We start from the raw sequence: 113,829 nt of genomic DNA, 5'->3' as shown, positions 1-113,829 counted from the left end.
GGCAAGCCACCTCGGCGCGGACGGCCCGGAAATCCGCCTGCGTCCGCTCGCGCCGATCTCGGATCTGCTCCGGGAGGTCAACGACGGGCTCGCCGACGGCGCGGTGCTCGACTACATGGGGGCGCCACCCCAGGAGGACCTCGCGGCCTACCTGTGGCAGGATCCGCGCTCCCGGGCGGTGCTCATTCCGGCCCGCGCCCACGCGCACATCATCCACGGTGACGCCGACGGAATCGTCGCAGTGTCGTTCTCCGAGAACTATCCGGCGCCGCTGACGGTCCTGCCCGGCGCCGATCACATGGACCTCGTCGACCCCGAGTCGTCGTACTTCCCGCAGGTCGTCGAACTCCTCCTCGCCGACCGCTGAGCCGCCGCCTGCCGCGGCCACCCTTCGGGCGCTGAGCACCGTAGCGCTGAGCACCGCGGCGCAGGAGTGCCGGGCACCCGGACGGCGGCTCAGTGACGCGGTGCCGTCTGCGTGCCGGGGCCGTTCTCGATGCCGGTGCGGATGTCGAAGAGCTCAGGGAAGAACGTGAGATCAAGGGCCTTCTGGAGGAAGCCGACGCCGCTCGAGCCGCCGGTGCCGCGCTTCATCCCGATGATGCGCAGAACCGTGCGCATGTGGCGGTAGCGCCAGAACTGGAAGTTCTCCTCGAGGTCGACGAGCTCCTCGCAGCTCTCGTATTCGAGCCAGTACTCCTCGGGGTTCTCGTAGATGATCCGGAAGGTCTCGAGCAGCTCCTCGTCGAAGGTGTGCGCCACCGACACGTCCCGGTCGAGCACCCGCTGCGGGACCGGGAGGCCCCGGCGGGCGAGGAACCGGAGGAACTCGTCGTAGACGCTCGGCTCCTCGAGGTACTGCCGCAGCACGGCCTGGGCCTCGGGTTCTGCGTCGAAGACCTTGAGCATGCCCTTGTTCTTGTTGCCGAGCAGGAACTCGACGGCCCGGTACTGCCAGGACTGGAATCCCGAGGACTGTCCGAGTTCGTCGCGGAAGCCCACGTACTCGCTCGGCGTCAGGGTCGCGAGCACCGACCACTGCTCGGTGAGCGTCTTCTGGATGTGCTTGACCCGGGCGATGCGCTTGAGCGCGAGCTGCAGCTGATCGGCCGCGATGAGCCGCCGGGCGTCGAGGAGTTCGTGGATGACGAGCTTGAACCACAGCTCTGTCGTCTGGTGCTGGATGATGAAGAGCAGTTCGTCGTGGTGCTCGGGGCTGCTCACGGGATGCTGTGCGCTGAGCAGATCGTCGAGGTCGAGGTACGACCCGTATGTCATCTGCTCCCGCAGGTCGGTGTGGATCTCGTCCTCGAGCGCGCGCTCGTTCTTCTCCGCCGTCGACGTGTCGTGTGTCATGTCACCAGCATGTCATGGCTCGGCGCGAGCCCGGAATTCGGTGGCGCCCATCGGCTGGTGTCCTCCCTCGCCGAGGCGACGCCCCCCCTGACCTGCTCACCTCCCGCCGGGCGGGCGGCGTTCGGGTTCGGCGACGTCGCGGACGTGGTCGACGAGGTCCTTCCACTCCCCCGTCAGCTCCTTCTCCCCGAAGCGGGCGTAGCCGAAGCGGCTCTCGATGAGATAGACGTAGCGATCTGCCGAGGAGGGGCCGGGGGCTGCCTGAGCGCCGGGGGCATCTGCGCTGCCGTCCTCGCCGTCCTCCCGGTGCGGCCAGGGCAGGTCCGCGACTCGTTCGCCGAGCTTCTCCGGCTGCGCCGTGGCGTCGATGTTGAGATCCCATACGACGAGGAAGCCGCCGATCCCCCCGCTGCGCTCGACGAGGACGTGACCGAAGCCGCGCTTGTCCGCGCCGTCGCCCGAAGCACCGCCGCCCGAACCGCCGCCGCCCGCTGCCCCGCCGGCACCTGCACCGCCGGCGGCCGCCTCGGCGTTCACCAGCTGCTCCCGCGGTTGCCCCGCTGGGAGGCTCCGGTGTCGACGCCGACGGTCGTCCATCCCTCGATGACGGCATCGTGGACGTCGGAGCCCTCACCGAACTGCGCGGCAGCCTCGGCGACGGTGAGCGCCGCGAACTGCGCGAAGTCCGTCTTCGTCGTGATGTCGGGGCCGGTGAGCACGGCGTACCAGACCTGGCCGACGGTCTCCCAAGCCGGCCCGCCGAGGCTCGTCGCCGCGACCGCGAACGCGCGGTTGGGGATTCCGGAGTTGAGATGGACGCCGCCGTTGTCGGACTCGGTCGTGACGAAGTCGTCCATGTGCGCCGGCTGCGGATCCTTGCCGAGGACGTCGTCGTCGTAGGCAGTGCCGGGTTCGAGCATCGAGCGCAGGGCCTTGCCGGTGACCGCCTCGGTGAAGATGCCCGCGCCGATGAGCCACGTCGCGTCCTCCGCGGACTGACCGGCCGCGTGCTGCTCCGTCAGCGCACCGAAGACGTCGGCGATGTGCTCGTTGAGGGCGCCCGGCTGGTCGAAGTACTCGAGGTCGGCGGTGTTCGTGATGACGCCGTGGCTGAGTTCGTGGCCGATGATCGACAGGGACCCGGTGAAGCTCGTGAACACTTCGCCGTCACCGTCGCCGAAGACGAGGAGGCGGCCGTCCCAGAAGGCGTTGTCGTAGTCCTGACCGTAGTGGACGCTTGCGATGAGCGGCATCCCGTTGCCATCGAGGGAGTCCCGGCCGAACGCTTCGGAGAAGAGGGCGTAGGAATCGCCGAGGCCGTCGTAGGCTTCGTTGACCGCTTCGTCGGCGACGGGGGCGTCCCCTTCGGCGCGGACGAGGACACCGGGGAGGTCCTCTTTGTTCTGGGCGTCGTGGACCTGACGGTTCGGTCCCGCACCGGTGGCCTGCTGGTCGGCGCTGACGTTCCGTGCGGTGGCGCCGTCGAAGGATGGGCGCAGACCCTGTGCGCGGAGCTCACGGACCCGCTGGTCCTGGGCGAGGAAGGAGCGGGCGGCGACGGCGGCCTTGGGGAACTTCGTCGCGCCGTTCTCGGCGATGGCGTTGAGGAGGTAGGGCGGGACGACGGTGGACAGCGTTGGCAGATCTGTGCGTGTCATGTGACCAGGCTCTCACTTCCGTCCGAGATTTCAATGGGAGTTGCCTCAATTCGCCCACTGCCTCGGCTGACCCGACCGCCACCCGACCGCCTCGGCGGGGATGAGGACACCGGATCTACACTGGCGACGTGCTCAAACCCATCCTCTGGCCGGTCCTCATCCCCTCACTGCTCTTCGCGGTCGGGCTGGGATCGATCCTCCCGATCCTCGTGCTCGGGGCCCTGTCGCTGGGGGCGACAGCGGCGTTCGCGGCGGCGATCGTCGGGATCATGGGCGCCGTCTCGCTCCTCGCCACGGTGCCGGCGGGACTGCTCATCGACCGCCTCGGCGATTTCCGTGCGATGGTCGTCGCCACGCTCACCGCGATCGTCGTCCTCGGGGCCATCGTCGCCGCGTTCGTCTGGGAGTCGCCGGCCTCGATCATCGTCTACACCGTCGCGCTCATGCTCTTCGCCCCGGTCTCCGATGTGTGGAACCTGGCCCGGCAGGCCGTCGTCGCCGAGGTGATGCCCGCCGCCGATCTCGCGAAGGCGATGACGGCGCTCGGCGGGAGCATGCGGGTGGGCAACCTCCTCGGCCCGATCATCGGCGCCGGCCTCATGCTCGTCTTCCCCCTGTGGTCGGTGTTCGTCTTCGCCGGGGTCGCGGGGCTCGCCGCGATCGGGGTGATGGCGCTGCCGATCGCGCGCATCCCCGACTACCCGGGCACGCGGGTCGGCGGCAGCACTGGGAAGGCGCAGGCACACCCCGCCGAGGCGGTCGCCCCGGCCACCGATGACCTCGCAGTCGGCGGCCCCTCCGCTCCGCCTCGGCGGGCACGGCTCGACGTGCGCTGGGGCGCGGTCGTCCTCGTCGGGATCTCGATCATGACGCTGACGATCGCCCGGTCGGCTCAGCCGGTCGTCATCCAGCTGTGGGGCGTGACGATCGGACTCCACGAGTCGGAGATCTCGCTGCTCATCGCGTTCGGCGCCGGGCTCGAACTCGTCTTCATGTTCCTCGGCGCCTACATCAAGGACCGGCTGGGCCGGATCGCCACACTCGTCGCCTGCCTGACGATCTTCGGCTCCGGGTTCATCGTCATGGTCTGCGCGCCGAGCCTCATCGGCATGATCGTCTCCGTGGGCATCATGGCCGTCGGCAACGGCCTCGGCGCGGGGGTGAACATGACGATCGGTGCAGACCTCTCTCCCGCCGTCGGACGCGCACGGTTCCTCGGCGTCTGGGCGATCTTCTCCAACGGGGGCAAGCTCGCCGGGCCGACGCTCATCTCGCTCGTCATCGCCGTCGCGTCCCTGCGCTTCGGGGTCCTCTTCACCGGTGTCTTCGCGATCGCCGGCGCGCTCTGGGTGCTCGTGTGGGCCAAGCGGATCGGGCTGCCCGGTCGCGCCGATGGCCGCAAGCGACGGGCGAGCCGGGACGACCGCCGCGCCGCGCGCACCTCGGCGGGCGGGTGAGGGCCCCTCGCGCAATCATGGCAGGCACGGGACAGCTGTCGTCGCGCACCTGGAACCGGTGCGGAGAACGCACAGGGGCGGCACTCGGTTCCTCGAGTGCCGCCCCTGACGAGTGAGCCCCCTGTCAGACTCGAACTGACGACCTTCGCTTTACAAGAGCGGTGCTCTACCAACTGAGCTAAGGAGGCGGTTGCGCCTCCACGATAGTAGTGCATCCGGGCCATGGGCGACAAAGCCGTCAGCCCACGCAGGCGGTTTGCGGTCGGTTCACCGAGGGGGTTCTCCCGATGCGCCGTCTCCCGCTCGGTTCTCTGACCGCAGACGGGGACCACGCCCGCTGAGCCTCGCGATCCGGACGGGGTGCCGGGCCGACGAGACCGCAGACGAACGGCCGGCCGCACCGGGGCGAATGCCCGGGTGCGACCGGCCGTGCGGTCCGGTTGTCTCGAAAGACTCAGTCCCCGCGGAGGTACAGCCCCGCGGACGGCCGGGTCAGTAGCGATCGGGTCAGTTCTGGACTTCGCCGGTGGCCTGGAGGATCTCGACGGCGAGCGCCTGGGCGTCGCCGGTCTGCTGGGTCGGCTGACCGTTGATGAGCACGGTCGGCGTCGCGTCGACTCCCGAGTCGAGGGTCTCCTGTGTGGTGTTGGCGACGTACTTCGCGAAGGTCTGATCCGTCACGCAGCTCGCGATCGTCTGCTCCGGGTCGGTCTGGAGCGGCGCGTTCGTGTCGACGCCGGCATCGGTGGCGACCTGGAGGAGCTCTTCGTCGGTGCGGCCGCTCGTGCCCTCCTGGGGCTGCTGGGCGAACATCGCGGCGAAGAAGTCCGCGGTCTTCTCCGGCTGCGCGTCGACGACGCAGGCGGCGATGTTCGCCGCGCGGGTCGAGTACTCGTTGCCGTTGGAGAAGCGGTCGAGGATCGCGATCGGCTTGTACTCGAGCACGATCGAGCCCTCGTTGACGAGGTTCATGAGCATCTCGGTGTTCGTGTCCTCGAACGCCTTGCACGCCGGGCACTGGAAGTCGATGTACGCGGTCACGGTGGCCGCGTTCTCCTTGACGCCCGCCTCGGCGGGGGTCGGCAGGCTCGATTCCTCGCCCTCCGGCATGTTCATCGGCTGGACAACCGTGTTGTCCCTGGCGACGTTGACGCCTCCGGCGACGTAGTTCGAGGGAGTCACGGCCGGCTGCGCCTGCTGCACGATGAGCAGCGTGACGACGACGGCCACGGCGACGACGACCACGCCGATCCCTGAGTAGAGGATCGTCTTGGCGGTCTTCTCCTTCTTCGCCTGAGCTGCTGCGATCTGGCGGGCGTTCTCGCGTGCCTTGTTCCGCCTCTGCTCAGCGGAGTTGTCTTTCGCCATGGTTCCTCACGTTGTCGATCGTCCGACTGGGGCCGGTCCCCGTCGGTGCGCCGACTCAAGGACCCGTCGAGCGGTCCATTCCCTCGACGCCCCCACTGTACCGAAACCGTCTGTGGCGCGGCTCCCAGTGAAATTCAAGGTTCAATCACCTCATTCGCCGAGGCGGCAAGCCTCCCTGACAGGGCCCATCAGCGGTCATGCCGGTGGGCGTGGCGCGGGAGCGTCGCCGCATCCGCGGTGCCTGCACCCTGGTCATCCCGCGCTCACACAGGACCGGGCAGGTAGGTGAAGGGGCTGACCGGCAGCGGCCACCAGTTCATCGCCGCCCCCGAGGTGATGACCATGATCGCGAGCACGGTGAGCACGACGATGACTCCCAGGGCGATAAGGCGGCCCAGCCCGCTGCGGGTGGCACCGCTGACGAGAAGGCGCGAACCGTAGCGCAGGCTCGCCGCGCCCGGACCGATCCACAGCACTAGCGCCCCGGCCGCGGCCGCCGCCCACACCGACCACTGCTCGGAGAGGTCGCCGGGTACGATGCCGGCGACGTCGAGTCGGGTGAGGACGAGCATCGCGATGCCGGCGACCGCCGGCAGCAGGAACGTCGCAACGGACGTGAGCACGGAGGCCAGCAGGGCTCCCGGCGCCGAGGCGACCGACCGGAGCGTGCCCCCGCCGTCCTCGCCGCGTTCGTACCGGTACTTCTGGACCTTTCGGTCCAGCCGTGTCGCGGTGCGGGCGAGCACCGACCAGGCGAAGGCGAAGGCCGTGATGACGAGCGGGCTGAGCGGAGTGATGGCGACGGCGAAGACGATGAGGGCGAAGACGACCCAGCCGCCCGTGCGCACAGAGCGGTACGTCATCGGCGCCCACGGCGGATTGTCCGGGCCGCCGGACCAGTCGCCGGAGGGTCCACCCGCCGGCGCGGTGCCGCCGTGGCCCGCGCCCTGCCGGCTGCCGCCGATGTCGGCGCCGGCCATCTGCGAGCCGGGGCCGACCTGGATCGCGCCGTTGGGATTGTGGATCGGCCCGGCGGTCGCCTGGCGCATCGCACCACCGTGGCCGCCGGCGCCCTGACCGGGGTACTGCCCGGGAGGCTGATCGAACCGCTGTCGCATCTGCGGTTGTCCCTGCGGGGAGGACAGCGGCCCGCGCATCTGCCCTGGCATCTGACCGGGGTGCCCTTGGCTGACCTGGCCCTGACCGATCTGGCCCTGCCTGAGCTGGCCCTGGCTGAGCTGGCCCTGGCCGGGCTGCCCTTGGCTGACCTGTCCCTGGTTGTACTGCCCCTGACCCAGCTGCCCCTGACCGGGGACGCGTCCCTGGCCCGCAAACGCTTGGCCGGCCGGTCCCGGACCGCCGCCCTGGGCGAAGGCGGCAGGATCGGCGACCCGCGTCGGCGGGTTGCCGGCACCGCCGGAGCCCATCGCGCCTGCAGCCGCCCCGCCGAGCGCCGCTCCACCGACAGCCGCTCCGCCAGCAGCCGCAGCAGCCCCGCCGGGGTACCCGCCGCGCAGCGACCCGCGTCCCTCAGCGGTGTCCTCGACGGCCGGCATGACCGCGGTGCGCTGCACGGAGCCCTGACCGGACCCCGATCCGAGCTGCGGGGGCCTGCCCGACTCGATGTCGACGAGCGCATCGAGGATCATCTGACCGCTCGGGCGCCGCTCCGGCTTCGGATCGAGGCACGCCTTGAGGAGGGGAACGAAGTTGGGAGGAGTGTCGTCGAGGTCGAACTTGCCCATCGCGACGCGGCCGAGCACCGCCTCGAGGGGTCCGGCACCGTACGGGTTGCGTCCGGTCGCCGCGAACGCCATCGTCGCCGCCCACCCCCACCAGTCGGTCTTCTCGCTCGAGGCCTTGCCGTCGGCGATCTCCGGGGACAGGTAGCCGGGGGTGCCCATGACGAGTCCGGTGGCCGTCACCCGCACCTCGTCGGCGACCTGGGCGATGCCGAAGTCGATGACCATCGGCTCGCCGTCCATGATCATGACGTTCGCGGGTTTGAGGTCACGGTGGATGACACCGGAGTCGTGGACGGCGCCGAGAGCGTCGAGCAGGGCATGGCCGAAGTGAACGAGCTCGTCCTCGGCGAAGGGACCGTTCTCCCGGACGTCGTCGGACAGGGTCTGACCGTCGACGAATTCGGTGATGATGAACGGCTGCGCGGAGTCGAGCTCGGCGTCGAGCACCTCGGCGATGCGGGGGTGGCGAATCCGCCGCAGCGTGCGCACCTCCCGGGCCAGCCGTTTGCGCGCGGTCTCGTCACTGGCGATGTGCGGATGGAGGACTTTGACGGCCACAGGATTGTTGCCGCCGTCGACACCGAGGTAGACGACACCCATGCCGCCCGAGCCGAGCTCCTCGATGAGGCGGTAGCCTCCCAGATCCTGAACCATCACGGTCTCAAGGGTAGTCGAGCGAGTAGAGTTCGTTCCAAGCAACGACACATGAGGAGGCGCAGATGAGCACCGTCGACGCCACTGAGAACGCGACTGCGGACACGTACGGCGACAGCGATTTCGTCGTCGTGGCCAACAGGCTTCCCGTCGACCGCGACGCCAGCGACCCGGACCGGGAATGGCGCACTTCACCAGGAGGTTTGGTCACTGCGGTGGCTCCGGTGATGAAGGCGCAGGAGGGGGCGTGGATCGGCTGGACCGGTGTGCCCGACGTCGAGTTCGAGCCCTTCGAGATCGACGGCATGCACCTCATCCCCGTGACGCTGACAAATGAGGATGTCCTCAGGTACTACGAAGGGTTTTCCAACGCCACCCTGTGGCCCCTCTACCACGACGTCATCGCCCCACCGGAGTACCACCGGACATGGTGGGATGCGTATGTGCGGGTCAATGAGCGCTTCGCGGCCAAGGTCGCGGAGGTGGCGGCGGAGTCCGCGACCGTGTGGGTCCACGACTACCAGCTCCAGCTCGTCCCGCAGCTCGTGCGCCGGATGCGCCCGGATCTGGAGATCGGCTTCTTCAACCACATCCCGTTCCCGCCGTTCGAGCTCTTCGCGCAGCTGCCGTGGCGCGATGAGATCCTTCGCGGCCTCCTCGGCGCCGACCTCATCGGCTTCCAGCGGCCCGCGGATGCCGCGAACTTCCGACGCGCGGTGCGCGGTCGCCTCGGCTTCCAGACGAAGGGATCGACGGTCACCGTCCCCGCCGGTGACGAACTGCCCGCGCATCTCGTGCGCGCCGAGGCGTTCCCCATCTCGATCGACACCCCCTACCTCGAGGAGCTCGCGCGGGATCCGGCGATCATCGAGCGCGCCGCCCAGATCCGGGAGGAGGTCGGCAACCCGAAGGTCATCATGCTCGGCGTCGACCGGATGGACTACACGAAGGGCATCCGGCACCGCCTCAAGGCCTACGGGGAGCTGCTCGCCGAAGGCCGGCTCAACGTCGAGGACGTCGTCCTCATCCAGATCGCCACGCCGTCGAGGGAGCGCCTCGAGCAGTACAAGCTCATCCGTCACGACGTCGAACTCGCCGTCGGCCGGATCAACGGCGAACAGGCCGACATCGGCACGATCGCCGTCCACTACCTCCACCATTCCTATCCGCGCGATGAGATGACGGCGTTCTTCATCGCCGCCGACGTCATGCTCGTCACCGCCCTGCGCGACGGCATGAACCTCGTGGCCAAGGAGTACGTCGCGTGCCGCCTCGACGACGACGGCGCGCTCGTCCTCTCGGAGTTCGCCGGCGCCGCCGAGCAGCTCGCCGGCGCCGTCCTCGTCAACCCGCATGACATCGGCAACCTCAAGGCCGGCATCATGGAGGCCGTCACGATGGACCCGAAGGCCCGGGCCCGGCGGATGCGGCAGATGCGCAAGAAGGTCAAGACCGACACCGTGACCGCCTGGTCGAAGCGGTTCCTCGGAGAGCTCGAAGCCATCCGTGCCAACCCCGAGGCCGTCGTCCCGGACCGTCCGGCGGCCGCCGGGCGCCCCGCGGCCCAACCGCCAGCCCCCGAGGCGGTGCCGGTGACCCCGGCCCCCGCGGCGGCCCCACCGGCATCGACGTCGGCGGCCTCGGCCTCGACGTCGCCGGCATCGCCGGCCCGTCCCGCCGCGCCGGCGTCGAGCGCCGAACCGCAGCCGCCCGCCCCTGAATCCCGTTCCGCGACTTAGGAGACCCCGTGACCTCGGACTCGACCTCGATGCCGCCTGCCGTTTCCGATCCACTCGTGCCCCCGCTCGTCGATCCCGGCGAGATCGATCTGCGCCCGCTCGCCGAGGCGGACGTCCTCCTCGTCGCCCTCGACTTCGACGGGGTGCTCGCCCCCCTGCAGGACGATCCGTCCCGGAGCCGGGTGGTGCCCGCCTCGGCGGCGGCGATCGCCGAGCTCGCCGGACTGCCGCGCACCCAGCTCGCCCTCGTCTCCGGTCGTGACGTCGAGACGCTGCGCAGGCTCGCCTCTCCCCCGCCGGAGACGATGATCGTCGGCTCCCACGGAGCGGAGATCGACCTCGGCGACGGCGGTGACGACTCCTCCGACGAGGCGGGCGCGACTCCGGCGGAGACGTCCGCCGCCGAGGTGAGCATCGCCAATGCCGAGGACAGCGACGACGAGGCGGCGGCTGAGCAGCGGGCCGCGGAGGCGAGCGCTCTGACCAGCGACGAGACCGCTCTGCTCGCCGCGATCGATGACCACCTCACCGAGCTCGCCCGGGTCAGCGACCGCGACGGCTTCGACCTGCGCATCGAGTACAAGCCGTACTCGCGGACCGTCCACACCCGGGGCATGGCGCCGGGGCTGGCGAAGGAGCTGCGCAAGCACGTCGTGTCCGTCCAGTCCGAGCACGGGGGCATCCGCGTCATCGAAGGCCACGACATCACCGAACTCGCCGTGAGCCAGGCGACGAAGGGCACCGGCATCCGCGCCCTCGTCGGCGCCGTCGACCCGACGGCCGCGCTCTACCTCGGTGACGACATCACCGACGAGGACGCCTTCGCGGAACTCGCCGACATGGACGACGAGCTCACCGGGGTGGGCATCAAGGTCGGGGAGGCGCCGACGCAGGCCGAGTTCCGCGTCGCCGATCCCGACGCCGTCGCCGCGCTGCTCACCCGGCTCGCCGAGCAGCGGCGCGGGTTCACCGCCGCTGCGGGGGAACCGCACTCGCCCGCAGGACGAGATCAGGAGTGACCGAGTAGTCGACCCGCGCCGCAGTGCCGGGATTCGCGATCATCGCGAGCACCTCGTCGAGGGCTGACGCCGCGACCGTCTCCCAGTCGTAGCTGACCTGGGACAGGGGCGGGGCGATGACGTCGGCATCGGGCATGTCGCCGACCGTGAGCAGGGAGAGGTCGCGAGGCACATCGAGTCGGGCCCGCGCGGCCGCCTCGAGGATGCCGAACGACAGGGACGGGGCACACGCGATGACGGCGGTGCAGCCGATGTCGAGGAGCTCCTCGGCGGCGGCCACTCCGGCCATCGGCCCGCCTGCGGCTTCGACGACGGGTGCCTGGTCGCGGGTCGCGGGGATGTGGAGGACCGCGGCCATCGACTTCCGGAATCCCGCGATGCGCGCGGCCGCCGCGGTGTCTCGGAGCACCGCGAGCCCGATCCGCCGATGTCCGAGGTGGACGAGATGCTGGACGGCGGTGGCGATGCCGTCGGTGGCGTCGAGGATGATCCGTGAGAGTCCGTCGCCGTGGCGGGCGTTCGAGACGCGGATGAGCGGCAGTCCCCGCGTGGAGAGGCGGGCCGCGAGCGCTCCGGCCGCGCCCCCGCCGAGGACGATCGCCCCGGCGATCTGCGGGCCCGCCGCCTGCGCGGCGCCGTTCGCCGCCGACCCGGAGGTCTGCGCAGCCTCCGGCCCGGAGTCGTCGGGGCGCGGTCCGAGCAGGGATTCGGTGAGCTGGTCGAGGCGCTCGGCCTCGGCTTCGACGTGGACGACGGCGATGCCCTGGGCGAACATCCGATTGGTGAGGATCTCGAAGAGATGCGTGTACGGGTCGACGTTGCCGGCCGGGGCGGCGGGACGCACGAGCGCGATGAGGGGCACCGCGGCGGACTCGGCCGCCGGGACCTCGACGCCGAGGACCGCGAGCGCCTGGCGCACCGCGGCCAGGGAGGACCCGGAGACGGCCTGCGGGTCGCGCAGGGCCCGGGAGACCGTGGCCTTCGAGACTCCGGCGAGGTCGGCGATGTCGGCGAGGCGGACTTGCCGGGACTGACCGGCGCTCACTGTCGGGCCGCCGCGGTCGAGCCCCTCGCCAGGAGGCGGGGACGGAAGACGGGAGGCACCGACGGCAGCGGCGCATCGGTGAGCTTGAGCGTGCTCAGGGTGGCGTCGATGAGGGCGGTGGAGAGACCGTCGACGTCGATGCCGAGCACGGTGGCCGGTGGGCCGGTGAACTTCATCGTCGGGGAGTCCCCGAAGCCGACGAGCGACATGTCGCGCGGCACCTGGAGGTGCCGGTTGCGCAGCCCGTGGAGCGCCCCGTGGAGTTGGAGGGCCGATTGGACGATGACGGCCGTGCACGTCGCATCCTTGAGTTCGAGGACCGCCCGCGACCCGCCCGAGAACGACTTCGGCACCGGGGCGATCCAGTCCTCGAGCGGCAGACCGAAGGAGCGGGCGGGATGTTCGGCAAGGAACCGCTTGATCAGCTGCGCGGCGAGTTCGCCGGTGTCGTTGCAGATCAGTCCGATGCGGCGGTGGCCGATCGCCCGCAGATGCTCGAACGCGGTCGTCATTCCCCCGCCGAGGTCGAGGCGGGCGGCGATGATGTCGCCGCTCGCGTTCTCCCCACCGCCGGCCGACTGCTCGTCGACGCGGATGCAGGGGACCGTCGTCTCCAGTGAGGTCAGTGTCGGGGTGACGAGGGCGACGGCACCGGCGGCGATCGCGAGGTCGAGCGGGGCCGACTCTGTCTCCACCGGCGGCCGGGTGATGAGCAGGCCCCGGTCCTGCAGGGCGGTGGCGACTCGGGTGCACACCTGGGTCTGCCAGTACTCGGGGTTGCCGGGCGCGCCGACGGCCACGAGCCGCCGCGGCGCCTCGGGCAGCAGCGTCGAACGGGTGTAGCCGAGGGCGTCCATCGCCTCGAGGACGGCGGTGCGCGTCGTCGCTGAGACGGTGCCGCGGCGCCCGATGACCCGTGAGACCGTCGCCAGCGACACTCCCGCCCGGGCGGCGACCTCCTCCAGCGTGACCCTCATACCGCGAGTGTACGGTCAGTGGCCCGCCCACCGGGAACTGCGCGGTCACGGCTCTGCCGACCGTCACGGGAGACGTGCCCGGATCCGTGCAGGGGGTGCCCCGCCCCGCACCCGAGAGACGGTGGCTGGGACACCCGGGCCCCACCTCGGCGCGGGGACCAACCCTCATCGCACGGCCGTCCGTCTGATTCCCCGGCAGGACACCTGACTTGCGGCAAGGCACCTGGTCGCGTTCAGCCCGTCCTCAGGCGGGAGGGCGGGGCCTGTCACAGTGCTGAGAATCACTCTACGCCGTGTCGAATTTCCTATCGTCGCCCTGCGCGCACCGCATAGGATGAGGGGTGTTGGGCAACTCCGCCGGGGTACCGGCGATCATCTGCTCACGATCGATGGAGAAGGAGTTGGCATGTCAACAGTGTCGTTGAACGGTCTCAGCCATGTGTATGAGAACACCGTGTCGCCCTCGGTCCATCCGTTCAATCTCTTCATCGACGACGGCGAGTTCCTCGTCCTCTACGGCCCGTCCGGGTCGGGCAAGTCGACGATCCTGCGGATGCTCCACGGACTCGAGGCGCCGAAATCGGGCACGATCCTCATCGACGGCGTCGATGTCACGCACGCGGCGGTCAACGACCGCGATGTCACGCTGGCGCTCGAGTCCTACGCCCTCTACCCGCACATGAGCGTGCGCGACAACCTCGGGTTCGCTCTCCGCGTCGACGGCCTGCCCGCCGAGGAGATCGCCGCCCGCGTCGAATCCGTGGCCGCGACGATCGGGCTGCGCGACCTCCTCGACGCCGTTCCCGGTGATCTCTCCCCGCTCCAGCGGCAGACGATCGCCCTGGCCCGCGCGGTCGTGCGCCAGCCGAAGGTCCTCATCATGGACGAACCCGTCGTCAACCTCGTACCCGAGCACCAGGCCGACACGATCCGCCTCATCAAGGACCTCCAGCAGGACTTCGGGCTGACGACGCTCTACGCGACGTCGAACCTCGAGGACGCGAAGGTCCTCGGCGACCGCATCGCCTTCCTCGACCGCGGTCGGCTCATCGGCGTGGAGAAGCCGGAAGTCGCCGAGGCGCTCGTCGCCTCGGCTGCCGACCCGGAGGTCTGAGCCGTGGCCGGCTCCCCGCCCGCACCGGCCGCTCCCCCGACCGAGACCGGCCCGCTCATCCACGCCATCGACCCGACCGACCAGGCGGCGCTGGCCGGCCTGCCCTGGGAGCTCCCGCTCGAAGACTGGCCGGCCGACATCATCGGCGGGATCCCGCGCGGCATCTCCCGGCACATCGTCCGGTTCATCGAGAACGGCGCCGAGGTGCTCGCGATCAAGGAGACCGAGGACCGACAGGCGCTGCGCGAGTTCGACATCCTCGGCGTGCTCGAGAACCTCGACGTGCCCAGCGTCGAACCGCGGGCCTACATCACCGGCCGCCGCACCCCCGACGGCGAGTCCCTGCCCGGGGCGCTCGTCACCTCGCACCTCGACTTCTCCCTGCCGTACCGGGCGCTGTTCTCCCGGTCGCTGGCCGAGGACACGGCCGGTCGCCTCGTCGACGCGCTCGCCGTACTGCTCGCCCGGCTCCACCTCGTCGGGTTCTACTGGGGCGATGTCTCCCTGTCGAACACGCTCTTCCGCCGGGATGCCGATGCCTATGCCGCGTACGTCGTCGATGCCGAGACCGGAGAACTCCACGACCGCCTCTCCGACGGGCAGCGGGAGATGGATCTGCGGATCGCTAGGACGAACATCGCCGGGGACTTCCTCGACCTCCAGGCCGCCGGGCTCATCGAGGCCTCGGTCGATCCCCTCGCCGCCGGTGACCGCCTCTACGAGGCGTACAACGGCCTGTGGGCCGAACTCACCCGCGTCGAGGAGTTCTCCGTCAACGAACGGTGGCGCATCGACGAGCGGATCCGCCGGCTCAACGATCTCGGGTTCGACCTCGGCGAGCTCACGGTGACGACGGACCTCGACGGGGTCAGCCTCCTCGTCGAACCGAAGGTCGTCGAACCCAACCACCATTCGCGGCGCCTGCTGCGGCTGACGGGGATCGGGGCGAACGAGAACCAGGCGCGGGCGATGCTCAACGACCTCGACTCGTACCGGACGGCTCCCGGGTTCACCGGGGGTGCGCACGGTTCGGGTGAGCACCCTGCGGAGCTGAGCGAGGAGGAGGCCGCGCGGATCTGGCTCGACGAGGTCTACAAGCCGCTCTTCGGGGCGATCCCCGAGAGCCTGATGAACAAGCTCGAACCCGGGCAGATCTTCTACGAGTTCGCCGAGCACCGGCGGGTCATGGCCCACGCCCGGCAGCGCGACATCCCGCTGCGGGAGGCGATCGCGTACTTCATCATGGACGATCTCGCGAAGCTGCCCGACGAATCCCGGTACGTCCAGCCCCCGCCGCGGTGAGGTGCCCCGCGGACGCGGCGGCAGTGACGCGGACAGCAGGGCGAACCTCGGTGAGGTGAACTAGGGTGAGCGCAACGGCACCCGCAGGCAGGCACCACGCGTTCGCGGGCGCGCACCACCGCACCCTGACCGGCGACGATGCCGGACGGAAAGGACCTCCGATGACCCCGGACCCCACCATGCCGACGAACGCGGCCAACCCGTCGATCCCCTCCCTGTTCGACCTCGGCGGGCGCACCGCCGTCGTCGTCGGCGCCGGGTCCGGGCTCGGGCAGGCGAGCGCTCTCGGCCTCGCCGACGCCGGCGCCCGCGTCATCGCCGCCGACCTCAGCCCCGAGGGCGCCGCCGAGACGGTCCGCCTCATCACCGAGCGCACCGGCATGGGCCGACATGACGGTGCGGGCGGCAGCGCCGAGGCGGCCGTCGTCGACATCACCGACCCGGTCTCCGTCGACGCCCTCCTCACCGCTCACCCCGACGCCGAGATCCTCGTCATCACCCCCGGGGCCAACGTCCGCAAACGCCTGACGGCGACGACCGACGACGAGTTCGATCGGGTCATCGACATCAACCTCAAGGGCACGTACCGGCTGATGCGCGGGTTCGGTGCGCAGATGGCGCAGCGCGGACGCGGGTCGATCGTCACCTACGCGTCGTTCAGGGCGCTCACCGTCGAACCGGGCCAGGGCCTCTACGCGGCGGCGAAGGCCGGGGTCGTCCAACTGACGAAGACCCTCGCGAGCGAGCTCGGGCCCGACGGCGTGCGGGTCAATGCGATCCTCCCCGGCCCCTTCGACACTCCCCTGACCCAGCAGATCAAAGCCGACGAGGCGTGGTGGGAGGCCTACGCCGACAAGACGGCACTGGGCCGGTGGGGACGCCTCCACGAGATCGCCGGGCCGGTCCTCTTCCTCGCCTCCGACGCGTCCTCGTACGTCACCGGCACCTCCCAGCTCGTCGACGGCGGGTGGATGGCCCACGACGGTCGGTTCACCCCCGACGTGTGAGCGGCCTGCACGATCACCCCCGCACAGCCACCCTGCCTGTCTCTGCCCACATCGCCACCGTGGGCGAGCACCCCAGGACGACCCGCTGCATCACTCTCCACGAACCACCGTCCCGCATGAGCGGATCGGCCCAGCCGCCTCGGCGAATGTGATCTGAACCTCATCGTGCACGGTCACTGCGGGCGTCGTCCCAGGTGTGAGGCGGTTCACCCTGATCACGGTCAAACCTCGGTGTCAGCGGCCTGTGAACGACATGTGACAATGGCTCAATGAGTTCTCCGCAGCACACGCCTGCCCCACCGTCGGGGCAGGGCACAGGAATCGTCCGCCAATTGGGACGACGCAAGTCGATCACGAGCATGATCAAGGACACCGAGGATGCGAACTCGAAGGAGCTGCGGCGCACCTTCGGTGTCTTCCAGCTGACGATGATCAGCGTCGGCGCGACGCTCGGCACCGGCATCCTCGTCATCCTCGGCGAGGCCGTGCCGATCGCCGGACCCGGAGTGTGGATCGCGTTCATCCTCGCCGGCGTCACGGCCCTGCTCTCGGCCGTCAGCTATGCGGAGATGGCGGGCATGGTGCCCGTCTCGGGGTCGAGCTACTCGTACACGTACGCGACCCTCGGTGAGGGCGTGGCCTGGGTCTGCGGATGGTGCCTCGTCCTCGAATACGCCGTCTCCGTCGCCGCGGTCGCCGTCGGCGCGGCCGACTACGTCAACGAGACGCTGCGGATCTTCGGACTCGAGCTGCCCCCGGCGCTCGCCTCGGGCCCCGAACAGCCCGGCGGGGTCATCAACCTCTCCGCCCTCATCGTCGTCGCCCTTGCCACGATCCTGCTCATGCGCGGGGCGAAGGAGTCCGGCATCGTCAACACGATCATCGTGTTCGTCAAGATCGGCATCCTCGTCTTCTTCTCGATCGTCGCGTTCACCGCGTTCCAGGCCGGCAACTTCGAACCGCTGCTGCCGATGGGCGCGGCCGGAGTCACGGCGGCGGCCTCGGTCGTCTTCTTCTCCTACATCGGCTTCGACGCCGCCTCGACCGCCGGTGAGGAGGCGAAGAACCCGAAGCGGGATCTGCCGCGGGCGATCATCCTCTCGATGGTCATCGTCACGACGATGTACGTCCTCGTCGCCGTCACCGCGATCGGTGCCCGCGAGTGGGAGTGGTTCGAGACGTCGACGGCGCCGCTCGTCCAGATCGTCCACGAGATCACCCAGTCGAACTTCGCGGTCTTCCTCTTCGCCGCCTCCTCGGTGCTCGCGATCTTCTCCGTCGTCATCACCGTCCTCTACGGACAGTCGCGCATCCTGCTGACGATGTCGCGCGACGGCATGGTCCCGCGCCTCTTCGGTGTCGTCTCCCCGCGCACCGGCACCCCGCTCGTCGGCACGCTCGTCACCGGCACCCTCGTCGCGATCACCGCGGCGCTCATCCCGCTCGGCGAGCTCGCGAACGCCACGAGCATCGGCACGCTCTTCGCGTTCTGCCTCGTCAACGTCGCCGTCATCTACCTGCGCGCGACGAAGCCGGAGCTCGAGAGGACCTTCAAAGCGCCGCTGGGGTACACGATCCCCGTGCTCGGCGCGCTCGCGTGTGCGTTCCTCATGCTCAACCTCGGCGGCGTGACCTGGGCGGTCTTCGGCATCTGGATGCTCGTCGGGGCGCTCATCTACTTCGGCTACAGCCGCCGCCACTCCCGCGTCGGTGCGATGAGCGAGCAGGACTACCGCACGAGCCTCAACGCCTGAGGCGCTCAGCGCCCGGACCGGTGACTGAAACCGCTCACCCCCGACGGGCGCGGGCGACCTCGTAGAGACTCACGGCTGCGGCGATGCCGGCGTTGAGCGATTCGGTCGTCGCGGCGATCGGGATCGAGACGATCTGGTCGCACTTGTCGGCGATGAGGCGGGAGAGCCCCTTGCCCTCGGAGCCGACGACGATGCACAGCGGGTCGTTGCTGAAGGTGAGCTCGGGCAGGTCGACGTCGCCGTCCATGTCGAGGCCGACGACGAAGACGCCCTGCTTCTTCAGCTCGTCGATCGCACGGGCGAGGTTGACGACCTGCGCGACCTTGATCCGCGAGGCGGCCCCGGCCGAGGTCTTCCAGGCCGCCGCGGTCATCGATGCCGCGCGGCGTTCGGGGATGATTACCCCGTGCCCGCCGAAGGCCGCGACAGAGCGGACGATCGCGCCGAGGTTGCGCGGATCCGTGATGCCGTCGAGGGCGACGATGAGCGGAGCCTCGCCCCGATCGGCGGCGAACTCGAGGAGATCTCGGGGATCGGCGTAGTCATACGGGGGGATCTGCAGGGCGATGCCCTGGTGGATCGCATCGTCGGTGAGCCGATCGAGGTCGGACCGGCTGGCCTCGAGCATCGAGATGCCGCGGGCCGAGGCGAGCTTGATCGCCTCCTTGACCCGGTCGTCGGAGTCGATGCGGCTGGCCACGTAGAGCGCGGTCGCCGGCACCTCCTCACGGAGGGCTTCGACGACGGAGTTGCGCCCGGCGACCATGTTCGGCCCGAGCTCCTTCTTCTTCCGCTTCGCCTGCGCCGAGGCGTTGGCGGCCCGCTTCGCCTGCGCGGCCTTGTGCGCCTTGTGGTAGACGCGGTCCTCGGCCTTGGGCGTGGGCCCCTTGCCCTGCAGGCTGCGGCGGTGCTTGCCGCCGGATCCCTTGGGCGGGCCCTTCTTCTTCGACCCGCCGGAGCGTGGGTTGGAAGCCATGTCAGTCCTCTTGGTTCGTCGGTGCTGGGTGCGGTGCCCGGGTCTGCCCGGGCGCGTCCGCGGTCTCAGCTGTTCTTGAGATGGTAACGGTAACCGTCGGTCGTGTCCTCGATCGCGACACCGGCGGCGGCGAGCTGATCGCGGATCGCGTCGGCCTGTGCGTAGTCCTTCTCCGCCTTCGCCGCGATCCGCTTGGTCGCGAGGTCGCCGACGAGTGCATCGAGGGCGGCCACGGCCGGTGCGCTGCCGTCGGCACTGCCCCACACCTCGGCGCTGGGATTGACGCCGAGGATGTCGAGCATGAGCTCCACCTCGGCGACGATCCGGGCCAGGTCCGGCTTGTCGGAGCCGGCGTCGAGGAGCTTCGCGCCCTCGGTGACGCGGGCGAAGACGACAGACAGCGCACGGGGCACGCCGAGGTCGTCGTCGAGGGCGGCGGCGAAGTCGACGGGGACGTCGATGATGCGGTCGGCGTAGGAGGCTGCGACGTTCGGCAGCGGCGGCGCCTCGTCCCCGAGCGCCTGCCGGGCCCGGTCGAGGAAGTTCGAGAGCCGCTCGAGCGACGCGGCCTGGCGCTCCATCGCCTCGGGTGAGTACTCGAGCACGGAGCGGTAGCTCGCGCTCGTGAGGAAGTAGCGCACCGCGAGCGGGCTGAAGCGGGCGAAGAGGTCGGAGGCGAAGACGGAGTTGCCGAGCGACTTCGACATCTTGTCCCCGCCGACGTTGAGCAGTCCCGAGTGCATCCAGATGTTCGCGAACTCGTCACCGGCGGCGCGGGACTGGGCGAGTTCGTTCTCGTGGTGCGGGAAGCGCAGGTCGAGCCCGCCGCCGTGGATGTCGAAGTGCGACCCGAGGTACTTCGTCGACATCGCCGAGCACTCGATGTGCCAGCCCGGCCGGCCGCGTCCCCACGGGGACGGCCACGACGCGGTCTCGGGCTCGCCGGGCTTGTGCGCCTTCCACAGCGCGAAGTCCCGGGGGTCCTTCTTCCCGCGCATGTCCGAGTCCTCGGCCGGCTCCATGTCCGTCAGCCGCTGGTTCGTCAGCTCCCCGTAGTCGGGCCACGAGGTCGTCGAGAAGTAGACGTCGCCACTGTCGTCGAGCGCGGTGTAGGCGTGACCGGCATCGATGAGGCGGCTGATGAGCTCGTGCATCTCCGTGATGTGGCCGGTCGCCCGCGGTTCGTAGCTCGGCGGGAGGACGTCGAGGGCGTCGTAGGCGGCGGTGAAGGCGCGCTCGTAGAGGTAGGCGTGGGCGAACCAGGGCCGTCCCTCCTCGACGGACTTCGAGAGGATCTTGTCGTCGATGTCCGTGACGTTGCGGATGAGGGTGACGTCGTAGCCGCGGTAGAGCAGCCAGCGGCGGAGCACGTCGAAGACCGACGCGGACCGCAGGTGCCCGATGTGCGGTTCGCCCTGCACCGTGGCACCACACGCATAGATCCCGACATGGCCGTCAGTGACGGGCCGGAGATCTTCGGTCGTGCGGGTGGCGGTGTTGTACAAGGCGATAGTCACCCGCCCAAGTCTACCGGGGATGACGCCGATGCGGCTCGCTCCCGAACCGAGACCATTCGGTGCCGAATTGTGACCCGGGACACGTGATGTGCGCCACCACTCACAAGCAACTCCCAGTAAGCTGGAGGTCGATCATCCGCAATCAGGGGGCATCGACGCCTCCTGGCGGTGAACTACGAAAGGTCATCATGTCTACCACCACACCCCAGAGGGAGGTCTTCGCCACCCGCGGCGCGTTCATCTTCGCGGCCATCGGATCGGCAGTCGGCCTCGGCAACATCTGGCGCTTCCCGTATGTCACGTATGAGAACGGCGGCGGCGCCTTCATCATCCCTTACCTCGTCGCGCTGCTGACGGCGGGCATCCCGCTGCTCTTCTTCGACTACGCGATGGGTCACCGTTCCCGCGGCTCGGCGCCGCTGGCGTTCCGCATGGCGACGAAGGTCGCAGAGCCGATCGGCTGGTTCCAGACCGGTGTGGCCGTCGTCATCGGCATCTACTACGCCGCGATCATCGGCTGGGCCGGCGCGTACATGTTCTTCTCACTCAACCAGGCGTGGGGCGATGACGCGGAGACCTACTTCTTCGGCAGCTTCCTCCAGATGGGCGATCCGGGGGTCTCGTTCGAGTTCGTGCCGATGATCCTCATCCTCGTCATCGTCGTCTGGGTGATCACCCTCGCTGTGCTCCTCGGCGGCGTTCAGGCAGGCATCGCCCGCTTCTCGAAGATCTTCATCCCGCTGCTCATCATCCTCTTCCTCGCGCTCGTCATCCGCGCGCTGTTCCTGCCCGGTGCGGCCGAGGGACTCAATGCGCTGTTCACCCCGGACTTCTCGGCACTCGCCGACCCGACGGTGTGGATCGCCGCCTACGGGCAGATCTTCTTCTCACTGTCGATCGCGTTCGGCATCATGATCACGTACGCGTCGTACCTCAGGCGGAAGACGAACCTCACCGGCTCCGGCCTCGTCGTCGCGTTCTCGAACTCGGGCTTCGAGATCCTCGCCGGCATCGGCGTCTTCGCCGCGCTCGGATTCATGGCCGCGGCGTCGGGCTCGCAGGTCTCGGACGTCGCGACCAGCGGCATCGGGCTGGCGTTCGTCGCGTTCCCGACGCTGATCTCCGAGATGCCCGGTGGCGGGCTCTTCGGCTTCGCGTTCTTCGCGTGCCTCGTCTTCGCCGGCCTCACCTCGCTCATCTCGATCGTCCAGGTGCCGATCCAGGCGCTGCGTGAGAAGTTCGGGATCGGCAACAAGGCCTCGATCCTCCTCGTCGGCGGTGGCATGGCGATCATCTCGATCCTGCTCATGTCGACCGTCACCGCGCTCTACGTGCTCGACACGATGGATGCCTTCGCCAACAACATCGGCATCGTCGGCGCAGCCGTCGTCGGCCTCATCGTCGTCGGCTGGTTCGCCCGCAAGCTGCCCGTGCTGCGCGACCACCTCAATGCGATCTCGAGCTTCAAGGTGGGCTGGTTCTGGATGATCATCCTCGGCGGTGTCACCGCTCTGGTGCTCGCGTACATGCTCATCACCCAGATCATCACCTATGCCACCGAGGGCTACGAGGAATACCCTGCACTCATCATCGGCGTCTTCGGCTGGGGCATGATCGCGCTGCTCATCGTCGTCGCGATCGTCCTCTCGCTCATCAAGTGGCCGAGGAAGACGCTCGAAGAGGCGGACGCGGCGATCGCCGATTCCGTCGCCGAGGAGCAGAAGGGCCACCACACCGGTCGGCATGCCGCCGATGAGACCACCCGAGGAGGGAACTGATGGAACCGTCAGCCATCATCATGATGATCATCGCGATGGTCACGGTCTGGGGCGGCCTCATCGCCGCGATCGTGCACCTGCGCAAGCATCCGGACACCGACGTCGACTGATCACCACCTGATCAGCGCCAGCGGGGCGTCTCCCATCCTCGGGAGGCGCCCCGCTGCGCATGCGCGCTGACGTCGCCCCACCTCGGCGAGGACGTCCCGTCCATCCTGATCCCACGGAGGCCGGACGGACGTCACACGATGCGGACGCGCTGGTCGGCGGCTGCGTGACGTGGTTAGGGTGGACAGCGTACGAACCCCATCGGCGCGCAGCCGCCGCGGTCGCGCACCGATCACCTCTAGGAGGCGCAATGCCACAGACTGTCAAGGGCGTCATCGCGCGCAGCAAGGGCGCACCGGTCGAGCTCACCGACATCGTCATTCCCGATCCCGGCCCCGGTGAGGTCGTCGTCGACGTCCAGTCGTGCGGGGTCTGCCACACGGACCTCCACTACCGCGAGGGCGGGATCAGCGATGACTTCCCGTTCCTCCTCGGGCACGAGTCGGCCGGCGTCGTCTCGGAGATCGGCGAGGGGGTGACGAATGTCGAGGTCGGCGATTTCGTCATCCTCAACTGGCGCGCCGTGTGCGGCGAGTGCCGCGCGTGCAAGCGCGGGGAGCCGTGGTACTGCTTCAACACACACAACGCCGAACAGAAGATGACACTCACCGACGGCACCGAGCTCACTCCGGCCCTGGGGATCGGGTCGTTCGCGGAGAAGACGCTCGTCGCCGCCGGCCAGTGCACGAAGGTCGATGAGTCGGATCCGGCGGTCGTCGGTCTGCTCGGCTGCGGAGTCATGGCCGGCATCGGCGCGGCGATCAACACCGGCGGGGTCACACGCGGCAAGTCGGTCGCGGTCATCGGCTGCGGCGGCGTCGGCTGCGCGGCGATCGCCGGGTCCTACCTCGCCGGATCGGGCACGATCATCGCCCTCGACATCGACGACCGGAAGCTCGAGTGGGCGAAGGAGCTCGGCGCCACGGAGACCGTGAACACGAAGGGGATGAGCGAGGACGAAGTCGTCGCCGCGATCCAGGAGCGGACGAACGGCTTCGGCGCCGACGTCGTCATCGATGCGGTCGGTCGGCCGCAGACGTGGCGGCAGGCGTTCTACGGGCGCGATCTCGCCGGCACCGTCGTCCTCGTCGGCGTGCCGACCCCGGAGATGGAGCTGACCGTGCCGCTGCTCGACGTGTTCGGTCGCGGCGGCAGCCTCAAGTCCTCGTGGTACGGCGACTGCCTGCCCGAACGCGACTTCCCGATGCTCGTCGACCTCTATGAGCAGAAGCGCCTGCCGCTCGAGAAGTTCGTCACCGAGCGGATCGGCATCGGCGACGTCGAGGCGGCGTTCGCGAAGATGGAAGAGGGAACCGTGCTGCGATCGGTGGTGGAGGTCTGATGGCTGGGATCGATCATGTCGTGACGTCCGGGACGTTCTCGCTCGACGGCGGGACCTGGGATGTCGACAACAACGTGTGGATCGTCGGGGATCAGTCGGAGGTCATCGTCATCGACCCCGCCCATGATGTCGATGCCATCGCCGAGGCGGTCGGACCGAGAGAGGTCAAGGCCATCCTCCTCACGCACGGTCATGACGACCATGTCGGCGTCGTCCGTGACTTCGCGAGCCGGGTGGGCAATCCGACGATCTACCTCAACCCGGATGACTACGTGCTCTGGGACATGACCTACGAGGGCTACCGTCCCGAGGGGCAGATCGCCGATGGCGACACGTGGCGGGTCGGCGGGGTGACGATCAGGGCACTGCACACGCCGGGTCACTCCCCCGGATCGACGAGCTTCTTCATCGAGACCGGGCTGCCGGTTCCCGCCTCGGCGGGGGCGGGGTCTGCGGTCGGGCCGGTGCTCTTCTCCGGGGACACGCTCTTCAACGGCGGTCCCGGAGCGACGGGTCGCTCGCATTCGAGTTTCGAGACGATCATCGAGTCGATCAGGGATCGGCTCTTCACTCTGCCCGATCCGACGATCGTCCTCACCGGCCACGGCGAGTCGACGTCGATCGAGGCGGAGAAGCCGAGCCTCGAAGAATGGATCAAGCGGGGGCACTGAGGGTCCTGCACCGGAGCGCCTGAAGACGCAGTGTCTGCAGACTCCGCCCGGCTGCCGAGGCGCCGCGACACCGCTCACCCGGTGTCGCGGCGCTTCGGCATTCAGCCTCCGGCACGCCCACCCCGCACAGGGCAGTCCCGCCCTCACACCCCTATACACCGCGCGGCGCGTCGACCACACTGGTCTCATGGCCAAGACGAGCAGAATCATCAGCGTCTCCGTCCCCGTCAGCGACCTCGACGAGGCAACCCGCTTCTACACCGACGTCCTCGGATGCTCGGTGACCTACGACGGTGAGCCGATGCCCGGCAACCGCATCGTCGAGGTGGCACCACCGGGGTCGGACATCGCGATCGTCCTCATCCCGCAGGGCAGTCAGATCCCCGTCGCCATCCGCCTCGAGACACCCGACGCCGAGGAGGCGCACGAACGCATCTCGGCCGCCGGTGTGACGATCCACAACGACGAGGTGCTGCGCTGGCCGGGCGTCCCGCCGATGTTCTCGTTCACCGACCCCGACGGCAACGGCCTCGTCTACCTCCAGGACGACTGAGTCCCGCCTGACCTCCAGGACGACTGAGCCCCACCTGACGTCCGCGACGACCGAGTCGCGCATGCAGCCCGCGACGACCGAGCCCTGCACCCCTACACCACAACGACGGATCACCGTGTCGCACCCCACCCCGTGAGACGGGCATCACCCTGCGCCCGTTAGACTGCTCTGGTGCCTGATTCACATTCGCAGTCGCCAGTGACCGCCGACTCCGCCAAAGCCAGCCCCCAGTCCACCCCCGACGGCTCCGGCCTCAAGGCCGGAATGCGGCCCCGCCACCTCGTCATGATGAGCCTCGGCTCGGCGATCGGCGCCGGCCTCTTCGTCGGCTCCGGGGCGGGAGTCCAGGCCGCTGGGCCCGCGGTCCTCGTGTCCTACGTCGTCGCCGGCCTCATCGTCATCTTCGTCATGCGGGCGCTCGGCGAACTCGTCGCCGCCGATCCCAACCCCGGTGCGTTCTCCCACTACGCCGGCAAGGCCATGGGCCCGGCCGCCGCGTTCGCCGTCGGTGCCCTGTGGTGGGTGCAGCTGTGCCTCGTCGTCGCCGCCGAGGCGACCGCCGCCGCGCAGATCGTCGCCGGCTACCTGCCATCGGTTCCGCAGTGGGTGCTCGCGCTCATCATCATGATCGTCTTCACCGCGATCAACCTCACGACCTCCGGCAGCTTCGGTGAGTTCGAGTTCTGGTTCTCCCTCATCAAGGTCGCGTTCGTCGCCCTCTTCGTCGTCCTCGGCATCGCCTACCTGCTCGGCTGGACCCCGGCGGCTCCCCCGACCGAGATCTTCGCCGACGGCTTCATGCCCACCGGCATCCCCGGTGTCGCCGCCGGACTCCTCGTCGTCGCGTTCGCCTTCGGTGGCATCGAGATCGTCGCGGTCGCCGCCGCCGAGACCTCCGACCCCAGCCGCTCGGTGTCGAAGGCGATCAAGACGATCGTCTGGCGCATCCTCTTCCTCTACATCGGCTCGGTCGCGATCATCGTCCTCGTCCTCGACTGGACCGACCCCCGCCTCGCCGACTCGCCGTTCGTCGCCGTCCTCGACACCGCGGGACTGCCGTTCATCGCCTCCCTCCTCGCCGCCGTCATCGTCATCGCGCTGCTGTCGTCGATGAACGCGAACATCTACGGCGCCTCCCGGATGTCGTTCTCGATGGCCCGCCGCTCGATGCTGCCGTCCGGCCTCGGCCGCACGAACCGGCGCGGCGTGCCCGTCGCCGCAGTCCTCGCGACGTCTGTCTTCGGCTTCATCGCCGTCGCCCTCAACTACTTCTGGGCCGCCGAGGTGCTCGGCATCCTCCTCCAGATCGTCGGCTCGACGCTCATCGTCACGTGGGTCGCCACCCTCGTCTCGCAGCTCATCCTCCGCCGCCGCGCCGAGGCCGCCGGCACCCCGCTGCCGCTGAAGATGTGGCTGTTCCCCTGGCTGACGTACGCGGCCCTGGCCGGCATCGCCGTCATCATCATCCTCGGCCTCACCGTCGAATCGGTCCGCACCCAGATCATCGGCACGCTCATCTTCACCGTCGCCCTCTACCTCATCGGCATCGCCGTGACCCGCCGCAACCGGGCGAAGGGCATCGCCGCCGAGGTGTGACCCGAACCCTGCCGTCAGAATCGGCGTCCGTCGGCATCCTCGCCGAGGTGGTCCTCGAGTCGGTCCCTGCACCGCGCAGTCAGTGCGGTGCAGGGACCGACTCTTGTGTTTCCATCATGGAAACATTGAGGTAGAGTTTCCTCTATGGAAACACAACAGGTCTCAGACCACGACCGAGAAGAGGCGCGCCGAGCACTCCTCGCTGCGCGCCGGGAGGAAAGGAAGACCTCCTCCGGACACATCCCCAAGTGGCTGCTCGTGTACGGCGCAACCCTGAGCTTCGGCTTCGCCTGGACCAACCTCGCACCACCACCCGATTCAGCGATCACCGTCGGCGCGGTCATCGCGCTCACCACTGCCATGATCATCCAGATCGTTCTTCTCGTGAGGTATGTGTGGCACCCGAAGGGGTATCGGTTCGTCAGGATCCGGTGGAAGGTCCTCCTCACCATTGCCTGCATTGCGATGCTGCTTGTCGGCGGGACATCCGTGGTGGCGGCACTGCTCGGCAATGACAGAAACACCGTGTCCGGCGTCTGGTCGATCATCGCCGGCGTTCTCTGCCTCCTCCCGGTCCTCCTCGACGCAGCCGAGAAGCGCTGGCCGAAGCGCAAAGGACACCGCAGTGCCTGACGCCGAATTCAATCCGCTCATCCACGCCCCGATCCGCTTGCGCATCTGCGCAATGCTGTCGCAGGCGAAGGGCATCGAATTCGCCGAGATCCAGTCTCGCCTCGACATCTCCAAATCGGCGCTGAGCAAGCACCTGTCACAGCTCATCGACGCGGGCTACGTCGACGAGACGAGCATCGTCCGGCTCGGCCGCTCGCGGCAGTGGCTGTCACTGACACCGGCGGGCCTCGCCGCCTACAGATCCCACCTCGCCGCGCTGCGCCGCATCATCGACGCCGACGACTGATGGCGTCGCCCGACTCGACTGGAGTGACCCTGCGGCCTCTGCCCGGCGGACGCTGAGTTCTCAGCGCCCGCCGGTGTGCGTCCGCAGCTCAGCGGCCAGTGCGCTCAATGCCTCGTGTTCGCGGGCTGCGCTGATCCACCCGTCGAGCATCGCGAGCGTCTGGCCCTCGTGCCTGGCGAAATGGCGACCGGCATACTCGCGCATCGGGATCGGCGAAATCCGGTCGGCGGCCTCGAGCACCGCGCGAGCGACCGCCGGCACGACCGGCACCGGGACCCCGGTGACGGCACGGACCGCCTCGGCGGCGGCATCGCTCGGCAGCCGCAGATGATCGAGCAGCCGCTCCCACTCCCCTCCCCCGGCACTCAGCTGCGCGACGTACGGGATGAAGAGGGTCGGTGAGGAGATGAGGAGGTCGAGCGGCACGGTGACGACAGTCGGACCGAGCTCACGCGCCAGGGCACGCAGCGGATGCTTCGGACCGGCGGCGAGGAAGACCGGTGCCCCGAACGGTGACCAGAACCGCACTTCATGACCAGGCTCGATGTCCGGTGAGGGGGCGAGTCGTTCGGAGAGGAACGCTGGGGAGAACACGACGACCTCGGCGCCGGGAAAGAGCCCCTTCGCGACGCCGACATCCCCGCCGACCTGGCTTGTGATCGCCAGCCACCGCGGGGCGACGGCCCTGATCGCCGAGGCGACCGCCGCGTCGAGATCACCCGGCCGGGTGGTGAGGACGACGAGATCCCACGTCGTCGGCACACGGCTGCGCGTGCGCTTCCCGTGTTGCGCAGCGGCGCGGGCCCGCGCCACCGAGACTCCGGACCCGAGGGGTCCCGAGGCGACCGGGTCATCGTCGGCCGACGCGATCCGGAATCCTCCCGCATCGTCGATGCCGGCCCAATCGGTGATCGTCACCCGCCTCGTCGCGGCGACGTCGGTGACACTCCAGCCGGGTTCATCGGTGTCCGAATCGGTGGGCGCATCCAGCCACCGCACCCGCCGCGGGTAGGCTGCCCGCGGTCGCTCGAGCGGGGTTCGGGTGACGACGACCGTCTCGTGCCGACGACCGAGCAGTGCGGCACCCGCGATGCCGACGGCACCCGCACCTTGGAAGAGGATCCTCATGGCCGGTACACCAGCGCATTCGCGATCGCGGCCACGCCTTCGCCGCGGCCCGTGAGCCCGAGCGCATCCGTCGTCGTCCCCGACACGGACACCTCGGCCCCGGCCGCAGCGGACAGCGCTTCCTGCGCCTCGCTGCGCCGCTTGCCGATCTTCGGACGGTTCCCGATGACCTGGACGGCGATGTTGCCGATCTCGAACCCGGCGGCGCGGACGAGTCGGCCCGCCTCGGCGAGGAGACTCACTCCGGACGCCCCGGCGAATTCCGGGCGATCGACGCCGAAGTGCGCGCCGAGGTCGCCGATGCCGGAAGCGGAGAAGAGCGCATCACAGCAGGCGTGCGCGGCGACATCGGAGTCCGAATGGCCGTCGAGCCCACGCTCACCCGGCCACAGGAGGCCCGCGACCCAGAGTTCACGGTCGGGGTCGTCGGCGAACGCATGGACATCGACACCGATTCCGGTCCGGGGAATGGTCATCGCGGGGCTCCTAATCGGTGAGGCAGTCGCCTGCTCGGTGAGGCGGTCGTCGACTTCCAGAATAGGTGCCGGCCGGCGCGAACGCCCGAGCGCTCACACCGAGTCGGGATGCGACCGACCGCGCTCGCGGGCGATGTGCTCGGCGAGGACGAGGTCGAGCGGGTACGTGATCTTCAGCGATTCCTCGTCGCCGGGCACGGCAACGACATCGACGCCGAGGCGCTCGACGAGCCCCGCATCATCGGTCGCCGCGCGGGCGGCCTCACCCAGCGTCCGGACTTCCGCCCGGTAGCTCGCATGCGCACGGCGCAGCGTCTCGGCGGCGAAGCCCTGCGGCGTCTGGACCCGGCGCAGACTCCCCCGGTCGAGGTCGCCGCGGAGGACCTCGACATCGGCAGGCTGCTCCCGAGGTGTGTCCGGATACTCCCGAGGTGAGTCCGGCTGCTCCCCAGGTGAGTCCGGCTGCTCCCCAGGTGGAACCGGCTCGACATCGGCGTCATTGTCCAGCGGGATCCACCTCGGGGACTCTTCGGCCCGGCGGACGGTGTCGATCATCGGCAGGACGGGCACGACCGCCTCGGCGCCGGACGACACGGCGGCGGTCACCCGATCGAACACGGATGGCGGGGTGAGCGCGCGGGCGGCATCGTGGACGAGGACGGTGTCCGGGTCCCCGGCAGCTGCGAGGGCCGCTTCGACGGACTCGACACGGTCGGCGCCACCCTGGACGACGATGATCTCGATGGCCTCCGGAGGGACGCGGCCCTTTCCGGACCCAGCACCCCCGGCGAACCGTCGGCGCACCTCGGCGACCTCCGCCTCGGCCAGGGACACGAACACCTCGGGAGCCGCGACCACGATCGTGGTGGCGACTCCCGAGGTGATGATGGCGTCAAGACTGTGCGCGAGCAGAGTGCGGCCGTCCACCTGGACGAAGGCCTTCGGCTCGGTGTGCCCCAAACGCGTGCCCGACCCTGCGGCCGGGACGATGACGCAGGTGCTCAGGACGCGAGCACTTCGTCGAGGAGCGCTTCGGCTTCGGACTCCTCTTTCTTCTCCGCGAGGGCGAGCTCGGAGACGAGGATCTGGCGTGCTTTCGACAGCATGCGCTTCTCACCGGTCGACAGTCCGCGGTCCTGTTCGCGGCGCCAGAGGTCACGGACGACCTCGGCGACCTTGATCACGTCACCGGACTGCAGCTTCTCAAGATTCGCCTTGTACCGGCGAGACCAGTTGGTGGGTTCCTCGACGAATTCCGCCCGCAGGACGTTGAAGACCTTCTCCACACCCTCTTCGCCGACGACGTCACGGACGCCGACGAGATCGCAGTTCTCCGCGGGGACCTCGATGACGAGGTCACCATGGGCGACCTGGAGCTTGAGATACAGTTTCTCCTCACCTTTGATGGTTCGTTGCCTGATTTCTTGGATTGTCGCTGCACCGTGATGTGGATAGACAACAGTGTCGCCGACCTGGAAACTCATATTCTCTTCAAACCCCTTTCGCGGAATCCCAGTTTACCATGAGGCGCGCCACAGAAATCGCCCAGGATGGGGTTTCCTCATGCTAGGCTCGGCCTTTTTGGCCGCAGTCATCAGGATCTCGCCGAGGCGGCGCAGGCGTCCCAGCGGACGCGCAGAGAACACCGGTCAGGTTGTCGTCTTCGTCACCGTCGGTCACGTCGTCAGCCCGGCAACTCGGGTTGGCGTCAGCGCCTCGGGAAGTTCACAGACAAGGTTCTACAGCTGGTCAAAAACCGGGTAGTATACAGACGGATCTTGTATTGCCACTTCAAGGAGCACAATGAAACGGCACAACCGCGCAGCTCTCGCACTTGCCGCCCTCGCGCTCGTCATCCCCGTCAGCGGATGCGCGAGCCTGATCTCCCCTCAGCAGACGGCTGAGTACCGCTACAACGGCGGCGACGGCGCGTGGGGATCGGTCGGCGATGTCGAGGTGCGCGGCCTCCTGCTCATCATGGACGAGAGCGGCGAGGGCCCGGCCCAGCTGTTCTTCACGCTCATCAACAAGGGCACCGAGGCGGCCGATGTCACGGTCGCGGTCTCCGGAGACTCCTTCTCCGAGACGGTTCCCGCCGGCGAGACCTTCATCCAGGATCCCGAGAGCCCCCAGTCGACCGACAGCGAGCAGCTCATCGTCGACCCCATCGACGCGAAGCCCGGTGACCTCATCGACGTCACCGTCTCCACGGGCGGCCAGGAGCAGACCATCGAGACCCAGGTCCTCTCGAACGTCCTCCCCTACTACGAGGAGTACCTCCCGTCGGAGTCGCCGTCGGCGGTGCCGACCGACGACGCCACCGAGGAGACCTCGACCGAGGGCACCGGTACGGAGACCTCGACCCCGACCGAAGGCGCTGCGAGCACCGAAGGCACGACGTCGACCGAGGGCACGACCGCGACCGAAGGCACCGCAGCCGCCAACGGCTGACGCCGCCCACCGGGCCTCACCGGCCTTCCGGCACGCACGAACCTCCCGGCGCGCACCATCTGCGCCACAGCACGAAGGAGCCGCTCACCACAGGTGAGCGGCTCCTTGTGTATGGGTCTGTGCTCTTGGGGTGCCGGTGCTCGCGCAGGTCCTCTGTGCCGAGGCCCCGCACGCCGCAACCGTTACGCCTCGAACTTGTACCCGAGGCCGCGGACGGTGGTGAGCAGCTGCGGCTCGGACGGATTCTGCTCGACCTTCGCGCGCAGGCGCTTGACGTGGACGTCGAGGGTCTTCGTGTCCCCGACGTAGTCCTCGCCCCAGATCCGGTCGATGAGCTGACCGCGGGTCATCACGCGCCCGGAGTTGCGGACGAGGATCTCGAGGAGTTCGAACTCCTTGAGCGGCATCGACAGCTCCTCCCCGCGGACGGAGACGACGTGGCGCTCGACATCGATGCGGACTCCCCCGGCTTCGAGGATCGAATCGTCGAAGCTCTCGGCTTCGACATTGCGCCGCAGCACCGCGCGGACGCGGGCGAGGAGCTCGCGCGAGGAGTAGGGCTTCGTCACGTAGTCATCGGCACCGAGTTCGAGCCCCACGACCTTGTCGATCTCCGAGTCCTTGGCCGTGAGCATGATGATCGGCACGTTCGACTTCGCCCGCAGCTCGCGGCACACTTCGGTGCCCGAGGCACCGGGCAGCATGAGGTCGAGGAGGACGAGATCGGCGCCGTTCCGGTCGAACTCCGCGAGGGCCCTGAGGCCGTCATCGGCAACGGTCACCTCGTACCCCTCCTTGCCGAGCAGGTACGACAGCGGATCCGAGAACGAATCCTCGTCCTCAACAAGCAGAATTCGAGTCACGTCGTGAGCTTCCTTTGTTCGCTTCCAGTGGGCAAAACCTGGGCGGTCCCATTCTCCTCCGGACCCTCACCGTTGTCACCGCCGCCCGCCGAGGCGGTCCCCGGGTCACCATCGACCCTATCGCCACCGGCCTGGCCGGCACCGGGCCGCTCGTCAGCGGCCTGTGCGTCGGCGTTCTGCTCGTCCCCGGCCCGGACCGCGTCGCCCCCGGCCTGCGCCGAATGCTCGAGCAGCACCCCTTCGGGGGCGGTCGAGGTCGCCTCGGCGACGGTCTGCGTGCCGGCCAGCGGCAGGACGATCGTGAACGTCGACCCCTTGCCGAGCTGGCTCCACACCCTCACCTCGCCGCCGTGGGTGGCGACGATGTGCTTGACGATGCTGAGCCCGAGACCTGTGCCGCCGGTGATCCTCGAACGGGCGGGATCGACGCGGTAGAAGCGCTCGAAGACCCTCTCAGTGTCCTGCCGGGACAGGCCGATGCCCTGGTCGGTCACGGAGATCTCGACGCGTTCGTCGACGAGTTCGACGCCGACGCCCACGCGGGTGCCGTCGGGCGAGTAGTTGATCGCATTGTCGATGAGGTTGCGCACCGCGTTGACGAGGAGCTCGTAGTTGCCTTCGACGAGGAGGCTCGTCGGCGGGGCGATCTCGATGTGGATCCGCTTCGCCTCGGCGCGGGTGTGAGCGCGGTCGGCGGCGTCGTCGATGACCTCGGCGGCCGAGATCTTCTCCGTCGTCGACGGGGCGGCGTGGTCCTGGACGCGGGAGAGGTCGATGATCTCCTGGACGAGCTGGGTGAGGCGCTTCGATTCGCGCTGCATGCGTCCGCCGAAGCGCTCGACCGCCGCCGGGTCGTCGGAGAAGTCGGTGACCGCCTCGGCGAGGAGGGCCATCGCCCCGATCGGCGTCTTGAGCTCGTGGGAGACGTTGGCGACGAAGTCCCGACGGACGGCGTCGACGCGCTTCGACTCGGTCTGATCGTCGCAGAGGACGAGGATGAACGCGGTGCCCAGAGGTGCGATCCGCGCATGGAGGTAGCGGAGGACGGCGTCGGAGGCCTCGCGCTTCTGTTCGAGGTCGATCTCTTCGATGAGCCCCCGCGCCCGCACCCGCTCGACGACCTCGAGCATCTCCGGTGACGTCAGGGAATGCCCTCTGACCAGGCCGAACGTATAGGCGGCCGGGGAGGCTTTGACGACGTCATCGCCGGCATCGAGGACGATCGCCGCCGATTGGAGGACGGCGAGCACCTCGGCGATGCCCTCGGGCAGATCGTCTTCGGAATGCAGGTCGGCAGCATCGCGGGAGCGTTCGCTGAAACGGAACGCCAAAATGCCCGCTATGCCGAGTCCCAGGCCGACGATGCCGGTCAGGACCGCTACAATCAAGAGATCCACGTGAACAAGCTTAGGCGCAGTCTGCTTGCCGGTCGCACCGGATTCACCCGCTGACAGGGCTTTTGGCGAGGAATTCACCGAACCGCCAGTTGCCGTTCACGCGGCGATGGAAAGCTGAAGTCAGTGTGCCTGCCGGGACAAGCCGCACTGTCGAGCAGTCCGAGCACGGCCGATCCCGAGATCTGCGCCACGCACTCTCACCTCGCACGAGACAAAGGAAGCATCCTCAATGCGCGAAGTCTTCAGGAATGAGCTCGATGAGCTGGCCACCCAGCTCGTCGAGATGTCCACCAAGGTCCTCGACTCGATCCGCCTGGCGAATCAGGCCCTGCGGAGCAATGACCTCGAGCTCGCCGAACGCGTCATCGAAGCCGACGCGAAGATCGATGCCATGCAGCACACCCTCGACCAGCAGGCCGCCGAGATCCTCGCCCTCCAGGGTCCCGTCGCCTCCGATCTGCGCGCCGTCATCGGCGCGTTGCGGATGAGCGCCTCACTCGAGCGCATGGGCGACCTTGCTCGTCACATCGCCCAGCAGGTGCGCATCCGCTACCCCGAATCCGCGATCCCCAAGCACTTCGAGCCGACGTTCCTGCGGATGGGCGATTCGGCGGAGAAGATCGCCGAGGCGACCGAGAACCTCCTCAACAACCCCGGCCTGTCGATGGTCCCGACGATCAACGCGATCGACGAGGAGCTCGACGAGCTCCACCTCTCCGTGTTCGCGCAGCTCGCCGACGCCCCCGCCGAGGACCTCGCCCCGCGCCACATCGCCGATGTCACGCTGCTCTCGCGCTACTACGAGCGTTTCGGCGATCACGCCGTGTCGGTCTCGCAGAAGGTCGAATACCTGCTCACCGGCAACTGGGAGCCCTACCTGTCCCGGAAGTGAGCGCGAGCCCCGGTTCCCGTGAACTCAGGTTCGGCTGAGCCCGGGTTTACCTGAGCCCGGGTTGACCTGAACCCGGGTTGACCCGATCCCGGGCCCGTACTGACGACGATCGCCGAGGTGGTTGACCCACCTCGGCGATCGTCGTTTCCGTGTCCGCTGGGCGCGTCTCTGCTCAGCGCATCAGGGTGCCCCGCTCACCCCGAGACGGCGTTCGCGGGCGCCTCTCGGGCGACGACGTCACGTCTGCGTCGGCGGGGCACCCCCCTGATCCCTCGCGCGATCGTCCGATGCACCCCCGTCGTCACCGCGACGCCGAGGATGAGGAGGGCCCCGCCGATGAGTTCGGGCACCGTCGGCCGGTCGCCGAGGACGAGCCACGCCGCGCCGACCCCGACGGGCGGGACGAGGAGCGTGAACGGGGCGACCTGCGAGGCGGGGAACCGGGCGAGCAGGGAGTTCCAGATGACGTACCCGATGAGCGAGGCGACGCCGGCGGTGTAGACGACCGAGGCGAGGACACCCCACGTCGGGTGCGTGAGGGAGGCGACCACCTCGGTGGGGCCGTCGATGAGCAGGGAGAGCCCGAGCATCGGCAGCGGCACGACGAGACCCGACCACACGGTCATCTGCAGTCCGCTGATGCCCGGCTTCACCCCGCGGGCGATGACGTTGCCGATCGCCCAGGACAGTGCGGCACCGAGGCAGACGACGAAGGCGACGACGGGGATCGACGCCTGGAGGCTCAGGCCGATGACGGCGAGGCCCGCGACGCCGATGAGGATGCCGATGATCTGGCGCCGGTTGGGGATCTCCCGCAGCGCGAGCGCGGCGACGAGGACGGTGAAGGCGGCCTGGATCTGGAGGATGATCGAGGACAGCCCGACGGGGAGGCCGAGGAAGAGCGAGGTGTAGAGGAGCCCGAACTGCCCGGCGGACATGAAGACGCCGATGAGGAGGATGCGCCCGAAGCTGCCGCGCGGGAAGGGCACGAAGAGGATCGCGGGGATGACGACGACGGTGAACCGCGCCGCGACGAGGAGGAGGGGCGGCCAGTCCCGGAGTCCGAAGTCGATGAAGATGAAGTTGACGCCCCAGAGGACGACGACGAGGAGGGCGAGGAGGTAATGGACGGGGCGCATGACTTCAGGATCTCAGCGCCCAGCTATAAAATCCATTGAAAGTCACTCCAGTCATTCATTACGATATTTTGATGATCGATATCGTCGCCCTGCGCACCCTCGTCGCTCTCGACGGGCTCGGGTCCGTCACCGCCACGGCCGACTCCCTCGGCTACACGCCGGCCGCGGTCAGCCACCAGCTGCAGAAGCTCTCCCGCTACCTCGGCGCCCCGGTCACCGAACGCACAGGCCGCGGCATCTCGCTCACGCCCATGGGACGCGAGCTCAGCAGCCGCGGGTCGCAGATCCTCCACGACCTCGAAGGCATCGAGTCCGAGGCCCGGGCCCGCTCAGGTGACCCGCGCGGCCGGATCACCGTCGGCGGGTTCTCCACCGGCATCCGCGGCCTGCTCGTCCCCGCGCTGCCCCGGCTCGCCGAGGCCGCGCCCGAACTCACGGTGACGAACGTCGAATCCGACCCGGACGAACTCGTCGAGATGGTCTCGGCGGGGCGGATCGACGCGGCCCTGATCTTCGACTGGAACAGCTCCGTCCTCCGCCTGCCCTCGACCCTGACCTCGGAGATCATCGCCGTCGACCGTGCCGACATAGTCATGCCGTGTGACCATCATCTCGCCTCGCGCGCCGAGGTGACACGCGCCGACCTCGTCGGTGAGGTCTTCGTCTCCGCCCCGCGCGGGGCGGTGTGCCATCGCTGGCTCGTCGCGCTCTTCGAGGACCTCGGCAGCGAGCCGCGGGTCGAGTACTGGGCGGTCGAGTACGACACCCAGGTCGAGTTCAGCCGGTCGGTCGGCGCACTCGCACTCGTTCCCCGGCTCGGTCGCCCGCACCTGCCGTCCGATGTCACGGCAGTGCCGCTCGACGACCCCTCGATCGCCCGGTCGATCCACACCGTATGGCGGCGGTCGATGACGAACTCCCCGGCGATCGCCGTCCTGCGCAGGCAGATGCAGGCGATCGCCGGGGAGTTCGCGGAACGCTGACGAGCGCCAGCCGGGCTCGTGTTGAGCCGGGCTCAGGCTCTGCCGGGTTCCGGCTCGGGTCGGCTCGGGCTCAGCGGCCCTGGTTCGCGACCTTGCCGATCGCCTCCTCGGCCGCTGCGGGGTCGAGGTAGGTGCCGCCCGGGGTGACCGGCGTGAAGTCGTCGGTGAGTTCGTAGTGGAGCGGGATGCCGGTGGGGATGTTGAGTCCCGTGATGTCCGCGTCGGAGATGCCGTCGAGGTGCTTGACGAGGGCCCGCAGCGAGTTGCCGTGAGCGACGACGAGGACGGTGCGGTTCTCCGAGAGTTCGGGAACGAGGACGTCGTACCAGTAGGGCAGGAGACGGTCGATGACGTCGGCGAGGCATTCGGTGCGCGGCACCGAGTCGCCGAGGTTGGCGTACCGCGGGTCGCCGACCTGCGAGAACTCAGAGGCGTCAGAGAGCGCGGGCGGCGGGGTGTCGAAGGAGCGACGCCAGGTCATGAACTGCTCTTCGCCGAACTCCTCGCGGATCTCCTTCTTGTCCTTGCCCTGCAGCGCGCCGTAGTGGCGTTCGTTGAGCCGCCAGCTGCGGTGGGTGTCGAGCCACGAAAGGTCGGCGGACTCGAGGGCGAGGTTCGCGGTGAGGATGGCCCGCTTGAGGCGGGAGGTGTGGACGACGTCGGGGATGAGATCGGCCTCGCGCAGGAGCTCTCCGGCGCGCTTGCCCTCGGCCCGTCCCTTGTCCGTGAGGGTGACATCGACCCAGCCGGTGAACAGGTTCTTCTGGTTCCATTCGCTCTCGCCGTGGCGCAGCAGGATGAGGTTATGTGTCATGGCCCCTATTTTCGCACGGGCGGCGTCCCCCACTCGACGGTTCCATGATGTGGTAGTTCGTCTTGCCTGACGGGACGACGGGGCTAGTATTCGGCTATGTCCGATTCAGCACAGCACCCGAGTCCCGCCCCGGCGCAGACCGCCCGAGCCGACCGCAGTTCGATCATCGCCGTCACTGCCCTGCCGGTCCTCGTCATCCTCGCCGGCGTCCTCGGCTTCCTCAGTCCGGACACGTTCACCCCGCTCGCGCCGACGATCACGTGGAGCCTCGGCGTCGTCATGTTCTTCATGGGGCTGACATTGACGCTGCCGGACTTCGCGCGGATCGCGAAGCGTCCGTGGATCGCCCTCCTCGGCGTCGTCACGCAGTACGTCGCGATGCCGCTGCTCGGACTCCTCGTCGTCACCGTCTACGATCTGCCGCCGGAGATCGCCGTCGGCGTCATCCTCGTCGGCTGCGCGCCGGGCGGGACGGCCTCGAACGTCGTGACCTATCTGGCGAAGGGCGACGTCGCATTGTCCGTGTCGGTCACGACGCTGTCGACGCTCATCGCTCCTGTGCTCACGCCGCTGCTCACCCTGTGGCTTGCGGGGTCGTACATGGATGTGCCGTTCTGGTCGATGTTCGTCTCGATCTGCCAGACGGTGCTCGTGCCGGTCATCGTCGGTGTGCTCGTGCGCCTCGTCGCCTCCCGGTTCGTCGACCGGATCGCCCCGGCGCTGCCGTGGCTGGCCTCGCTGGCGATCGCCTACATCGTCGCCATCGTCGTCGCCGGTTCGGCCGGCTCGATCGCCACGGCGGGCATCCTCGTGCTGCTCGCGGTCATCACGCACAACGTGCTCGGGCTCGCCGTGGGCTACGGCGTGGCCGCCGCGTGCCGTCTCGACACGCCCACCCGCCGGGCCCTCTCGTTCGAGGTCGGTCTGCAGAACTCCGGGCTCGCCTCGACGCTCGCGACGACGTACTTCTCTCCGCTCGCGGCGCTGCCGGGTGCTGTCTTCAGCGTGTGGCACAACGTCTCCGGTGCCGTTCTCGCCTCGATCTTCGCGCGCCTGCCCTACGGCAAGCCCCCGGCCGATGCGTCCCGCACCGCGCCGGCGCGGCAGGACGCGTGAGGGCTCACATCCACTTGACGCCGTCGACCTCGAACTCGCGGATGCGGTAGCTGATCATCTCAGCGAGGAGGTCGGTGGGGATCTCCTCGTCGTAGGGCAGCTTGATCGAGCCCTTGCCCGTGTCGAAGTCGCTCAGCCGATCCGCGAAGGCCTCCTTCGTGCTCGGGGTGAAGACGAAGTTCGCATGGTGTGTGTACCCCGCGAAGACGAAGAGGATCGAGTCGAGGAAGTATGCAGGGTTGCCCCATTTGATGCCCTCACCGGCGGTCGGGGCGTGCTCCCGGCTGAGATCTCGCAGCTGCGTGAGGAAGTCCCGCTGCGCCTCCGAGTCGAAGGTCGCGATGTATTCGTCGACGGTGCCCGGCTTGCTGAGATCGACGCGTTTGATCATCACCTCTCCCCTCCCTCAGGCGCGGTCACGTCCGCGGGCTCAGCCGCCTCGGTGCGCTCAGCGCCCTCAGACTGGTCGGACCCGATCGCCCCCGCCTGCTCGGACCCGAACGTCCCCGACTGCTCGGATCCGGGCGACTCAGCCTGCTCGAATCCGGGCGATTCCGACCGCTCCGGTCCGATCGTGCCGAGGAACTCATTGTCGGGACCGGAGAGCACATGCTCGAACGCCGCGAGGTTCCGCGTCGACTCCCCGCGGCTGACCCGCCACGCCCACTCCTTCTTCATCCCCGTGAGGAAGCCGATGAGGAGGAGTTCGTTGAACGATTCGTCGGCGACGGTGAGGAACTCCCCCAGCAGCCCGTCGAGGTCATCGAGCAGCCGAAGCACTGGAACCGTGGCCCGGAGATAGACGTCGCCGAGGTGGTCGACTCCGAACGCGGTCGCCGCGAGCTTCATGTTCTTCCGCAGCAGCCAGCGGTTGAACTCCGCGGCGTTCTCATCCGGGTGGCGGATGACGAACGCGGCGAGCTCGGCGGTCCGGGCCGAGATGACGATCGAGACCGTCGTCTTGAGCTTCCGCTCCCCGGCAGCACGACCGCGATCGACGAGTCGTCGACGCTGTCGACCTCGACCTCGTTCGCGCTCGCCCACTCGGTGATGCCGGACATGATCTCAGCGGCCCTCGTCGGGGCGTCCGTCCCGGCCGTCGGAGCCGGGGTCTCTGGAGGTGCGGATTCGGGCTCTGTCATCAGAGCGACCCCCCGCACAGGCCGGGAGCGGCGAGGTCCCGCTCGATCGGTTCGACCGCCTCGGCGAGGGCGTCGAGCACCGTCGCCACCGTCGTGTGCCAGTCGAACCGCTGCGAGCGGGCCACCGCGTGCTCGCCGAGTTCGGCGCGCAGCTGCGCGTCGCCGAGCAGCCGCTCGAGGGTGAGCGCCCAATGGCGCGGGTTGTGGTCGGCGATGAGGAGACCGGAGAAGCCGTTCTCGACGACCTCCGGCAGACCGCCCACCGCCGAGGCGATCGCGGGCAGCCCCGAGGCCGCGGCCTCGGCGGCGACGAGCCCGAAGGATTCGCTGCGCGACGGGACGAGGAGGACATCGGCGGCACGGTAGTACGTGACGAGATCGGCCGCCGGCACCGGCTGCCTGACCTCGATGTGCGGGTCGACGGCGACCGCCGCCGAGAGTGCGGTGTGGAAGTCCGCGGTGTGGAGATCCGTGCTGTGGAGATCCGCGGTCCGGAGGTTCGTCATCTGACGCCCGGATGCCGCGAACTCAGCACTGCGGTGGTGCGAGGAATCGGCCGGCTCGGCCCACCCCGAGGCGGCGCCGAGGAGGATCCCGCGGGTGGACGCCGCCAGCTCCGGGTTGTTCTCCTGCAGGCAGGCGAGGGCATCGACGACGACGTCGGTGCCCTTGATGAACTGCATTCGCCCGACGTAGAGGACGAGGTGCTCGTCGGTGGCGATGCCGAGCTCCCGCCGCGCCGCAGCCCGGGAGCCGGGTGAGAAGAGATCGTGGTCGACGCCCGGGCGGGCGACGATGACGGAGTCCGGAGCGGCGCCGAGCTCCCCGATGAGGTCACGGCGTTCGGCGGGAGTGTTGGCGACGAGGAGGTCGACGCGGTGGGCGATGCGCTCCTCGGCCCGCAGGCGCCGAGGCGATTCGTCCTCGGTCTCCGAGTCCCGGTTCTTCACGGCACCGATCGTGTGCATGCTCGCGATGAGCTGCGGGCGAGCCCGGGTGACGTCATTGCCCGTGACGAGCGCCTGTGCCTTGAGGGCCGCCTCGGCGGAGATCCAGTAGTGCGCCCACACGAGGTCAGCGGCGGCATACGCGGGATGTGCGGCGAGCAGGCGCGCAAGGTCGTCGATCCGCCCGGCGAGCGCATCCTTCGTCGCGGCGTCCGTGCGCAGCCAGTGGAGGCGGATGTTCTCCGACAGCGTCACGGTGTCGGCGTCGGGCCGCTCGGTGCCGTTCCCGTTCGGGTCGGCGGTGAAGACGTCGACCACGTGTCCCATGGCGGCAAGGGCCCTGACCGTGTGGTCGACGTAGACGTTCATCCCGCCCGCGTCGCCCTGCCCCGGCTGCGCCGCGGGTGAGGTGTGGAGGGAGAGGACGGAGATGTGCACGGTCGCCAGTCTAGCCAAAGAACTCGCTGAGGATTCGGCGGACCTCATGGCGGCCGCGCCACAGGATCGATCCGGCGGGCAGGACCTCGAGGCGTGAGCCGGGGACGGCGGCCGCGATCTCCTCGGCGACGAAGACGGGATGAGCGGGGTCGTCCTCGTGGGTGAGGACGAGCACCTCGCCCGCGAACTCGCGCAGCCGGGTGAGTCCGGTGTCGAACTCGGCGGGGTCGCCGACGCCGGCGGCGGCGATCTCGAGGGCGAGACCGAGCCCGTCGGACATGTCGGTGTGGACGAGGTTCTCCGCCTTCGCCCGCGTCCAGGCGCGGGCCGGGACGAGGGCGGCCACCTCGGCGGGTTCGCGGGAGAGCATGAGCTCGGTGATGCCGTCGACGTCACCGGCGGCGACGAGACCGCGCAGGGACTCGAGGTACGCGGTGTGGGCGTGGGCCACCTCGGCGGGGAATCCGGCGAACGATGCGGGCAGGACGAGGGCGACCTTCTCCAGTCCGGCGGCGGCCGGGTGCCCGGTGCTCAGCAGCCGGAGGAGACCGCCGGCGGACATCGAGACGCCGAGGGCCCGCGTCGCGGAGGTCGCGGTGAGTGCGTCGGCGAGCGCCTCGGCGATGAGGGCGTAGTCCCACCCCGGCCCGGGTGAGGGTCGGCCGCCGTGGCCGAAGAGGTGGAGGAAGTGCTTCGTTCCCGTGATGCCGGTGCCGAACGGGCGGGTGTCGCGGATCGCGCCGGCGAAACCGTGGCTGAAGAGGGTGTGAGGGTCGCCGGTGCCGAACGTCGAGATGTACCCGGTCTCGGGACCGGGGAGGTTGGCGTCGCTCATGCGCGGGTCAGGCGTTCCGGTTCCGCGGGTCGACGGCCTTGATCTTCGGGCGCACGTCGGTGAGGTAGACGATCGCACCGACGAGGGCGAGGAGATTGAGGAAGATGATGCTCTGGCCCAGCGGCGGCAGGGCGATGAGGGCGAGCGCGAGGCCGACCCCGAGGAGGATCACCCAGAACTTCTTGCTCTGCTTGTCCACGGCGCGGTAGTTCTCATCCTTGTACCGGAGCGCATCGACGAACGCCCACAGCTGGACGCCGAACGCGGCAACCGTGAGGGCGAGAAAGACGAGGCGCTGAAAGTCAGCAATGAGTTCCATGCCCACCAGGGTAGCAACCGCCGGTGCCGACGGCATCGGGGCAACTCACAGGATGCCTGAGACCCGCAGACCCGCGCACACGCCCATGGCGAGGACGACGCTGACGAGCATCGGCACCCGCAGGATCGCGGCGAGCACCCCGACGCCGACGCCGATGAGTCGCGCCGGATCGGCGAGGTCGCGGCCGTCGAAGATCGCCGTCGTCGCGAAGACGGCGCCGATGAGGACGACGGTGGCCCGGTCCATCCACTTCGTCACCCGGGAGGTCGGTTCGTCGGGGACGACGTCCGCACCGGTGGCGGCCGGGTCGTTCGCCGGGGTGGTTGCGCTCGGGGTGGCTGTGCTCGCCGAGGCGGGGGCGCGGTCGTCATCGGCGGCGACGAGGGCGCGGCGCTTGCCGCGGGTGGCGAGCGCGGCCCCGACCTTGACCCCGGCGAAGCGCATGACGTACGTGCCGATGGCCAGGGCGGCGAGCGCGATGAGGAAGGACGTCGCAGTCATCGGGTGGCCTCGCTTTCGGGTGCAGTCGTGGTCGGGGTGGCAGGCAGGTCGTTCTCCTTGCTCTTCCCAGCCCCGGCACCCTTTCCCTTCCTCATCCTCCGCGAGCGGACTGCACGGCGGACCAGCCAGCCGAGGGCGACGACAGCGAACACCGACAGGGAGGTCACCGCGCCGAGGCCGAGCGGCAGGATCGGCGTGAGCAGCACAGCGACGAGGATGCCCGCCAGGGTGAGGCAGAGCGTCTTCCGGTTCTTCAGGTCACCGCGGATGAGGCAGAAGAGGATGATCGGGAACGCGGCGTCGAGTCCGAGCATGTCCGCGTCGACGACGCTGCCGAGCCATTGGCCGACGACGGCACCCGAAGGCCACATCAGGGCGATCGCCGCCCCCATGAGGAGGAAGGCGTGCCAGCGCTGGCGGTCGCCGACTCCGGTCCGGGCGACCGCGGTCGATTCGTCGTTGATCCAGTGGGCGGCGATGAGCGCCCGCCAGTCCTGCGGGAAGAAGGGACCGACGGCCATGCCGAACGCGAAGTTCCGCGAGTTGACGAGGAGACCGGCGAGCACCGCGAGCACCGGGGCCCCGCCGGCGGCGATGACGCCGACGAACGTGAATTCGGCCGCCCCGCCGAGGGCGAAGGCCGCGAGCAGCAGCGTCTGCCACCACGCGAACCCTGCGGTCGCCGAGATCGCACCGTAGGACAGGGCGACGGCGACGATCGTCACCGTGATGATCGCGACGGCGCGGTAGGTCGACGCCGGAAGCACGCGATCGATCGTGCGGAATGCTGAACTCATGTTCACCATAGTGCACACTCGCCCATTCGTTCGTCAACCCGAACGGGGCATCGGTCTGATGAACACCACGGTACGATGGTGCCATGAGTGCAGCTTCGAACGATTCGTCTCTCACCGACCACGCCGGCGACGTCGACCGCACCGACGATGGCGCCGACCGCGTCGACGTCGACCGCGCCGACGATGTCGCCGACTCCGATGAGATCGTCGACTCTGGCGCCGATGATTCCGCGCTCGGCGACTCATCCCTCGGCGACCCATCCCCCAGCGACACGTCCCCCGGTGAGGTCGTCCCGGAGGACTCGCGGACGCCAAGGGCCCAGGTCGCCGCGGCGGTGAAGCGCGAACGCCAGCGCGCCGGCCTCTCCCTCTCGGAGGTGGCGCGCCGTGCCGGCATCGGCAAGTCGACGATGTCCGGCCTCGAAGCGGGCACCGCCAATCCGAGCCTCGAGACGATGTGGGCTCTGGCCGCCGCCCTCGACATCCCGCTCTCCCGACTGCTCGATCCCCCGCAGCACGAGGTCGCCCTCCACCATGTCCGCGACATGCCGAGCCTGCCCTCGACGTCGGCGAACTACGTCGCGACGCTGCTCTCGACGTCCCCGCCGACCGCACGGCGCGACATCTACTTCATCCAGGCCGAACCGGGCGAGTCACGCAATTCCCACCCGCACCCGGCGGGCACGATCGAGCACGTCATCGTCGGCCGCGGGGCGGCGCGGATCGAGGCGCTCGGACAGTCGTACGAACTCGTCGCCGGCGACTATCTCGTCCATCCCGGCGATCAGCCGCACACGTTCACCGCGCTCGAACCCGGCACGAACTGCATCTTCGTCATCGAGAGCTGACAGCGCTGCCGTCGAGAGCCGACGACAGCCTCGGCGAACCCTGACGACGCCCTCATCGAAAACTGACAGGACGCGTCACTCCACGGGCGGCCCGTCGGCGTTGTCCTCGGCGAGGGAGGGCAGCCGGTCGTGGGCGGCGTCGTTCGTCAGACCGGCCGCCTGGAGGAGATCGGCGGCCACCGGCCGCAGGAGCAGGACGAGGGATTCGTCGTGGATGTCCCAGCTCTTCTCCGCCCGCGGATCGAGTTCGCCTGCGGCCTCGGACAGGGCCACCTCGGCGAGGGAGCGGTCGGTGCCCCTCCGCAGTGCGATCTCGAGCTTCTTCGCCCCGTCGGCCAGGGATTCGACGTAGTCGGCGATGATCGGCTTCTTCACCCCGAGCTCGGTGATGCCGACGACCCTGCGCGCGATGACGCGGATCGTGCGCATCGCCCGGTCGGAGTAGGTGTGGGCGCGGGAGAGTCGGGTCACCTCGGCGGCATGACGGCGACCGCGCGCGTTGATCTTCGCGGCCTCCTTCGACACCTGGAGCGAGGACCCCCACGAATCGATGATGTCCTGGGTCTCGCGGGCACGGGTGAGCGCCCGCATCGCGAGTTCGGTGTCGGCGTCCCGCAGCGCCCGCGACATCATCGTCAGCACGCTGCTCACCTCATCGAGGAGGTTCGCCGCGAGCGCCCGCGGGACCTTGCGGGCGTCGCGGGGCATGATGAGGGCGAGGATGATCGCGAAGAGCGAGCCGACGAGGGCGTCGAGGGTGCGCGGGAACGGCAGGGTCGTCGCGGTCGCGGGAACGACGACGACGTAGACGGACTGGACGGCGATCTGCGTGATGAAGATGCCCCCGGAGTTGAGCACTGTGCCGATGACGAGGCCGATGATGAGGGTGAGGGCGAGCTGCCAGATGCCGGACCCGTAGATGTTGACGAGCACCTCGCCGACGAGCACCCCGAAGGTCGCGCCGAAGCCGATCTCGAGCGAGCGGCGCAGGCGGCGGTCGGCGACGGGACCGATGCCCACGGCTGCGGCGACGGCGGCGAGGAACGGGTAGGGATGGCCGAGGACGTAGACGCAGAACGCGTACGCGGCGGTCGCGGCGATGGGGATCTGGATGAGCTGTCCGAAGTTCGCGCCGACGCGTTTGAATCCCATGCGCAGACGATGGGCGACGACGTTGAACCCTCGCTTGGCCAGCCCGCTGACCTCGACTTTCGCCATGCTTTCCGACCCCCTCCCGCGCTCGCTGTACTCAGATTACCGGAATTGTGACATGCTAATGTCGGTGCGCCGAGGAGGCTGAAGAATGACGACGAACCTGACCCGAGACGAAGCGCAGAGCCGATCTCATCTGCTCAAGGTCAAGACTTACACCGTTCATCTCGATGTGAGCAATGCCGAGTCCGATGCTGATACGTACCTCTCCCGCACCGTCGTCGAGTTCAAGGCTCGCGCCGACGCCCAGACCTTCATCGACCTCATCGCCGACTCCGTCTCTCTGGTCCAGATCAATGGGGAGGACCTCTCCCCCGCCGAGGTGTTCGACGGTGCCCGCATCACGTTTCCCGTCCGTGAGGGCAAGAACACCCTGACTGTTGAGGCGCGGGCACGGTATTCGACCTCGGGTGAGGGCCTGCACCGGTTCACCGACCCCGCCGACGGCAAGGTCTACCTCTACTCGCAGTTCGAACCGACCGATGCCCGGCGCGTGTTCGCGAACTTCGACCAGCCCGATCTCAAGGCGAAGTTCGTCTTCAGCGTCACTGCCCCCGAAGCGTTCCAGGTGCTGTCGAATCAGGCCGAGACGAGCCGTGAGGCCACCGGCGACGATGCCGTGACCCATTACTTCGCGCCGACGCTCAAGCAGTCGAGCTACATCACGTGCATCACGGCCGGCCCCTATGAGGGGGCGACGGACACGTGGACGGACCCGGTGACGCAGGAGACGGTCGACCTCGGCGTGTGGACCCGGGCCTCCCTCGTCGATCATCTCGATGCCGCCGACATCCTCGGGATCACGAAGGCCGGTCTCGACTTCTTCAGCGCCGAGTTCGACTACCCCTACCCGTGGGGCAAGTACGATCAGATCTTCGTTCCCGAGTACAACCTCGGCGCGATGGAGAATCCCGGCCTCGTCACCTTCACCGACGCGATGATCTTTCGCGACAAGGTCACCGACGCGATGTACGAGTCGCGCGCCAACGTCATCCTCCACGAGATGGCGCACATGTGGTTCGGCGATCTCGTAACGATGAAGTGGTGGGACGACCTGTGGCTCAAGGAGTCGTTCGCCGATTACATGGGCGGGCTGGCGCTCGCCGAGGCGACGCGGTTCACCGACGGCTGGGTGACGTTCGCGCTGCGTCGCAAGGCGTGGGCGTACATGCAGGACCTCTACCCGACGACGCATCCGATCGTCGCCGACATCCCCGACGTCGAGGCGGCTAAGCTCAACTTCGACGGCATCACGTATGCCAAGGGCGCCTCGGTGCTCAAGCAGCTCGTCGCGTACGTCGGGCGGGAGGCGTTCTTCGCCGGGTCCCGGCTCTACTTCAAGCGCTTCGCGTTCGGGAACACGGAGCTCGCGGACTTCCTCGAATGCCTCGCCGAGGCGGCTCCCGAGCGGGACATCGCCGGCTGGGCGGACGCGTGGCTGGGGACCTCGGGGGTCTCGGAGCTCTCGCTCGCCCTGACGACGGGGGACGACACCGGGTCGGCCGGCACTGCTGGGTCAGCGGGCGATGCCGGGTCCACGGGCGACGCTGGGTCGGCTGGCGACGCCGCGTCGTCGCGGGGTGCCGGAGCCGCGCGTGATGCCGCGCGGGCGAGCATCACGGGAGCGCGGATCTCGCAGTCGGATTCGGCGGAGGGTGCGAAGCTGCTGCGGCCGCACACGCTCGAGATCGCGACCCTCGGCCGGGCCGGGCGCGACATCGTGCCGCTCGATTCCGTGGTCTTCGACTTCGATGAGGAGTCCGCCGAGGTGGAGCAGCTCATCGGTCGCACGCGCGGTGACATCGCCCTCCTCAACTACGGCGACCACGACTATGCGCGGGTGCGCCTCGACGAGGCGTCGACAGAGACCGCGGTGACCGCGGTGTCGCGGATCAAGGATCCGCTCTCGCGGGCGCTCGTGTGGTCGGCTCTCGACAATGCGGTGCGCGACGGGCTGCTGCCGGTGCAGAGGTATCTCACGGCGTATGCGCGCAGCCTCGGCAAGGAGAGCAATCCGGGGATCATGGCCGGTCTGAGTCAGACGGCTCTGCTCTGCCTTGATCAGTGGGTGGCCGAACGCAATTTCGAGACGGCGATCTCCGGGCTCCTCGGGGCCGCGCTCGATGCGCTCGCGACGGCGAAGTCCGGGTCGGATGCGCAGCTGCATCTCGCGAATCTCGTCCTCTCGCTGACCGCCCGCACGGCGCGCTGCATCGAGGCCAACCCGTCGATCGCCATGGGTCGCGCGTTCGCCACGCAGGTGCTCACGGTGCCAGTGGGCGAGGAGATCGACAGCATGAGCCCCGAGGTCGCCGAGGAGGCGGCACCGGAGACGACGCCCGCGGCCGAGGCCGATGTTGCGTCCGAGGCCAGTGTTGCGTCTGACACCGGTGCTGCGTCCGGCGGCAGTGCTGCGTCCGAGGCCAACGCCGCGTCCGGCTCCAGCACTGATGGCTCCAGCGCCGACCGTGCGGCGGCCGCTGGGAAGGGCGCGGACTCCGGGTCGGCCACTGCCTCGCGACGGGCCTCCGCGCGGGCTGGGGCGAGCGGGCCCGCGGAGCATGCGGCCGCCTCGCTGCCGTTCCGGGGGCTCATCAACGATCATGCGCTGCGGTGGAACGCGCTCACCGCTCTTGTCAGCCTGGGGTGGGCGGACCAGACGGACATCGCCCGCGAGACCCACCTCGACCAGAGTTCCTCAGGGCGACTGCGCGCCGAGACCGCGAGTGCGGCGCTGCCTCTGCCGATCGTCAAGATGCGCGCATGGGAGGCGATCCTCGATGCGGCCCAGCTGAGCAATGATGTGCTCTCGGCGATCATCTCGGGATTCGTCGCCCCTTCTGCGCTGCCGATCACCGAGGTCTACGTCGACGAGTACTTCGAGCGGCTGCGCGGGTTCTGGGCGGACAATTCGATCGAGATCGCCAGGCGGCTCGTGCTCGGGCTCTATCCGCGCTGGTCGGATGATGAAGAGGGCGTTGTCGAGCGGACCGACGCGTGGCTCGACGAGAACGCCGATGCGCCGGCGGCCCTGCGGCGCCTGCTCATCGAGCGCCGGGACGATCTCGCGCGGGCGATCTTCCTCAAATCACGCCAGACCTCGCGGCACTGACCCGCCGAGCCGGCCGCGCGTCACCACGACCGCCAGCCATCGCCTCGGGGGACGGGGCCCGGACTCACGCACCCTCTTCGGCGGACCGGCGACAACCTCGGCGAATTGCCCACCACCTCGGCGAACTGGCCCCCATCAAACGCCGGAAGCCGGTCGCAGGACGACTGCGGCCGGCTTCAGTGCGGGAACGAACGGATGCGCATCAGATGATGCGGCGGGCTCCGGAGAACTCGTTGCCCTTGTCCCAGTCCTTCCAGTCGACGACGTAGACCGTCTTCGAGGCGTTGGGTGAGTGAATCATCTTGCCGTCGCCGATGTACATGCCGACGTGGTGGACGGTGCCCGAGCTCGTCGAGAAGAAGAGCAGGTCGCCGGCCTTGAGGTCCTTCGACGAGACCTCCTTGCCGACCTTCGCCTGATCGCCGGAGTCGCGCGGGATGTCGATGCCGTGGGCGCGGTAGATGCTGTAGGTGAAACCTGAGCAGTCGAAACCGTAGGCGGAGACACCGGCCCACAGGTAGCGGAGGCCGTCGAACTGCTTCGCGGTCTCGACGAGGTCGTCACCGGAGGGCTTGGCGGGCTTGTCACCCGCTTCGTAGACGGCGACGTCGTCGACGTCGATCCACGCCGCCCCGCCGCCGGGCAGGGCCACGCGCACGTCCTCGACGTCCTGGGCGATGAGGGGAAGCTCGACGTTGAAGCTCGGGTCGGCGCCCGCGTCCTTCGTGAACTCGATGCCTTCGAGCTCGGTCGTCTTCGCGGTGACGACAGCGCGCGGCTGGTCCTTCTTCAGCGAGCCGAAGCGGTCGTTCTCAACGAGCTGCTTCGTCGGCACCCAGCCGGGGTAGCCCTTGTCGTCCTTCGGGGTGGACTGGTCGTTGACGGCGACCTTCGCCCAGTCACCCTTGATGTCGAGGACGGTGACGGGTGAGCCGTAGACGGCCTGGGTCTCGGTCTTGCCGGTCAGACCGCGGCGCACCTCGGTGTCCTTGAGGTTGTCGTTCCATTTGTCGAGGTCGACGGGTTTGCCCAGAGCCGGTTCGTCGACCTTGCGCGGGGAGGACGTGTCCTTCCACAACGTGGCGACGGTGACGTCGACGTAGGCGGTCTCGCCCTTCTCGATCTTGCCGTCGGTGATGGGTTCGAGTTCCTGTCCGGGCACGACGGAGGCCGCCATAGTGGACGAGGAGTTCGTCGAAGTCAGATTGCTCGAGATGGCAGGAGCGCCGGCACTGAGCACGAGCCCGAGTCCGAGCGCCGCCGAAACAGCGATTCTGGTACGCATTGATTCTCTTTCGGTCTGCGGGATAGACCTGGGGTCGCACCCGCGCGGGGGAAGCCGCCGAATGTTCATTTCTCTGCGTTCCGTCACCCTGCGCACCGACCGGTCTCGGCCGATTCTCAGGGCATCGAAACGATGCACGCAGACGATTCTACTGTCTGACCCGGATATTGTCTCGGGTCAGACGGTGAACAGTCCGTTTCCCGGACTGCTGCTCAGCGATCGGGGTCACCGTATGGGGCTCACTCTTGGAGCTCACCGCAGGAGTTCACCGCAAGGGGCTCACCGTAAGGAGCTCACCGCAAGAGGCTCACCGCAGAAGCTCATCGCAGGAGCTCACCGGCGAGCAGCTCGAGGGTCTGGATCCGTGCGGCATCCTCACGCAGGTCTTCGCCGTCCATGGCACCGGCCACGGGCTGGAGCATGACCTCATCGACTTCGAAGCGGGCGGCGAGCTCCTCGATCTGGGTCTTCGCCGACTGCGGGTCGCCGATGATCCAGTTCTTCGACAGCTCTTCGGCGACCATGCGCTCCTGATCCGTCATCACCGAGCGCACATCATCACCGGCCAGTCGCAGCGGTCCCATCGCCCCGCCGGTGCGCAGCCGAGCCATCTGCAGCATGAACGGTTCGGATCGCAGCCGAGCCTCCTCCTCGGTGGGTGAGACGACGGCGTTGACGGTGACGAAGGTGCGCGGCTCGTCGCCGTAGGCGCCCGGGGTGAAGTTGTCACGGTAGATCTTCATGCCCGTCGTCGCGCCGGCGGCGAAGTGGTTGGCGAAGACGTAGGGCATGCCGAGTTCCGCGGCGAGGCGTGCGGAGTACCCCGAGGATCCGAGCAGCCACGGCAGCACCTGGGTGCCCGGGACGGGTGCCGGAGTCGCGCGCAGCGTGTGTTCGCGTCCGCCCTGCAGCGGGATGCGCACACCCTCGGCGGTCATCAGGGCCAGGGTGTCGATGACGTGCTGGGGGAACTGTTCGACGGGGTCGATGGTCTGACCGTTGCGGTCGACCATCCGTCCTTCGCCGAGGTGGCCCCGCATCGCCGCTGAGGTGATCGGGTCCGTGCCCGGTGCCCGTCCGATGCCCAGATCGATCCGGTCGCCGTAGATCGCTGCCAGGAGGGAGAAGAGTTCGGCGACGGCGAGTGGGGCGTGGTTGGGCAGCATCACTCCACCGGAGCCCAGTCGGATGCGTTCGGTGCCCTGGCCGAGGTACATGAGTTCGGCTCCGGGCATCGTCGAGGCGATCGACGGCATGTTGTGATGTTCGGCGACCCAGTAGCGGGTGTAGCCGAGTGCATCGGCGGCGCGGACGAGTTCGTGGGACGCGGCAAAAGCGTCCGAAGTGGTCTGCCCGACGCGGACGGGCACGAGATCGAGAAGGGAAAGCTCCATGTTCAGGCCAACAGTCGCCTTGAGGCGATCATTCCATGACCTGGCTCACACACGGCGCTGACCAGGATCGATCGCCGTGCCCGAGGGTCGTCTGTCCGAGGGTCGTCTGTTCGAGGGGCGTCTGCCCGCGAGTCGTCAGCCCGAGGCGAGGGCACACTCGTCCCCTCGAGCCTCGATTGCGCTGCTATCCGAAGAGGGTGTCGGCAATGTCGTCGGCGATGAAGCGGGTGTGGAGGATCGGCCGTCGCGCTGGGTCGATGGTCGCCGGCGGCACCCAGGCGGGCCTGCCGTCGAAGAGCGTGATCGTCTCCCAATCGGTTCGGTCGATGAGGTGGTGGTGATAGCTGCACGCCAGGGTGAGGTTGTTGATGTTGGTCTTGCCGCCCTCGGAGAACGGCACGATATGGTGCGCTTCGCACCAGCCCGGTGGGGTCTCACAGCCGGGGAATGTGCAGCCTTTGTCGCGTGCGGTGAGGATTGCGAGCTGGTTCTTGTTCGCGTACCGGTTCTCGGTCTCAACGCTGACCGTCCGGCCTTTCTCGCTCATGAGGTGGAAGAAGACGGTCTTGTTGAGTCCTTCGCGGACAGCGGTGTCGATGGGGAAGCTCTCGGCGGCTCCCGTCGTCGCACGACCCCTTCCTTGGGCGATGTCTTCGGCCTTGGCGGTGACGACGAGCGCGAACGGTGCGCCTGCCCCGACGCGGTCCATTTCGATGCGACCGATGATCGTCGCGAACCGCTCGTAGATCCGATTGCGCACGGACGGCTGGGCACCGACCATGGGCACGGCGATGCCGTCGTCGCGCATTCCGTACCCCGCAGGGACATCCGCGGCACGCGAACTCTGGGCCGACGCGACGGGAATCTGCTGGGGAGTCGGATCGACGGCGTCGTAACGGTCACCGCAGAGCACCTCGGAGAACAGTTTGACGACGTCGTCCGCCGCATCATCGCCGCTCGGATCGCCGTTGTTCCTCGGGCCACCGATGCCGGCCGGATCACCGCTGCCGGCGGCCGCATCGTCGGCGCTCGGACCACCGCTGCTGCCGACCTCACCACCGAGACGTCCTTCGCCATCGCTGCTCGAGCCCACATCATCACCGGTTGCCTGCATGTCCGTGCCCGGCTCCTCGTCATCGACTGGCTGAGTGCCGTTGGAGCACGAGTCGGTGCCGCTCTCGGACTCGGACTGCATACGTGACGTGAGCAGTCCGTGCATGATCCCGCCGACCACGGCGTCCAAGCGACCCCGGAGGTCCCAGGTTCCGTCTTTGCGGGCGCGCAGATGGACGGCGAAGTCCTCTCGCGGAGTGTCGTCCTTGGGCAGTTCGCCGTCGGGATCAAGCCATTTGAGGATCTCGTCGAAGAGGATCCTGATGTCTTTGACGTGCACGGCCGGTGCCTTGTCGACGAGGATGCTCTCCGCCTCGAGTCGTTGCGCCTCGGTGACCGTGCGCGGAAGCTCTCCGATGAAGCGGGTGATCAGCCCGGCTTGCACCGTCGACAGCCGTCCGGAGCGCAATCCCTCCGCGATCGCCGGATTGACGGGTTCGAGCGATTCCCCTGAGGTGGTCACCCGCTTGCCCAGGTTGTCAGCCAGATCGACGCGCCGTGCCGCTTCTCGCGAGGACACCCCGCAGCGATCCCGCACGAGGTCCTTCGTCGTCTTTGCGCCGTAGTCCCGTGGAGCCCCGACTCGCTGGAACACGGAGAGGGTGACGACCGAGAGCGCTTCGGCGAGGCGGTTGATCGTCTCGATGCCGTCGAGCATCGCGATCGCCTCATCGGGGCCCATCGGCCGCGCGAAGCACTCCAGTTCGTCGACGAGGCTGCGCAGATTCTCGATGCTTCCGGTCATCTCCGGCGCGAGCGACGAGAGGTCAGCCCACGCTTCGTCGTTGAGCAGAGGGTGGACCGGCGAGACGGTCGACTGCGCATTGTCCGCTGTGACTTCGACCTGATCTTCCTCACCCACCTCGGGATGACTATGCCCCTGGGTCGCGGCGTCGCTCGAGTTGTCTGCGCTGCCTGCACTCGCGTCGACTGAGGTGTTGACGTGTTGGGAGCGGGAATCAGTGCTGACACCCTGGGGGCTGGAATCGGAATCGGCATCAGCGCCGACATGCTCAAGGTCGGACGCCCCAGCCTCGTCGGGGAAGGGGTCGCGGGGTTCGGCAGGCGGCCCGGACACCCTGTCGTGCATGGTCCGGTCGGAGATCGAGCTGGCGAAGCCCAACCCGACTTCCCCATTGCCGGGAGCGGGACCCAGCCCGCCGAGGACATCACGCTGCCGCTCGATGAGATCGTTCTGCCGGTGCGCGGACGATTCGTCCCAGTCTGAGCATTCGGCCGGAATCCACCATGCGTCCGGGCCGGCCCCGACATCGGGAGCACCGTCGCTCGACCGCCGCCTGTCGAGCTTCCGCTGACGGCTGCCGTTCGGAACCCGACCTCCGGCCGCACGCGAGCGGCGCGACATCCGCTTGCGGCGTGCGCTCCGTTGATCGCGACTGCGATCCGGGGTGAGGGTCATGTCCTCGAGGTCCGTCCGTCGTCCTGTGGTTCCTGTGTGATCCATCTTACACCCAAGGATGTGAGTAGTGAATAGTGATGTACGAATTTTTTAGATAATCTTCCTTAGTTTGAATTCATTGTCTCAGCGTTCTCCTCGCCTTCCTCACCTCGGGAAACCGCCGAGAACAGAGCAGGTATTGCAGTTATCGCAAACCTGATTGCAGTCGCGACTGCCTCCGAGCACACTGGTCCCTGTCCACCGATCTCTGCACTGTCCGAATCCAGAAGCGAGGGAACCGTCATGACCCCAGCCACCCAGACCATCACCGCCGACGTCGCCATCGTCGGAGGTGGTGCCGCCGGCCTCGCCACGGCGATCGCTCTCGCTCGCTCCCTGCGCCAGGTCGTCGTCATCGACGCTGGTTCACCGCGCAACCGCACAAGCGCCCATGCCCGCAATGTTCTCGGACACGAGGGCATCAACCCGCTCGATCTCGTCGCGAAGGGTCGACAGGAGGCCGAGGGCTACGGGGTCACGTTCATCGACGCCACCGTGACCGGCGCACAGTCCACCGACACCGAGGCGGCCCGTCCTCACCAGGAGAACGCCCCGACCGGTGGGCACTCCCCCGCCAAATCGGCACCCACCGTGACTGGTTCGCACAGCGCTCCCGCCGAAGCGGCACCCACAGTGACCGGTACGCACAGCGCTCCCTCCGAGGCGGCACCCACCGAAACCGGTACGCACAGCGCCCCCGCCGAGGCGGCACCCACCCACCGCTTCATCCTCGACACAACAGCCGGCACTCGGGTCACGGCGCAGCATGTCGTCATCGCCACCGGCATCACCGATGAGCTCCCGGAGATTCCCGGCCTTGCCGAGGGATGGGGAGACACCGTCCTCCACTGCCCCTACTGCCACGGCTACGAGGTGCGCGGGCAGAGCATCGGCATCATCGGCACCACGGCCCTGTCGTACCACCAGGCGATGATGTTCTCCCAGCTCAGCGACCGGGTGACCTTCATCAGGCACGCTGCGCCGAACCCGACGCCCGAGCAGGCGGCAATGCTCGACGCCCTCGGCATCGCCTTCGTCGATGCGCAGATCGACGCAGTGCACAGGACCGCGTCAGGCACCGAAGTGACACTGAGGTCTGCCGCCGGTGCCTCGAGTATCAACCGACCGAGCGCTGATCGAAGTCACGCCACCGCATCTGAAGTCGCCGGCGCTCCCAGCCATGCCACCGCATCTGACGACAGGGCCGTTTCAGACACCACCGCTGCCGGATTCACCGCGCCTGAGGTCACCGCTGCTCCCGAACACGGAGCCGCCGCATCCGACGACACCGCCTCCGCAATCACCCTCGACGCGCTGGTCGTCGGCCCGTTCTTCCGCGCCAACGGCGAGGTCTTCTCTCAGCTCGGCGGCAGCGTCGTCGAAGACCCGAGCGGCATGGGATCATCGATCACCGCGGACCCGACGGGTCGCACCGACATCCCCGGTGTGTGGGCCGTCGGGAACGTTGCGGACATGTCCGCGATGCTCGGAGCGAGCGCGGCCAGCGGCGTGCGCGCCGGCGCGATGATCAACTACGAACTCATCCAGAGCGCCCTCGCCGGCTGAGCCACTGCACCGGGCCGAACCTCAGCCGACGGGCACACGAGTCAGCTCAGCTCCGCGCGCACCCCAGCGCGCAATTCCGCGCGTACCCGCGCGCACCCGCGCGCACCTCAGCACGCAACCCAGCACCCAGCTCAGCCCGCAACCCAGCGCGCACCCAGGCACCCAGCCCAGCGCTCAGCTCATCACCCAGCCCGCAACCAAGCACGCAGCTCAGCCCGCAACCCAGCCCGCACCCCAGCGCTCAGCACTGAGCTCAGTACTCCGCCTTGACGCAGAGCACGGGGCACACGGCGTCGATGATGACCTTCTGGACCGTCGATCCCAGGAGGAACTTGCCCACCGGGGTGCGCTTGCGGGTGCCGAGCACGACGAGCTGAGCCCCCACCTCGGCGGCGGTGGCGATGATCTGCTCCGCCGGGTCGAGCTCATTGCCGGGAGCCCGGATCTCCCCGGTCACCCCCGCCTCGGCGAGGATGGACTCCACCTCGGCGATCTCCTTCTCACCGAGGCGGTGGGAGTCCCGCCGCACGACCGGCCGGGAGGCGTTGACGACGATGACGCTGCTGTCGTGCTTCTTCGCCTCCGCGATCGCGGTGTCGAGGGCCGCGCGCCCATCCGGGGTGTTGACGTAGCCGACGATGATGGTCATGGTTCACCTTCGCATTCGGTTCGCTGCCGCCCGATCGGGGCGGACATGAGCATGGTGGATGGGGCGGGTTCGTTCGTGCCTCGCCGAGGCGGTCGGAACTCCTCCGCACGACCTCGCCGGGGCGGTCGCAGCTCCTCTGCGCGACCTCGCCGAGGCGGTCGGAGCACTTCCGCACGACGCCGACCGAGCGGGACGACGCTCCCCCGCACGACGCCGACCGAGGGGGACGACGCTCCCCCGCCGGGGGATCCGGGACGGCACGGTCATCACGTGAGGTCGTCCGGGTGGCGGAAGCGGGTGCTGCGGCCCTTGACGGAGCGGTTCCACAGCCAGGTGATCGCCCAGAGGACCACGCCGATGCCGATGAGCGCCACAGCGATCTGATACTGGATGAGATCGTCGAGGCGCGCCCACGGTCCGACGAGGAACGCGCACGTGAAGACGCCGAGCCAGGGCAGGAACGTCGGCGATCGGAAGTGCTCGTGATCGACCGGCTGGCGGCGCAGGATGAGCACCGCGACGTTGACGACGGCGAAGACGGCGAGGAGCAGCAGCGATGTCGTGCCGCCGAGGGAGGCGGTGACGGTCTCGGGCAGGATGCTGGTCACGGCGATGATGAGGGCGAACGCGATGAGGGTCGTGAAGATGATCGACACCCACGGCGAACGGCGGTTCTTCAGCACCTTCGCGAACACCGGCGGCAGCACGTTCTGCTTCGCCATGCCGTAGAGGAGGCGGCTGGCCATGAGCATGTTGATGAGCGCCGAGTTCGCCACGGCGAACATCGTCATGAACGGGAAGATCGCATCGATCGGAATCCCCGGGGCACCGGCCCGGACGACGTCGAGCAGCGGGGTCTCGCTCGCGGCGAGCTGACCGATCGGGACGGCCGCCACGGCGACGATCGAGACGAGGACGTAGATGACGCCGGTGATCGACAGGCCCGTGAGCATGATCTTCGGGAAGATCCGCGGATCCTTCGTCTCCTCGACCATGTTGACCGAGTCCTCGAAGCCGACCATCGAGAAGAAGGCGAGCGCCGTGGCTCCGGTGATCGCGAGGAACACGCTCTTGTCCTCGGCGGTCTCGAAGATGACGACCCGGGAAAAGTCGGCATTGCCGGAGCCGAGGGCGAAGAAGCCGACGACGATGACGAGCAGCAGCCCGGTGAGTTCGATGAGGGTGAGGACGACGTTGAACCACACGCTCTCGGACACGCCGCGCAGATTGATCGCGGCGACGAGAGCGAGGAAGCCCAGCGCGATCCACATCACCCCGGTACCCGAGATGTCCCAGCCGAAACCGGCGACCATGTTCGCGGCGAAGACGTTCGACGCCGTCGACGCCGAGGTGATGCCCGAGCTGAGCACCGCGAACGCGACGAGGAACGTGATGAAGTGGATACCGAACGCCTTGTGCGCGTAGAGCGCGGCACCGGCGGCGCGCGGGTACTTCGTGACGAGCTCCATGTACGAGCAGGCCGTGATGAGGGCGACGGCGAAGGCGAGGAGGACCGGCGCCCAGCCGGCTCCGCCCACCTGACCGGCGACCTTGCCGGTGAGCGCGTAGACGCCCGTGCCGAGGATGTCTCCGACGATGAAGAGGAGAAGGAGCTTGGGCCCCATCACCCGCTTCAGGGTCTCCGGCTGCTCACCGTCCTTCGAGGTGTCCGCTGACGCTGTCTCGCTGTGACTCACGATTCCTCCGTAGTCGTCTCGAGGCGCTCAGTCCGCAGTCGGTCGCCCGCGCTGGTCACGGACCACGGTGAGGAACGCTGTGAAGAGCCTCTTCGCTTCGACGAGGCTGTCGCCCTCACGCTCCTCGGCCTCTCTTTCGAGTGTGTCCTTATTAAACCCCAGTTTGGCCAGCTTCTCCTCGTCCCACCGCGAGATATTCTGCGCGGTCGCCTCGGGATGGAACTGTGTGCCCCACGCCCGCCCGACGCGGAAGGCCTGGATGCGACACGCCGGGCTCGTCGCGAGCAGCTGTGCCTCAGCGGGGAGATCGACGATCCGATCGACGTGGCTCTCGAGGAACGACGGCCGTGCGGACACCGCGGAGAACACGGGATCCTCGGCGGCCGCCTCGGTGAGATCGATCCACGTGTACCCCTTCTCCGGGGTTCCCGACTGCGCCTGCACGGTCCCGCCGGCGACGTGGGCGATGAGCTGCCCGCCGAGGCAGACGCCCAACTGCGGGAGGCCCTGGTCGAGTGCGCGGCGGACGAGGTCGGCCTCGCCGCGCAGCCAGGGAGCGCGGTCGGTCTCGTCGGGCATGAGTCCGCCGCCGAGGAGGATGAGGCCGTCGACGCGGTCGAGCTCGGTCGGTGCGGGCACCCCGGTCTCAGGGGCGGTGCGGACGTCGACGTCGAAGCCCGCCTCGGCGAGCCAGTCGGCGAACTTCCCCGGCGGGGAGTCGACGTCGTTGACGATGACGAGGACCCGGGGTGCGGGTGACGCCAGCGCAATGGGAGTGGAACCGGTGCCCGGCGCAGCCTCGGAGGTCGCACTGACGTCGGCTGCCGCCCCGGCGGTTGCCCCTGCCCCAGCCCCCATCATGACTCCCCCAGGAAGGACACGTACGCGTCCTCGTGCGCCTCGAGGACGCGCATGACGTTGTCGAAGCCGAGCTTGCGCAGGTCGGTCTCCGACCAGCCTCGGCGGGAGAGTTCGGCGAAGAGGTTCGGGTACTGGCCGGCGTCGCCGAGTCCGATCGGCAGCTCATCGACGCCGCAGATGTCCCCGCCGAGCCCGACGTGGTCGATGCCGATCCGCTCGCGCACGTAGTCGCAGTGGTCGGCGACATCGGCCACGGTCACCTCGGGGGCGGCCCCGTTCTCGCCGGCTTCCGCCCACTCCCAGCGTTCGCGCGAGACGAACGACGGGACGAACGTCATCATCGCCACTCCCCCGTTGCCGGGCAGGCGGTCGAGGACGTCGTCGGGGATGTTGCGGGGGTGCGGGTTGAGGCCGCGGGCGCACGAATGGCTGAAGATCACCGGCAGCGTGGTGAGGTCGAGGGACTGGTGCATGACGCTCGGCGCGACGTGGGAGAGGTCGACGATCATGCCGATCCGGTTCATCTCCGCGACGACTTCGCGGCCGAAGGCGGTGAGGCCGTCATGCTGGGGTTCGTCGGTCGCCGAGTCCGCCCACGAATGCGTCGTCGACCACGTCAGCGTCATGTACCTCGCACCCGCACGGGCGTAGCTGCGGAGCATCGCCAGTGATTCGTCGATCTGCTGGCCGCCCTCGACTCCCATGAGCGAGGCGACGCGGCCGGCATCCCGGGCGGCGGCCACCTCGGCGGCGGTGCGGGTGAACTTCAGGCGCTCGGGGTACGCGGCGACGAAGCGGCGGACCGCATCGATCTGCTCCCACGTCGCGACGACGGCGTCGGCCCCGGTGATCGACGAATGGACGTACACCGACCAGAACTGCGCGGCGACGTGACCGTCCCGCAGCTGATCCATCGTCGTGAACGGCGAGATCTGCGGGTCATTGAGCCCCTCGACGCTGTAGTCGCGCTCCTCCCGCAGCCACCACGCGAGGTCGTTGTGTCCGTCGAAGACGTCGATGCTCATCTGTGTCCTTTCGCGGCGGGGACGGTCATCCTCGCCGAGGTTGTCGCGGGGTGGGGGGCAGTGCTGGGTGGGTCTTGTGGGTAGGTGGTGCTTGTAGCTGAGTGGATTTGTCGTTGCGTAGTCGCGGGCGGTGGGTGCTTGCGTACGCCCAGGTTACGCCTCCGGTGTCTCGATCGAGCGGCAGTGCGGATCTGTGTCCGTGCACGCGCCCGTATCCGCACTGCCGCTTGATCGAGAGGGCCCGCGGGCGGAGGGCCCGCGGGCGGAGGGCTCGCGGGCGGGAGGGCTCGCAGTCGGAGGGCTCGCACCGAATCGCGGACCGGGCGAGAGGTGACGCTCCGGTGCCGGCGCCGGCGGTGGCGCGGGGCGCGGGGCGCGGGATCCACGGTGGCGCGGCAGGGCCGACGCAGCGCCTCACCCGACGCTGGGCCTTATCCGACGCGTCGCCTCACCCGACGCAGCGCCTCATCCGAGGCCGGACATGATCTGCGCCGAGGCGAGGCCGAGGAAGGTCCCGAGGAACGTGCCCATGAGCGCGAAGAGCACGCCGACGGGCACGAGCTGCCGGTTGAAGGCCCCGGCGACCACCGGTGCCGAGGCGATGCCGCCGATGTTCGCGGTGCTCGCCACGGCGATGCTGAAGAGCTCGGTCTTCGTCAGCTTCGCGTAGACGAGCATGATGGCGGCGTGGACGACGATGACGATGAGCCCGGCGACGAGGTAGAGCGGGGCCTGCGTGAGCGAGGTGAAGTCGGAGCCCGAGGCGATGATGCCGATGATGACGTAGAGCATGATCGTCGCGAGTTCGCTCGAGCCGCGCACCCGGCCGAACCGCGTCGAGCCGATGATGAGCCCGAGGACGCTGACGATGAGGATCGTCCACGTCGAGGCGTTGATGACGGTGCCGATCTCCGGCAGCAGCTCGCCCGCTTGGATCGCCAGCGCCGAGACGAGGAGGGCGAATCCGAGGAGCCCGAAGAGCGCGGGCATCGTCAGCGGCTTCTCCTCGTCGTCGGCCGTCGAGGTGACCTCGAGCTTCGAGGTGTCCGCCTTCGTCCAGCGGTTGAAGCGGTCGGAGACCGTCACGGAGGAGAAGATCAGCAGCAGCCAGAACGAGTAGATGACGGTGTCGACGATGAGCACGTACCCGAAGACGTCCTCGGGCGCTTGGAGGATCTCCTGCACCGCGACCATGTTCGCCGACCCGCCGGTCCACGAGGCGTTGAGGGCACCGAGCGCCTTCCACGCCTCCGGGTCGAGGACCGAGCGGAGGATGAGATAGCTGACGAGGAAGCCGGCGACGATGCTCGCGGCGGTCACGGCGAACGTGAGGAGCAGCTTGGGACCGAGCCGGATGATCTGCCGGATGTCGCATTTGAAGAGGAGAAGGAGGATCATCGCCGGCAGCAGGGCCGTGCGCAGGCCGTCACCCACCTCGGTGACGGAGTCGGAGTGGTCGAAGACGCCGAGCGTGTTGAGCAGCGCCGCGATGATGTAGAGGAAGACGAAGCCGGGCACGTAGGCGAAGATCCGGAAGCGGCCGCTCTGGCCGGCGATGACGAGGGCGGCGGCGATCGCGATGAGCACGCTGATGAAGAGGAAGCCGTCGGAGATCATGAGGGTGGTCCTTCAGTCGGGGAAGCGGTGGGGCTGGGTGGTCGGTGGGGCTGGTGGTCGCTCTGGGTGGCCGTTCTGGGTGGTCGGCGGGGCTGGCGGTCGGGATCTGCCGTCAGAGGAAGCGGTGGATGGCGTCACCGGCGGCGCGCATGACCGGCATGACCTCGACGACGCGGTCCGTCCCCTTCTCCCAGTTCGCGAAGACCGCGTAGGCGACCCGGCGCCGAGGTGTCATGACGATGCCGGCGTCCGCGCGGATCGAACTGTCCGTCCCGGTCTTGTTCCACACCCAGACGTCACGCTGATAGTGGTAGTGGGCGAGCGGATCGAGGTCGAACGCCGAGGCGACCATCGAGGTGTCCGCGCCGGCGCCCAGCCAGCGACGGAAGATCTCATTCGTCGACTCGTCCCAGAACTCGTCCATGGCGTGGCGGGCCATGAAGTCGCTGAGCTCGGCGGCGGTGCCGGTCGACAGGGTGCGCGGAGCCTGCGCGGGCCGCGGCCAGCGGAGGAAGTCGTGGAGCCCGGAGCTCCGGTAGCCGAGTGCGGAAACCTGCCGTGCGACGTTGTCGAGTCCGACGCGGCGGATGAGGACGTTCGTCGCGAAGTTATCGCTGAACGCCCCGATGAGGACCGCGATGTCATAGATGCTCAGGTCGTTCTGCTCCATGAGGTACCAGATGCCCGACTCGTCGACGCGCTCCGATGGTCTGCGGCTCAGCCGCTCCGTGAGGTCGAGCGTCCCGTCGACGGACATCTGCAGGGCTGTGTGGAGGAGGAACACCTTGCCCATGCTCGCCGTGTCGAGCTCGTCGTCGGCATGGTGCGCGAAGACCCGCTCCCCGCTGTCGATGTCGTAGGCGAGCGCGCTGAAGCGCACCCCGGGCAGGCTGTCGAAGCCGATGTCGCTCGTCGTCTCAGTCATCCCGTTCCCTTCCCTCGTCTCTGCTCGTTCATCCGCCTCTGCTCGCTCATCGTTCGACCCACATCCGCGGCCGCTGCCCTACCGTCGCCTCGAGTCGCACGTCGACGCCGAGCGGGGTGCTCGGCGCATCGGGGTCGTGGCCGAACCCCATCTCCGAGACGATCGGGATCCCCGCCTCGCCGAGGAAGTCGAGGACGAGAGCCTCGATCTCGTCGATCGGCGCGCAGTCGATCCACGACCCGAGAACGAGGGCATCCGCCGAGGCGAACCAGCCTCCGCGGACGAGTTGGACGAGGAGGTTGTCGAGGCGGTAGAGCTCTTCGTCGACGTCCTCGAGCATCGCGATCGCCGGTCCTCGCGTCGCACGCCTGGTGCGGACGTCGGCGAGTTCCGGGCTGCCCAGTCCCGCCGCGACGAGGCTGAGGTTGCCGCCGACGAGCCGCCCGACGGCCGTGCCCGGCACGAGCGTCCGCGCGCGGCTGACTGGGGTGGTGTCCGCAGACGTGCCGTCGCGCTGCGGCTGCGAAAGCGAGTGCCGCACTCCCCAGGACGAAATGGTCCGAGAATGGGCCGAATTCTCCGACTGTTTCGTCCTCGAGTCGTCGTCGGCAGCGCCGATTCGCGCAGTGGAGGCGTCCGGTGGCGATTCTCCGGACGCAGAGTGTCGATTTTCGCGCCCCGCATCGACACTCTGCGTCCTCGATTCCGACGGAGAGGGGGTGCCGGGGGCGCTGGGGTGCGCGTGAGTGGCTTCCCCGGGTGCGTCGGGAATCGGGGGCTGCGCGTGCGGCGACCCGGTCGCGTCGGGCGGGAAGCCGAGTTCGCGTCCGCCCCAGGGGGTGAAGAGCCACGAGGCCACCTCCGCGGGGACGACGGCCGATTCCCTGAACGGGTCGTTGCCGGGCATCGGGCAGAAGAGCGTCGCGACGCCGAGGTGGTGGTCCCAGGCCTGGTGGAGCGCGGTGATGTCCGAGGACCCGGTGAGCAGCTTGGGGCGCCCGTCGGGGCGCAGTCCGTAGCGGGCCAGGTGGCCGAAGTCGAGGTCGTCGAGCAGTCGCATCGCGCCGTAGCCCCCGCGCAGTGCGATGACCGCCGCGGCGGTGGGGTCGCACCACGCGTCGACGAGGTCGGCGCGGCGCTGCTCATCGGTGCCGGCGAGGTAGTTGACGCGCGGATGCCGGGCGCGCAGATGAGCTCCCGGAACGACGTTGAGACCCCACGCCTCGAGCTGGGAGATCGCCCGCTGCAGCGAGTCCTCGTCGGCGGGCCCTGAGGGCGCGATGAGACGGACGGTGTCCCCGGGGACGAGGGGCGCGGAATCGAGGTAGGGGCTGGTCATGTGTCGTCGGTTCCCGCACGATCCGCGGTCCGCTGTGCCGCGACGCCTCGCGCGGCAGTGCCCGGTGCGGGGGCGTCTGCCGCGGTGCCGTCGGGTGGCACGACGTCCGCTGAGGCGCCGTCCTGCGCAGCGCCGACCGCTGCCGCGCCGTCCTGCGCCGCGCCGTCCTGCGCAGCGCCATCCTGGGCAGCGACGCCCGGTACCGTCGCGCCCGACCGGACGAGACTCTGGCTGCCGAGGCGGGGCACGGCGGCGAGGAGTTCGCGCGTGTAGGCATGCTGGGGGTCGGCGAGGACCGTGTCGACCGGTCCGTATTCGACGATCTCTCCCTGCTTCATCACCGCCACCGTATCAGCGATGTTCCAGGCCAGGCCCAGGTCATGGGTGATGATGAGCGCACTCATCCCGAGGTTCTTCTTCAGCGCGAGGAAGAGGGAGAGGATCTCTCCGCGCACCGAGGCGTCGAGGGAGGCGACGGGTTCGTCGGCGAGGAGGACCTGCGGGTCGAGGGCGAGGGCACCGGCGATGACGACGCGTTGTCGCTGACCGCCGGAGAGCTCCTGCGGAATCGACTCGAGGTAGTCCGCCGCGGGGGTCAGCTCCGCGGCCTCGAGTGCCCCGATGACCTTTGCGTACTCGTCCTCGGTCAGCCCCTGGACCTGGAGTCCCTCGGCGACGGCTTCGTAGACGCTGCGCTTCGGGTTGAGCGACCCCGACGGGTCCTGGAGGACCATCTGCACCTGGCGCCGGAACGCCCGCAGGTCCTTGGCCTTCCTCGGCAGCGGCCGGCCGGCGAAGGCGATCTGCGATCCCGGGTCGGTCTCCTGCAGGCCGAGGAGTGAGCGCGCCAGCGTCGTCTTCCCCGATCCCGACTGCCCGACGACGGCGAGGATCTCCGCCCTGCGCAGCGCGAGGTCGACGCCGTGGACGGCTCTCTCCCGGCCCTGCCGGGTGTCGAAGGTGACGCTGAGGTTCTGCGCTTCGAGCACCACCTCGTCGGTCATCGTGAACGGGTCGGTCAGCCGCACCTCGGCGGGTTTGGCGGTGCGCGGACGCAGACGCGACTCCGCGTCGCCGATTTGCGGGAACGCCCCGGCCAGCTGCTGGGTGTATTCCTCCCGGGGGCGCAGGCACACGTCGTCGCTGGGGCCGTATTCGACGATCCGACCGTCCTTCATGATCGCGAGGTTCTCGCACACCGCGGAGAGGACGGCGAGGTCGTGGCTGATCATCAGCAGCGAGATCCCGCGGTCGGCGACGAGGTCGGCGAGCCCGGTGAGGATCTGCTTCTGCACGATGACGTCGAGGGCGGTGGTCGGTTCGTCGGCGATGATGATGTCGGGTTCGCACGCGAGCGCCATCGCGATCATGATCCGCTGCTTCTGCCCGCCCGAGAGCTCGTGCGGGTATGCCTCGGCCTTCGCCGGGTCGAGGTCGACTTCGCGGAGGAGCTCGAGCATCCGCGCCCGACGCCTCTCCGGCGTCGTCCACGTGCCCTTGGCATGGTGCTCGAGGGCCTCGACGATCTGCCGCCCGACCCGGCGGACGGGGTTGAGGGAGTGGAGCGCGCCCTGGAAGACGATCGACGCCTGCGCCCAGCGCACCGCACGGATCTGCCCGAAGCTCAGTTCGGAGATGTCCTGCCCGCCGAGGCGGACGTGCCCGGTCACCGTCGCCGACTTCGGCAGCAGCCGCAGCGCCGACATCACGAGCGTCGACTTCCCCGAGCCGGACTCACCGGCGATGCCGAGGGTCGACCCGCTCGGCAGGTCGAGGCTGACGTCGATGACGGCGGGCACGTCGCCGCGCGAGGACGAGGAGCGGTAGGTGATCGAGACGTCGTCGAAGCTGAGATCGGTCATCGGCTGCTCCTCAGGGTCGGGTTGATGATCGCTTCGAGCGCCCGGCCGACCATCGTGAAGGCGAGGACGACGAGGAGGATCGCGATGCCCGGCGGCAGCACGTACCACCAGTATCCCGAGGTCGCCGCCGAGGCGTCCATCGAGTTCTTGAGGATCGTCCCCCACGATTCCGAGCCCGGATCGCCGAGCCCGAGGAACGCGAGCGTCGATTCGGCGATGATCGCGCTGCCGACCATGAGCGTCGTGTTCGCGAGGACGAGCGGCATGACCGCGGGCAGGAGGTGCTTGATGAGGATGTGCCGATGTCCGGCGCCGAGGATGCGCGCCCGTTCGATGTAGAGCCGGGATTCGACGCTCAAGGTCTGCGAGCGCACGATGCGGGCCGTCGACGCCCACGAGGCGATGCCGATCGCGACGACGATCGTGAAGACCCCGCGGTCGAGGACGGTGGAGAGGACGATGGCGAGCAGCAGGGAGGGCAGGACGAGGAAGAAGTCGATGAGGCGCATGACGACGGCCCCGACGATGCCGGTGAAGTGTCCGCCGGCCAAGCCCATGAGCGTGCCGATGACCATCGACATCAGGGTCGCGGCGACGCCGACGAGGAGGGAGACGCGCGAGCCCCAGACGATGCGGGCCCAGATCTCGCGGCCGAGATCGTCGGTGCCGAGCGGGTGGGCGAGGCTCGGCGGGGCGTAGCGCGGCACGTCGAGCTGCTTCGTCACGTCGAGCATCGAGGCCGGAGCGATGACGGGGGCGAAGATCGCCATGAGGACGAAGAGGAGGAGGACGATCGCCCCGATCATCGCCGGGGTGTCGGTGCGGAAGGCGCGCCAGTTGCGTCGGAGACTGCGCAGGCGGCGTTCGCGGATGAGCTTCGCGCTGTCGAAGCCGGCGGCACCGTTGCGGGTGGCAGCAGACCGTCCGGGCTTGGTGCCCTCAGACGATGCGGGCTGGGTGCCCGGGGGCGATGCCGGCTGGGTGCCCGGGGTCGATGCGGACTCGGGGGCCGCCTCGGCGCGGTGATCGTTGTCCATCACGCTCTCCTCACTCTCGGATCGAGCCAGCGGTAGACGAGGTCGGCGGCGAGATTCATGACGATGATGATCGCGGAGAACACGACGAACGTGCCCTGGAGGAGGGGCAGGTCAGGGCCGCTGATCGCGTCGAAGGTGAGTTTGCCGAGGCCCGGCCAGGAGAAGATCGCCTCGACGGTGACGGCGCCGGCGATGAGTCCGCCGAGGTGGAGGAAGACGACCGTGACCGTGGGCAGGAGCGCGTTGGGCACGGCATGCCGACGGCGGACTTCGTCCTCGGTGAGGCCCTTCGCGCGGGCGGTCGTGAGGTAGTCCTCGGACATCTCCTCGATGAGGGAGGCGCGCATGACCATGAGGAACTGCGCGTAGACGACGGCGACGAGGGTGATGACCGGGAGGATGAGGTGCCGGATGACGTCGATGATCGCCTCCGGTGACCACGGGTCGAGCCCGGGCGTGATCATGCCGCCGGTCGGCAGCCATTGGAGGGTGCCGCCGAAGACCATGAGGAGGATGAGGCCGAGCCAGAACGTCGGGACCGACCAGAAGACGAGGGCTGTGGAGGAGGCGAGCTTGTCGAAGAGCGAGTTGCGGCGCCAGGCCGAGAGCTGTCCGAGCCAGAGGCCGAGGACGATCGCGATGACTGCGGCGGTGGCGGTGAGGAGGAGGGTCGGACCGAGGTACTCGCCGATGAGCGCGGAGACGGGTTTGCGGTAGACGTAGCTTTCGCCGAGGTTGCCCGTGACGATGCCGACGAGGTAGTCCCAGAACTGGACGATGAGCGGTTTGTCGAGGCCGTACTGGCTGCGCAGCTCGGCGATCTGGGCCGGGCTCATCGGTCGTTCCTTGGCGATCTTGAGCACGGGGTCGCCCGGCAGCAGCCGGAAGGCGAAGAAGCCGAGGACGATGACGAGGATCATCGAGATCGCCGAGCCGCCGAGTTTGCGGAGGAAGTACGCGGCGAACGAGGCGCCCTTCGGCGGTTCGTCGGTGTCGATGGGAGTGCCGAGACCGTCGACGGCAGGGCTGGAGGTGTCAGGGCCTGGGGTTCCGGGGCCTGAGGTCGCGGTGCCTGGGTCGCCGGGGTTCGGGGTCGCGGGGTCGCCGGGACCGGAGGGATTGTTCGTCGATGCTGTCACTGGTGCGCTCCTGATGGAGAGGGGGCCGCTCCGGCCACCGCCGAGGTGGTGCTCGAGCAGTGCGATCCGGTGCGGGTTCTGCCGGTCGGCTGCCTGCTGGCGGGGTTCCCGTCGAGGCGGGATCCCCGCCGGCGTGGGCGGAACCGTCGGCGGTGACCGGAGCGGCCGAGGTGGGACGGGTCGACTACTCGCGGTCGTCGGCGCTCCTGCGCCGGCGGGTGGCGAACCAGAGGACTCCGCCGCCGCCGACGATGACGGCGATCGCGATGCCGACCCAGGCGCCCGCGCTCAGCCCGCCTCCCTCGGAGGCACTGGCGGCTTCGCTCGCGGGTTCGACCGAGGTGTAGCCCCAGTAGCCGACCTGGTTGGCGATCGCACCGCCGTCGCTCGGCTGCTTCGTGAAGCCGGTGAACCTGTCCGCACGGTAGGCCTCGAGCTGGTTGGGGTACCAGAGCACGATCGAGGGAGTGTCCTCGTAGTTGATCTCGAGGGCCTGCCGGACGAGGTCGGCGCGCTTGCCCTGGTCGAGTTCGACGTGCTGCGCCTGGTAGAGCTTGTCGAATTCGGGATTGCAGTAGCCGTCCTGGGTGGTGCCGCCGTTGCCTTCGGCGTCGGGGCGGTTGCCGCACGTGTTGATGCTCAGCTGGTAGTCCGGATCGGGGTTGATCGACCAGCCGGAGAAGTACATGTCGTAGTCCCCCTTGGTCGTCAGCTCGGAGACGGTGTCGGAGTCGCTCGATTCGTTCTTCAGCTGGATGCCGATGTCCTTCATCCACGGTTCGAGGAACTTCGCGGTGTTCTGCTCGATCGGCTCGGCGGCGTCGGTGAGGAACCGGAGTTCGAGCTTCTTCCCGTCCTTCTCCCGGATCCCGTCGGCACCGGGCGTCCACCCGGCTTCGTCGAGCAGGGATTTCGCCTTCTCGACGTCGAATCCTGTGATCACGGGGTCATCGGCGGGCAGAGCCCAGGTCGAGTACACCGAGGGGATGAAGCTCGTCGCGGGCTGGGCGTAGTCCTGCATGACCTGCTTGCGCAGCGTCTCGGTGTCGATGCCGGCGCGGATCGCCTGTCGGACCTTGACGTCCTTGAGTGCCTCGTTGCCGGTGCCGAACTCCTTGCCCTCAGCGTCGGCGAGGCCGGAGTTGATGGAGATGCTGTTGAAGCGACGGCCGCGGCCGTCGTTGAGTTCGACACCGTCGGCGCCTTCGAGGGCAGTGAACTGCTCCGGGGAGAGCAGCGTGATCATGTCGACCTCACCCGACCGGACGGCCTGCACCTGGGCGTCGGAGTTCGTGTAGTACCGGTACTGGATGCCGTCGAGTTCGGGCTTGCCGCGCCAGAAGTTCGGGTTGGCCTTGAGCGTGACGGACTTGTTCGCCTCGTAGCTCTCGAGCTGGAAGGGTCCCGATCCGACGGTGTTCGCATCGTTCTTGAACTCGCCCGGGTTGTCGATCTTCGACCAGATGTGCTCGGGGACGACGGGGATCTCCTGGCCGGGGTTGTTCGCCTGCGGATTCTTCAGCGTGATGACGACGGTGCCGTCGTCGGGCGCTTCGACCTTCTCGAAGTTCTCGACGAGGCTGCCGTTGGCGACCGCGAGATCCTCGTTCTCCATCATCTGGGTGTAGGTCCACGCGACGTCGTTGGCCGTCAGCGGTTCACCGTCCGACCATTTCATGTCCGGGCGGATGCTGTACGTCCACACCTTGCCTGCATCGTCGGTCGACCATTCGGTGGCCAGTCCCTCGGTGATCGAGCCGTCCTTCGCGTCATTGGCAACGAGGTTCTCGTACATGTAGCGGAACGTGTTCGTCGGCAGGAGGTAGAAGGAGGTGAATGGGTTGAACGAGTCGATGAAGCCGTCGGTGGCGATGCGCAGCGTCGTCGCATCCGCGGAGCCGCCGTCGGTCGGTTGGGGTTCTGTCGTCTGGGCCTGGACGGGCGCAGTGGCCAGCCCGGCGGCGAGCGCGATCGCGGCGAGTCCCGCGACCGTTCTGCCGAGCCCCCTGCGCAGCGTGCTGTGGGTGAACATCATCGTCCTTCCGGTCGTCATCGAACCATCGGCGCAGGTGAGACCCTGCTCACATTTCATCCTAGGACGCGATGCGGGCTGTGGGGCGCAATTGCGCGCCGTGCCGCGCCCCTTTCCTACTGCACCGTAGGGCTGGACGACCGGCGTCGAGCGACCGGATCAGAGCGGCGAGATCGCCGGCTCACCCGCCTCGGCGAGGATCTCCGCGATCGTCTGCCCGCGCCGGATGAGGGCGAACTCGACCCCGGCGCCGAGGCGGTTCTCCGACTCCGCGGAACCGGAGACTCCGCCTGCCGCCACCATGCGATAGCCGTACACGGGCACCCGCGGCAGGAGGTTGTAGGAGAACGGGTTCGAGAAGTAGTACGCGCCGGTGTCGGGCACGGCGACGAGATCGCCGACGTCGAGGCGCGGAAGGTCGCGGTTCTCGGCCAGCAGGTCACCGGCGAAGCAGGCCGGTCCGGCGACGTCGGTGGGGACCGCCTCGGCGCGCTTGGGGGCACCGTCGGCGTCGAACGGGAGGACCCGCAGCGGCCAGTCCGCAGGAGCGTAGGCGGTGCGGGTGGCGACCTGCACGCCCGCGTGGGTCATAGCGATGCGCCGCCCACCCGTCGTCTTCGCGGTTTCGACGCGTGTGAGGATCGTGCCGGCCTTCGCGAGCAGGGAGCGGCCGAACTCGGTGACGAGGTCGAACTCGGCGAGGCCGGGGACGACGGTGTCGAGGACCTCACGGTAGGCGGCGAAGGTCGGGGTCACCTCGTCGCTCGTGAAGTTGACCGGCAGCCCGCCGCCGATGTCGATGCGGGTGACCTGGCGAGCACCCGCCCTCGTGTTGACGTCGCGGGCGATGTCGACGGCCGCGGCGATCCCCGCTGCCGCCTGGTCGAGGGTGATGCCCTGCGACCCCGAATGGACGTGGACCTGGGTCAGCCACGGGCGTGCGAGGTAGGCCTCGACGAGGGCGTCGCGGGCGCCCGGGTCGGCGATCCCGATGCCGAACTTCGACGTCTGCGTCGCCGTGCTCATCGCGCCGATCGCACCGACCCCGGACTGCGGGTTGATCCTCACCCCGATCACCGAGGTGGTGCGATCGTCGACGAGCTCGTCGAGTCGGGCGAGCTCCTCCCAGCTGTCGGCGTTGACGGAGATGCCGAGCGCGAGCGCACGGCGCAGCTCGCTCATCGTCTTCGCGGGTGAGTCGAAGACGATCGTCTCGGGCGGGAACCCGGCGGACAGGGCGAGTTCGAGTTCGCCGGGGCTCGCGACTTCGCAGCCGGCTCCCGCCTCGGCGAAGAACCGGAGCAGCGGCAGCAGGGGCACGGCTTTGCAGGCGACGGCGTGGAGGACCGTGGTGCCGGACGTCGCGGCGGGTACCGTCGTCGCGGCGGGCTCGAACGCCGCGGTCAGCTGCGCGAACGCGGCGGCCACCTCGTCGAGGTCAATGAGGCCGAGCACGGGACTGTCGTCGGTGAGCGCCGGGACGTCGGGGACGGCAGGCGGCTCGGTCGACGAGTTCGCTGCGATCGCCGCGATGGCACGGGTGCGGCGCTCGGTCAGCGTGGCGGTTTCGCGATGTGGGCTGTCCATGGGGTCCTTCACGGTCACGTCGTCGTCCGGAACCGGCACCGAGGACGGTGCCGGGCTTCCGAGACCATCATGGCATCCGCTCCGGACACGACGGCACGCGCCCCAGCCTCAGGCGTGGACTCAGACGTTGCCTCGGTCAGACGTTGCCTCAAGCGTTGTCTCAGACATTGCGCAGCTGCACGGGCACGGACTCCCACCACCAGCCTGACTCGCGATCCCAGTGCCCGGTCTCATCGAGGACGTCCTCGATCCGCTCGCGCGTCGTCGTGTCGCCATACTGGACTTCGATGATCGCGCCGCCGCACCGATCGACCACGAGGACGTCGGCATCGTCGATGGCCGGGAACTCCGCAGCCGCCCGTTCGGCGACCTGGCGGCTCGGCACCTCGTCGCAGTGGACCTTCGAGGGCACGTTGTCGAAGACGACGTCCTGAACCGTGAAGGAGGAGATCACCCGCCCGCAGACGAAGGCTGCGACGATGAGTGCGGCGAGACCGCTGCCGACCGCGATGGCGATGCCGCGGACGAGTCGCCTACGCGCGATGACCGCCTCCGGTGAGAGGCCGGTCATCAGGCTCAGGAACCGTGTCGCTCACCGTCCCTGCATCGTGCGGCAGCTGCCGACCGAGGCGGCGATCGAGTCGGATGAGCACCCGCAGGCCGACGATCATGAGCGCGATGATGAGAACCGCGGACACCACCGCGACGAGGATCAAGAGGATTCCCAGCAGGTCCGCCGGCAACGACAATTCCACAGATTGCTCCTTCCACCGCACGAGCAGCGGCTGCGCTGACCGCACTTCTGAGCGGCCTCACCCACTGTGCCTGGCTCGGGCAAGCCTGTCATCGCCTAAAAGGATGAAATCGCAGGGTGACCTTGAGTGCCCCGCCTCAGTCCGGTGCCCCGCCTCACTCGGGCGAGGAGAACGCCTCACTCCGGCGAGTAGAACTTGAACTGGATCGCGCGGACGACGACCTGGGCGAGGTTCTTCGCGCCGAGCTTGATCCGCAGATTCCGCGCATGCGACTTCACGGTGTGGAGTGAGACGAACTGCGCCTCGGCGATCTCGTTGTAGTCCATCCCCTCGCACAGCTGCCGGAGGAGGATGAGCTCCTTGTCGGTGAGGACGGGTGCCGCTTCAGGGGCTTCGGGCAGCGGATCGCCGCTGAGCACGATGTCCGCGGCGAGCGAGCGCAGCAGCGCCGGCGAATCCCCGCCGAGCGCGGCCTTGACGACGCCGACGAGCTCCGCGTCCGAAGCCGTCTTATTCACCGCGGCCAGGGCACCGGCCTCGAGGGCGCGCGCGATCCCCGGTCCCGGGGAGACCGTTGTGAGGAGGACGATCCGCGCGCCCGGGTCTGCCTCGATGATCTGCGCGGTTGCGTCGACCCCGCTCATCCCCGGCGGCATGTTGACGTCCATGAGCACGAGGTCGGGACGGAACCGGATGAACGCCTCGACCGCGTCCTCCCCCGAATGCCGGGGCTCGAGCACCGTGAGCGTCCCGTCGTCGGTGAGCGCCGCCGCGATCGCCCGCGTCGTCCACCGGTCGTCATCGACGATGAGCACCGAGGCGGGGCCGGGGTCTGCGGGGACGCGCGGTGCCGTCTCCCCCGCCTCCGGGCCGGTCCCGCTCATGCGCGACGGTCCAGTCCGCTCATGCGCGACGACTCCCGCTGTGCTGCCGCTGCTCATGCGAGGGCTCGGAGCGCAGGCGCAGCTCGTCGCTGCCGGCGGCGCCCGATATCGAGAGCGCGCCGGCCACCGAGTGTCCTGACGAACGGATGCCGGACTCATTTCGGCTGGGGAGTGCACGGCCGTCGGCTGAGGCGCCACCGTCCACCAGCCCGCTGCGACCGGCAGAATCGCCGCCTGCGGAACCGGCGCGCTGCCCGGAACCACCGCGCTGACCAGCACCATCGGCGCGCGAGACCTCAGCGAAATCGTCCCTCACGCATTCGGCGGCACCACGCTCTCCGGCACCACGCTCACCGGCGACCGCCTCGGCGTCGTCACCGCTCAGCTGCAGCGGATGGGCCACCTCGACGACGACCCGACCATCCGGAGCCGTCGCCACCGTGCAGTCCCCGCCGAGGGCCTGCGCACGCACCTGCAGCGAGCGCGGCACGACGGTCAGCTCCGCCTCGGCGCGGTTGACGGTGCGGTAGTGGAGGTCGACGCGGTCGGTCGCACTGCGCAGCGCGGCGACGTCGAGGCGGGACTCCGTGCCGGGCGTCGAATAGCGGATGACGTTCGTCGCGAGTTCGAGGATGAAGGCCGTGAAATGCTCGCCGACCTCGCGGGAGGCGTGGGCGGGCAGGTCGCCGACGGTCGTCGCGAGCCGCACCCCGCCGGCGGCGCTGCCGTCCCTGATCGCCGAGGTGAGGAGGTAGGCCTCGGCCTGCAGTTCGATCTGCGAGGTGTCGGGGGCATCGGTCTGCAGCCGCCCGATGAGCTGGCGCAGGCGCTTCGAGGCTTCCGCGTTGACCATCGCGAGCTCGGCGATCATCCGATCGGTGCCCGGAGCCTGCGGAGCCCGGCCGAGGGATTTGATGATCGCCGCCTCGGTGGACAGGGAATGGGAGATCGTGTCGTGGGTGTCGGAGGTGAAGCGCGTGCGCAGCGCCTCGACGGTGCGTGCGTGCTCGCGCGCCGCCCTCTCGCGGCGGGTGATCTCGCGGCGGAAGCGCAGTTCGATGACCCCGGCGGCAAGGCCGAGCACCGAGGTCATCAGCCATCCGTATCCGAGGTCGATGAGTCCCGGCAGCCCCTCGTCGTAGGCGCCGAGCTGCGTCGCGACCCCGATGTAGGCCAGCAGGCCGACCGTCGCCGCCGCGAACGACCACCAGCGGAAATAGCTGAGCAGCACGCCTGCGGAGAGGATGAGCGCCTCGGGGAACATGTTCTCGAGGTCGGGGTAGAGCCACAGGTAGCCGATGCCGGCAGCCGTCGCGATGAGCGCCACGGTCCGCGGCACGAACGGGGCGATGATGAGCAGCGCGTACGCGACGATGAGCAGGCCCGCGTAGAGCGGTTCGTCGGTCTCGAACGATCCGGGCACGAGGATCGTCAGGCCCATGATGAGGGCGAGGGCGCGAATCGGCAGATCGACGAAGCGCGGACCGCGCAGGAATCCCCACACGCGCCCCCAGCGCCCCTCCGGCCGCTCGTCTGTCGTCGCACCCATGACTATAAGTGTCCTACATTTGCGGCGAATTCGCAGGAAGAGCGCACACGACCCTGCTCACACCGGTGTGGTCTCCCCATGGCGGGCCGGTGAGGCCTCCACGGGGAGTCCGGGTGAGCAGGGTCGTGACAGGGGCAGTCATTCAGCTGCGGACAGCGCTGCGTCGGACAGCGGCCGAAACGACGTTCACCGCCGCCGCCCCGAGCAGCGCCGTGCCGGACAGCGGCGACGCGACGTACACCGCCGCCGCCGTCACCGCCGCAGCCGCCGAACGGGTGTCAGCCGAGGATCTCGGCGAGGCCGGCCTCGAGGACGTCGAACGCATCGTTCAGCAGCTCGTCGGAGATCGTCAGCGGCGGCAGGAACCGCAGGACGTTGCCGAACGTGCCCGTCGTGAGGACGAGGACGCCGTTCTTCGCCGCATAGGCCGCGAGGTCCTTGACGAGTTCCGGGTTCGGGTCGATCGAGTCGCGACCCACGAATTCGGCGGCCACCATCGCCCCGCGGCCGCGGATGTCGCCGATCTCCGGGTACTTGTCCTGGAGCTTGACGAGGCGGTCGGTGATGAGCTCGCCGATCTCGGTCGCCCGCTCGAGGAGACCGTCGTTCTCATACGCCTCGATCGCGCCGAGGGCAGCCGCACACGCGGTGGGGTTGCCACCGTAGGTGCCGCCGAGGCGGCCGGGGCCGACCGAGTCCATGATCTCTGCGCGACCGGTGACCGCCGAGAGCGGCAGACCGCCGGCGATGCCCTTCGCGGTGGTGATGAGATCGGGGACGATCTCCTCCCACTCGCTGGCGAACATCTTGCCGGTGCGGGCGAAGCCGGCCTGGACCTCGTCGGCGACGAAGACGATGCCGTTCTCCCGGGCGTACTCGACGAGGGTGGGGAGGAAGCCCTCGGCCGGGACGATGAAGCCGCCCTCACCCTGGATGGGCTCGATGACGATCGCTGCGACGTTCTCCGCGCCGATCTGCTTGTCGATCATCGTCATCACGCGCTTGGCCGCCTCTTCGCCGCTGACCTTCGTGCCGGCGGCATCGTTGTCGCGGAAGGGGTATGACATGGGCGCGCGGTAGACTTCACCGGCGAACGGGCCGAACCCGGCCTTGTAGGGATGAGCCTTCGCGGTCATCGCCATCGTGAGGTTGGTGCGACCGTGGTACGCGTGGTCGAAGACGACGACCGCGTCACGGTTCGTGTGCGCGCGGGCGATCTTCACGGCGTTCTCGACCGCCTCGGCGCCGGAGTTGAGGAGCACGGTGCGCTTCTCGTGGTCACCGGGGGTGAGCCGGTTGAGCGCCTCGGCGACCTCAACGTAGCTCTCGTAGGGGTTGACCATGAAGCACGTGTGCGTGAACGCCTCGAGCTGTTCGGTCGCGGCCTTGACGACGCGGGGGTTCGCGTTGCCCGCAGTGGTCACGGCGATGCCGGATCCCAGGTCGATGAGCTGATTGCCGTCGACGTCCTTGAGGATTCCTCCGCCTGCGGCGACCACGTAGGCCGGAAGGCTCGATCCGACGCCGGTCGCGACGGCGGTCGATCGCCGGGCCTCGATCTCACGGGACTTCGGTCCCGGGATCTCGGTGACGATCTTGCGTTCCTGCGGCAGAGCTTCGCCGCCAATTTCCAAAGCTGTCATACCGGGAACAATAGAGTGTGGCGACGGTTCTTGTCATTCCGAGTCCGGCAGGTGAGCAGAACCCGCAATCAGGGCCCCGCTCAGGTGCGGAATCCGTCGTCACGCCCCTGCCGCGACCGGCGTCATTCCCAGGTCACCGGCACGTCCTCTGAGCACGGTTGATCCCCGCACCGAGGCGGTCGTCGGGCGCGCTTATTCGCGCCCTCACGCGATCCGCCGGCTCAGCGGTGCTGATTCCGCATGTCGACATCCTTGTTCCGCCCCGGCAGGCTGCGTTCGTGTCCGCGTTCGGGGGCGACGATGATCTCCTGCGCCCCGGTGACGATCCCGCCCTCGCCGAGGTCGACGGTGAGCGGGGCGTCGGCGGCGACGGTGCGCTTGACGACGGCGAGGCCGATCGGCCCGAGCTCGTAGTGCTGGGCCACCGAGGTGAGCTCCCCGACGGGACGCTCATTGCCGCGCACGGTGCTCATCACCTCGGCGCCGGGGTCGGGATGGATGTGCCCCGACCCGTCGAGGTGGACGAAGACGAGGCGCCGAGGCGGCTGTCCGAGGTTGTGGACCCGGGCCACCGCCTCCTGACCGCGGTAGCAGCCCTTCGCGAGGTGGACGGAGGTGCGGAGCAGGTCGAGCTCGCCGACGAGCGACTTGTGGTCGATCTCGCTGCGTCCCGGCCGCCACGCGGCCACGCGCAGGGCCTCCCAGGAGTCGAAACCGGCCATCCGGAACTCGCTCGCCGAGGTGGTCGCGAGCTCCGCGCGGGCAACGATGCCGATGACGAAGGGGGTCTCGAGGCCAGGGTGCTCACTGCCGGCGACATCAAGTCCGAGGTCCACCTCGGCGTAGGAGGCGGATCCGGTGCCGATGTGCGGCCACGGATCGGCCCAGACCTGCGTCACGGGCAGGGCCTCGGGCAGGGCGCGGATCGCGCCGATCGCCTGGAAGTCGGCGCTGACGTCCTCAATCGTCACCCGCATCATGAAGACCATGCGGCGGAGGAAGTCGAGGGTCTCATCGGTGCGCAGATCGCTGAGCGCCCACAGCGCTTCGCCGTCGTCGATGAGCTTGAGCCAGCCCTCGATGCGCCCGTTGGGGTCGAGGACGAGGGTCTCGGTCGCGATCCCCGGGGCCAGGGTGTCGAGCTTCTGCGTGGTGATCGAGTTGAGCCAGGTGAGCCGGTCGGCGCCGGTGAGGCGGAGGACGCGGACGTGGGCGAGGTCGACGATCGCGCCGCGTTCGGCGAGCGCCCGCTGCTCGCGCAGCGGCTCACCGTAGTGCATCGGGGTCTGCGCCAGGTCACCTGTGCCGAGGACCGCGGACGAGCTCAGTCCGCGCGGCAGCGAGGAAGGGCGCGGGGGTGTCGCGGTGTCTGGGTCCGGAGTCGGGTTCCCGGTCATCTCAGCTGAGCTTCTTCAGCCTCGCCGAGGAGTGGGTGGCGAGTTCGTGGCCGAGGGCGGCCATGTCCCACGCCCACATGAGTTCGCCGCCGACGAGTCCGTACATCCGCGTCGAGGCGGTGTACTCCTTCGCGGTCTTCGTCCGGGCGACGACGTCGGTGGAGAGGTCGATGCGCGGGCCCTTGACGTAGCCGGCGTAGAGCTCCATGACACCGTGCGGGTGGACGATCTCGGCTTCGATCTCGAAGGCGTCGTCGTTCGTCCGCAGGGTCTCGACGGCCGCCGCCGAGGTGAAGCTGGGCTCCTCGGTGGGCACGAGCATGCCCGGTCCGACGTCGCCGTTGTCGCGGGGCCGCACGAGCTGCCAGATGCCGGTCTCCAGGGTCAGCGTCGCGTCGAGCTCGCCCTCCTCGGTGAGCAGCCACGCATGCGCGGTGTACTGGAGGTACGGGGTTCCCGGGTGCGCGACGAAGTCGATGCGCTGGCCGAACTGCTTCTCAGGGGTGTCGGCGTATCCGACGACGCCGACGCCTTCCCACGAGCCGATGAGCCACGAGAGGGGAACGAGTTCCGGGTTGACGGAGGCGTCGATCTCGATCATGGGTTTCAGCGATTCACGACGATGAGGGACTTGACGACCTTGTACGCGACGCCGAGGGCGCCGAGGGCGGCAACGCCGACGAGTCCGGAGAAGACGATTTCGAGAAGCACGAGGTTTTCTTCCATGCCGTCGAGTCTACAGTCCCGTCCCTGACCTCAGCCAACCGCTCTCCCCCGCACGGCTGTCGGTGGAGGCGGCACTAGAGGGCGATGCGCTCGAGGGCGTAGACGACGACACCGCCGAGGGCGATGGGGGTGGCGCCGAGGGCGAGCTGGACGGCGAAGCTGCGGGCCTTCTCGACGTTGCGCTTGGCCGCGAGGTTCTGCGCGAGCTCGAGGTTCGTCGCCTGGTACCTCGCGTACGCGATGAGTCCGAGCATCCGGTCGACACCGGCGACGAGGAGGCCCATGACGGCGCCGAGGACGAGGGCGATCGGCAGCCCGATCGTCGAATCGAGGACGAGCACGGACACGATCCCCGCGCTCGCCGTCGCCATCGCCACCGCGAGCGGCGAGGTGTAGATCGCCGGCCACGGCAGCGCGGTCATGCATTCGGCGATGATGAGGGCGGCGAGGCCGACGACGATGACCTGCTTGTCGCCGGGCACCGTCGCCGCCGCCACCCATGTGCTCGCGGAGAGGACGATGACGACGCCGGCGACCTGCGCGGACACGTTCGCCACGGCGTCCGAGGCGCCCATGCCGCGGGTGAGGTTCTGGACGAAGGTCCACAGCAGTCCGAGGCCGGCGAGCACCGGCAGCCAGTCGAGGTAGGGGGCGGAGTCGTCACGCCATGCGGCGAAGAGGCCCGCGAAGCCGAAGAGCGCGAGCATGATCGAGGTCGCACGCGGCTGCGGGGAGTCCGTCAGCCGCGGCCAGCCGTAGGAGACGCCGAGGACGATGAGCCCCGTCGCGAGCAGGAAGAGCGTGTAGCCCCAGTACACCGACCCGCTCAGGGCGACGGCGAGGGCAAGCGCGACTGCTACTCGTATCCATCTGATCACTCATCTATCGTGCCCTATCGGCCCGGCGTGCGACGATTCCCGCACCGCTCGGCCGCCGTCTGTCCGCCGTCGGCACCCACCGCGAATAATGCCGCCGACCGCCGAATGACGGGACGCCTCGCACCCGGCTGAGCACGCTCGATATACTCTCCCTCAAGCCGAACACGGAAGACCACAGGGGGCAGGCAGAGCATGAGGATCCTGCACATCTGCCCCGCCCTCGACCCGGCGACGCCACTCGTTCCGCAGTCCCTCGAATACCTCGGCCATCACGTCGAGCGCATCGGCCTCGACATGCTGGCTGCGACGACGACCGACGCCGAGGTCGCCCTCGTCGACGCGTGCCTCGACCTCTCCCTCGCCCCACGGATCGCCGCAGCGCTCGAAACCGCGGGCCTGCGCCTGCCGATCATCGTCGTCCTCAGCGAAGGCGGGCTGGCCACGGCATCGGCGCGGTGGGCCGTCACCGACATCCTCCTCTCCACGGCCGGCCCCGCCGAGGTGGAGGCCCGGCTGCGGCTGGCCCGTGACCGCACCGGCACCGCGGGCTTGCCGGGCGCGATCCGCGCGGGGGCCGAGCTCGGCACCGGCGGTCCCGGGGCGAACGGGTCGGGGGCGGCGAGCGGCTGGAACGAGAACGGTGAGCCGATGGTCGTCGTCAGCGGCGCGCTGCGCATCGACGAGACTTCGTTCACCGCCGACCTCGGCGGCCGCGCGCTCGACCTCACCTACCGGGAGTTCTCCCTGCTCAAGTTCTTCGCGATGCACCCCGAGCGCGTATTCACCCGCGACGAGATCCTCCTCGGCGTTTGGGGCGACGACTACTACGGGGGCACCCGCACCGTCGACGTCCACGTTCGCCGGCTGCGGGCGAAGCTCGGCAAGGACCTCGAGAACGCGATCCACACCGTCCGCAACGTCGGCTACCGCTTCAGCCCCGACGCCGGCGCCGAGGAGGACGAGACCGAGGACGCCGAACCCGCAGCCGCAGAGACCCCGACCAGAGACACGGAGATGAGTGCATGAGAATCGTCGCGAGCGGAGCCGTCACCGGCACCCCGATCGACACCGTCGCCGAGGCGGAGCTGGCCTTCCTCGATCGCGTCACCGCCCACGACGGGGCGGCGGAGATCTCCGGCGGTCTGCTCGCGATCGCCACCGGTGAGGACACCGCCCACGATGCCCAGACCGCCTCGAGCGTGTGGCGCGTCTACGCCGACCCGGCCGCCGCCGACGGCGACCCAGCGTCGACCGCCGACGGCGACCCAGCCGCCCCGCTCATCGGCTTCGGCATCCGGGCCCGGCAGGGGGAGAGGCACGCCGCGGAGTTCCTCATCGACCCCGACCACCGCGGGCGCGGCTACGGTGAGGCCCTGCTCACCGCGATCTTCGCCGAGGAGCCGAGCGCCTGGTGCTGGTCGCACGGCGACGACCCGGCCGCCCGGCATCTCGCCGCCCGGCACGGCCTCAGCCGCGACCGGGTGCTCTATCAGATGCGCACCGACCCCGACCTCACGCTCGACGACCTTCCGACGGCCGCACCGCCCGACGGCGTGACGATCCGCTCGTTCGCCCCGGGCGATGAAGCCGGGTGGCTGCGGGTCAACAACGCCGCCTTCGACTGGCACCCCGAGCAGGGCCACCAGACGCTCGACGACATCGAGACCATCGTCGGCGCCGCCGGCTTCGATCCCGCAACCGTGGTCATCGCCTCCCGCAGCGTCGACGGCACCGACACCGTCATCGGCTTCCATGAGACGAAGCTCACGGACACGGACTCGGGCGACCGCCTCGGCGAGGTCTTCGTCGTCGGAGTCGACCCCGGCGTCCATGCCAAGGGGGTCGGCCGGGCGCTCACGGTCGAGGGCATGCGGCGGATGGTCGCAGCCGGGGCGACCGCGATCGAGCTCTACGTCGAATCGGACAACGCCCCGGCGCTAGGCTTGTACGAGCGGCTGGGATTCCACGTCGCGGTGGCGCATGTGTCGTATGCGCCGGCCACACCGGCTCAGAGCACCCAGGAGCAGTTGGATGTATGACGTCATCGCCGCCGGGCAGGACCTCGACCTGCCCTCCCCCGAAGACCGCTTCCTCGACCGGGAGCTGAGCTGGCTCGCCTTCAACGAACGCGTCCTCGACCTCGCCTCCGACCCCGAGGTGCCGCTGCTCGAACGCGTGCGCTTCCTCTCGATCTTCGCGACGAACCTCGACGAGTTCTTCATGGTCCGCGTCGCCGGGCTCAAGCGCCGCATCAACACCGGCCTCGCCGTGCCCACGGTCACCGGACGCATGCCCCAGCAGGTCATGCACGCGATCAACATCCGGGCGCATGAGCTCATGACCCGGCACGCGGAGCTGCTGAAGAACGAGATCGGCCCGCTCCTCGACGCCGAGGCGATCACGAAGGTCTCGATGGACGAGCTCACCGAGTCCGAGCGCGCCCGCGTCGACGAGTTCTTCGCCGGGCACGTCTACCCCGTCCTCACCCCGCTCGCCGTCGATCCCGCGCACCCGTTCCCCTACATCTCCGGGCTCTCGCTCAACCTCGGCGTGCTGCTGCGCTACCCGGACTCCGGCAAGGAGCTCTTCGCCCGGGTCAAGGTGCCCCCGCGTCTGCCCCGGTTCTTCAATGTCGCCGAGGCGACCGACCGACCCGCCGGACGCGACGTCCCCGCCCGCTTCGTCGCGCTCGAGGACATCATCGCCGCCCACCTCGACGCCCTGTTCGAGGGCATGGAGGTCATCCACCACTCGACGTTCCGCGTCACTCGCAACGAGGACCTCGAGGTCGAGGAGGACGACGCGGAGAACCTCCTCAAGGCCCTCGAGAAGGAGCTGCTGCGCCGTCGCTTCGGTCCGGCGGTGCGCGTCGAGATCACCGAGGACATCCACCCCCGGGTGCGGGAGATGCTCAAGGACGAACTCGGCATCGACGAGTCCGAGATCTACCAGCTGCCCACCCCGCTCGACCTCTCCGGGATGGCCGACATCGCCGATGTCCCGCGCGACGACCTCCACTTCCCGAAGATGGTCCCGCAGATGAACAAGGACCTCTCGCTGCGCGAATCGAGCGACCAGGTCGACGTGTTCGCCGCCGTGTCGAGCCGGGACATCCTCCTACACCACCCCTACGACTCGTTCTCCACGAGCGTCCAGGCGTTCCTCGAGCAGGCGGCGGCAGACAAGAACGTGCTCGCGATCAAGCAGACGCTCTACCGCACCTCCGGGGACTCGCCGATCATCGACGCCCTCGTCGACGCCGCCCAGTCGGGCATCCAGGTCCTCGCCGTCGTCGAGATCAAGGCCCGGTTCGACGAGGAGGCCAACATCACGTGGGCCCGCAAGCTCGAACGCGCCGGCGTCCACGTCGTCTACGGCATCGTCGGGCTCAAGACCCACGCGAAGCTCTCCCTCGTCGTCCGGCAGGAGGCCGAGGGGCTGGCCCGCTACTGCCACGTCGGGACCGGCAACTACCATCCGAAGACCGCGCGCCTCTACGAGGACTTCGGCCTGCTGACGAAGGACAAGGCTGTCGCCGACGACCTCACGAAGCTGTTCAACCAGCTCTCCGGCTACGCCCCGCGGGCCGAGTACTCCCGTCTCCTCGTCGCCCCCACGCGCGTCCGGGCCGGCCTCATCGAGCTCATCGAATCCGAGATCGGGATCGCGGAGTCCGGCGGTGAGGGCTGTGTGCGGATCAAGGTGAACTCGATCGTCGACGAGGCGATCATCGACGCCCTCTACCGGGCCTCGCGGGCCGGGGTGAAGGTCGAGGTCTTCGTCCGCGGGATCTGCGCTCTGCGCCCGGGTATCCCGGGACTGAGTGAGAACATCACCGTCCGCTCCGTTCTCGGCCGGTTCCTCGAGCATTCGCGGGCGTTCGTCTTCGGCAACGGCGGCGACCCGATCGTCTACATCGGCTCGGCGGACATGATGCACCGCAACCTCGACCGGCGCGTCGAGACGCTCATCGAACTCGTCGCCCCGAATCACAAGGCGGAGATCATCGAACTCTTCGACCTCGCGTTCGCCCCGACCACCTCGGCGTTCGAACTCGCCGGGGACGGCGTGTGGACGCGGTCGACGCAGGCTCCCGACGGTGCGGAGCTCACCGACTACCAGACGGAGCTCATCCGCCGACACCGCAAGCGCCGTCTGATCGGAGAGGACGCGTGAGCCCTTCGACGGTCGATTCCGCGCAGGCATCATCGCGGGTCACCGCCGACATCCTCGCCGCCGGCGCGGTGTGCTGGCGCAACGGCGCCGAGGGCATCGAGGTCGCCCTCATCCACCGGCCCCGCTACAACGACTGGTCGTGGCCCAAGGGCAAGGTCGAACCCGGGGAGACGCTGCCGGAGGCCGCGATCCGCGAGGTCAGGGAGGAGACGGGCTTCGAGATCCAGCTCGGGGTCCCGCTGCCGACGGCCGAATACATGGTCGGCGGGCGCAACCTCAAGAAGGTCTTCTACTGGTCGGCTCAGGTCAAGGGGGAGGCGACGTTCGCGCCGCTCAACCGCCGGGAGGTCGATGAGGCCGTGTGGCTGCCGATCGCGCAGGCGCGCACGAAGCTGACCTCGTATGCCGACCGCGATCAGCTCGACGCCCTCGAGAAGTACGACGAGACGGATGCGCTGCGGGCGTGGCCGCTCATCCTCGTCCGCCACGGCAAGGCGTTCCCGCGAGCGAAGTGGTATGAGACCGAGCACGTCCGCCCCCTGCTCGCCCTCGGCACCAGGCAGGCGATGGCGCTGACCGGCCTGCTCTCGGCGTGGGAGGTCAAGAAGCTCGTCTCGAGTCCGTGGAAGCGGTGTGTGGCGACCCTCGCCCCGTTCTCCGCGGCCACCGGCAAGTCGATCAAGAAGGTCGCGACACTGAGCGAGAAGGCGACCGCGGCGAACCCGGAGAAGACGGCGCGCTACATCGAGAAGCTGCTCGAGAAGGGCCGACCGACGGCGTTCTGCACGCATCGACCCGTGCTGCCGACGATCCTCGAGGTCTTCGCCCGGCACTCCCCCAAGCGCATCGCCCAGACCCTGCCGACCGACGACCCCTACCTCAAACCCGGGGAGATCCTCGTCGCCTACGTCCGGCCCGGCACGGTGCCGCGCATCGTCGACGTCGAGCGCTTCCGGCCCATCGACGCGTGAACGGTATGCCGGGTGCACTCGCGGGCACTGCGACCGCAACAGCACCGGCAACGGCACGCTCACTGCGTGGGCACAGCGGACTCGGCAACGAGTCTTTCACGAATCCCCGCCCTCATGTGATGGAGCACTCAGCACGGCTCCAATGCTTCAGCTCCCATTCACCTTCCATTCACTGAGCCACTCCCCTCGCTTTACACATCATCCTTAGCGTTGTCGGTGAACGTTCGGGATCGCTCGAAAACGTGTGCTCAATCAGAAAGGCAACTCGTGAAGCTGAAGCATCTTGCCCCCTCCGCTGCATTCCTCGCAGTCGGCGCTCTCACCCTCTCGGCGTGTGGCGGAACCTCTGCCACCGGCGAATCCGCCAGCGGCGGCGGCGAAAGCGACCTGCAGGGCACCCTCACCGGCATCGGCGCCTCCTCGCAGAAGGCGGCGATGGACGCGTGGACCGCCGACTTCACCTCCCAGAACTCCGGTGTCACGGTCAACTACTCGCCCGACGGCTCGGGTGCCGGCCGTGAGCAGTTCCTCGCCGGCAACGCTCAGTTCGCCGGTTCCGACGCCTACCTCGACGACGAAGAGGCCGCCCAGGCGCAGGAAGTCTGCGGACCCGACGGAGCCTTCGAGTTCCCCGTCTACATCTCCCCGATCGCCGTGGCGTTCAACGTCGAGGGCGTCGACTCGCTCAACCTCTCGCCCGCCACGATCGCCGGCATCTTCAAGGGCGACATCACGAACTGGAACGATCCGGCCATCGCCGCCGACAACCCGGATGCGAACCTGCCCGACCTCAACATCACCGCTGTGCACCGCGCCGACGACTCGGGCACGACGGAGAACTTCACCGAGTACCTCAAGGCGACCGCCGGTGACGTCTGGGATCAGGATCCCGACGGCAACTGGCCCGGCGCGTACGGCGGCGAAGCCGCCCAGGGCACCGACGGCGTCGTCCAGACCGTGACCGACACCAACGGTGCGATCGGCTACGCCGACGCCTCGGCCGTCGGTTCGCTCACCTCGGCGAAGGTCAAGGTCGGCGAGGAATTCGTCGAGCTCTCCCCGGAAGCCGCCTCGAAGGTCCTCGACGCCTCGGAGAAGGTCGCCGGCCGCGGCGAAGGCGACCTCGCCTTCGACCTCGCTCGCGACACCACCGAGTCGGGCGCCTACCCGATCGTCCTCGTCTCCTACCACATCGTGTGCTCGTCCTACTCGGACCAGAACACCGTCGACATGGTCAAGGCGTGGGAGAAGTACGTCGTCTCGGAAGAGGGACAGGCCTCGGCTGCCGAGTCGGCCGGTTCGGCTCCGCTCTCGAGCGACCTCCGCGACCAGATCAACACCGTCCTCGACACCATCCAGGTCTCCGGCTGAAACTGACGCTTTGACCTGCCATTCTGTACAGTCGAAGAGCGGCGTAGCTCCCGCTACGCCGCTCTTCGGTGCCCACGATCCGCTGCGGATCCCCACCTGCGACACGAGGAGCAGCTGTGCCGACCAGCACACAGACCACTGAGGCAGACCCGGCCGGCGCTCCTCAGCCGAGCGCCCAGGCAGCCCCGGCCAAGGCGCCCAAGGCCGTTGTCCGGCCCGGCGACCGCATCTTCTCCGGCGCGACGCTCGCCGCCGGCATCCTCATCCTTCTCACCCTGGCCGGCGTCGCCCTCTTCCTCCTCGCCCAGTCGAGTGAGACGATCGAGGCCCAGCTCACCGATCCGAGCGCGATCACCGGCGGCAACGGCTTCTTCGCCTACGTGTGGCCGCTCGTCATCGGCACGCTCGTGTCCTCGGCCATCGCTCTGGTCGTCGCGACCCCGTTCGCGCTCGGCATCGCGCTCTTCACGACGCACATGGCCCCGCGTCGGCTCGCCCCGGCCCTCGGCTACGTCATCGACCTGCTCGCCGCCATCCCCTCGGTCGTCTACGGCCTCTGGGGGCTGACGCTCGCCGGGAACCTCACCGGCTTCTACCAGTGGCTGGCGACGTGGTTCGGGTGGATTCCGATCTTCGCCCCCGACGCCGACGGGGCGATCTCGAGCACGGGACGCACGCTGCTCACCGCCTCGCTCGTCCTCTCGATCATGATCCTGCCGATCATCACCTCCCTGACCCGGGAGATCTTCCTCCAGACCCCGCGCCTGCAGGAGGAGGCGGCCCTCGCGCTCGGCGCGACCCGCTGGGAGATGATCCGCATGGCCGTGCTGCCGTTCGGCAAGTCGGGCATCGCCTCGGCGACGATGCTCGGACTCGGCCGCGCCCTCGGCGAGACCATGGCCGTGGCGATGATCCTCTCCCCCGGCCTGCTCACCGCGTCGCTGCTCGTCAGCGGCAACCAGACCATCGCCTCGGAGATCGCGCAGAACTTCCCTGAGGCCGCAGGACTGCGCCTGTCCGAGCTCATCTCGATCGGCCTCGTCCTCTTCGTCATCACCCTGCTGGTGAACATGGCGGCTCGCGCAATCGTTGCCAAGACTTCCGTGAAGGGCAGTTGATGATGTTGACGACCTCGGACAATGCGACAACCAAGACCCGTACGCTGACCTCGAAGCAGCTGCCCAAGGCGACCCCCTGGATCATCGCGGTGGCCTCGATCATCGTCGGCATCGGCATCACCGTCGTGGCGACCGGCGGCTTCTCCGTCGCCATCGCCGCGATCATCGCCGGCGTCATCAACCTCGCCGCAGTGCTCATCATCTCCGGCGCCTACGAAGGCCGGCGCAAAGCCGTCGACCGCGTCGCCACGACGATCGTCACCTCGACCTTCGTCCTCGCGTGCGTGCCCCTCGTGTCGCTGCTGTGGCTGACCGTGTCGAAGGGCGGAGCGGCGATCAACTTCGATCTGCTCACCCGCACGATGCTCGGCATGAAGGGCGTGCTCGACCAGCAGTACGTCGCCGGTGAGGCCTCCCTGGCCGGCGGCTTCTACCACGCGATCGTCGGCACCGTGCTCATCACGTTCGCCGCCTGCGTGATCTCCATCCCGATCGGCGTGCTCACCGCGATCTACCTCGTCGAGTACGCGGGCAAGAACCGCCTCGGCAAGGCCATCACCTTCCTCGTCGACGTCATGACGGGCATCCCGTCGATCGTCGCCGGTCTCTTCGCCTTCGCGCTCTTCTCGACGATCCTCGGATTCGTCATGCCGGATGCGACAGGCAGCGCGAAGACGGGCTTCACCGCCTCGGTGGCGCTGTCGGTTCTGATGATCCCGATCGTCGTGCGCAACACCGAGGAGATCCTCCGCCTGGTGCCGATGGACCTCCGTGAGGCGTCGTACGCCCTCGGTGTGCCGAAGTGGAAGACGATCGTCAAGGTCGTCCTCCCGACCTCGGTCTCCGGCATCCTCTCCGGTGTGACGATCGCGATCGCCCGCGTCATCGGCGAGACCGCCCCGATCATGGTCACCGCCGGATTCGCGAAGACGCTCAACTGGAACCTCTTCTCCGGCTGGATGTCGACGCTGCCGACCTACATCTACGATTCGCAGCTGCGGCCGGTGTCTCCGGGTGATGCGGCGCTGGCGAGCTCCGAGCGCGCATGGGCCGCGGCCCTCGTCCTCGTCATCCTCGTCATGCTCCTCAACCTGCTGGCCCGCTTCATCGCCAAGGTCCTCGCCCCCAAGGCCGGCCGATGAACTGACCGACACGCAGCCCCGGCGGGCGATGCCAGGCGCCGACCGCCTCGGCGCGGATCCCCGCACCACACGCTTCACGCTTCACACGTCTCCAGAGAGGTGACACCACATGTCCAAGCAGATCGACATCAAGGATCTCGACATCTACTACGGCGACTTCCAGGCCGTCGACGATGTCTCCATGCACATCAAGCCGCGGTCGGTGACCGCGTTCATCGGCCCCTCCGGCTGCGGCAAGTCGACCGTGCTGCGCACGCTCAACCGCATGCACGAGGTCATCCCCGGCGCCAGCGTCAAGGGCGAGGTCCTCATGGACGGCAACAACATCTACGGCGCCGGCGTCGACCCGGTCAACGTCCGCCGTGAAGTCGGCATGGTCTTCCAGCGGGCCAACCCGTTCCCGACGATGAGCATCAAGGAGAACGTGCTCGCCGGGGTGCGCCTGAACAACAAGCGCATGTCGAAGACCGACGCCGACGACCTCACCGAGCGCGCGCTCAAGGGCGCGAACCTGTGGAACGAGGTCAAGGACCGTCTCAACCTGCCCGGTTCGGGACTCTCCGGCGGACAGCAGCAGCGTTTGTGCATCGCCCGCGCGATCGCCGTCGAGCCCGAGGTTCTCCTCATGGACGAGCCCTGCTCGGCCCTCGACCCGATCTCGACGCTGGCGATCGAGGACCTCATCAACGACCTCAAGGACAAGTACACGGTCGTCATCGTCACCCACAACATGCAGCAGGCCGCTCGCGTGTCGGACAAGACGGCGTTCTTCAACATCGCCGGCACCGGCAAGCCGGGCAAGCTCATCGAGTTCAACGAGACCTCGACGATCTTCTCCAACCCGGACAAGGAGGAGACCGAGAACTACATCTCCGGTCGCTTCGGATGATCCCACACCGCTGGCGGTGGCGTCGGTGACGCATTCGTCGGTGGCGGTGTCGGTGACGCATTCGTCGGTGGCGGTGTCGGTGACGCACTCGTCGGTGGCGGTGTCGGTGACGCACTCGTCAGTGGCGGTGTCGGTGACGCACTCGTCAGTGGCGGTGGCGTCGCTGACGCACCGCTGAGTGAGAGAGCCGGATCGGGCATTGTGCCCGGTCCGGCTCTTCGCATCTGCCCTGCGGCCGTGGGACCCGGGCGGCTTCCTCGACAGTGGACTGAGCCGCTCCCCTCCGCCGAGACCGCCACTTGTCACTGAGACCGCCACTTGTCACTGAGACTGCCAGCCAGAACCGTCGGTCTCGGCGACAAGTGGCGGTCTCGGCGCCGGCGTCGCCGGGGTGGGGTGAGGTCCGCGGGCGGCGCCGAGGCAGAGGCGGGCTGACGACGCAGCGACGTTCCCGAGGTGGATCCCGCTCGATTTCGCGCGCAGAATCGAACGGGATCCACCTCGGAGAGGCCCGGACGTCGGACCTGACGTCGGATCTGACGTCGCCTCTAGGCGTCCGGCACGGCATCTCTCGGGACGCCCAGACGACGATCGAGTGCGTCCAACGAGGCATCCAAGTCGGCGTCCGACAGGTTTTCCTCCCAAGTCGGCCCATCCGGATCGGCGGGGGCTCCGAACCCCTGACACCATCGCACCGCCACCGGAGGGAACACCATGACCGCGGCTCCTGGACTCAACCGCCCGACTCGGATCCTCGTCGAGCTCGTCGGCGGCGTTCTCGGTGCCGCAGCCGTCGTCGGGGCGACGGTGGCCGTCTCCGTGTTCGTCCTCGGGCGGAGGACCGCGACACCCCACTGATTCCGGCAGTGTCGCTGTCGACGGGTGGATCGGCAGTGGCGCTGTCGGTACGACTTCCCCTCGACTTCCCCATGCCGGCCTGACCGCCTCAGCTCCTGAGTCGAAGTGGCTGCGTCTCAGCTCCTGAGTCTCAGCCGCTGCGTCTCAGCTGACGAGGCGAGCGGGGCTCCGGCAGTCCATCCCCAACAGTGCGGCTGACGGAGCTCCGTCAGCCGCTCGTTGCGGACACGCCGCTCGTTGCGGGCACACCGCGGGTTGCGAGCGTCAGGGCACGCCGCTCGTTGCGGGCACGCCGCTGATCGCGGGTAGGCCGCTCGTTGCGGGCGTCAGGGCACCGCGCTCATTGCGGGCACGCCGCTGGGTACGGGGATTCGCTGCGGCGTCAGCCGCACGCCGCCGTCCGTCAGCCGCACGCCGCCGCCCGGTCACGTGCCGACGGAGACCCTGACGATGAGCCCGATGACGATCGCGAGCAGCGCCGCGGCGGGGATCGTCAGCAGCCACACCCCGAACATCGGGACGAAGTAGCGGGCGCGCGGATGCCCTTTCCGACCCGCGTACTGCGTGCCGAGGATCGCCGAGCCGAGCACGAAGGTGAGCGACACCGGCACCCGCATGATGAGGGCTGCAATGTACATGAGCACGGCGGCGGCACCGTCGGCGGCGACGGACTTGACCGGATCGAGCTTCGCCATCCGCACCGAGAGCGTGCGCACGACCCGCCAGCCGCTCAGTCCCGTGCCGAGCGCCAGCGCGAGCGCGATGATGATGCGCACCGGCCACGAGATGTCGATGACGTCGACCCTCTCCCCCGGTGCGGTCTGGACGGCGACGATGGCGACCATGACGAGGGCCGCCGTCTTCTGTGCGTCCTGCACGCCGTGGACGAGCGAGAGCGAGCAGGTGAGCACCGAGTCGACCATCCGGGCGCTGCGGAAGAGCGGCTTCGACGGGGTCGAGGCGAAGATCTTCGACAGCAGCAGGGTGAGCGCCCACGCGAGGAGGAAGCCGAGGATCGGTGAGAGAAGCAGCGGGAGCACGACGGAGTCGAAGGCCTCGCGCATGTCGAGGGCGAACCCCAAGACGATGCCGGCGCCGAGCAGACCGCCGATGAGGCAGTGCGTCGAGGACACCGGCAGGGCGAGCCAGTAGGTGAAGAGACTCCAGGCCGTCGCGGAGACGAAGGCGATGAGGATGCACAGGAGGATGGCGTCGGCGGCACCGGCGAACTGGACGATCTGGTTGGCGACGACGATGGCGATTCCCTCACCGAGGAGGGCGCCGATGAAGTTGAAGACGACCGCGAGCCCGAGTGCCCATTTCGGGCTGAGCGCGCGTCCGACGACGGCGTTGCCGATCGTCAGCGCCGCATCATGGAACCCGTTGGACCCGGCGAAGATCACCGCGGCGACGATGACTCCCGCCAAGAGCAGCTCCACGGATCAGGACTCCTTGATCGCGATCGAGGCGACGACCTTGCCGAGTTCGGTGAAGCCGTGGGCGGCGCGGACGAACGCCTGCCCGAGCTGGGACACCGCGGCCATGTAGGTGAGTCCGCGCTTCGAGTTCGGCACGGCGTCGGACATCCGCCACTGGAGGGTCTCGACCTGGTGTGTGAGCCGGTTGATCGCGTCGACGTAGTCCCACTGGTCGAGTTTGCCCGGCAGCTTCGACACCATCCGCGAGGTGTGGTCGGTCTGGTTCGACAGGACGGCCAGGGTCTCGAGCACCCCCGAGGGCAGTGTGTCGAAGGCTTCGGAGGCGAGGACGAATCCGGCCCCGTGGAGGAGGTGGCAGATCTCGCGCATGTGGTGGCACAGGAGGTAGAGATCGTAGCGGTCGAACGGGGTGATGTAGTTCTCGCGCAGCGCCCGCAGCACCGCACCCATGTCCTCATCGGCCCGATCGCCGATCTCCCGGAGCTGGTCGGCGACTTCACGGCGCTGCCCGACGTCGGAGCCGGAGAGTTCGGCGAGGACGAGATTGCACTGTCGCATCTGTCCGACGAGATCGGCCATCCGCTCGTAGAACACAGTGTCCTGCGGTACCCGTCGCAGCCGCATGCGATTCCTCCTGCCCCGCCGCCGGACGGTGTGCATGTCGCGCCAATGCTCTGTGGTGAAGTTATGACCCGGACGCTGAACCGAGAGCGCCTCTCGGCGATAGGCCGCTCGAAGCGGCTGAGGTTGGAGCCCGGGGCTTCAACGATCCAACGTCCGGATGGCCCGAGGGCCGCTTCCCACGATACCGCTTCCTCGCCGTGCGTCTACCCCGCGAACGCTCGGACGACGTTGAAAAATCTCACAGTCCCCAACGGCTGATCTCGGGGCTGAGCATCGTCATTCGGAGCAGGTACCAGAACTCCCCCGCCGAGGCGGCCCCTCAGTCCCGCGCGCCCGTGACCTCGGGCGTCACTCGAGTCCGCCGTGACGGCGGGCCATGCCCGCGTCGCCGAGGTCCTTCGACAGCTGCTGCAGGCGGGTGCGGGTGTCCGGGTCGTTCGCACCGGCCGCGCAGATGCCGACGAAGGCGCCCGCCCGCAGAAGGGCGATGACGACGTCGCCGCGGAAGGCGCCGGCGAGGATCTCGTCGATCGCGCGCGCCACCTCGTCGGGTCCGGCGGGCACCTCGACTCCGGCGAGGATCTCTGTGAGGCCGATGCCCTCGGTGGTGCGGCGCAGGCCGAGGTCGAAGAGGTCGGCGACCTCGCGGGGTGCGGTGACGATCCACTCCCGGAGGGCGTAGAGGCGCCACAGCGCCCCGGGGGCCGAGACCGCGGGGGCCGCGGACCACATCTCGGCGATGACTTCGAGACCGATGTCGTCGGCGAGGTCGATGAACCGCCGCGTCGCGGCTTCGTCGCGGTTACCGCGGCAGTCGCCGAGCAGCAGCGCGGCGGTGGCATGCGAGGTCTCCGAGCGGGTGACCGGATCGCTCGGGTCGCTCACGGCGTCGAGATCGGCGAGGGGCACGGGGCGGTGGTACGGGCGTTCATTCATCGTGCGTGCAGTCTAGTCGCCGAGGCTGGGCACGGGTAGAGGCGTCACTGCGGTCGCGTGAGGCCGAGCCGGTCGGCGAGGGCGGTGAGCGCCTCGGCAGTGGAGTCGTCGAGGTCGAGGCTCTCGGCATGGGCAGCCTCGGTCTCGTGTTCGATCTCGCCGGGCAGGCGCACGCCGGCGCCGGAGCCACGGATGGCGGCGGCGAGGGCGCTCACCTTCGCCTCGGCGGTGTCGCGGCCGTTGAACGCCGCGGGGTCGATCGCGATGAGGAGGTGTCCGTTGTTCATCGCCGAGGCGGGGTTGTCCCAGATGTCCTGCGTCTCGTGGGCGAACGTCGCGGCGGTCAGCGATGCGCTCAGCGCCTCGAGCAGCACCGCGAGTCCCGACCCCTTGTGGCCGCCGAAGGGCACGAGCGCCCCCTCGGCGGCCGCGGCCGGGTCCGTCGTCGGGCGTCCTTCGGCGTCGACGGCCCAGCCGGCGGGGAGGTCGCGTCCGGCATTGCGGGCGGCGATGACCTTGCCGAAGGCTCCCGCCGAGGTGGCCATGTCGACGGTGAGCGGCTCGCCCTCGGCGGTCGGGGCGGCCAGGGTGAGCGGGTTCGTTCCGATGACCTTCGCGCTTCCGCCGTGGACGGCCACGGTGGGGCCGGTCGTCGAGGTGAGGAGACTGACAATGCCCCGTGCGGCCAGCTGGTCGGTCCAGAACGCGCCGGCCCCGTAGTGGCTCGAGTTCTCCACGGCCACGCAGCTCACCCCGTACTCCGGGGCCCGTTGAACGGTCCAGTCGACGGCGGTCTGCATGACGACCTGGCCGAGGCCGCTGCCGCCGTTGAGGACGGCGGAGGCGCCGTTGTCCCGCACGAAGGCGACCTGGGGCTGTGCTGCGATGCCTCCGGCGGTGAGCGCGCTGACGTAGAGCGGGAGGCGCAGCAGCCCGTGGGAGTGGATGCCGCGCTGATCGGCCTGGACGAGCGAGCGGGCGGTCAGGGCGGCGTCGGCGCCAGGCACCCCGCAGGCGGTCAGGGCGGAGGCGGCGAAGCCGGTGAGGGAGTCGACTCGGAATCTCATGAGCCGCCGTCCGGTTCGCAGGCTCCGGCCCCCAGGACGTGGGAGCGCGCGGCTGCGGGTTCCCGTCCCGAGGCGCCGTCTGCGGGCTCCTGCCCGGGAGCCGCGTCCGCGGTGCTCGCGGAGAACCTCTCGAGCGCACGGAGGATGTGGGTGCGCATCGCCGCCTCCGCCGCCTGCGGGTCGCAGTCGGCGATGGCCTGGGCGATCTCGGCATGTTCGGACACGGTGTCGGTGCCGTGCGGGTCGCCGGGGAAGAGACGGAAGAGGTGGAGGTGCGGGTGCATCTGCCGATACGCGTCGAGGAGGAAGCTGTTGCCGGTCGCTTCGAGGATGCGGGTGTGGAAGCGCGTGTCGTGCTGCGAGAGCTCCTGCTTCCAGTCGGAGGCACCCTTCCCGTCGGAGGCACCCTTCCCGTCGGAGGCACCGAGACCGTCGCGGAAGGCATTGATCTCCTCGCACAGGGCGCGCCCCGGATTCGATCCCCGGTCCGCGGCGACGACCTTCGCGGCCCACGGTTCGAGGAGCAGCCGCATCTCGATCATCATCTCGAGGTCGCGGCGGCTGAGCAGCGGGGTCGTCGCGTAGCCGCGCGGGTGCCGGGTGCGCACGAGCCGGTCGCCTTCGAGGCGCTGCATCGCCTCGCGCACCGGCGTCTGGGACACCCCGAGCTCACGGGCCATGCGGTCGATCGTGATCCGCTCACCGGGCGGCACGGTGCCGTCGAGGATCATCGACCTGATCCTCGCGTAGACGGTGGATTCCGCGGCCGTGTCCCGTCCGGTCATCTCGACATCCTTCCCCGACGCACTGGCGACATCCGCCCCCACTCCTGTCAACACCGACACTATCGCTGTCCTGAGGTGAGGTCACGAAGGAGGGAGCGAATGCCGTAGTCCCAGGTGGGAAGGTCCTCGCACCGTCCGACGACGTTCGTCAGCGTGCCCAGGCGATCGCCGGTGATCGTCACGACATCGCCGAGGCGGTGGGTGAATCCCAGCCCCTCCTCCTCACGGTCCGCGGTCGGGGCGAAGAGGGTGCCGGTGTAGAGGACGAACCCGTCGGGGTACTGGTGGTGGGGTCCGTGGGCGGCGGCGAGGAGCTCCTCGAACGATCGGCTGAGCGCGCTCACGGAGTTGATGCCCGACAGTGTGTATCCGTCGTCGCCGGTGACGGTGAGAGTGAGGTCGAGGCCGCGGGAGTCATCGAGGTCGAAGGTCGCATCGAAGAGGCGGATGAGCGGGCCGAGCGCGGTCGAACGGTTGTTGTCCTTGGCCATGCCGAGCAGCAGGGAGCTGCGGCCCTCGACGTCGCGGAGGTTGACGTCGTTGCCCATCGTCACCCCGTGGACCCGGCCGTGGGAGTCGGCGACGAGGACGAGTTCGGGTTCGGGGTTCGACCACGCGGAGAAGGCGGGGATCCCGACGGTGTCGCCGGAGCCGACGGCCGAGAGCACGGGGCCTTTGGTGAACACCTCGGGGTCAGGGCCGAGACCGACCTCGAGGTACTGCGACCACCAGCCCTTCGCGACGAGCGCGGCCTTCAGCCGGGCGGCCTCGGCCGAACCGGGGCGGATCGCTGCGAGGTCGGCGGTGACGGCCGCGGCGAGTTCGGTCCGCACCGCCTCGGCGCGGTTCGGGTCACCGTCGCAGCGCTCCTCGATGAGGCGTTCGATCATCGAACCGGCGAACGTCACCCCGCAGGCCTTGATGACTTGGAGATCGATCGGGGCGAGGAGGACGGGGCGGTCAGCGGCCCCGGCGACCGCCTCGGCGGGGGTGACGATGTCATCGATCGACCAGGCGGGCGGATGCGAGGTCAGCGCGGTCAGCCGGTCGATCGCCTCCGGATGGTCGAGGATCCCGGCGACCGTGACGTCGACGCGTGAGGCGTCACGGACCTCGTCGCCGGTGACGAGGACGGGAACGGGAGCGGGCCGGGACGGGACGGCCAGGCGACCGAGGAACGTGCCGGTCGCCTCGGCGGGAAGGAGGTCGCGGAGACTCACGACGGATGACCTCCTCGGCGAGCGGAGGCGGCGATGGGAAGTGACACGGGAAGGGAACCTCTCTGGTGGGGTGGACGGTCAGACGGCGTAGCCGAGGAGGCTCGGCAGCCACAGGCTGAGGAACGGGACGACGGAGATGAGGATGAGGGTGATGAGCATCGGGATGAAGAACGGCATCGTTCCCCTGATCACCGTTGTCACCGGGTACTTCGTCACCGAGGACAGGACGAAGAGGACGAGGCCGACCGGTGGGGTGAGCAGGCCGATGAGGAGGTTGAAGATGATCATGATGCCGAAGTGGACGGGGCTGAGCCCGAACACCTCGGCGACGGGGAGGAGGACCGGGACGAGGATGAGGATCGCCGAGGTGGGTTCGAGGACGCAGCCGATGAGGAGGAGCAGGAGGTTGACGAGGATGAGGAAGACGATCGGGCGGTCGGTGATCGACAGGAGCACCTCGGCGGCGAGCTGGGGTGCCTGTTCGCGGGCGAGGACCCAGCCGAAGAGGGCGGCGCCGGCGACGATGATGAGGATGCCGCCGGTCGTCTCGACGGCGGTGACGAGGGCGTGGCGGACCTTCTCCCACGTGAAGTTGCCGTAGACGATCGCGAGGATGCCGATGTAGGCCACGCCCACGGCACTCGCCTCGGTGGGGGTGAAGATGCCGGAGAGGATGCCGCCGAGGATGACGACGGCGGCACCGACCGGCGGCAGGGCGCGCAGGCCGGACTTCACACGTTCGGCGCGGGAAGCCTTGGGCAGGCGGAGGTCGTCGCGCTTGCGGGTGAGGACCCAGACCATGGCGCTGAGCGTGAGGACGAGGAGGACGGCGGGGACGATGCCGGCCATGAAGAGCGCGCCGACGGACACCCCGGCGGTGACGGCGTAGATGATCGCCGGGATCGACGGCGGCATCATCGGGGCGATGAGGGAGGAGGCGCCGGTGACGCCGAGGGAGAAGCCGACGGGGTAGCCGCGGCGGATCATCGCCGGCACCTGGATGCGGCCCATCGCGGCGGCGTCGGAGATCGCGGCACCGGAGACCCAGGAGAAGCCGAAGCTCGTGAGGATGTTGACGTAGCCGAGCGACCCGCGGACGTGGCCGATCGCGGCGACGGCGGCGTCGTAGAGGCGGTCGGTGGCCCCGGAGATGTTCGCGAGGTTGCCGAGCAGGATGAACATCGGCACGGCGAGGATGGCGAAGTCGAAGACCCCGGAGGTCGCCTGTTGGACGGCGAGAGCCGGACTCGAGGAGGGGTCGGTGACGATGTAGACGAGCGAGGGCACGAGGAGGGCGATGCCGACGGGCACGCGCAGGGCGAGGAGCAGGAGGAGGGCGGCGAGCATGAGGATGAGGGTCATGTCACAGGCCTTCCAGCTGGGCGGTGGAGTCGACGGTGTCGGGGTTCTCCTCGGGGAACCTCGCGACCATGATGATCTCGATGACCGTGTGGATGAAGATGAGGATGAAGCCGATGGTCGCGGCGAGGTAGAGCAGCGCGGTGGGCAGCCCCGAGGCGGGCATCGCGATCGCTGCCACGATGTCGACCATCATGATCCCGGAGACCGCCATGAACGCGGACACGGCGAGGACGACGAGGCGGGCGAAGGTGCCGATCACCCGGCCGACGGCGGCGGGGACGACAGTGGCGATGAGATCGACGGTGATGTGGGAGCGCCGGGAGGAGACGAAGGCGGCGGCGATGAAGGTCAGCCACACGAGGGTGAGGCGGGCGACCTCCTCGGTCCACGACAGCGGCGAATCGAAGACGTAGCGGGTGATGACCTGGAGCATGACGAGGACGAAGACGCCGACCATGAGGAGGATGCCGATCGTGCGCTCGAGCGTGATCGCCGCTCGGTAGAGGCCGCTGCGGCGTTCGAAGGAGTCCTGCTCGAAGGCCTGGGTCGCCTCGGCGTCGGCGATGTTGTCGGTGCCGGGAGACTGGAGGCCGGGGTCGTTTGGGCCGGTCGGGTCAGGGGTCTGCGGGTTCGGGTCGGGAGTCTTGGAATTGGGGTCGGGGTTCGGGGTCGTCGGGTTCATCAGTTCTCCTCTCCCGCCGCTGTGCGCGCGTCCTCGAGGGACTTCTTCACCGCGAGGTAGGTGTCGCCCCAGCTCACCCGGGTCGGCAGCTCGGCGGCGACGAGGTCGCGGAAGGCTTGGATGTCGACGTCCTCGACGACCTCGATCTCCCCGGTCTCCTTCCACTCGGCGAGGATCTCCCGCTCCTGAGTGACCGTGCACTCCTCGACGCGGACGCGGGCGGCGTCGATCGCCTCGGTGAGGGTCCGCCGCTTCTCCGGCTCCATGCTGTCGAGGAGGCGCTGGTTGCCGACGAGGTAGACGCCTTGGACGATGTGCTCGGTGATGCTGATGTAGTCCTGGACCTCGTAGAACTTCGCCGAGGCGATCGTCGGGATCGGGTTCTCCTGCGCGTCGATCGTGTTCTGCTGGAGGCCGAGGTAGACCTCGCTGAGCGCCATCGGGGTCGCTGTCGCGCCCATGATGTCGAGCGTCGTGAGGTAGAGCGGGGCGTCGGGGGTGCGGATCTTCAGACCGTTGAGGTCCTCAGGCGTGCGCACCGGGGTGTTCGCCGTGACCTGGCGGGCGCCGTAGTAGAAGTTGCTGACGACCCGCAGGTCGGTCTCGGCGGCCATGTCGTCGAAGACGTCGGTCATGATCGGTCCCGTCGTCGCGGCTTGGAGCTCAGCGGCATCCTCGGCGAGAAACGCGCCGTCGAGGACGGCGGCCTCCGGGTGCCACGCGCCGAGGAACGAGGGCCCGCTGTTGACGAAGTCGAGGGCGCCCGTGGCGACCTGCTCGACCATCTCCGCTTCGCTGCCGATCTGGGCGGCGGGGTAGATGAGGACGTTGAAGCCCTGGTCGGCGAGTTCCTCCTTCATCGGCTCGAGGCCGCAGGAGTTGACCGGGTGGGTGGCTTCGTAGACGTTGCCGAAGCGCAGGGTGATCGCGTTCGGGTCGACGGCGTCGGTCGCGGCCCGGTCGAAGTCGACGGGTTGGAACATGGCGCAGCCGGAGAGGGCGAGCACGGCGGCTGCGGCCGTGATCGCGGTGGCGAGGCGCTTCTTCATGTGTTCTCCTCAGACGAATCCCGCCGTTGGGATCCTCACGACACTGTGATGGCTGATGGTTGAGACACTGCCGGGTCACTGCTGGGTCTGACCTTGGGAGCTGCCGGAGGTGCTGGTGCCGGCACGCGGTGGAACGTATAGCTTTTCTCCGAATCGTATACATAGGATGTGTCGTGGACAACAGTTCCGAGAAGAACCGCCCATGAATCTCCGGGCAAATCTCCTACGAAAATCACAGTGTCCCCTACTAAAATGAATCCGGGTCTGACACCGCAGCAGGCGGTCTCATCAGACATCTTGTGAAGACGACTTGTATCGACAGTGAACGAGGAGGAACTCCCGTGGCGAAGTCATCAATGGTTCAGAAGGGCCTCGACAGAGCGGCCAAACTCGCGGTCAACGAGGACGGAACCATCAATCCGCGCACGCAGTCGGTGCTCTCGAAGCTGCTCTCCGTGCAGCGTCCGGTGGCCCTGGCCTACGTGCGGTCGCTGCGCCGGCGGAACCCGGATGCCACTCCCGAGGAGCTCGTCGAGATCATTCGCAAGCACTACCTCGCGCTGACGACGACCGGCGGCGCTGCCGTCGGTGCGACGGCGGCGGTGCCCGGCATCGGCACGATGGCCGCGGTCGGCTTCGCGACGGCGGAGACCGCGGGCTTCCTCGAGCTGACGGCGCTCTTCGCGCAGTCGATCGCGGAGATCCACGGCCTGCCGGTCAATGACCCGGCGCGGGCGAACGCCCTCGTCCTCGGCCTCATGCTCGGCAAGGACGGGAAGAACCTCGTTCAGCGGTTCGGGAAGAAGTCCGTGGGACCTGAGGCCCTCCTCGGCGACTGGGGTGCGACGGTGACGAAGCAGCTGCCGGCGCCCGTCGTCGACATGCTGCTGCGGAAGCTGCGCAAGACCTTCATCCAGAAGTTCGCCGCGCGGGCGGGTGGGTCGTTCTTCGGACGCCTCCTGCCCTTCGGCATCGGCGCGGTCATCGGCGGCGTTGTCAACGCGCAGATGGCGCGGAAGGTCGCGAACGAGTCGAAGACGGCCTTCGGCGCTGCCCCGACGGTGTTCCCGCTGGAGACCGATCCGCAGTTCGTCGACCAGAAGAAGGACAACAAGCTGCTCGGGACGATCAAGGCCCTGACGTCGATGGGCCGGAAGAAGGACAAGGACGTCGACGGAGAGGTCGTCGACGACGGCAGCGGTGTCGGCGTCGACGCGTCGAAGTACGACGCGGATTCGGCCAACTCGGCAGGGTCGTCGAGCGGAGACGGATCATCGAAGCAGATCGGACGCTGACCTGCGTCACCGGCGCTTGAGTCCGCCCGCGGACTCGGGGATGGCCGGATGAATGCAACGGGTGCCTCGCGGACCTCGCGGGGCACCCGTTCGCGTTTGAGGAAACGCGTGCGCTGGCCCTAGTATTGGGGAGTCTCCGATCGTCGCTGTGGGTGCACACCCATGCCGATCCGACGGAGGCCGGGCCTCTAGCTCAGTTGGTAGAGCAGCGGACTTTTAATCCGCGGGTCGTGGGTTCGATCCCCACGGGGCCCACCGCGCATTTCCTCACCGGCATGGCTTCCCCGCACACTGTTGCACGATGAGCAGCACTCTCTCGTGGCATCTCACGGACTCTGCGCCTCGACGCCGTCGGCGATGCCGAGCTGGCGGATGAGCGCCAGGCCCTCCCGGGCCCACCGGATCTCGCCGCGAGCACGCGCAGCCAGACCCTCGTACGAGTAGCGCTTGAAGGCGATGGTCGCCTCCCGGTCCCCCTCCTCAGTGACCTCGAGACGACGATTGAGCATCGGCGAGGTGAGGGTGTCGATCTTGCAGATCTCCTCCTCAACGGTCTCCAGCTCGACCTGCCAATGGCGGATATGACCGTTGAGGAACTCCTCGATCGCCTCGGGGTCGGCGGCCTCGAGGTACGCCGCCCGCAGATGCGCGGCATCGCGCGTGCGCTGGTACTTCAGCGGGGCATTCATCCACTCGAGGAACTCCCGCTCCCCCGCCTCGGTGACGTGATAGACCTTCCGCATTCCCGACGCTCCCCGGGCCTGCTCTTCGGCGGTGAGGAGACCCTGGTCGGTCATTTTGCGCAGCTCCGGGTAGATCTGGGAATCCGGAGCATGCCAGACGTGCCCGACGGACTGGGAGAACTGCTTCTGCAGGTCGTAGCCCGACATCGGACCGATGCGGAGGAGCGCGAGGATCGCGTTCCGCAGACTCATGGCGTGCTCCTAGGATTCGACTCTGACCACTCGACAACGACGGAAGGGCCCGGGCTGTGTGCCCGAGCCCTTCCAGACTATAGCGGTCAGGAGTTCTGACCCGTGCGCCATCCCCCGCGGTAGGTCTGGCGGGCCACAGTCGAGTACGGCACCGGGCTGACGACGGCCTTGACCTGGGTCTGCTCGTGCGGTTCGACCGAGGCCTTGTTCGTGCCGCCGTCCGGTTCACCCCAGACGACCGAGAGCTCCGCGCCCTCAGGGACGTCGGGATCGACGGTGGCCAGCGACAGACCGCGACGCTCGTTCGCCGAGTAGCCGGTGAACATCGAGAACCCGACGACGTTGCCGTCGGCATCGACGACCGAGTCGTAGTTCGCCGACCCGTAGTTCGCCAGCGGCAGGTCGAAGAACTTGTAGTTCGGTCCGTCGACGTCGAGCAGCGAGGTCCACACCCTGCCGAGGTCCTCGGCGTCCCACGCGAGCGTGACCTTCCGCCGCTGAGCGGCAGGGTCCATCGTCTCCAGCGCGTCGCGACCGATGAAGTCGTGGTCGAACTTCACGAACGAGCCGTAGCCGAGTTCCCACGGGGTGAGGTAGTAGTCCTCGATGTTGTCGGAGACGAACGACCCGGCCAGGGTGCCGGTGGCCTCGTAGCTGTCGGCGCCGAGCCATTCGCGGAACGGCCGCTCGGCCTCCCCGGTGTAGATCGCCGGCAGCGGGGAGGGGATCCACCCGGATTCCAGGGTGTTCGACGGGTAGGCGCGCGATCCGACGGGCAGCAGACCGAACTCGGCCCCCGCCTCGACGATGGCGTCACGGATGACATCGTGGTCCTCATACGGCCCCCAGATCTCGAGACCGGGCGCCCCGGCCATGCCGTGGCGCAGCGTCCGCACCTCCTTGCCCGCGATCGTCATCGTCGACATGTTGAAGAAGCCGAGCTTCTCCAGCGGGCCGCCGTTGAGCTTCTCGATGACCGACCAGGCGTTGGGTCCCTGGATCTGGAAGCGGTAGTACTGCCGCGAGACCGCGTGACCGTAGGGACGCGACGGCGAGCGGCGGTCGACCTGGATGTCGAGGTTGGGGTAGTCACCGGTCTCGGCGTGGAAGAGCAGCCAGTTCGAGGCGGGCGCCCGACCGACGTAGACGTACTCCTCGTCGGCCTCGCGGAAGAGGATGCCGTCGCCGATGACGTGACCGGAGGCCGTCGTCGGCACGTACTGCTTGGCCTTGTTCACCGCGAAGTTCGCCACCGAGTTGATCGCGGTGTCGGAGATGAGCTTGATCGCATCGGAGCCCTTGAGGAACACGTTGTCCATGTGGTGGGACTGGTCGTAGAGCACAGCGGTGTCACGCCATGCCTTCTGCTCCTTGATCCAGTTCGTGAAGTCCGCGGGGACCACGGGGTAGATGTAGGAGCCGATCTGGGAGTTGCGCAGAAGGTCGACGGGGTTGGTCGTATCGAGGATCTGCTGCAGGTTGTCGGACATGGTGTCAAACCTCTCTGTTCTTGTCTCTCTTGCGTGGGAGTTCTCTGGGGGTGGGGATGGCTCTAAATGGAACAGAACCGGCGGTGGCAGGGGGTGCCGGGAGGACGGGTCAGGTGAAGACGATCGTCTGGTTGCCGTGCCGGATGACGCGATCCTCGGCATGGAGGCGCACGGCCCGTGAGAGCACGGCGCGTTCGACGTTGGCGCCGCGCATCTGCATGTCAGCGGCCGTCATCGTGTGGTCGACGCGGGTGACGTCCTGTTCGATGATCGGCCCCTCGTCGAGGTCCTTCGTCACGTAGTGGGCGGTCGCACCGATGAGTTTGACTCCTCTCTCCTTGGCTTTGCGGTACGGCGCGGCACCGATGAAGGCCGGCAGGAACGAATGGTGGATGTTGATGATCGGCACCTCGGCGTCGTCGATGAACGACTCCGAGAGGATCTGCATATACCGGGCGAGGACGACGAAGTCGACGTTGCCGTCGAGGAGCTCGAGGATCCGCGCTTCGGCCTCCGACTTGTCCTCCCCCTGGGAGGGGACGTGGAAGAACGGAATCCCGAAACGGCGCACCTCCTCGGCGAGGTCGGAATGGTTGGAGATGACGAGGGGGATCGTCACCGGCAGCTCTCCGCGCTGATGCCGCCAGAGGAGGTCGAGGAGGCAGTGGTCACTCTTCGACGCGAGGACCGCCATGCGCTTGAGGGCACTGCCCTCGACGAGGCGGTAGTCGATCTCGTGGGGCCCGAGGGTCGCGGCGAGGTCGGTTTCGATCTCCGGCAGCGCCGCACTGAGACCCTCACGGTGGAAGACGACGCGCTGGAAGAAGTCGCCGCCGCGCGGATCGGTCGTGTACTGGTCGAGGGAGATGATGTTGCCCTTGTTGCGCGCGATGAGGGCGGTGATGAGGGAGACGAGCCCCGGTTGGTCGGGGCAGGTGACGATGAGCGTCGCGAGATCGCGTCGGCTCTCAGCGAGCTGGTTCACGGTCTACGCCTCCTTGACGAAGTCGCGGACCCATTCGGCCGTCGCGGCCAGACCGCCGAAGGTGTAGAAGTGCGCCTTCACCGCCGCGGCCTCACCGGCGCCGGCGAGATCGGCGGCAAGATCGGTGATCAGCCGATCCGGCCCGGCGGTGCCGACGAGGTTGGTCAGGGAGAACCCGTACTTCCGCACGATCCCCGCACTCGCCCCGACCCCGAAGCGCCGGGCGTAGCCCATGAGCCGCTTGACCCCGGCCGGCCCGGGCGCACCCACGCGGATCTCGGCGTCGATGCCGGCGGCCCGCACCTGTGCGATCCAGGCCGTCACCCGGTCGGCGTCGAAGGCGAACTGGCTGAGCACGACCTGTCCGAGGTCTTGGTCGGACAGCGCTGCGGTCTTCGCCGACAGGTGCTCCCACAGCGTCGCCTCCTCGATGTCGGGGTGCCCTTCGGGGTAGCCGGCGATGCTCACCTCGCGCACTCCGTAGTCCTGGAGGATCCCGGAGCGGATGATCGTCAGCGAATCGGGGTAGGGCCCTTCGGGAACGGCCGGGTCTCCGCCGACGACGAAGACGTGCTGGCTGGCTCCGGCATCCCGGAGTGCGGCGAGGAACTCCCGCAGACTCTGTTCGGAGGCGATACGGCGGGCCGAGATGTGGGGAACCGGGGTGAATCCGAGCTCGCGCACCGCCTGTGCAGCGGCCACGCGCATCGGAAGATCCTCATTGCCGAGGTAGGTGACGTTGATCCTCGTCCCGGCGGGGATGGCAGGGGCGGCCTCCCGGAGTGCGTCGACATCCTTGCCGGTCATCTCGAGCGAGAAATCCTCGAGAAGTCGGACCGCCGTTGACTCAACCATGGGATCAGTTCCTTTCGTGAACACTGCCGTGGGTTCCCTCGAACTATAGGCACAACCATTTGCCTATGTCCATAGGTATCCAGAAGACGGGCACTTCACCTCTGAGTTGCTGACAAAGTTCTGAGACGGTCATGCAGATCACAATATTTTTCCCTATGCTTATAGCCATCTCGCACCGTCGCGAGATGAACCGCTCGCAGAATCGGAGACCAACGTGGATCTACGCGAACGCATCGACACCTCTCGGATGTCGCCCTACCAATGGCTCATCGTCGGCATCTGCACCTTCCTCAATGCCCTCGACGGCTATGACGTCCTGGCGATCTCCTTCTCATCGAATCAGGTGACCGAGGAGTTCTCACTCTCGGGCACCGCCCTGGGACTGGTTATGAGCGCGGCCCTGCTCGGCATGGCCGTCGGAGCGCTTGTTCTCGGCCCGGTGGCCGACCGCATCGGCCGCCGGCGGATGACGATCATCGCCCTCATCGTCAACGGCGCCGGTCTGTTCCTCTCGGCCACGGCCACCTCGGCGACGGAGCTCGGCATCTGGCGGGTCGTCACCGGACTCGGCATCGGAGGAATCCTCGTCGGCACCAACGTCATCTGCGCCGAGTATGCGTCGAGGAAACGACGCGGACTCGTCATCAGCATCTACACCGCCGGCTACGGAGTCGGCGCGGCAGTGGGCGGAACCATCATGGTCTCGCTCATCAGCAGCTTCGGCTGGCGTTCGGTGTTCGTCTTCGGCGGCGCGCTGACGATCATCGCCCTCATCCTCGTCATCGTGCTCGTCCCCGAGTCACCGTCCTTCCTCTACAATCGACAGCCGGCGAGCGCGCAGCGACGGTTGGACACGATCGCCCGCCGTCTCGGACAGACGGGCCCGGTCGAGCTCACACCGATTCCCGAATCGGTCCATACCGACAGCGGCATTCCCGCGCTGTTCAACGCCCGCAACCGCCGGGTCACGATCGTCGTGTGGGCAGCGTTCTTCATCATCATGTTCGGCTTCTACTTCGTGAACTCGTGGACGCCGCGACTGATGAATGAAACCGGCCTGAGCCCCACCTTGTCACTCGTCGTCACCGTGGCCCTCACCCTGGGTGGCGCGATCGGGTCGGTCATCTTCGGACTCTTCACGTCCCGGTGGTCGACTCGCGAAGTGCTCACGACATTCTCGGTGATCGCCGCCATCCTAATGGCGATCTTCATCTTCACCGCGCAGTGGATTGCCCTCGTCATCGTCGTCGGCGTTCTTGTCGGCATGTTCATCAACGGCTGCATCGCCGGCCTCTACGTCCTCACTCCGCAGTCGTACTCCTCAAGCCTGCGCTCGACAGGCTCGGGTTGGGGCATCGGAGTCGGTCGGATCGGCGCGATCATCGCACCGATTGCGACTGGGGCACTGCTCGACGGCGGGTGGAGCCCTCAGGCGATCTACGTCTTCGTGGGCGCCGTGATCCTTCTCGCCGCCGTCGTCCTGCTGGGAATGCGCGGGGTCGATGTCGAAGCCAACCGCCGGCCGACACAGGCCGCCGAGGCGGTCACTGCGGATTAGACGCGGTCGCAACCGACCAGCCGACGCAGCGCGCCGAGGCGGCCGCAGCCGACCAGGCGAAAGCCAGCGGGCCCCGAGACCAGCGGTGGTCTCGGGGCCCGCGGTGTCACGCGGTCTCAGTCGGTGCGCGGTTCCCCGAGACCGAAGTTCATGAGGTCCTCACCGACGACGAGGTTGCCGGAGAAGCCCTCCTGCGCCTGCTGGAACTTCTCGACCGGACCGTCGGCGGGGACGATGTGGGTGAGCACCACGGTATCCACCCCGGCCGCCTCGGCCTGCGGCCCGACCTGCTCGATCGACGTGTGCGCGGCGAGCATGTGCTGCATGAGGTTGTGATCGGGGTTCGGCGAGGCCGACCCGATGAGGCCGTCGATCCACTCCATGTCGATGACCTCGTGGATGAGGATGTCGGCACCCTTGGCGATCGTCACGAGGTTGTCGCAGACTCCCGTGTCCCCGGAGATGACGATCGACCCATCCGGGGTGTCGAACCGGAAGGCGAAGGCCGGGAAGATCGGCCGGTGGTCGACGAGGATCGCAGTGACCCGCACGTTCTCGTCCGTGTAGACCTCGAACGGCTCCATCGCCGGCGTCGGGTCGCCGTTGGGGTCGGAGCCGGTCGTGCCCGGCAGCTCGATGTCGTGGAACTCGAAGATCTCCCGCAGGTCCTGTTTCGCGTTGTCGCGCATCCGGTCGTTGATGTCGAGAGCGTACCCCTGCAGCAGCCGCTGCGAGGACTCGACGAGACCCGGCGTCGGCGACTCCGGATTGAACACCTCGGGGATGGGGTCCCTGTTGTCCTCGTCGAAGATCGGCGGCAGCACCCCGCGGTCGCCCGGACCGTAGATCTGCACCGGCTGCTTGAGCCCGTCGGAGCCGTTGTGCCATGCGAGGATGAGGAGGTTCGGGTAGTCGACCATGTGGTCGGAGTGGTGGTGGGTGATGAAGACGCTGCGGAGATTGTCGATGCCCTTCTGGAACCCCGTCGGCCCCAGTCCCGCCTTCCGGAACTGCGGCCCCCATCCCTCACCGCAGTCGATGAGGTAGACCGCGTCACCGACCGTGATCGCCGTGGAGATCCCGTTCCGATCCGAATCATCCCACCACGGCGGGCCGCCGGCGGTCCCGAGAAGAGTGACTTTGGTGCGGTAGGCGGAGGCTTCGTCAGCGGTGAGTGGACGATGAGTGGGCATGGTTCCTGCTTTCTGTGCGGGCCCGCCGAGGCGGACGGTGGGAATTCGTGGGCTTCGGACTCATCCGATGCTCGCGTGCGACTGCGCGGCTTGGATGAGTTCGAAGACTTCGGTGCGGTATTCCGCGTAGGCGGGTAGCATCTTCGTCTCGACCTGGCTCCGCGGCTGCGGCAGGTCGATGTCGATGGTGCGGGTCACGGTCGTCGGGGCGCCGGAGAGCACGGTGACGGTGTCGCCGAGGTAGACCGCCTCGTCGATGTCATGGGTGACGAAGACGATCGTCGTGTCGAAGTCGGTGCGCACCTGGAGGACGAGATCCTCGAGCTCGATCCGGGTCTGCGCATCGACGGCGGCGAACGGCTCGTCCATGAGCAGGACGTCGGGCTGGAAGGCGAGGCCCCGCGCGATCGCAGCTCTCTGCTGCATGCCGCCCGACATCTGCCACGGATAGAGGTTCCCCTTGCCCGTGAGCCCCACAGCATCGAGCACCGAGGTGACCCGTTCCTTCCGCTGTGCTGCGGGGACAGTCTTGAGCAGAGGCAGTGCGATGTTGTCCGCGGTGCTCAGCCACGGCAGCAACGATCGCGAGTAGTCCTGGAAGACGACGGCGAGTGCGGCGGGCGGTCCGGTCACCTCGGTGCCTTCGAAGACGGTCTGCCCTCCCGAGGGGTTGAGCAGTCCGGCCATGCACCGCAGGAGGGTCGTCTTCCCCGACCCGGAGGGGCCGACGATGCAGACGAACTCGCCGCGGCGGATGGCGACGTCGATGCCGGCGAGGATCTCGACGTCGCCGTACGATTTGCGCAGACCGCGCAGTTCGAGGAGGACCTCGCCGTCGATGGCGGCTGCGGTCGGTTCGGGCTGAAGTGTCATGATCATCCTTTGCTGGTCAGTGCCCGCATGCCGTACTGCCAGCGCAGGACATAGCGTTCGAGGCGGAGGAAGGCGAGGTTGGCGAGGTAGCCGAGGATGCCGAGCAGGAGGGTGCCCGCCCAGGTCTCGGCCACGGCGAAGGTCTGCTGGGAATTGAGGAGATAGAAGCCGATGCCGCTCGTCGAGGCCACCATCTCGGAGACCACGATGAGGATGATGGAGATCTGCAGAGTGGTCCGCAGACCGGCGAAGATCTGCGGTCCGGCGTTGGGCAGCAGAACGAACCGGATGTACTGCGGCATCGTCAGCCGGTAGGACCGCGACATGTCCTTGACGAGCGGGTCGAGGGAGCGCACACCGTCGACGGTGTTGAGCAGGGTCGGCCAGATCGCGCCGATGACGATGATCGCCACGCTCATCGACGGCCCGATTCCGAAGAGGAGCAGCCCGATGGGCAGGAGGACCGGCGGGGGCAGGGAGCGGAGGAACTGGACGATCGGCTCCGTGGCCGCCCGCAGCGCGGAGGACATGCCGATGCAGATGCCGAGCACGATGCCGAGGACAGCGGCGATGGCGAAGCCGATGAGGAACTTCACCACACTCGGCAGGACATCGGTGACGAGACCGTCGACGAGGAGGCCGGACCACAGCGTTGTCAGGATCGTCTGCAGCGGCGGGAAGTAGAGCGAGGTGCTGTTCGCCGAGGCGAACCACCAGATGACGACCGCACCGACGGGCAGCCAGGCGCGGGTGAGGAAGAGGGTGAGATGGTTCTGCGCACTCATGCCGCCTCCTTCCGGTAGGACGGATGCCAGAACAGCAGCGGCGCCTCGGCGATTCGGAAGATGCCGTTGATGGCGAGGCCGAGGAGACCGGTGGCGACGATGAGCGCGTACATCTGCGGCAGGGCACCGGCGGTCTGAGCGACGACGATCTCCTGGCCGAGGCCGTCGGCCCCGCCGATCATCTCCGTGACCACGGCGACGATCACCGCGATCGCCGCGGAGATCCGCAGGCCGGTCATCGCGAACGGCAGCATCGAGGGAACGACGAGGCGGCTCGTCGTGAGCCACCACCCCAGCCGGTAGCTGCGGGCCATGTCCGCGCTGGTGCCGCCCACCTCGCGGACCCCGTAGATGAGCTGGGTGAGCAGGGGCCAGATGGCGCCGAGGATGATGAGGAAGAGCTTCATCCCCGGGCTCGGCCCCCAGAGCAGCAGGCCGAGCGGGATGAGGGCGACCGGCGGGATCGGTTTGAGGAATTCGATGACGAACCATGCCGATTCCTCGGCGAACCGCACCAGACCGAGGAGGATCGCCAGTGGGGTGGCGATGACGACGATGAGGACGAGGCCGAGGAGGACCACGGAGACGGTGGCCCACAGGGCTGACCAGAACGCAGGGGATGCGAGCAGGGCGGCGAAGGCCGCCAGCGTCTGGAGCGCCGAGGGGATGGCGGCCGAGGGGAGGATGCCGCTGACGGAGAGGATCTGCCAGACGACGAACACTGCGAGGACCGCGCCGAAGCCGAAGAGAAATCTGCCGGCCGGGGTCTCGGCGGCGAGATTGATCCTGCGGGTCAGGCGATCGGTCGCCCGTCTGCCGGTCGGGGTGGTCCGCGGTCGGAGGGTGGTCGTGCTCATGGGCGCATCAGCCCCTTCGTGTCGACCGGGCCGGGGAGGAACCCGAGGTCGGTCATGAGGTCTGCGGTCGTCTGCACGGCGTCGGCGTCGACCTGGGTCGAATAGCTCGGCAAAAGCATCGTCTCGGCGACCGAGGGGGCGAGTTTGCCGTACTTCGTGAGGACCTTCCGCACCGTTTCCGGGTCCGTGGCTGCCTTCTCGTTGGCTCTGTTCACGGCGCGGACGAAGGCGTCGACGACCTCGGGGTTGGCCTCGGCGAAGGGCTTCGCGGTGAAGGCGACGGCGAACGTGGCCTTGGGCGGGAAGGTCTCGAAGAGCGGATGGGAGATGATCCGGCCGCCGGCGGCCACGACCTGTCCCTGGAAGGGCTCGGCCGTCGAGGCGGCATCGACCCGGCCGCTCTCGACGGCGGCGATGCCGTCGGGAAGCGACATGACGACGTAGTCGACCTTCGTCGGGTCCCCGCCGTCGGCGCGCACCGCGGCGGCGGAGCCGATCTGTGTGATCGCGCCGAGCGCGTTGATCGCCACCGTCTTCCCCTCGAGGTCGCGGGGGCGCTGGATGGGACTGCCGGATCCGACGACGATCGCCGTCGGATCGGCTTCGGCCGTCGGGGCGTTCGACGCGGCGTTGGCGACGATCTCCAGCGGCAGACCCTTCTCGTAGGCGATGGCGAGCGGTGGGGTGGCGGAGGTGCCGAACTGGAGCTGACCGTTGATGACCGAGGGAGCGATGGCGGAGGCCGACTGCATCACCTTGGTCTCGACGTTGAGCCCCTCCTCGGCGAAGTAGCCTTCGTCGGCGGCGATGTAGATCGACGCGTAGTCGCCGACGGGAATGACGCCGACGGTGATCGTGTCGTCCTTGCCGATGGTCTTGGCGCTGCCCATCCCGACTCCGCAGCCGGAGGCGGTGAGCGCGAGGAGAACGGTGAGGACGGCGGCACCGAGGCGGCGGGCAGCAGTCGTGCGGTGCAAGGCGGTCAGCGGGGCGGACGGGGGCCGGGTGGTGATCGTCATCGATCCTCCTGGACGGGGTCGAGCCGGGATCGACGTCGATCGGCTCCCCACCAGCTTCAGCCCTCGCCTGATAGATGACAAATATCTTTGTTCTGCTAACCCCATACAATGAGCGACTATGAACCTCACGCGTCTCAAGTACTTCCTCACCGTCGTCGACGAGGGGTCGATCTCGGCTGCGGCACAGAAGCTGCACATGACGCAGCCCCCGCTGAGTCAGGCGATCCGCGCGTTCGAGGCGGAGCTGGGGGTCACGCTGCTCGAACGGCTGCCCCGTGGGGTGGCACCGACTCCGGCAGGTCGGCAGCTTGCCAGGGATGGGGCTCGGCTCATGCAGTGGGGCGATGAGATCGCCGAGCGCACTCGCGCGCTCGGGGCCGGGACGGCCGGAGTGCTGCGGGTGGCGTCGGTGCCGACGTTCTCGTGGTCACGGCTGCCGCCGTTGCTGCGGACGTTCCGTGAGACCGCACCCGGGGTCGCCGTCGACCTCTCGGATCCGTTCCCTGCACGGGTGCTCGACCTCGTCTCGGACGGGCGCGCCGACATCGGCTTCGTCGTGACCTCCGATGTCGACACGCTCACCGCGAACTTTCCGGCGCTGACGATGCGCGGGGTGGCGACGATGCCGCTGGCGATCGCCGTGCCGCCCGGCCGAGCGAACATGGGCAGGGCGGAGCTCGAGTCAGCGCACTGGGTCATCCCGTCGCAGATCACCGGGTTTCCCGGTCTCGTGGAGATCTCACAGCAGTTGTGGGATCTGCTCGGCATCGCCCCGGGCAGCGTGCAGCAGGTCTCGACTCTGCAGACCGCCCTCCCCCTCGTCGCGGCGGACATGGCGGTGGCGCTCATGCCCCTCGACGGCGTCGGTGTCGTCTGGGGTGCGGTCAACACGGTCCCGGTGCCGCGAGAGCTGCCCCCGCTCTACGGCGTCATGGTGCGCTCGGCCCTCTTCGATCCGGGACCGACCCTCGAGGTGTTCCTCGACGTCGTCGATGCCGCCTTCGCCGAGGCGGAGGCCGGCGGCGAGACCGGATGACGGCGGCGAGACTGGATGACGGTGGGCCGCCTCGGCGAGCGGTCAGGAGACATCAGCTCAGACGCACAGAGGCCCTGTGATACCTCCCTGACAGGGGATCACAGGGCCTCTTCGCGTGAGCGGTCCTGCCCGGGACCGCTCACGCGAGCTTGTGGGGTCAGCGCTCGAGTCGGCCGCCACCGCCGAAGGCACGCTGGAGCGGGATGCTCCCGTCCTGCCACGGGGTGATCGCCCAGACGACGAGGTAGGCGCCGACGCCGAGGACCGGCAGGAGGAACGAGGCGAGCACGAGGAGACGGACGATCCAGACGTTGAGTCCGGTGACCTTGGCGAGGCCTCCTGCGATGCCGCCGACGATCCGCTCGGGGCCGCGGCGATAGCCGATCTTGCGAATGGAATCGAAGAGTGAGTTCATGTCTTCGACACTACGCCGCCGGCGTGCGGCCCCACAGGGTGATGACCTGAGACTCGACTGAGGAAACCCATAATCCTCGCGCCCCCGACCCGCGGATCACTCGACCTCCGTCGTCCGACCGGGTGCCGAATCCCGAGCCGTGCCCTCGAGGGTCGGACTGTCGGCGAGCTTGAGCCACACGACGCCTGCGATGATGACGGCGAGCCAGAATCCCTTCACCGCGGTGAGCGACTCATCGAAGAAGACCGGCCCGAGCACCGCCGCGCCCACCGCACCGATGCCGGCCCACACCGCGTAGCCGATGCCGACGTCGATGCGCTTGAGCGCGACGCTGAGGAAGAAGAGTGTGAGGAGGAAGAAGACGATGGCGACCAGCGACCAGCCGAGCTCCGTGAATCCGGCGCTGCCGTTGACGCTGAGCGCGTACCCGACTTCGAAGCCGCCGGCCAGCAGGAGCGCGAGCCACGCTCCCGTCTTCGCCGAGGATGTCGCAGGGTCGGTGCTGCGGTGCGGTTCGCTCATGAGCGGGTGTCCCTTCCGGTTCGAGGTGAGTGGAGGCTGATGACCTGTTCCGCGGGCGTCCATCATGCCGACCCCGCCAGGTTGAGGCCGACGACTCCGGTGATGACGACGGCGATTCCGAGCAGCTTCTTCCAGGTCAGGCGCTGGGACAGGAAGAGCGCGCCGAGGATGACGATCCCCACCCCGGCCAGCGACGTCCACAGCGCGTACCCGACTCCGACGTCGAACGTCAGCAGCGCCAAACTGAGGAAGAACGTCGCGATGCCACCGGCGACCAGCGTCGCGATCGTCCACCACAGCCGCGTGAATCCCGCAGCCTTGCCTGCAGCGATCCCGACGGCGATCTCGAAGATCACCGCGATCGCCAGATAGATCCAACTCATCACGTGCATCCTTTCATGTTATTTGTGTGTACATGCAGGTATTACGACAGAAAAAATTCCGCGCGACCGCCTCATCGTCACTCGCCGATGAGCCGACGAACCTCGCCCAGTGACGATCGGACCGCCTCGGCGTCGAAGTCCGGGAAATGCACCCCGGGGCGGCTGAGCACATCGCGGAGACGGGCACCGTAGGGCTCGTCGATCTCCTTGACGAGCTCCTCGCCCCGGTCGCTGAGCACCGCATAGACCCCGCGGCCGTCATCGGCGCAGACATCGCGGACCGCCAGCCCCTTCGATTCGAGCCGGCTGACGAGCCGCGTCACCGAACTCGGATTGAGTCCGACCCTGCGGGCGAGTTCGCTGACCCGCAGCTCCCGGTCGGACGCGACCCGGAGGAAGCCGAGGGCCCGATACTCAGTGAGCCCGAGCCGGTAGGTCTCCGTCAGCCACTTGTC

The 113,829-nt window shown here is 68.5% G+C and carries 105 protein-coding genes and 2 tRNA genes (2 of these 107 only partly in view); 36 read left to right on the top strand and 71 right to left on the bottom strand.

The window, feature by feature from the left end:
• A protein-coding gene (locus FJ887_RS02705; protein WP_137826679.1) for an alpha/beta hydrolase crosses the window boundary here: on the top strand, positions 1 to 367 show its final stretch. It extends 449 nt beyond the left edge of the window; the window shows 367 of its 816 coding nt (coding positions 450-816); its start codon lies beyond the left edge, outside the window; the stop codon is at positions 365 to 367.
• 89 nt (positions 368 to 456) lie between these two features.
• Here the strand turns inward: FJ887_RS02705 and FJ887_RS02700 are convergent, their stop codons facing one another.
• From FJ887_RS02700 to FJ887_RS02690, 3 genes are all read right to left on the bottom strand, one after another.
• Positions 457 to 1,356 carry a tryptophan 2,3-dioxygenase gene (locus FJ887_RS02700; RefSeq protein ID WP_140954811.1) on the bottom strand — a complete coding sequence of 300 codons (900 nt, stop codon included), beginning with the start codon at positions 1,354 to 1,356 and terminating at the stop codon, positions 457 to 459.
• Positions 1,357 to 1,452: 96 nt separating this feature from the next.
• Positions 1,453 to 1,893, bottom strand: a complete 441-nt coding sequence (locus tag FJ887_RS02695) for a hypothetical protein (protein WP_137826681.1) — start codon at positions 1,891 to 1,893, stop codon at positions 1,453 to 1,455.
• The gene (locus FJ887_RS02690) at positions 1,890 to 3,014 is read right to left on the bottom strand and encodes a M4 family metallopeptidase (RefSeq protein ID WP_171007108.1); all 1,125 of its coding nucleotides are present in this window, start codon (positions 3,012 to 3,014) and stop codon (positions 1,890 to 1,892) included. Before FJ887_RS02690 ends, FJ887_RS02695 begins: the two co-directional genes overlap by 4 nt.
• Positions 3,015 to 3,142: 128 nt before the next feature.
• On the opposite strand from FJ887_RS02690, the gene FJ887_RS02685 reads away from it, so the two are divergent.
• Positions 3,143 to 4,471, top strand: a complete 1,329-nt coding sequence (locus FJ887_RS02685; RefSeq protein WP_137826682.1) for an MFS transporter — start codon at positions 3,143 to 3,145, stop codon at positions 4,469 to 4,471.
• Between the two features lie 115 nt (positions 4,472 to 4,586).
• Here FJ887_RS02685 and FJ887_RS02680 read toward each other — a convergent pair.
• The 3 genes from FJ887_RS02680 to FJ887_RS02670 all read right to left on the bottom strand — a co-directional run bounded on the left by FJ887_RS02680 (position 4,587) and on the right by FJ887_RS02670 (position 8,238).
• Positions 4,587 to 4,659, bottom strand: a tRNA-Thr gene (locus FJ887_RS02680).
• Between the two features lie 319 nt (positions 4,660 to 4,978).
• Positions 4,979 to 5,839 (bottom strand): DsbA family protein, encoded by an 861-nt coding sequence (locus tag FJ887_RS02675; protein WP_137826683.1) that lies wholly within the window; start codon positions 5,837 to 5,839, stop codon positions 4,979 to 4,981.
• A gap of 263 nt (positions 5,840 to 6,102) precedes the next feature.
• Complete coding sequence (locus tag FJ887_RS02670; protein ID WP_137826684.1) at positions 6,103 to 8,238, bottom strand: serine/threonine-protein kinase; 2,136 nt, start codon at positions 8,236 to 8,238, stop codon at positions 6,103 to 6,105.
• Between the two features lie 65 nt (positions 8,239 to 8,303).
• On the opposite strand from FJ887_RS02670, the gene FJ887_RS02665 reads away from it, so the two are divergent.
• Together FJ887_RS02665 and FJ887_RS02660 are read left to right on the top strand one after the other, a co-directional pair.
• A complete protein-coding gene (locus tag FJ887_RS02665) occupies positions 8,304 to 9,977 on the top strand; it encodes an alpha,alpha-trehalose-phosphate synthase (UDP-forming) (protein WP_140954812.1) in 1,674 nt (557 codons plus the stop codon).
• 8 nt (positions 9,978 to 9,985) lie between these two features.
• Positions 9,986 to 10,996, top strand: coding sequence for a trehalose-phosphatase (locus tag FJ887_RS02660; protein ID WP_137825664.1), 1,011 nt, complete (start codon positions 9,986 to 9,988; stop codon positions 10,994 to 10,996).
• Here FJ887_RS02660 and FJ887_RS02655 read toward each other — a convergent pair.
• Together FJ887_RS02655 and FJ887_RS02650 are read right to left on the bottom strand one after the other, a co-directional pair.
• Positions 10,944 to 12,041, bottom strand: coding sequence for a LacI family DNA-binding transcriptional regulator (locus tag FJ887_RS02655; protein WP_137825665.1), 1,098 nt, complete (start codon positions 12,039 to 12,041; stop codon positions 10,944 to 10,946). The two genes, FJ887_RS02660 and FJ887_RS02655, sit on opposite strands and share 53 nt — an antisense overlap.
• Positions 12,038 to 13,018, bottom strand: a complete 981-nt coding sequence (locus FJ887_RS02650; protein ID WP_137825666.1) for a LacI family DNA-binding transcriptional regulator — start codon at positions 13,016 to 13,018, stop codon at positions 12,038 to 12,040. The genes FJ887_RS02655 and FJ887_RS02650 overlap by 4 nt, the downstream gene beginning before the upstream one ends.
• 406 nt (positions 13,019 to 13,424) lie before the next feature.
• Between FJ887_RS02650 and FJ887_RS02645 the strand changes: the two genes are divergently transcribed.
• From FJ887_RS02645 to FJ887_RS02630, 4 genes are all read left to right on the top strand, one after another.
• Positions 13,425 to 14,132 (top strand): ABC transporter ATP-binding protein, encoded by a 708-nt coding sequence (locus FJ887_RS02645; protein WP_249356775.1) that lies wholly within the window; start codon positions 13,425 to 13,427, stop codon positions 14,130 to 14,132.
• Positions 14,133 to 14,135: 3 nt separating this feature from the next.
• A complete protein-coding gene (locus tag FJ887_RS02640; protein ID WP_137825667.1) occupies positions 14,136 to 15,434 on the top strand; it encodes a DUF4032 domain-containing protein in 1,299 nt (432 codons plus the stop codon).
• A 161-nt stretch (positions 15,435 to 15,595) separates the two neighbouring features.
• Positions 15,596 to 16,441, top strand: a complete 846-nt coding sequence (locus tag FJ887_RS02635) for an SDR family NAD(P)-dependent oxidoreductase (RefSeq protein WP_249356776.1) — start codon at positions 15,596 to 15,598, stop codon at positions 16,439 to 16,441.
• 269 nt (positions 16,442 to 16,710) lie between these two features.
• On the top strand, positions 16,711 to 18,195 hold the full coding sequence (locus FJ887_RS02630) for an amino acid permease (protein ID WP_137825668.1): 1,485 nt from the start codon (positions 16,711 to 16,713) through the stop codon (positions 18,193 to 18,195).
• A gap of 34 nt (positions 18,196 to 18,229) precedes the next feature.
• Here FJ887_RS02630 and rlmB read toward each other — a convergent pair whose 3' ends face one another.
• Both rlmB and cysS read right to left on the bottom strand, forming a co-directional pair.
• Entirely contained in the window at positions 18,230 to 19,171 is a 942-nt protein-coding gene (gene rlmB, locus FJ887_RS02625; RefSeq protein WP_137825669.1) for a 23S rRNA (guanosine(2251)-2'-O)-methyltransferase RlmB, read from the bottom strand.
• A gap of 65 nt (positions 19,172 to 19,236) precedes the next feature.
• Positions 19,237 to 20,688, bottom strand: coding sequence for a cysteine--tRNA ligase (gene cysS / locus FJ887_RS02620; RefSeq protein ID WP_137825670.1), 1,452 nt, complete (start codon positions 20,686 to 20,688; stop codon positions 19,237 to 19,239).
• Between the two features lie 188 nt (positions 20,689 to 20,876).
• On the opposite strand from cysS, the gene FJ887_RS02615 reads away from it, so the two are divergent.
• The 8 genes from FJ887_RS02615 (at position 20,877) to FJ887_RS02580 (ending at position 27,655) form a co-directional block, all read left to right on the top strand.
• Positions 20,877 to 22,466, top strand: a complete 1,590-nt coding sequence (locus tag FJ887_RS02615) for a sodium-dependent transporter (protein WP_137825671.1) — start codon at positions 20,877 to 20,879, stop codon at positions 22,464 to 22,466.
• Positions 22,466 to 22,576 (top strand): methionine/alanine import family NSS transporter small subunit, encoded by a 111-nt coding sequence (locus FJ887_RS02610; RefSeq protein ID WP_137825672.1) that lies wholly within the window; start codon positions 22,466 to 22,468, stop codon positions 22,574 to 22,576. The genes FJ887_RS02615 and FJ887_RS02610 overlap by 1 nt, the downstream gene beginning before the upstream one ends.
• Positions 22,577 to 22,824: 248 nt before the next feature.
• Complete coding sequence (locus tag FJ887_RS02605) at positions 22,825 to 23,916, top strand: S-(hydroxymethyl)mycothiol dehydrogenase (protein WP_137825673.1); 1,092 nt, start codon at positions 22,825 to 22,827, stop codon at positions 23,914 to 23,916.
• The gene (locus FJ887_RS02600) at positions 23,916 to 24,587 is read left to right on the top strand and encodes an MBL fold metallo-hydrolase (protein WP_137825674.1); all 672 of its coding nucleotides are present in this window, start codon (positions 23,916 to 23,918) and stop codon (positions 24,585 to 24,587) included. The genes FJ887_RS02605 and FJ887_RS02600 overlap by 1 nt, the downstream gene beginning before the upstream one ends.
• Before the next feature lie 187 nt (positions 24,588 to 24,774).
• Positions 24,775 to 25,140 (top strand): VOC family protein, encoded by a 366-nt coding sequence (locus tag FJ887_RS02595; RefSeq protein WP_137825675.1) that lies wholly within the window; start codon positions 24,775 to 24,777, stop codon positions 25,138 to 25,140.
• Positions 25,141 to 25,338: 198 nt separating this feature from the next.
• Positions 25,339 to 26,736, top strand: coding sequence for an amino acid permease (locus tag FJ887_RS02590; RefSeq protein ID WP_137825704.1), 1,398 nt, complete (start codon positions 25,339 to 25,341; stop codon positions 26,734 to 26,736).
• A gap of 144 nt (positions 26,737 to 26,880) precedes the next feature.
• Positions 26,881 to 27,369: a hypothetical protein gene (locus FJ887_RS02585; protein ID WP_249356778.1), complete on the top strand. Its 489-nt coding sequence runs from the start codon at positions 26,881 to 26,883 to the stop codon at positions 27,367 to 27,369.
• Positions 27,362 to 27,655 (top strand): transcriptional regulator, encoded by a 294-nt coding sequence (locus FJ887_RS02580; RefSeq protein ID WP_249356779.1) that lies wholly within the window; start codon positions 27,362 to 27,364, stop codon positions 27,653 to 27,655. The genes FJ887_RS02585 and FJ887_RS02580 overlap by 8 nt, the downstream gene beginning before the upstream one ends.
• A gap of 60 nt (positions 27,656 to 27,715) precedes the next feature.
• On the opposite strand, the gene FJ887_RS02575 is transcribed toward FJ887_RS02580, so the two are convergent.
• From FJ887_RS02575 to FJ887_RS02560, 4 genes are all read right to left on the bottom strand, one after another.
• Positions 27,716 to 28,783: a hypothetical protein gene (locus FJ887_RS02575; RefSeq protein WP_137825677.1), complete on the bottom strand. Its 1,068-nt coding sequence runs from the start codon at positions 28,781 to 28,783 to the stop codon at positions 27,716 to 27,718.
• Positions 28,780 to 29,259 (bottom strand): 2-C-methyl-D-erythritol 2,4-cyclodiphosphate synthase, encoded by a 480-nt coding sequence (gene ispF, locus FJ887_RS02570; protein ID WP_137825678.1) that lies wholly within the window; start codon positions 29,257 to 29,259, stop codon positions 28,780 to 28,782. The genes FJ887_RS02575 and ispF overlap by 4 nt, the downstream gene beginning before the upstream one ends.
• A gap of 93 nt (positions 29,260 to 29,352) precedes the next feature.
• Positions 29,353 to 30,249 (bottom strand): IspD/TarI family cytidylyltransferase, encoded by an 897-nt coding sequence (locus FJ887_RS02565; RefSeq protein ID WP_137825679.1) that lies wholly within the window; start codon positions 30,247 to 30,249, stop codon positions 29,353 to 29,355.
• A gap of 11 nt (positions 30,250 to 30,260) precedes the next feature.
• On the bottom strand, positions 30,261 to 30,743 hold the full coding sequence (locus FJ887_RS02560) for a CarD family transcriptional regulator (RefSeq protein WP_137825680.1): 483 nt from the start codon (positions 30,741 to 30,743) through the stop codon (positions 30,261 to 30,263).
• A 319-nt stretch (positions 30,744 to 31,062) separates the two neighbouring features.
• On the opposite strand from FJ887_RS02560, the gene FJ887_RS02555 reads away from it, so the two are divergent.
• Positions 31,063 to 31,710 carry a hypothetical protein gene (locus tag FJ887_RS02555; RefSeq protein ID WP_137825681.1) on the top strand — a complete coding sequence of 216 codons (648 nt, stop codon included), beginning with the start codon at positions 31,063 to 31,065 and terminating at the stop codon, positions 31,708 to 31,710.
• A 182-nt stretch (positions 31,711 to 31,892) separates the two neighbouring features.
• On the opposite strand, the gene FJ887_RS02550 is transcribed toward FJ887_RS02555, so the two are convergent.
• Both FJ887_RS02550 and FJ887_RS02545 read right to left on the bottom strand, forming a co-directional pair.
• Positions 31,893 to 32,573: a response regulator gene (locus tag FJ887_RS02550; RefSeq protein WP_137825682.1), complete on the bottom strand. Its 681-nt coding sequence runs from the start codon at positions 32,571 to 32,573 to the stop codon at positions 31,893 to 31,895.
• Complete coding sequence (locus tag FJ887_RS02545; protein ID WP_249356781.1) at positions 32,570 to 33,970, bottom strand: sensor histidine kinase; 1,401 nt, start codon at positions 33,968 to 33,970, stop codon at positions 32,570 to 32,572. The genes FJ887_RS02550 and FJ887_RS02545 overlap by 4 nt, the downstream gene beginning before the upstream one ends.
• A 229-nt stretch (positions 33,971 to 34,199) precedes the next feature.
• Between FJ887_RS02545 and phoU the strand changes: the two genes are divergently transcribed.
• Positions 34,200 to 34,862, top strand: coding sequence for a phosphate signaling complex protein PhoU (phoU, locus tag FJ887_RS02540; protein ID WP_137825683.1), 663 nt, complete (start codon positions 34,200 to 34,202; stop codon positions 34,860 to 34,862).
• A 194-nt stretch (positions 34,863 to 35,056) separates the two neighbouring features.
• On the opposite strand, the gene FJ887_RS02535 is transcribed toward phoU, so the two are convergent.
• Positions 35,057 to 36,001, bottom strand: coding sequence for an EamA family transporter (locus tag FJ887_RS02535; protein WP_137825684.1), 945 nt, complete (start codon positions 35,999 to 36,001; stop codon positions 35,057 to 35,059).
• A gap of 71 nt (positions 36,002 to 36,072) precedes the next feature.
• On the opposite strand from FJ887_RS02535, the gene FJ887_RS02530 reads away from it, so the two are divergent.
• Positions 36,073 to 36,984, top strand: a complete 912-nt coding sequence (locus FJ887_RS02530) for a LysR family transcriptional regulator (RefSeq protein WP_137825685.1) — start codon at positions 36,073 to 36,075, stop codon at positions 36,982 to 36,984.
• 70 nt (positions 36,985 to 37,054) lie between these two features.
• On the opposite strand, the gene FJ887_RS02525 is transcribed toward FJ887_RS02530, so the two are convergent.
• Positions 37,055 to 37,798: a phosphoglyceromutase gene (locus FJ887_RS02525; protein ID WP_137825686.1), complete on the bottom strand. Its 744-nt coding sequence runs from the start codon at positions 37,796 to 37,798 to the stop codon at positions 37,055 to 37,057.
• Positions 37,799 to 37,894: 96 nt separating this feature from the next.
• On the opposite strand from FJ887_RS02525, the gene FJ887_RS02520 reads away from it, so the two are divergent.
• On the top strand, positions 37,895 to 38,914 hold the full coding sequence (locus FJ887_RS02520) for a bile acid:sodium symporter family protein (protein WP_171007043.1): 1,020 nt from the start codon (positions 37,895 to 37,897) through the stop codon (positions 38,912 to 38,914).
• Positions 38,915 to 38,918: 4 nt separating this feature from the next.
• On the opposite strand, the gene FJ887_RS02515 is transcribed toward FJ887_RS02520, so the two are convergent.
• From FJ887_RS02515 to FJ887_RS02485, 7 genes are all read right to left on the bottom strand, one after another.
• Entirely contained in the window at positions 38,919 to 39,305 is a 387-nt protein-coding gene (locus FJ887_RS02515) for an iron chaperone (RefSeq protein WP_137825687.1), read from the bottom strand.
• Positions 39,305 to 39,958 (bottom strand): YbjN domain-containing protein, encoded by a 654-nt coding sequence (locus tag FJ887_RS02510; RefSeq protein ID WP_250786145.1) that lies wholly within the window; start codon positions 39,956 to 39,958, stop codon positions 39,305 to 39,307. Before FJ887_RS02510 ends, FJ887_RS02515 begins: the two co-directional genes overlap by 1 nt.
• A 97-nt stretch (positions 39,959 to 40,055) precedes the next feature.
• The gene (locus FJ887_RS02505) at positions 40,056 to 41,441 is read right to left on the bottom strand and encodes a glycosyltransferase (protein ID WP_249356782.1); all 1,386 of its coding nucleotides are present in this window, start codon (positions 41,439 to 41,441) and stop codon (positions 40,056 to 40,058) included.
• Between the two features lie 10 nt (positions 41,442 to 41,451).
• Entirely contained in the window at positions 41,452 to 42,276 is an 825-nt protein-coding gene (locus FJ887_RS02500) for an alpha/beta fold hydrolase (RefSeq protein ID WP_137825689.1), read from the bottom strand.
• A 7-nt stretch (positions 42,277 to 42,283) separates the two neighbouring features.
• On the bottom strand, positions 42,284 to 42,595 hold the full coding sequence (locus FJ887_RS02495) for a DUF2516 family protein (RefSeq protein WP_137825690.1): 312 nt from the start codon (positions 42,593 to 42,595) through the stop codon (positions 42,284 to 42,286).
• A gap of 45 nt (positions 42,596 to 42,640) precedes the next feature.
• Positions 42,641 to 43,096, bottom strand: coding sequence for an AzlD domain-containing protein (locus FJ887_RS02490; protein WP_137825691.1), 456 nt, complete (start codon positions 43,094 to 43,096; stop codon positions 42,641 to 42,643).
• Complete coding sequence (locus FJ887_RS02485) at positions 43,093 to 43,893, bottom strand: AzlC family ABC transporter permease (protein ID WP_171007044.1); 801 nt, start codon at positions 43,891 to 43,893, stop codon at positions 43,093 to 43,095. Before FJ887_RS02485 ends, FJ887_RS02490 begins: the two co-directional genes overlap by 4 nt.
• Positions 43,894 to 43,976: 83 nt before the next feature.
• Here FJ887_RS02485 and FJ887_RS02480 point away from each other — a divergent pair, with 83 nt between their 5' ends.
• Positions 43,977 to 44,741, top strand: a complete 765-nt coding sequence (locus FJ887_RS02480; protein ID WP_249356783.1) for a helix-turn-helix domain-containing protein — start codon at positions 43,977 to 43,979, stop codon at positions 44,739 to 44,741.
• 75 nt (positions 44,742 to 44,816) lie between these two features.
• Here the strand turns inward: FJ887_RS02480 and FJ887_RS02475 are convergent, their stop codons facing one another.
• The gene (locus tag FJ887_RS02475; protein ID WP_137825693.1) at positions 44,817 to 45,959 is read right to left on the bottom strand and encodes an FUSC family protein; all 1,143 of its coding nucleotides are present in this window, start codon (positions 45,957 to 45,959) and stop codon (positions 44,817 to 44,819) included.
• An 85-nt stretch (positions 45,960 to 46,044) separates the two neighbouring features.
• On the opposite strand from FJ887_RS02475, the gene pepN reads away from it, so the two are divergent.
• Positions 46,045 to 49,065 carry an aminopeptidase N gene (gene pepN / locus FJ887_RS02470; protein ID WP_140954813.1) on the top strand — a complete coding sequence of 1,007 codons (3,021 nt, stop codon included), beginning with the start codon at positions 46,045 to 46,047 and terminating at the stop codon, positions 49,063 to 49,065.
• Between the two features lie 202 nt (positions 49,066 to 49,267).
• Here pepN and FJ887_RS02465 read toward each other — a convergent pair whose 3' ends face one another.
• The 3 genes from FJ887_RS02465 to FJ887_RS02455 all read right to left on the bottom strand — a co-directional run bounded on the left by FJ887_RS02465 (position 49,268) and on the right by FJ887_RS02455 (position 54,322).
• Entirely contained in the window at positions 49,268 to 50,350 is a 1,083-nt protein-coding gene (locus FJ887_RS02465) for a C40 family peptidase (RefSeq protein WP_140954814.1), read from the bottom strand.
• A gap of 320 nt (positions 50,351 to 50,670) precedes the next feature.
• Positions 50,671 to 51,744 (bottom strand): LLM class flavin-dependent oxidoreductase, encoded by a 1,074-nt coding sequence (locus FJ887_RS02460; protein WP_181365613.1) that lies wholly within the window; start codon positions 51,742 to 51,744, stop codon positions 50,671 to 50,673.
• A gap of 184 nt (positions 51,745 to 51,928) precedes the next feature.
• Positions 51,929 to 54,322 (bottom strand): HNH endonuclease signature motif containing protein, encoded by a 2,394-nt coding sequence (locus FJ887_RS02455; protein WP_140954816.1) that lies wholly within the window; start codon positions 54,320 to 54,322, stop codon positions 51,929 to 51,931.
• A gap of 237 nt (positions 54,323 to 54,559) precedes the next feature.
• On the opposite strand from FJ887_RS02455, the gene FJ887_RS02450 reads away from it, so the two are divergent.
• A complete protein-coding gene (locus FJ887_RS02450) occupies positions 54,560 to 55,882 on the top strand; it encodes an FAD-dependent oxidoreductase (protein ID WP_140954817.1) in 1,323 nt (440 codons plus the stop codon).
• Between the two features lie 253 nt (positions 55,883 to 56,135).
• Here the strand turns inward: FJ887_RS02450 and FJ887_RS02445 are convergent, their stop codons facing one another.
• The 20 genes from FJ887_RS02445 to FJ887_RS02350 all read right to left on the bottom strand — a co-directional run bounded on the left by FJ887_RS02445 (position 56,136) and on the right by FJ887_RS02350 (position 79,484).
• The gene (locus FJ887_RS02445; protein WP_137825698.1) at positions 56,136 to 56,531 is read right to left on the bottom strand and encodes a universal stress protein; all 396 of its coding nucleotides are present in this window, start codon (positions 56,529 to 56,531) and stop codon (positions 56,136 to 56,138) included.
• 266 nt (positions 56,532 to 56,797) lie between these two features.
• The gene (locus FJ887_RS02440; RefSeq protein ID WP_137825699.1) at positions 56,798 to 58,228 is read right to left on the bottom strand and encodes an APC family permease; all 1,431 of its coding nucleotides are present in this window, start codon (positions 58,226 to 58,228) and stop codon (positions 56,798 to 56,800) included.
• A gap of 27 nt (positions 58,229 to 58,255) precedes the next feature.
• The gene (locus FJ887_RS02435) at positions 58,256 to 59,086 is read right to left on the bottom strand and encodes a type 1 glutamine amidotransferase (RefSeq protein WP_140954818.1); all 831 of its coding nucleotides are present in this window, start codon (positions 59,084 to 59,086) and stop codon (positions 58,256 to 58,258) included.
• A complete protein-coding gene (locus tag FJ887_RS02430) occupies positions 59,086 to 60,114 on the bottom strand; it encodes a dipeptidase (protein WP_140954819.1) in 1,029 nt (342 codons plus the stop codon). The genes FJ887_RS02435 and FJ887_RS02430 overlap by 1 nt, the downstream gene beginning before the upstream one ends.
• A gap of 465 nt (positions 60,115 to 60,579) precedes the next feature.
• Positions 60,580 to 61,731: a DUF819 family protein gene (locus FJ887_RS02425; protein ID WP_140954820.1), complete on the bottom strand. Its 1,152-nt coding sequence runs from the start codon at positions 61,729 to 61,731 to the stop codon at positions 60,580 to 60,582.
• A gap of 112 nt (positions 61,732 to 61,843) precedes the next feature.
• Positions 61,844 to 62,656, bottom strand: coding sequence for a serine hydrolase (locus FJ887_RS02420; RefSeq protein ID WP_140954821.1), 813 nt, complete (start codon positions 62,654 to 62,656; stop codon positions 61,844 to 61,846).
• A gap of 46 nt (positions 62,657 to 62,702) precedes the next feature.
• Entirely contained in the window at positions 62,703 to 63,995 is a 1,293-nt protein-coding gene (locus tag FJ887_RS02415; RefSeq protein WP_140954822.1) for a S66 peptidase family protein, read from the bottom strand.
• A complete protein-coding gene (locus tag FJ887_RS02410; protein WP_250786144.1) occupies positions 63,992 to 65,857 on the bottom strand; it encodes an ATP-binding cassette domain-containing protein in 1,866 nt (621 codons plus the stop codon). Before FJ887_RS02410 ends, FJ887_RS02415 begins: the two co-directional genes overlap by 4 nt.
• On the bottom strand, positions 65,854 to 66,894 hold the full coding sequence (locus FJ887_RS02405; protein ID WP_137825712.1) for an ABC transporter permease: 1,041 nt from the start codon (positions 66,892 to 66,894) through the stop codon (positions 65,854 to 65,856). Before FJ887_RS02405 ends, FJ887_RS02410 begins: the two co-directional genes overlap by 4 nt.
• Complete coding sequence (locus FJ887_RS02400; RefSeq protein ID WP_249356784.1) at positions 66,894 to 68,033, bottom strand: ABC transporter permease subunit; 1,140 nt, start codon at positions 68,031 to 68,033, stop codon at positions 66,894 to 66,896. The genes FJ887_RS02405 and FJ887_RS02400 overlap by 1 nt, the downstream gene beginning before the upstream one ends.
• A gap of 184 nt (positions 68,034 to 68,217) precedes the next feature.
• A complete protein-coding gene (locus FJ887_RS02395) occupies positions 68,218 to 70,065 on the bottom strand; it encodes an ABC transporter substrate-binding protein (RefSeq protein ID WP_137825713.1) in 1,848 nt (615 codons plus the stop codon).
• Between the two features lie 159 nt (positions 70,066 to 70,224).
• The gene (locus FJ887_RS02390) at positions 70,225 to 71,652 is read right to left on the bottom strand and encodes a type III PLP-dependent enzyme domain-containing protein (protein WP_137825714.1); all 1,428 of its coding nucleotides are present in this window, start codon (positions 71,650 to 71,652) and stop codon (positions 70,225 to 70,227) included.
• Positions 71,653 to 71,812: 160 nt separating this feature from the next.
• Positions 71,813 to 72,223 carry a hypothetical protein gene (locus FJ887_RS02385; protein WP_137825715.1) on the bottom strand — a complete coding sequence of 137 codons (411 nt, stop codon included), beginning with the start codon at positions 72,221 to 72,223 and terminating at the stop codon, positions 71,813 to 71,815.
• Positions 72,186 to 72,407, bottom strand: a complete 222-nt coding sequence (locus FJ887_RS02380) for a hypothetical protein (RefSeq protein ID WP_137825716.1) — start codon at positions 72,405 to 72,407, stop codon at positions 72,186 to 72,188. Before FJ887_RS02380 ends, FJ887_RS02385 begins: the two co-directional genes overlap by 38 nt.
• Before the next feature lie 176 nt (positions 72,408 to 72,583).
• Entirely contained in the window at positions 72,584 to 73,291 is a 708-nt protein-coding gene (locus FJ887_RS02375; protein ID WP_137825717.1) for a response regulator transcription factor, read from the bottom strand.
• Between the two features lie 19 nt (positions 73,292 to 73,310).
• Entirely contained in the window at positions 73,311 to 74,840 is a 1,530-nt protein-coding gene (locus tag FJ887_RS02370; RefSeq protein WP_137825718.1) for a sensor histidine kinase, read from the bottom strand.
• 278 nt (positions 74,841 to 75,118) lie between these two features.
• A complete protein-coding gene (gabT, locus tag FJ887_RS02365) occupies positions 75,119 to 76,483 on the bottom strand; it encodes a 4-aminobutyrate--2-oxoglutarate transaminase (RefSeq protein ID WP_137825719.1) in 1,365 nt (454 codons plus the stop codon).
• Positions 76,484 to 76,704: 221 nt separating this feature from the next.
• Positions 76,705 to 77,880 carry a CAF17-like 4Fe-4S cluster assembly/insertion protein YgfZ gene (gene ygfZ / locus FJ887_RS02360; protein WP_137825720.1) on the bottom strand — a complete coding sequence of 392 codons (1,176 nt, stop codon included), beginning with the start codon at positions 77,878 to 77,880 and terminating at the stop codon, positions 76,705 to 76,707.
• 1 nt (position 77,881) lies between these two features.
• Complete coding sequence (locus FJ887_RS02355; protein WP_137825721.1) at positions 77,882 to 78,481, bottom strand: heme-binding beta-barrel domain-containing protein; 600 nt, start codon at positions 78,479 to 78,481, stop codon at positions 77,882 to 77,884.
• 199 nt (positions 78,482 to 78,680) lie between these two features.
• Entirely contained in the window at positions 78,681 to 79,484 is an 804-nt protein-coding gene (locus FJ887_RS02350) for an ammonia permease (protein ID WP_232623703.1), read from the bottom strand.
• Positions 79,485 to 79,676: 192 nt separating this feature from the next.
• Between FJ887_RS02350 and FJ887_RS02345 the strand changes: the two genes are divergently transcribed.
• From FJ887_RS02345 to FJ887_RS02305, 9 genes are all read left to right on the top strand, one after another.
• Positions 79,677 to 80,510, top strand: coding sequence for a winged helix-turn-helix domain-containing protein (locus FJ887_RS02345; protein WP_137825722.1), 834 nt, complete (start codon positions 79,677 to 79,679; stop codon positions 80,508 to 80,510).
• The gene (gene mshD, locus FJ887_RS02340; RefSeq protein ID WP_140954823.1) at positions 80,507 to 81,523 is read left to right on the top strand and encodes a mycothiol synthase; all 1,017 of its coding nucleotides are present in this window, start codon (positions 80,507 to 80,509) and stop codon (positions 81,521 to 81,523) included. The genes FJ887_RS02345 and mshD overlap by 4 nt, the downstream gene beginning before the upstream one ends.
• Positions 81,516 to 83,660, top strand: a complete 2,145-nt coding sequence (locus tag FJ887_RS02335; protein WP_137825724.1) for an RNA degradosome polyphosphate kinase — start codon at positions 81,516 to 81,518, stop codon at positions 83,658 to 83,660. The genes mshD and FJ887_RS02335 overlap by 8 nt, the downstream gene beginning before the upstream one ends.
• Complete coding sequence (locus FJ887_RS02330; RefSeq protein ID WP_137825725.1) at positions 83,657 to 84,631, top strand: NUDIX hydrolase; 975 nt, start codon at positions 83,657 to 83,659, stop codon at positions 84,629 to 84,631. The genes FJ887_RS02335 and FJ887_RS02330 overlap by 4 nt, the downstream gene beginning before the upstream one ends.
• Positions 84,632 to 84,898: 267 nt before the next feature.
• Positions 84,899 to 86,002 (top strand): phosphate ABC transporter substrate-binding protein PstS, encoded by a 1,104-nt coding sequence (pstS, locus tag FJ887_RS02325; RefSeq protein WP_137825726.1) that lies wholly within the window; start codon positions 84,899 to 84,901, stop codon positions 86,000 to 86,002.
• A gap of 227 nt (positions 86,003 to 86,229) precedes the next feature.
• On the top strand, positions 86,230 to 87,120 hold the full coding sequence (gene pstC, locus FJ887_RS02320; RefSeq protein WP_137825749.1) for a phosphate ABC transporter permease subunit PstC: 891 nt from the start codon (positions 86,230 to 86,232) through the stop codon (positions 87,118 to 87,120).
• Positions 87,121 to 87,122: 2 nt separating this feature from the next.
• Positions 87,123 to 88,262, top strand: a complete 1,140-nt coding sequence (pstA, locus tag FJ887_RS02315) for a phosphate ABC transporter permease PstA (protein ID WP_502799906.1) — start codon at positions 87,123 to 87,125, stop codon at positions 88,260 to 88,262.
• Positions 88,263 to 88,371: 109 nt separating this feature from the next.
• The gene (gene pstB / locus FJ887_RS02310; RefSeq protein ID WP_137825728.1) at positions 88,372 to 89,151 is read left to right on the top strand and encodes a phosphate ABC transporter ATP-binding protein PstB; all 780 of its coding nucleotides are present in this window, start codon (positions 88,372 to 88,374) and stop codon (positions 89,149 to 89,151) included.
• 714 nt (positions 89,152 to 89,865) lie between these two features.
• Positions 89,866 to 90,009, top strand: coding sequence for a hypothetical protein (locus FJ887_RS02305; RefSeq protein WP_171007052.1), 144 nt, complete (start codon positions 89,866 to 89,868; stop codon positions 90,007 to 90,009).
• 425 nt (positions 90,010 to 90,434) lie between these two features.
• Here FJ887_RS02305 and FJ887_RS02300 read toward each other — a convergent pair whose 3' ends face one another.
• The 9 genes from FJ887_RS02300 to FJ887_RS02260 all read right to left on the bottom strand — a co-directional run bounded on the left by FJ887_RS02300 (position 90,435) and on the right by FJ887_RS02260 (position 99,173).
• On the bottom strand, positions 90,435 to 91,448 hold the full coding sequence (locus tag FJ887_RS02300) for an inorganic phosphate transporter (RefSeq protein WP_137825729.1): 1,014 nt from the start codon (positions 91,446 to 91,448) through the stop codon (positions 90,435 to 90,437).
• A gap of 3 nt (positions 91,449 to 91,451) precedes the next feature.
• A complete protein-coding gene (locus tag FJ887_RS02295) occupies positions 91,452 to 92,072 on the bottom strand; it encodes a DUF47 family protein (protein WP_137825730.1) in 621 nt (206 codons plus the stop codon).
• A 348-nt stretch (positions 92,073 to 92,420) separates the two neighbouring features.
• Complete coding sequence (locus FJ887_RS02290; RefSeq protein WP_232623704.1) at positions 92,421 to 93,008, bottom strand: hypothetical protein; 588 nt, start codon at positions 93,006 to 93,008, stop codon at positions 92,421 to 92,423.
• Positions 93,009 to 93,052: 44 nt separating this feature from the next.
• Positions 93,053 to 94,075, bottom strand: coding sequence for an Ldh family oxidoreductase (locus tag FJ887_RS02285; RefSeq protein WP_137825731.1), 1,023 nt, complete (start codon positions 94,073 to 94,075; stop codon positions 93,053 to 93,055).
• Positions 94,072 to 94,860, bottom strand: coding sequence for a GntR family transcriptional regulator (locus tag FJ887_RS02280; RefSeq protein ID WP_140954825.1), 789 nt, complete (start codon positions 94,858 to 94,860; stop codon positions 94,072 to 94,074). The genes FJ887_RS02285 and FJ887_RS02280 overlap by 4 nt, the downstream gene beginning before the upstream one ends.
• 59 nt (positions 94,861 to 94,919) lie before the next feature.
• On the bottom strand, positions 94,920 to 96,080 hold the full coding sequence (locus FJ887_RS02275; protein ID WP_137825733.1) for a fumarylacetoacetate hydrolase family protein: 1,161 nt from the start codon (positions 96,078 to 96,080) through the stop codon (positions 94,920 to 94,922).
• A 78-nt stretch (positions 96,081 to 96,158) separates the two neighbouring features.
• Positions 96,159 to 97,442 (bottom strand): TRAP transporter large permease, encoded by a 1,284-nt coding sequence (locus FJ887_RS02270; RefSeq protein WP_137825734.1) that lies wholly within the window; start codon positions 97,440 to 97,442, stop codon positions 96,159 to 96,161.
• 1 nt (position 97,443) lies between these two features.
• On the bottom strand, positions 97,444 to 98,124 hold the full coding sequence (locus FJ887_RS02265) for a TRAP transporter small permease (protein WP_137825735.1): 681 nt from the start codon (positions 98,122 to 98,124) through the stop codon (positions 97,444 to 97,446).
• Entirely contained in the window at positions 98,124 to 99,173 is a 1,050-nt protein-coding gene (locus FJ887_RS02260; protein ID WP_137825736.1) for a DctP family TRAP transporter solute-binding subunit, read from the bottom strand. Before FJ887_RS02260 ends, FJ887_RS02265 begins: the two co-directional genes overlap by 1 nt.
• Before the next feature lie 341 nt (positions 99,174 to 99,514).
• On the opposite strand from FJ887_RS02260, the gene FJ887_RS02255 reads away from it, so the two are divergent.
• Positions 99,515 to 100,468: a hypothetical protein gene (locus FJ887_RS02255; protein WP_137825737.1), complete on the top strand. Its 954-nt coding sequence runs from the start codon at positions 99,515 to 99,517 to the stop codon at positions 100,466 to 100,468.
• 182 nt (positions 100,469 to 100,650) lie between these two features.
• A tRNA-Lys gene (locus FJ887_RS02250) sits at positions 100,651 to 100,723 on the top strand.
• Positions 100,724 to 100,794: 71 nt separating this feature from the next.
• Here FJ887_RS02250 and FJ887_RS02245 read toward each other — a convergent pair.
• The 4 genes from FJ887_RS02245 to FJ887_RS02230 form a co-directional block, all read right to left on the bottom strand.
• Positions 100,795 to 101,403 (bottom strand): PadR family transcriptional regulator, encoded by a 609-nt coding sequence (locus FJ887_RS02245; protein WP_137825738.1) that lies wholly within the window; start codon positions 101,401 to 101,403, stop codon positions 100,795 to 100,797.
• 86 nt (positions 101,404 to 101,489) lie between these two features.
• Positions 101,490 to 102,893, bottom strand: coding sequence for a vanillate/3-O-methylgallate O-demethylase (gene ligM / locus FJ887_RS02240; protein WP_137825739.1), 1,404 nt, complete (start codon positions 102,891 to 102,893; stop codon positions 101,490 to 101,492).
• A 109-nt stretch (positions 102,894 to 103,002) separates the two neighbouring features.
• A complete protein-coding gene (purU, locus tag FJ887_RS02235; protein WP_137825740.1) occupies positions 103,003 to 103,878 on the bottom strand; it encodes a formyltetrahydrofolate deformylase in 876 nt (291 codons plus the stop codon).
• A gap of 3 nt (positions 103,879 to 103,881) precedes the next feature.
• Complete coding sequence (locus FJ887_RS02230) at positions 103,882 to 104,733, bottom strand: methylenetetrahydrofolate reductase (RefSeq protein ID WP_137825741.1); 852 nt, start codon at positions 104,731 to 104,733, stop codon at positions 103,882 to 103,884.
• Positions 104,734 to 104,947: 214 nt separating this feature from the next.
• Between FJ887_RS02230 and FJ887_RS02225 the strand changes: the two genes are divergently transcribed.
• Positions 104,948 to 106,291 (top strand): MFS transporter, encoded by a 1,344-nt coding sequence (locus FJ887_RS02225; RefSeq protein ID WP_137825742.1) that lies wholly within the window; start codon positions 104,948 to 104,950, stop codon positions 106,289 to 106,291.
• Positions 106,292 to 106,407: 116 nt separating this feature from the next.
• Here the strand turns inward: FJ887_RS02225 and FJ887_RS02220 are convergent, their stop codons facing one another.
• The 5 genes from FJ887_RS02220 to FJ887_RS02200 are packed head-to-tail and all read right to left on the bottom strand — an operon-like array spanning position 106,408 to position 111,018.
• The gene (locus tag FJ887_RS02220) at positions 106,408 to 107,484 is read right to left on the bottom strand and encodes an MBL fold metallo-hydrolase (protein WP_137825743.1); all 1,077 of its coding nucleotides are present in this window, start codon (positions 107,482 to 107,484) and stop codon (positions 106,408 to 106,410) included.
• Positions 107,485 to 107,544: 60 nt separating this feature from the next.
• Positions 107,545 to 108,357 carry an ABC transporter ATP-binding protein gene (locus FJ887_RS02215; RefSeq protein ID WP_137825744.1) on the bottom strand — a complete coding sequence of 271 codons (813 nt, stop codon included), beginning with the start codon at positions 108,355 to 108,357 and terminating at the stop codon, positions 107,545 to 107,547.
• A 2-nt stretch (positions 108,358 to 108,359) separates the two neighbouring features.
• Positions 108,360 to 109,142, bottom strand: a complete 783-nt coding sequence (locus tag FJ887_RS02210; protein WP_140954826.1) for an ABC transporter permease — start codon at positions 109,140 to 109,142, stop codon at positions 108,360 to 108,362.
• Entirely contained in the window at positions 109,139 to 109,999 is an 861-nt protein-coding gene (locus FJ887_RS02205) for an ABC transporter permease (protein WP_140954827.1), read from the bottom strand. Before FJ887_RS02205 ends, FJ887_RS02210 begins: the two co-directional genes overlap by 4 nt.
• Positions 109,996 to 111,018 (bottom strand): ABC transporter substrate-binding protein, encoded by a 1,023-nt coding sequence (locus FJ887_RS02200; protein WP_181365614.1) that lies wholly within the window; start codon positions 111,016 to 111,018, stop codon positions 109,996 to 109,998. Before FJ887_RS02200 ends, FJ887_RS02205 begins: the two co-directional genes overlap by 4 nt.
• A 118-nt stretch (positions 111,019 to 111,136) precedes the next feature.
• Here FJ887_RS02200 and FJ887_RS02195 point away from each other — a divergent pair, with 118 nt between their 5' ends.
• Positions 111,137 to 112,054 (top strand): LysR family transcriptional regulator, encoded by a 918-nt coding sequence (locus FJ887_RS02195; RefSeq protein ID WP_137825791.1) that lies wholly within the window; start codon positions 111,137 to 111,139, stop codon positions 112,052 to 112,054.
• A gap of 157 nt (positions 112,055 to 112,211) precedes the next feature.
• On the opposite strand, the gene FJ887_RS02190 is transcribed toward FJ887_RS02195, so the two are convergent.
• The 4 genes from FJ887_RS02190 to FJ887_RS02175 form a co-directional block, all read right to left on the bottom strand.
• Positions 112,212 to 112,469, bottom strand: a complete 258-nt coding sequence (locus FJ887_RS02190; RefSeq protein ID WP_137825792.1) for a PspC domain-containing protein — start codon at positions 112,467 to 112,469, stop codon at positions 112,212 to 112,214.
• Between the two features lie 96 nt (positions 112,470 to 112,565).
• Positions 112,566 to 112,991: a DMT family transporter gene (locus FJ887_RS02185; RefSeq protein ID WP_137825793.1), complete on the bottom strand. Its 426-nt coding sequence runs from the start codon at positions 112,989 to 112,991 to the stop codon at positions 112,566 to 112,568.
• 62 nt (positions 112,992 to 113,053) lie between these two features.
• A complete protein-coding gene (locus FJ887_RS02180) occupies positions 113,054 to 113,374 on the bottom strand; it encodes a DMT family transporter (protein WP_137825794.1) in 321 nt (106 codons plus the stop codon).
• Between the two features lie 77 nt (positions 113,375 to 113,451).
• Positions 113,452 to 113,829: the 3' portion of a MarR family winged helix-turn-helix transcriptional regulator gene (locus tag FJ887_RS02175; protein WP_137825795.1), read on the bottom strand. The gene runs 87 nt beyond the window's last position; 378 of the gene's 465 nt are visible here — the last part of the coding sequence; its start codon lies off the right edge, out of view; it ends in the stop codon at positions 113,452 to 113,454.

It is taken from the genome of Brevibacterium sp. XM4083, assembly GCF_006489205.2.
In the GTDB taxonomy this organism is placed as follows: Bacteria; Actinomycetota; Actinomycetes; order Actinomycetales; family Brevibacteriaceae; genus Brevibacterium.
The sequence above is the reverse complement of the archived record's forward strand: the minus strand, read 5'-3'. Positions and strand labels throughout refer to the sequence as shown.

Bases quoted from the DNA above. Each gene is read 5' to 3' on its own strand.
- FJ887_RS02370 (WP_137825718.1), bottom strand. From the start codon at position 74,840: ATGGGTGCGACGACAGACGAGCGGCCGGAGGGGCGCTGGGGGCGCGTG.
- pstA (WP_502799906.1), top strand. From the start codon at position 87,123: ATGTTGACGACCTCGGACAATGCGACAACCAAGACCCGTACGCTGACC.
- FJ887_RS02700 (WP_140954811.1), bottom strand. From the start codon at position 1,356: ATGACACACGACACGTCGACGGCGGAGAAGAACGAGCGCGCGCTCGAG.
- FJ887_RS02465 (WP_140954814.1), bottom strand. From the start codon at position 50,350: ATGCGTACCAGAATCGCTGTTTCGGCGGCGCTCGGACTCGGGCTCGTG.
- FJ887_RS02415 (WP_140954822.1), bottom strand. From the start codon at position 63,995: ATGACCAGCCCCTACCTCGATTCCGCGCCCCTCGTCCCCGGGGACACC.
- ligM (WP_137825739.1), bottom strand. From the start codon at position 102,893: ATGTCCGACAACCTGCAGCAGATCCTCGATACGACCAACCCCGTCGAC.
- FJ887_RS02195 (WP_137825791.1), top strand. From the start codon at position 111,137: ATGAACCTCACGCGTCTCAAGTACTTCCTCACCGTCGTCGACGAGGGG.
- FJ887_RS02335 (WP_137825724.1), top strand. From the start codon at position 81,516: ATGTATGACGTCATCGCCGCCGGGCAGGACCTCGACCTGCCCTCCCCC.
- FJ887_RS02520 (WP_171007043.1), top strand. From the start codon at position 37,895: ATGTCCGATTCAGCACAGCACCCGAGTCCCGCCCCGGCGCAGACCGCC.
- FJ887_RS02650 (WP_137825666.1), bottom strand. From the start codon at position 13,018: ATGAGGGTCACGCTGGAGGAGGTCGCCGCCCGGGCGGGAGTGTCGCTG.
- FJ887_RS02390 (WP_137825714.1), bottom strand. From the start codon at position 71,652: ATGGACAGCCCACATCGCGAAACCGCCACGCTGACCGAGCGCCGCACC.
- FJ887_RS02410 (WP_250786144.1), bottom strand. From the start codon at position 65,857: ATGACCGATCTCAGCTTCGACGACGTCTCGATCACCTACCGCTCCTCG.
- FJ887_RS02530 (WP_137825685.1), top strand. From the start codon at position 36,073: ATGATCGATATCGTCGCCCTGCGCACCCTCGTCGCTCTCGACGGGCTC.
- FJ887_RS02555 (WP_137825681.1), top strand. From the start codon at position 31,063: ATGAAACGGCACAACCGCGCAGCTCTCGCACTTGCCGCCCTCGCGCTC.
- pstB (WP_137825728.1), top strand. From the start codon at position 88,372: ATGTCCAAGCAGATCGACATCAAGGATCTCGACATCTACTACGGCGAC.
- FJ887_RS02600 (WP_137825674.1), top strand. From the start codon at position 23,916: ATGGCTGGGATCGATCATGTCGTGACGTCCGGGACGTTCTCGCTCGAC.
- FJ887_RS02215 (WP_137825744.1), bottom strand. From the start codon at position 108,357: ATGACACTTCAGCCCGAACCGACCGCAGCCGCCATCGACGGCGAGGTC.
- FJ887_RS02210 (WP_140954826.1), bottom strand. From the start codon at position 109,142: ATGAGTGCGCAGAACCATCTCACCCTCTTCCTCACCCGCGCCTGGCTG.
- pepN (WP_140954813.1), top strand. From the start codon at position 46,045: ATGACGACGAACCTGACCCGAGACGAAGCGCAGAGCCGATCTCATCTG.
- FJ887_RS02450 (WP_140954817.1), top strand. From the start codon at position 54,560: ATGACCCCAGCCACCCAGACCATCACCGCCGACGTCGCCATCGTCGGA.
- FJ887_RS02610 (WP_137825672.1), top strand. From the start codon at position 22,466: ATGGAACCGTCAGCCATCATCATGATGATCATCGCGATGGTCACGGTC.
- FJ887_RS02280 (WP_140954825.1), bottom strand. From the start codon at position 94,860: ATGACCGGACGGGACACGGCCGCGGAATCCACCGTCTACGCGAGGATC.
- FJ887_RS02395 (WP_137825713.1), bottom strand. From the start codon at position 70,065: ATGTTCACCCACAGCACGCTGCGCAGGGGGCTCGGCAGAACGGTCGCG.
- FJ887_RS02220 (WP_137825743.1), bottom strand. From the start codon at position 107,484: ATGCCCACTCATCGTCCACTCACCGCTGACGAAGCCTCCGCCTACCGC.
- mshD (WP_140954823.1), top strand. From the start codon at position 80,507: ATGAGAATCGTCGCGAGCGGAGCCGTCACCGGCACCCCGATCGACACC.
- FJ887_RS02535 (WP_137825684.1), bottom strand. From the start codon at position 36,001: ATGCGCCCCGTCCATTACCTCCTCGCCCTCCTCGTCGTCGTCCTCTGG.
- FJ887_RS02435 (WP_140954818.1), bottom strand. From the start codon at position 59,086: ATGGGGGCTGGGGCAGGGGCAACCGCCGGGGCGGCAGCCGACGTCAGT.
- FJ887_RS02480 (WP_249356783.1), top strand. From the start codon at position 43,977: ATGAGTGCAGCTTCGAACGATTCGTCTCTCACCGACCACGCCGGCGAC.
- FJ887_RS02385 (WP_137825715.1), bottom strand. From the start codon at position 72,223: ATGACCGGCCTCTCACCGGAGGCGGTCATCGCGCGTAGGCGACTCGTC.
- FJ887_RS02345 (WP_137825722.1), top strand. From the start codon at position 79,677: ATGAGGATCCTGCACATCTGCCCCGCCCTCGACCCGGCGACGCCACTC.
- FJ887_RS02525 (WP_137825686.1), bottom strand. From the start codon at position 37,798: ATGACACATAACCTCATCCTGCTGCGCCACGGCGAGAGCGAATGGAAC.
- FJ887_RS02615 (WP_137825671.1), top strand. From the start codon at position 20,877: ATGTCTACCACCACACCCCAGAGGGAGGTCTTCGCCACCCGCGGCGCG.
- FJ887_RS02490 (WP_137825691.1), bottom strand. From the start codon at position 43,096: ATGACTGCGACGTCCTTCCTCATCGCGCTCGCCGCCCTGGCCATCGGC.
- FJ887_RS02405 (WP_137825712.1), bottom strand. From the start codon at position 66,894: ATGGACAACGATCACCGCGCCGAGGCGGCCCCCGAGTCCGCATCGACC.
- FJ887_RS02675 (WP_137826683.1), bottom strand. From the start codon at position 5,839: ATGGCGAAAGACAACTCCGCTGAGCAGAGGCGGAACAAGGCACGCGAG.
- FJ887_RS02285 (WP_137825731.1), bottom strand. From the start codon at position 94,075: ATGAGATTCCGAGTCGACTCCCTCACCGGCTTCGCCGCCTCCGCCCTG.
- FJ887_RS02290 (WP_232623704.1), bottom strand. From the start codon at position 93,008: ATGAATGAACGCCCGTACCACCGCCCCGTGCCCCTCGCCGATCTCGAC.
- FJ887_RS02575 (WP_137825677.1), bottom strand. From the start codon at position 28,783: ATGAGGATCCTCTTCCAAGGTGCGGGTGCCGTCGGCATCGCGGGTGCC.
- phoU (WP_137825683.1), top strand. From the start codon at position 34,200: ATGCGCGAAGTCTTCAGGAATGAGCTCGATGAGCTGGCCACCCAGCTC.
- FJ887_RS02645 (WP_249356775.1), top strand. From the start codon at position 13,425: ATGTCAACAGTGTCGTTGAACGGTCTCAGCCATGTGTATGAGAACACC.
- FJ887_RS02500 (WP_137825689.1), bottom strand. From the start codon at position 42,276: ATGAGCGACGCCAACCTCCCCGGTCCCGAGACCGGGTACATCTCGACG.
- FJ887_RS02445 (WP_137825698.1), bottom strand. From the start codon at position 56,531: ATGACCATCATCGTCGGCTACGTCAACACCCCGGATGGGCGCGCGGCC.
- FJ887_RS02190 (WP_137825792.1), bottom strand. From the start codon at position 112,469: ATGAACTCACTCTTCGATTCCATTCGCAAGATCGGCTATCGCCGCGGC.
- FJ887_RS02430 (WP_140954819.1), bottom strand. From the start codon at position 60,114: ATGAGCATCGACGTCTTCGACGGACACAACGACCTCGCGTGGTGGCTG.
- FJ887_RS02270 (WP_137825734.1), bottom strand. From the start codon at position 97,442: ATGACCCTCATCCTCATGCTCGCCGCCCTCCTCCTGCTCCTCGCCCTG.
- FJ887_RS02295 (WP_137825730.1), bottom strand. From the start codon at position 92,072: ATGCGGCTGCGACGGGTACCGCAGGACACTGTGTTCTACGAGCGGATG.
- FJ887_RS02230 (WP_137825741.1), bottom strand. From the start codon at position 104,733: ATGGTTGAGTCAACGGCGGTCCGACTTCTCGAGGATTTCTCGCTCGAG.
- FJ887_RS02635 (WP_249356776.1), top strand. From the start codon at position 15,596: ATGACCCCGGACCCCACCATGCCGACGAACGCGGCCAACCCGTCGATC.
- FJ887_RS02670 (WP_137826684.1), bottom strand. From the start codon at position 8,238: ATGGTTCAGGATCTGGGAGGCTACCGCCTCATCGAGGAGCTCGGCTCG.
- FJ887_RS02200 (WP_181365614.1), bottom strand. From the start codon at position 111,018: ATGACGATCACCACCCGGCCCCCGTCCGCCCCGCTGACCGCCTTGCAC.
- FJ887_RS02265 (WP_137825735.1), bottom strand. From the start codon at position 98,124: ATGAACCCGACGACCCCGAACCCCGACCCCAATTCCAAGACTCCCGAC.
- FJ887_RS02420 (WP_140954821.1), bottom strand. From the start codon at position 62,656: ATGACTGAGACGACGAGCGACATCGGCTTCGACAGCCTGCCCGGGGTG.
- ispF (WP_137825678.1), bottom strand. From the start codon at position 29,259: ATGACCATTCCCCGGACCGGAATCGGTGTCGATGTCCATGCGTTCGCC.
- gabT (WP_137825719.1), bottom strand. From the start codon at position 76,483: ATGACAGCTTTGGAAATTGGCGGCGAAGCTCTGCCGCAGGAACGCAAG.
- FJ887_RS02605 (WP_137825673.1), top strand. From the start codon at position 22,825: ATGCCACAGACTGTCAAGGGCGTCATCGCGCGCAGCAAGGGCGCACCG.
- FJ887_RS02515 (WP_137825687.1), bottom strand. From the start codon at position 39,305: ATGATCAAACGCGTCGATCTCAGCAAGCCGGGCACCGTCGACGAATAC.
- FJ887_RS02560 (WP_137825680.1), bottom strand. From the start codon at position 30,743: ATGAGTTTCCAGGTCGGCGACACTGTTGTCTATCCACATCACGGTGCA.
- FJ887_RS02485 (WP_171007044.1), bottom strand. From the start codon at position 43,893: ATGAGTTCAGCATTCCGCACGATCGATCGCGTGCTTCCGGCGTCGACC.
- FJ887_RS02185 (WP_137825793.1), bottom strand. From the start codon at position 112,991: ATGAGCGAACCGCACCGCAGCACCGACCCTGCGACATCCTCGGCGAAG.
- FJ887_RS02630 (WP_137825668.1), top strand. From the start codon at position 16,711: ATGAGTTCTCCGCAGCACACGCCTGCCCCACCGTCGGGGCAGGGCACA.
- ygfZ (WP_137825720.1), bottom strand. From the start codon at position 77,880: ATGACCGGGAACCCGACTCCGGACCCAGACACCGCGACACCCCCGCGC.
- FJ887_RS02355 (WP_137825721.1), bottom strand. From the start codon at position 78,481: ATGATCGAGATCGACGCCTCCGTCAACCCGGAACTCGTTCCCCTCTCG.
- FJ887_RS02585 (WP_249356778.1), top strand. From the start codon at position 26,881: ATGGAAACACAACAGGTCTCAGACCACGACCGAGAAGAGGCGCGCCGA.
- FJ887_RS02665 (WP_140954812.1), top strand. From the start codon at position 8,304: ATGAGCACCGTCGACGCCACTGAGAACGCGACTGCGGACACGTACGGC.
- FJ887_RS02595 (WP_137825675.1), top strand. From the start codon at position 24,775: ATGGCCAAGACGAGCAGAATCATCAGCGTCTCCGTCCCCGTCAGCGAC.
- FJ887_RS02475 (WP_137825693.1), bottom strand. From the start codon at position 45,959: ATGGCGAAAGTCGAGGTCAGCGGGCTGGCCAAGCGAGGGTTCAACGTC.
- FJ887_RS02205 (WP_140954827.1), bottom strand. From the start codon at position 109,999: ATGAGCACGACCACCCTCCGACCGCGGACCACCCCGACCGGCAGACGG.
- FJ887_RS02180 (WP_137825794.1), bottom strand. From the start codon at position 113,374: ATGAGTTGGATCTATCTGGCGATCGCGGTGATCTTCGAGATCGCCGTC.
- FJ887_RS02460 (WP_181365613.1), bottom strand. From the start codon at position 51,744: ATGGAGCTTTCCCTTCTCGATCTCGTGCCCGTCCGCGTCGGGCAGACC.
- FJ887_RS02455 (WP_140954816.1), bottom strand. From the start codon at position 54,322: ATGGATCACACAGGAACCACAGGACGACGGACGGACCTCGAGGACATG.
- rlmB (WP_137825669.1), bottom strand. From the start codon at position 19,171: ATGGCTTCCAACCCACGCTCCGGCGGGTCGAAGAAGAAGGGCCCGCCC.
- FJ887_RS02495 (WP_137825690.1), bottom strand. From the start codon at position 42,595: ATGGAACTCATTGCTGACTTTCAGCGCCTCGTCTTTCTCGCCCTCACG.
- FJ887_RS02425 (WP_140954820.1), bottom strand. From the start codon at position 61,731: ATGATCTCCGACGGCTTCCTCTTCATCAGCGTGCTCATCGCGATCGCC.
- FJ887_RS02305 (WP_171007052.1), top strand. From the start codon at position 89,866: ATGACCGCGGCTCCTGGACTCAACCGCCCGACTCGGATCCTCGTCGAG.
- FJ887_RS02260 (WP_137825736.1), bottom strand. From the start codon at position 99,173: ATGAAGAAGCGCCTCGCCACCGCGATCACGGCCGCAGCCGCCGTGCTC.
- FJ887_RS02245 (WP_137825738.1), bottom strand. From the start codon at position 101,403: ATGAGTCTGCGGAACGCGATCCTCGCGCTCCTCCGCATCGGTCCGATG.
- FJ887_RS02690 (WP_171007108.1), bottom strand. From the start codon at position 3,014: ATGACACGCACAGATCTGCCAACGCTGTCCACCGTCGTCCCGCCCTAC.
- FJ887_RS02375 (WP_137825717.1), bottom strand. From the start codon at position 73,291: ATGAGCGGGACCGGCCCGGAGGCGGGGGAGACGGCACCGCGCGTCCCC.